Here is a 115343-nt window from a genome sequence, read left to right as displayed (position 1 = left end):
TGATTGCGCGTCCCGGCATCGTGCTGTCGCGGGCCCAGCTGGAAGAAAAGCTGTATAGCTGGAAAGATGAAGTCAACAGCAATGCCGTGGAAGTGTATATCCACGGCTTGCGTAAAAAGCTCGGCAGCGAGTTGATCCAGAACGTGCGCGGCTTGGGCTACATGGTGCCGAAGAATTGATGAAACTGCCTGAGTTGCCTGTCACGCATTCGCTGCGCGGCCGCCTGCTGTGGTTTTTGCTGGCGGCCATCGTGCTGGCGGCCATGGCGCAAGCTGTCATCGCATACCGTAGCGCCCGCAGCGATGCGGATGAAATCTTCGATTACCACATGCAGCAAATGGCGCTGTCGCTGCGCTCCGGTGCGCCGATGGCGAACCAGTATGGCCAGGGCGACGCGGCCGACAACGACGACATGGTGGTGCAAGTGTGGACGCCGGACGGTGTCCAGGTGTTCCGTTCGCTGTCGCGCGCGGAATTGCCGCAGCGCGCCGTGCTGGGTTTTTCCAATGTGCGCGTGCGGGGCGCCACATACCGCGTGTTTTCCATCCAGACCAATAACCAGACCGTGCAAATTGCGCAAGACATGAAAGTGCGCCAGCGCATGGCAGGCGCGCTCGCGCTGCGCACGGTGGCGCCGATTGCCATGATGGCGCCCTTGCTGATGCTGGTCGTGTGGTGGGTGGTCAGTGGTTCACTGGCGCCGGTGTCGCGCGTGCGCAAGCAAGTGGCGGCGCGCCAGGCTGACGATTTGTCGCCCGTGTCGGAAGCCGGCTTGCCGGATGAAGTGCAGCCGCTGGTGCAGGAATTGAATTTGCTGTTTGGCCGCGTGAAAACCGCGTTTGAAGCACAGCAGCATTTCGTTGCCGATGCGGCCCATGAATTGCGCACGCCGCTGGCGGCGTTGAAGTTGCAGGTGTTGAGCCTGGAGCGCGCCGACAGCGCGGAAGCGCGCGCCGTGGCCGTGGGCCGGCTGACGTCAGGCATTGAGCGCGCCACACGGCTGGTCGAACAATTGCTGGTGCTGGCACGGCAGGAAGCGGACAGCGAATTCAAGAAAGACGACGTCAACCTGGCCGACCTGGCGCGCCGCACCTTGGGGGATCTGGCCGGCATTGCGCAAACACGGGGCATCGACCTGGGCTTGCACCATGCGGAAGATGCCGTCGTGGCGGGGCAGGGCGATGCGCTGCTGATCTTGCTGCGCAACCTGGTCGACAACGCCATCAAATACACGCCGTCCGGCGGTACGGTCGACGTGGAAGTGCGCCAGCATGAAGGCAAAGCCGTGCTGTGTGTGGAAGACAGCGGCCCCGGCATTCCACCGGAAGAACGGGAACGCGTGTTCAGCCGCTTTTACCGCGTGCCGGGCAGTCCGGCCGGCGGCAGTGGCCTGGGACTGGCGATCATCAAAGCCATTGCGGAACGCCATGGCGCCACGCTGGTACTGGACCAGTCGCCCCGCTTGGGCGGATTGCAAGTGCGGGTGGAATTTCCTACTGTCACAAGCATTTCATAAAAGCATGGCCTGCTCACGCTAGAATGGCGGTTTTGATACCGTCAGCGGAGCAGGCATGAAAAAAATCGGCTTTTCGGGTACGTTGGACCCGATCACCAATGGCCACATGTGGGTGATCGGCGAAGCCCGGTCCATCGCGGATGACGTGGTGGTGTTCCTGTCCGAGAATTCGACCAAGCAACCCAAGTTTTCCGCCGAACAGCGCAAGGATATCGTGCTGCGCAGCTGCGCCGAGCGGGGCTGGAGCAATGTGCAAGTGATGATCGTGAAAAGCGATTACACGGCGCGCGTGGCGAAGCGGCATGGCGTCGATTACCTGATCCGCGGTATTCGCACCACGGCGGACTTCGATTACGAAAACCTGATCCAGCAAACCAATGTCGACGTGATTGGCGGCGCCAAGACGCTGTTCGTCATGCCGCCGCGGGACCTCGGTTCCGTCAGTTCCAGTTTCGTCAAAGCGCTGGAAGGACCGGTGGGCTGGAACTGGACCATGAAAAAATTCGTGCCGCCACCCGCTTATCACGCGTGGATCATGAGCTGGCTGCGCAAGGAGTGGGATGGCTTGTGGCAATATAGCCAGGCGTCCGTCGATGTGCGGGCCCGTGCCGATACGTGGTTCCTGCGTATTACGGGCAGCGATGCGTATGGCGGCACGGACCGCCACTATCACAACCTCGACCATCTGGTGCACGGCTTGGCGGAAATCCGCACGTGGAGCGCCAATGTCGGCCCCAGCCGCCATGATGCCGACCTGGTGCGTGCAGCCTTCTGGTTCCACGATTTGCACTATGTGCATGGCGATGGTCCTGCCGCCGATGGGGAATTGTCGAATGAAGAACACAGCGCCCGCCTGTGGCTGGGCAGCGGCTTAGGCGACGGCAAGCAGGCAGGCTTCTCGGATGGCGTGGCCGCGCTGATCCGCGCCACCGACCACTTCCAGGGGCCGGCCATCAGCCACCCGTTGAAGGAAACCATGCTCAGCGTGGACCTTGCGATCCTGGGGCAGGATGAAGAAGTGTACCGCCACTATGCGCAGGGTATCCGCCACGAATACAGCCACGTGCCGGACGACACCTATCCGGTGCAGCGCGGCCAGGTGTTGACGTACCTGCGCCAGAAAGCCATAGCCGGCACCTTGTTTGGCGATCCCTTCTTTGCCGAACAATACAATGCGCTGGCGATTGCCAATATGACGTGGGAATTGCAGCAACTGGGGCAGTGACTGATACGCTGCCCCGGCTTGCCAGTCTTTAGAACTTCACCCACAGGCGGCCGAAGTACGACGCACCGTTCAAGCCAAACTGCACGGAGTCATACTTGAAGCCGTTGTCCGTTTCATCCGGATTCTGGCGGGTCGGCTTCACGTTGAAGATGTTGGCGCCGCCAAACGTCAGCTTGGTATTTTTCGTGATCGAGTACGTGAAGGACAGGTCCGCCGACGTCTTCGCTTCATACTTCGCGTTCGGTACCCCAGCGGCCGTGCCGCTGAACGTGCCCAGGGTTTGCGGGCCGAAGTGAATGATCTTGAAGTCGGTTTCCAGCGCACCCGTGACGTAATCAAAGCCCAAGGTGGCCTTGCTGCGCGGGCCGCCCTGTTCGATGAACAGGCGCTCGCGCTCGGACAGCAGCACGTCTTCATAGCCTTTCAGCGATGCCGGTGCGTGGATGCCCGTCACTTCGGTCTTGCTGAAGTTCATGGCCAGGAACGTGGTCAGCTTGTTGCCGGCCACGGTGGCTTTATGCGACGCCGTCAAATCCAGGCCCTGGGTTTTCGTATCGACCGAGTTGACGAAAAATTGCGCTTCGCCCACGCCCAGCTTGGCCAGGCGCTCTGCCAGCGATGGGTAGTTGCCGGCATTGAAGCGGCCGGACAGCACGATGCGGTCCTTGATCTTGATGTCGTACAGGTCAGCCGTGACCGACACGGCTGGAACCGGCGTCCACGTCGTGCCCAAGGTGTAGCTGGTGGATTTTTCTTCTTTCAGCTTGGGAATGCCTGCCGCATTGGCGACCGGGCCGCCGTTTGGCGCCAGCACCACGTCGGTTGGCACGCCGCTGATGAAGTCCGTGAACGTCGACGAGAAATACACTTGCTGCAGCGATGGGGCGCGGAAGCCCGTGCTGGCGGACGCACGCAGCAGCAAGTCCGGCGTCACGCGCAGCGAACCGGCCAGCTTGCCGGTGGTGGTGGAACCGAAGTCGCTGTAGCGTTCATGGCGCAGCGCGCCTTGCACTTTCACGCGGTCGGTCACGTCCAGTTCCAGGTCCAGGTATTCCGCGCTGCTGTGGCGGCGGGCTGCGGTGCGGTCGCCCGGCTGGAAGCCCGGGAAGCCCTGGCTGCCGGCATTGCCGCCAAAGCCGACGCCGTCCGCATCGATGTACGAACCGGGTTCGCCGGCAAAGATCTTGTATTGTTCGCTGCGGTATTCCGCGCCGAACGCCACGTTCAAGCCTTGCAGCACGTGGTCGTAGTAGCGGCTGAAGTCGGCATTGGACGTCAACTGGCGGAACGAGAAACCGCCCGCATCAAACGACGATGGGCTGACGCCTTTGCCGCCCTTGATCAAGTCGGCGTTGGCCATCGACGCATTGAGCGTATTGCTGATGTTGTACAGCATGCGGTTGTAGCCATAAGTCTGCGAAAAGTCGGCATTCCATTCGCCGAACTTGTTCTTGTGGCCGACAATCGCATAGCGGTCATCGATGTCGCCATTGATGAACGGCACGAAGCCGTTCGGGTACATGGCTGCCGAGTTACGCGATGGAATATCGTCCGTGCCCACGCCGCCACGGGCCCATGCCGCGCTGGACGCGTCGCGCTTTTGCGCGCCGGCCGTGAAATAGAATTTGCCGCCCGGGATGGTCGGCACTTCACCGTTCACGTACAAGGTCTGGTTTTCCGCTTTGGTGTCGCCAATGATGCGGGGATTGCCGGCATCCGCGCGGTTCGAGCGGCCACGGTCCAGGTATTCGCCCGTGATGCCGACCACGCCGCCGGCCAGGGCCACGCCGCAGTAAGCGGACGCCATGTAATTCTTGCCGTCGCCTTCCGAATACTGGCTGTAGCCCGTCACGGCTTCGCAGCCCAGGCTTTTCTTCAGGCCGATGTCCATCACACCGGCAATCGCGTCGGAACCATATTGGGCGGCAGCACCGTCACGCAGCACTTGCACATCCTTGATGGCCAGCAGCGGGATGGCATTCATGTCGGTGCCCGTATTGCCGCGGTTGCGCGCGCCAAACAGGTTGACCAGCGCCGTCGTGTGGCGGCGCTTGCCATTGACCAGCACCAGCGTCTGGTCCGAACCCAGGCCGCGCAGTGCGGCGGAATCGACCAGGTCGGCGCCGTCCGCACCGGTCTGGCGGGTCGAGTTGAACGAAGGCGACACGTACGTCAGCGATTGCGCCAGGTCGAATTGCGCCCCCTGTTCGGCAGCTTTGGTCATGGGAATCACGTCGACCGGGACCACGGTGTCGGTGGCGGACGAGGTGGCGCGGCGCGAACCGACGATGCTGATTGTTTGCGGCTGCGAAGCACTTTCGCCGGCGGTCTGCGCATAAACGGCAGGGGGCAGGGTGGCCATGGCGGCGCCCCCGTACAGGCTGATTAGAACTGCTTTACGTAAAGTGCTGGTTGCAAACACGCGCGTCTCCGGAGTTAAAAAAAATGCGGCGATTGTAATCGAGGCAAGATTTTCAGGACATCCGTAGTACAACGTAGATAAGTTACTCAGCAGTCAGATGTGTAGAGGCTATAATACTGTATAAAAACACAGTATTTTTTTTAAGCCATGTCAACTGACTTACCTGATTACGCGGAACTTTTCTGCCTGTCGAATTTCTCGTTCCTGCAGGGGGCGTCCCATGCGGAAGAGTTGGCGGAGCGGGCTGTGCAACTGGGGTACAAAGCGTTGGCCGTCACCGATGAATGTTCGCTGGCCGGGGTCGTGCGCGCGCATGGCGTGGCGAAGCGGGCCGGGTTGAAATTATTGATCGGTGCGCACTTTCATTTGACGGAAGCGGACGGCAGTGCGGGCTTGTCGCTGCTGGTGCTGGCGCAAGACCGGGAAGGGTATGGCAATTTATCGGAATTGATCACGCTGGCGCGCACGCGCAGTGGCGTGGTCAAGGGGCAGTATTTGCTGCGTCCGGCCGATATCGCGGCGCCGCAGCCGGCCTATGCGCATTTGCAGGGTTTGCCTCATTGCCTGGCGATTTTGCTGCCGCATTATCCCGTGGATATGCCGGAAGAGATCGACCGGCTGCACCGGCAGGCAGCGTGGATGGCGGAGCAATTCCCGGAACGTGCATGGATGGGCTTGAATTTGCTGCAGCGGGCATTTGATGAAAGCCACCGCATCAGCATTGACGAAGTGGCGCTGCAGCATGGCTTGCCCGTGGTGGCGGTGGGCGACGTGCGCATGCATGTGCGTTCCCGCAAGCCGCTGCTCGATACGTTGACGGCCGTGCGGCTTGGCAAGCCGGTGGGCGAGTGCGGTTATGGCTTGCCGCAAAATGGCGAACAGCATTTGCGGCAGCGCCTGCGGCTGGCCAATATTTATCCGCGCGCCGCGCTGGATGAGACCTTGCGCATCGCCAGCCTGTGCACGTTTTCACTGGAAGAATTGCGCTATGAATATCCGCATGAACTGGTGCCGGATGGGCATACGCCATCGAGTTATTTGCGCGAGCAAACGTATATCGGCGCCGGTGGCCGCTATCCGAACGGCATTCCCGCCAAGGTGGTAGAACAGGTGGAGAAAGAGCTGGAACTCATCGCGGAATTGAAATACGAGTTTTATTTCCTCACGGTGTATGACATTGTCCGCTATGCGCGTTCCCAGCACATCCTTTGCCAGGGCCGGGGTTCGGCGGCGAATTCCGCTGTCTGTTATTGCCTGGGGGTGACGGAAGTCGACCCTGAACATTCGAATTTGCTGGTGGGGCGGTTTATTTCACGGGAGCGCAACGAGCCGCCGGACATCGACGTGGACTTCGAACACCAGCGGCGCGAAGAAGTCATTCAATACATTTATACGAAATATGGCAGGCACCGCGCCGCGCTGGCGGCCACCGTGATTTGCTACCGCCCGAAAAGCGCGCTGCGCGACAGTGGCAAGGCGCTGGGCGTGGATTTGGCCATTGTGGAAAAAGTGGCGCGCTCGCATCACTGGTTCGACAGCCGACAGGAATTGCTGGCGCGGCTGGGCGAATGCGGGCTGGACCCGGAATCGCAGCTGGCGCACCAGTGGTCGTCGCTGGCATACCAGTTCCTCGGCTTTCCCCGCCATTTGTCGCAGCACGTGGGTGGCTTTGTCATTGCGCAGGATAAGTTGTCGCGCCTGGTGCCGATTGAAAATGCCAGCATGCCGGACCGCAGCGTCATCCAGTGGGACAAGGATGACCTGGAAGAACTGGGGCTGATGAAAGTCGATGTGCTGGCGCTGGGCATGCTGTCCGCACTGCGGCGCGCGCTGGACATGGTGGGGGAGCGGCGCGGCACGCAGTTCCGCCTGCAGGATATTCCGCGGGAAGACACGGCCACCTACGACATGATGTGCGAAGCGGACACCATCGGCGTATTCCAGATTGAATCGCGCGCGCAAATGAGCATGCTGCCCCGTTTAAAGCCCCGCGTGTTTTACGACCTCGTGATTGAAGTGGCGCTGGTGCGGCCGGGGCCGATTCAGGGCGGCATGGTGCATCCGTATTTAAAACGGCGGCTGGACCCCAGCCTGATTGATTATCCTCCCCGCCTGGAAGCTGCACTGGAACGTACGCTGGGTGTGCCGATCTTCCAGGAACAGGTGATGCAGGTGGCGATGATCGCCGCCGGTTTTAGCGAGGGCGACGCGGACCAGTTGCGGCGTGCCATGGCGGCCTGGAAGCGCAAGGGCGGCATCGATAAATATGAAGGAAAAATCAAGGCCGGCATGATGGAAAGGCAGTATCCCGCTGAATTTGCGGACGCCATCTGCAACCAGATCCGCGGCTTTGGTGAATATGGTTTTCCCGAATCGCACGCGGCCAGTTTTGCGCTGCTGACGTATTTCAGTTCATGGATCAAGTGCCACGAACCCGCCGCGTTTCTATGCGCGCTGCTCAATAGCCAGCCCATGGGGTTTTATGGGCCATCGCAACTGGTGCAGGATGCCAGGCGTCACGGTGTGGTGGTGCGGCCCGTTGACATCACGTGCAGCAACTGGGATTCGTCGCTGGAAGAAGTGGATGGTCCGCGTGGCCAGCCTGCCGTGCGGCTGGGGCTGTCGCTGTTGCGGGGCATGCGTCCCGACAGTGCGGAGCGCATCGAGGTCGCGCGCATCGTGCGGCCATTTGCCAGTGTGGCGGATTTGGCGCGCCGTGCCGGGCTGGACCGCCATGATTTGCAGGTACTGGCAGCGGGCAATGCATTGCGCCCGTTGGCCGGCAACCGCAGGCAAGCGCTATGGGATGCGGCAGGCGCCGTGCCGGACAAGGATTTATTACGCCCCACCGTGCCGCAGGAAGAAACGCCGCAACTGGCGCCGCCATCGGAAGGCGATGAAATCCTGCACGACTACCGTTCACAAGGGTTGACTCTGGACCGGCACCCGCTGGCGCTGTTGCGGCCGCAATTGCTGGCCAAGCGGTTTTTGCCGGCGTCCACGCTGAACACGTTTGAACAGGGCTGGCCTGCGCGGGGCTGCGGTATCGTCACTGTGCGCCAGCGTCCGGGCACGGCCAAGGGCGTGTTGTTTATCACGATTGAAGACGAGACCGGCAACGTCAACGTCATTGTGTGGCCCACACTGGTGGAGCAGCAGCGCCGTGAAGTGCTCAATGCATCGCTGCTGGGCGTGTATGGCGTGTGGCAGCGCGAAGGCAAGGTGTGCCACCTGGTTGCCAAGCGGCTGGTGGATTTGTCGCATTTGCTGGGGCGGTTGAAAACAGGGAGCCGGGATTTTCATTGAAGTTGTTGTGGATATTTATTTTTTGATAATATGACGACGAACTTCTTCCCTCTCTGTAGAAAAGCTATGAAAAAACTGATTCTTTCCCTGTTGATGTGCCTGTCCGGTTCCGCCTTTGCCAACTCTGCCTGCGACGCCCCGAAAAATGATTTCGACGGCCTGTATTGCCTGAACAAGGTATATCAGGAAGCAGACAAGGAGTTGAACGAAACTTACAAGAAGCTGAGTTCCCAACTGGACGCCAATGGAAAGAAAGCCCTGAAAAGCGGGCAGCTGGCGTGGATCGAGTCGCGCAACCAACATTGTTCGAAGCGTGAAGCGAACGGCTTTTACGTGAATCTCGACTGCGCCGCCAACACCACGATCGAGCGCTCCCGCTTCCTGCAAGACCGCCTGCGTGAATGCACGAGCGCCGGCTGCATGAACAGCAAGCTGTAACGTATGTACGCTGGCGGATGATGCCTGATAAGTCCATGTCAGGGAGACCGTCATGTCGCTGGAAAAATATCAGAGATGCCTGCTGGGACTCGCGCTGGGGGCGCCTTATGAAGGCGGCGGGGCGGACTTCCCAAGGCGAAATGCGCTGGACTGACGACACGCAAATGTCAGCCGCATTGCATGCGGAGCGGGCTCCCGCCGCCTGAAACCCTACCGAAATTTTCTCGAATGAAATGTCTAATTTGAGACATTTTTCTATCCGTGTTCAGAATGAAACGGAACTGACGCGTCCCCGCAACGTTAAACAAACCCTTCTAAAAATTTACGGCCAGACATATTGTTTTCCAGCGTGACATACACCTACACTGGGCCCCTGTCTGGATGCGGAGATGATCCTCCCACCTGGGCATACACAACATAAAAGGGCGTACTACGCCGCAAAGATAATACTGGAGAGAGTTAAATGATCGGGATTTCGCGTACTTCCAAAATCGCACTCGCAGTGAAAATGGCTTGTGCAGCCGCCGCCGTGGGCGCTGCAGGCTATGCCGCCGCAGCCGACACCACCCGTGTCATCGTGGCCTTCAAGCCAGGCAAAGCTGCCGACATTCACGCTGCGGTGAAAGCAGCCAAGGGCGCCGTCAAACATGAAATCTTTGGCATGGACGCCATGGCCATTGAAGTACCGACCCAGGCACTGAATGGCCTGGCGCACAACCCGAACGTGGAATACGTCGAAGAAGACGTGAAGCGTAAGCCATTCTCCGGCACCACCGCATCGACCGGCACCCCATACATGCTGGGCCAGCTGGTGCCATGGGGTATCAAGGCAGTGCAGGCGGACCAGCTGTCCGACGCCAGCACCGGCAACCGCAAGGTCTGCATTATCGACTCGGGCTATGACCGCACGCACGAAGATTTGAGCGGCAACGTCGTGACCGGCGAATACGACAGCGGCACGGGCTGGTGGTACACCGATGAAAACCACCACGGCACCCACGTGGCAGGCACCATCGCCGGCATCAACAACAGCGGCGTCGGCGTGGTGGGCGTGAACCCGAACCGCAAGCTGAACCTGCACATCGTCAAAGTATTCGGCGCTGATGGCTGGGCTTATTCGTCCACGCTGGCAACCGCTGCCAACAAGTGCGCGGCAGCCAAGGCCAATGTGGTCAGCATGTCGCTGGGCGGCGCATCGTCCAGCAAGACTGAACAGCGCGCCTTTGACAGCCTGCAAAGCGCTGGCGCACTGTCGATCGCCGCTGCCGGTAACGATGGCAACACGGCTGTATCGTACCCAGCCGGCTATGCCAGCGTGATGAGCGTGGCGGCCGTGGATGAAAGCCTGACCTGGGCTTCGTTCTCTCAGTACAACAGCAAAGTGGAAATCGCCGGTCCTGGCGTGAACGTGCTGTCGACCGTGCCAATGGGCGCGGGCGCCGAGCCATCGCTGGTCGTGGGCGCGAGCACCTACGCACCAGGCGCGATGGATGGTTCGCCAAAAACCACCGCTACCGGCGCACTGGCTGACTTCGGCCTGGGCGATACCGTCAACACGGCCATGGCTGGCAAAGTGTGCCTGATCCAGCGCGGCACGGTGGACTTCGCTACCAAGGTCAGCAACTGCAAGGCCAGCGGCGGTGTTGGCGCAGTGGTGTACAACAATGCAGCTGGCGGCTTCGGCGGCACGCTGGGCACCACCGTGACCACCATTCCATCGGTGACGGCATCGGATACCGAAGGCGCGGCAATGAAAGCGCAACTGGGTGCATCGGCAACGGTGGCCGTGAAGCCAACCAATTACAGCTTCTATGACGGCACGTCGATGGCAACGCCGCACGTATCGGCTGTGGCTGCGCTGGTGTGGAGCTACTTCCCAACCTGCACGGGCTCGCAGATCCGCACGTCGCTGACCAAGAGCGCGAAAGACTTGAACGCGGCCGGCCGCGACGTCTACACCGGCTATGGCCTGGTGCAGGCGAAGGCTGCATATGACCGCATCAAGTCGCTGGGCTGCGGCATGTAATTTCTGACGTAGTGCTGTATTGAGCGGGGCGCTGCGTGCGCCCCGTTTTATTGCGGTCAACCGGATTGTTAATGCTACTATGATAATTATCAAATGATTCATCGTGGTGGTTCATGTTCCGCTCTGTTCCCCTCTACATCTTCTGGCTTTTACCTACCATTCCCGTTACGGCTGCCCATGCGCAGGATGATGCCGCTGTGCTGATTGCCCGCATCGAAGCGTCCCAGGCCGCCAGTCCCAATGAATTGGATACCCTGGGCTTGAAGGCGCTGATGGAGCGCCTGCATGTGCCCGGTCTTAGCATTGCCGTCGTCAAAGACTTCAAGCTGCATTGGGCCAAGGCGTACGGCATCGCGGATGCGGAAACGGGACGGCTGGTGGAAACAGGAACCCGGTTCCAGGCAGCGTCCATCAGCAAGCCCGTGACGGCGCTGGCTGCCATGCGTATGGTGCAGGAGCGGCGCTTGAATCTCGATGCGGATGTCAATACTGTCCTGACATCGTGGAAAGTGCCGCAATCCACGTGGAGCCAGCCAGTCACGCCGCGCTCGCTGTTCAGCCACACGTCCGGCGCCGACGACGGTTTTGGCTTTCCCGGCTATGAACCGCAAGCGCCGTTGCCAGCGCCAGTGCAGATTCTCAATGGGTTGCCGCCATCGAATGTGGGCAAAGTCGCGTTTGCACGGGCGCCGTATGCCGCCTACCAATATTCTGGCGGCGGTTTGACCATCATGCAGTTGGCCATGGCAGACGTGTGCAACTGTTCGTTTGCGAACTTGATGCAGTCGTCTGTCCTGGCGCCGCTGCACATGCAGGACAGTTCCTTTGATCCGCCCGAAACACGCATCCATGCCGCGCTGGCGCATGACGAGCAGGGCCGCCGCATGGGTGCGCCATGGCACATTTATCCGGAACTGGCAGCCGCTGCATTGTGGAGCACGCCAACGGATTTGGCGAAGTTCATGATTGAAATGCAAACTGCGCTACGCGGCCCCCGCGGCGCCGTGCTGGAACAGCGCTTCGCACAGGACATGACGACGCCCGTTGGTGTTGGTCCCTATGCGGTGGGATGGTCGATGGCGCGCCGTGGCGACGGTTGGTATTTTTCTCACAGTGGATCGAACTGGGGGTATCGTGCATGGATGACGGGGCATGTGCGCAAAGGATATGGCATGGTCATCATGACCAATGGCGACAACGGCATGGCGCTGATGAACCAGGTTGCTGACCGTATCGCCAATGCGTATGAATGGGATTCTGTTGAAAGGAAGTGAAATGTCTGAGCAGCAGTCTGCATGGCAGCAGCAATTTTCCATGGTGGCCGAGGCGCTGTCCGGCGAGCCGGGCGTCTCTGTCGGCCAGCGGGGCAAGAAGGGTTTCGGGTCTTCAGCATTGCAGGTCAATGGCAAGATATTTGCCATGGTGTCGTCTGCCGATGAATTTGTCGTCAAGCTGCCGCGCAAACGTGTTGACGAACTGGTGGCGGCCGGAAGCGGACAGCAATTTGATCCCGGGCATGGCCGGTTAATGAAAGAGTGGCTGGCTGTTCATCAGGCGGCAGCCAAGGATAGTCTGCAACTGGCGCGGGAAGCGCTGCACTTTGTCGGCGCCCAGCGATGACTGTGCCGCCTCCGCAAGTCCTGTTGTTCGATCTTGGCGGCGTACTGATCGACATTGATTTCCAGCGCATTCTTGCCGCATGGGCGCCATATTCCCGGTTATCGCTGGAACAATTGCAGCAACTTTTTTGCAACGATTTGCCTTACCAGCGCCACGAGCGGGGCGAGATCACAGCCAGTGAATACTTTGCGCACATCGCGCAGACACTGCAGCTGCAGGCGCCGGTTGCGCAGATTGAGGCAGGCTGGAACGCCATCTTTCAAGGCGAGATTGCCGAGGCGGTGCAACTGGTGTCGTCATTGCGCGGGACCATTCCCTGCCACGCGTTCACCAACACCAACGCCAGCCATATGGCGTGCTGGATGCGGCTGTATCCGGCCGTGGCGCAATCGTTCGGCCGCGTGTTCGCTTCGCATCAGATCGGCTTGCGCAAACCTGAGCGCGCAGCGTTCGAGCATATCTGCCGGGAACTGGACGTGCGACCGGAAGCTGTCCTGTTTTTTGATGACCTCGCAGAGAACGTTGAGGCAGCCAACGCAGCAGGCTTGCGCGGCGTGCTGGTGCGCCATACTGGCGACATCGCTGCGGCACTTGCCGACAATCATGTGGATTTTGTAAAATAGACAATTCCGCGTTCGATCATCCACCTGTCCATGTCCGTTGCGTCCCATCCCCGTTCGCTGATCACCAAAGGTTTCTGGCTTGCCGGCGCGTATAACGTGTTCGGCATGCTGACGTTTTCCAAGCTGTTCATGAATCCCTTGCTGGCGGCAGTCGATCCCGCCGTGTTTTCGTGGCTGGGGCAGGTTGCCGTCGTGCTGTGGGGGCTGGCGTATTGGGCCGTGGCGAAGACTTATCACCATGTGCCAGCGCTGCTTGCCGTGTTTGCGTTTGAAAAGCTCGTGTATGTGCTGGCGTGGCTGCGCTGGCTGTCTGACAAGGCGCAGACGCTGCCATCGATCGCGTCCGAGTCGCCGCTGACTGCCATGTTCTTTTCGGTCTATGGCGCGGGTGACCTGGTGTTTGGGCTGTTCTTTGCGTGGACGGCGTGGCATGTCGGCAAGGCGCGCTAAATCACTGGTCTTGATCTGGCTGGCTTGTACGGGCCAGGTGCGGTCTGCGGACGTACCGCAAGAAGACTTGAAAATGGCTGCCGATGCGGCGCTCACATCCCGCGCAACATTATCTGCGCGTGCAATTGCAATGGCGAAGTCCAGTCCGTTGATTGCCGAAGCTGCGCACACTCGCCCGACGGACACTCCGCTGCGCGAACCTTCGCTGGCGCAAGCGATCGGGCGCGCAGGCAAGCAAGGCATCGTCGAGCGCAGCGTCGAGGCGTACACTGAAATATTAATCCAGTGCCAGAAAAACCAGTCGCCAATCCTGACCGTACCGTTTCAACGCGCCGATAGCCAGCAAGCGCACTGCTACCGTTTTTGAACCACCTTATTCAAGGAGCCATCATGTCTGTCACTATGCTGCAATCCCTGTTTGGCCAAAAGGCATGGGCCAATAGCGAATTATTCGATGTATTGGCAACCGTGACGGCCGAAGCGGATTTGCATATGGCGATCCGGACGCTGAACCACATTTATGTCGTGGACCGGATTTTCCGCGCGCACTTGCTGGGCGAGGCGCATGGTTATGATGCCACCAATACCAAGGCCACGCCCACCTTGGAAGAGTTGCGCGCAGCAGTAAAGGAAACCGATGCATGGTTCCAAGGCTATGTTGCCACGCTGGATGACGCGGCATTGGCGCAGCCGGTGCAGTTCCGCTTCACGGATGGCGACGCGGGCACGATGTCGCGCGAAGAAATCCTGATGCACGTGATCACGCACGGCGGCTACCATCGCGGCAATGTGGGGCAGATATTGAAGAACATCAGCGTGGCGCCGCCACGGGATTTGCTGACGAAATATTTGCATGTGGCGGAACCGCAGCGGCGTGCTGTTTGAGTAAGGTTAGCAGCCATTGCCGATGGAGATTGGACCGAATAGGTATCGCTGCTCCTGTCGCTGTGCCATGTACTGTCTTCCAGAAGTATCCCTGTAGATTTTTTCTAATAAGAAAACATGAAAACACCAATCACTGAATTCGAAACCCAAAACCTGCTGGAACAAGGTTCCCGCCGCGCCAACGCTAAAGCTGTGCTGGCCAAAAGCGCAGCAAGCCGCACGTCGTTGCTTGCCTCCGCCATTGCTACAGGCGTGGCTGTCTACTTCATGGGAGACTTTGCGGCGCCATTGGCAGTGAAAGTATTAATTTCCGTGGGATTTGCCAGCGCTATCCTCAGCCAGATCGAATGCTGGCATTTGCAGCGCCGCCTTGATGCCGCCATTGAACTGCTGCGCCAGGCTGAAAGCAGGCGTGGCTGAGCCGCCACGGTGACCTGTCCGGGGGCCGCTGCGTGTTAACATCCGCGGCCATACCTATAACAGACGGAGAAGTTACCATGCTGCAATTGAACCTGCTTGCCATTATCGTTGCTGCCTCTTCCAGCTTCATGCTGGGCGGCCTGTGGTATTCACCAGCGCTGTTTGGCAACACGTGGAACCGCGAAGCAGGGCCGTGTGACAACTGTAAACAAGAGCAGGGCCATCCTGCTAAGGTGTTTGGCGTTAGCTTTATCTTTGCGTTGTTGGCTGCGTTTGTGTATGCGTGGCTGATGCCGGCTGCAGCGTCCGCCCCGATCGCGGCCGGGCAGGGACTGGCTGTCGGCGGAGGTCTGGTTGCCGCCAGTTTCGGTATCAATTACCAGTTCGCCAACCGCAGTACCAAGCTGCTGCTGATCGATGGCGGGTATCACTTGGTGCAGTTTCTTATTTATGGTTTGGTTATTGGGGCGTGGCATTAAACATGGGGCTGGGTTGTTAGCATGAGTGCAGTAGCATGCAGTCATAGCGCAGCACTTTCGCCGCCGCAGACGGCCTGATTCAAGCCGCTGGAAGTGGGTAATTTAGATAGGAGGTCGCAAGCAGTCTCCGTTACCTGGCCGGCTCAATCCAGATAAGGTGCGACGATGGTTTGCCACTGCTGGCCATCAAAGGCCATGGCGAATTCCAGGCTGGCGACGACCAGCAATCCGTCGTAGGCATCCATATGTCCGCGGATCGATACCGGTTTGCCATCATGCATAACGGGTTCGAGTTCCTTGCCATTCCAGATGGCGAAGTTGTAGTCGGAAGCCAGCCAAAGCTTGTCCTGGAACCACAGCACGTCGTTCCATAACACGCTGGATCCGCCTTCGTATATGCGCTTCCAGGTGGATTTGTTTCCGACCCACAGGCTTCCGCCCTCGCTCGAGATATACACGTTGCCATCCCCGGCGCAAGTGACCGTACCTAACTGGACGTTGCTGGGGAAACCCATTTGCGTCCACTTTGTACCGTCGTAATGCCAGACGTCGCCGTGGCCGCCTACTGCATACATGTCGTGGTCAGAGAATGCATCAAGATCCCTGAAACCCAGCTTATTCGAAGATTGGACCTTCGGAAAACCGTCTCGGAATGACTGCCATTGGCCAACAGCGACGCGCTTGTAAAGTGAGCGCCCGGCCCCAACGGAATAGGTGTAGCCGTTAATACATTTCAGCCGGTAGGGGTGTGGCCAAGCGCCAGGAGAGATATGCTCCATTGGGCCATTGCCGCCACCGATTGGCCATGTGTCACCATCCATGTTTTTTGCGGAAACCATGCCGCCTGGACGGCTAAACGGAAGCCTGGAAACACCGATTACTGGAAAAGCCATGCCCGAAAGCTCTTGGCCACCAATATTTAGCCGGCTGCCATTTACTAAACCTGAAGGCTCATCAAGGTAGATAGCAATAATTTTTGTTGGAATATCATGATTTGCCAGATGTGAGGCATCTTCGTAGCCTATACTTTTCCTGGCACCTAGATAGACGATATTTTTGTCACGGACAGCTACATCGATAATTTCCCAGCCTTGGAGGTAGTCGATCCAAGTGCTCTTGTCAATAAATATATTTATCACTTATTACCTTAGTTGTCGCGGTAATGGGTCAGGCTGGTATCTCCGGCCTAGCATTGGTGTTGGCACAGCTAAAGCTGCCGCGATTATTTGAAAAACTGTAGGTGTGTTTTACTGCGTCCTTTCGCTTGAATATAGAGTTGTAGATGTATGATTCTTTCATTTCTTCAATAATTATTCCATTTCTATATCAATATTGATAGACTAACGATAACACCCTTTGGCCAAAAGCGCAGCGAGCCGCACGTCGTTGCTAGCTTCCGCCATTGCAACGGGCGTGGCTGTCCATTTCAGGGGCGACTTTGCAGCGCCATGGCCAGTGAAAGTATTAATTTCCGCGGGATTTGTCAGCGCTATCCTCAGCTAGATCGAATACTGGCATTTGCAGCGCCGCCTTGATACCGCGATTGAACTGCTGCGCCGGCTGAAAGCACGCGTGGCTGAGCCACTACAGTGACCTGTCCGGGGGGCGCTGCATGTCAACATCCGTGGCTATACCTATAACAAACGGAGAAGTTAATAATTTAGGTTGTCTGAACAAAAAAAAGACCACATCTGTCAGAAACTTGAGGGTTTTCCCTTAGGAATAAATAGCCTAGCGCATCTGGAATTCCAAAAATATCGTTGAACTTACTTGGAAAGTCCGAGCTTCTAAGCTGAAGGGCGAATATAAATTCTTCTGTTTGAATGGTCTCGTTTTGAAGAAGGCAAGGGTTTCCTCCAATTCGAGAGCCACAGTCCTTGTCATTTGATGTGAAGCTGCCAATTTCCATTAAATGTGAAGGTATGAATGTTCCTTTGGAGATATTCCCGCCTATGCGATGTTGAATGACTTTTGTTGAGCCTTGCATCAGGTACGATAACTCATCTGGATCTCCATGATAGGTTATTTGATCAAGGAAGTAGTCGGAGTCCGAGTAATATGAGAACACTGATGTGTAATGATCTTCTGGCAACTCGAATCCGGTATGTTTCGCAATGAATGAGTTGGGGATGGACGCAACTAAAGTCAATGGCAATCCATTTGGACTGAGAGGCCAGTCGGTAACTCCTTCAATTAATGCTTCGCCACCAATCCGAGGGAGAAGTAAATTGTTCGTGGGATTGTTGATGAGTATTTCATGGCTCATAGTCGTTCCTTTATAAGCAAGTGGTGCAAGTCCTGCATTTAGATTGTTCACGTAAGAACTCTTCCGCCTGTTTGCGCAGTTTTCGAGCTCTGCTAGCGGGAATTCCGGCCTTACGTAATCCACCTTGAGTAATGTCCAGTTCACGTTTTGTATCAGGATGGAATTCATTTCTTCCCAATCCCTGTTGCAGCCTAATGCGACCTTCATGATAGTGGGCACCGCCGATGCCGCGACTATCCTTTTCTGGTCCCCGAGTATGGTGATCTAAGTCGAGCGCAATAGATGGATTGTCTGCATCTCGACACTTCTTGTTTGCAAGACCTTTTTGAACCAAATATTCATGTCGTACTAACTCATGGGCTTGTAATCCATCATTTACGTGAGCCGCACCATTCAAATTTCCGTAAGTTCCGAGCTCCATGAGCTTAGCTAAGCCAAGCGGATCAATCCATCCCGTGCTATTTGAGGCATATTGATAAGTATTTATGCCGCCGAAAAGCCCTATGGGGTCTTGTGTAATGTAACGCGCGCTATTTACATCATAATATCTGAAGCGGTTATAGTGTAAGGAGGTCTCTTGGTCTAAGTATTGACCTTGGAACCTCAAAGGTTGCTCTACGCGGTTCACATCATATCGCTGTACTTTCCCCCAAGCACGATAGTGCGCAGCCCAGAACACTTCCCCTTCTCTATCTATTAACTCCGATGGCGTTCCTAGATGGTCACACTGATAGTAGAGAATGCTGTCGAACGCCGACGTGGCTTCTATTGAGGCCAATTGATGGTTGCGCGATGCATGGTGCCGAAATTCCGCTTGGATATGCCTATCTTCTATCCTATTAACAACATGTGCATTAGCATCAGGGAAAGATGCTAATAAAGTCCACGTGTTCACAGACCACACATGTGTATCGCGGTTTGCGAATGACGCGATGCCCTCCCAGGACTCAACCCGCGCCAACGGCACGAAGCTGTCCGGCTCATACACATACGTGATCGTCTTATCCGCATGCACTTCCTGCACCATCACATCGCCATCCCACACAAACAGCGTAGTGACGCCAGTATGCGCAAGCCCCACCGGCGGAGCATCCTCGCCAGCCTCCCACCGCTGTTCATCCACCCGCTTTGCAATCCTCCGTCCAAACGCGTCATAGCTATAGCGCGCCACCATCCGTGAATTGGCAAAGGTTCGCACCGCCGTTATCAGCCGGTTATCCGTGTCGTACGAAAACTCCAGCACCCCTTCGTCATTAGCGCCAGTCAGCAAGCGTGGCCGCTTGACGATCGTATTGCCTTGCGTATCGTATTCATACGCATAGCCCATGTACTGGCGCAGCAGGTTATGCGTCACTTTTGCCAGGCGCGGAGGCGTGGTTCCCGGCGCGGGCTGTTCGTCCAGTTCGCGCAAGACTTGCCGCGTGTCGATCGGGGCGCGTTCCGCAGCCGGGTCGAGCAGGTTGCCTGCCGGGTCGAACGCGAACGTTTCAGTCAACCCGGGTTGTACCGCCGACAGCAGCTGGCCCAGCGGGTCGTACGTGTAGCGGATGCTGTGGCCAAACTTGTCGTCGATGTGGACCAGATTGCTGACGGCATCGTATTCGTAATGCCGCTCACGCAGGTGCTGGCTGCCTTTCTCCAGCGTAAAGGCGCTCAGGCGCGATTGCGGATCGTAACTGCGGCGCTCCACCAGCCGTTCCTTGGCCGTTCCCCATTCCCGCCGCGTTTCCCGGTGCAACTGGTCGCGTTCCAGGTCCACCAGCGGCGTGCCTTGCCACAGGGTGCCGTGCCAGTGGCCGCTGCCGTAGCGCAGCGTATCGATGCGGCGGCCATTGGGAAGAATGGTTTGAATGCGGTTGCCCAGTTCATCGTACGCGTGCGTCATTGTGAAGGCCGCGATGAACTCAGCAGGCTGGCCGGGCAGGCGAGGCGCAGAAGGCGAATAGGCGGCACGTTCGTCAATCAGCTGCCCTGCCGCGTCATACATGAAGCGATGTTCCGCTTGCGACGTGGCCGTTGCGATCAGCCGGCCCACCGCATCATACGCATAGCGCACGCCGCCATCGGCGCTGCTCTTGGCCAGCAGGCGGCCCAATGCATCGCGCGCGTATTCGGTGCGGATGCCGGCGCTGTCGCTGGCAATCAGGTGCCCGGCCTTGCTGTAGAAATAAGCTGTGGTCTTGCCATCAAAACCCGTTTCGCTGGCCAGCCGGCTTTCCGCGTCATAGCCGAACAGGTACGCGTCGCCATTGCCGTTGACCAGTTCCGTGACCCGCAGCGCTTTGTCATACGCATAACGCAGCGTCTGTTCTTTCGCATCGATCCGCTCCGTCAGCAGCCCATGGCCGTCGTAGCGGTAGCGCGTCTTATGGCCTTTGGCGTCGGTATGCGCCACCAGGTTGCCTTCTGCATCGTAGTCATACGATTCGGCAGTCTGGTCGGGGTAAGTGATACGCACCATGCGCCCCAGCGCATCGTAGTGATAGCGCGTCGTATTACCCGCAGCATCGGTAAATTCCGTCAGCCGGCCATGCACATCGTAGCCATACCGCGTGGTGTAGTTCGAGCAATCGGTATAAGCGGCAAGGCGGCCCGCCGCGTCATACGTCAAGCGCTTGTTGCCGCCGCGCGCATCGGTGACGGTTGCCAGCCGTCCCTGCGCGTCGTAGGCGTAGCGGGTGCTGCGGTTCAGCGCATCGGTGCGCTCCAGCAGGCGGCCGGCGTCGTCATAGCGGCTGCGTGTCGTATGGCCCAACGCATCGGTGACGGCGACCGGCAAATGGTTCGCATCGTAGTCGATGCGCGTCACGTGGTTTTGCGCATCGGTCACGCTCGTGAGGTTGCCCGCCGCGTCATAGCCATAGCGGGTTTCGGCGCCATCGGCGTCGATGTCGGCCAGCAGCATGCCGTCGCGGTCCCATTGGCGCCGGCCTAGCGGGCGCACGCTGCCATCCGGATGGATACGGTGCACCTCGGTTGCCAGCCAGCGCGCATTGAAACGGTATTCCAGGATGCCGCCATCCGGTTCTGTCACGCGCGTCGTGTCGTTGTCGATGTAGGCAATCTGCACTTCATCGCGGCCGTCTTGCGTGGTGGTACGCACAGCGCGCGCCTGGTAGCTGTTGGCGGCTGTGATGGGGCGGAGCGCCGCCAGTTGCGCTGCCTCCAGGCCGTTGCCTGCCCAGCGCTCGCGCAGCATGTCCAGGCTGACCCATTCAAGGCCGTGTTGGAAGCCGCCATATGTCGTGTACTGCACCAGTAAATGGTGGTGGTACGCGTAACTGCGCGACTGGCTGGCGAGATTGGTTTGCTCCACCAGGCCACAGCGCAGCGGCAGCGCTTCGAATGCGCCTTCCGGAGCAGTGGCCGTGACGAGGTCCGGCATGTCCGCTTCGTAGCGGTAGCGCACGTGGCACAGGCGGCTGCCATCGGGCAGCACCTGTTCGATCCTGCCGATCCGTGGCGCCATGGTTTGCGGCTCGGCGCCCATTTCCAGCGGCAGCCAACCGTCGCGCAGCGCTTCGATTGTCACGCCATCATCGGTACGGATGCGCAGCAGGACTTCGCCGGGGCGCGCGTCGTGGCGGCGTTCGATCGCGGTGCCCTTGCCATCGCGTTCCTCGCGGCGCGACAGGCAGAAGCGCTGTACGCGGAGCGGGGCGCCTGGCGCCAGCATGGCGTTGACGCCATCGTAGCCGTGCGGCAGCCAGCCATCCGGCCCCTTGGTGAATGTATCGGTGCTGCCGTCGCGCCACACCAGCGACAGTTGCCGGTCGCTGTCGCGCCGCAAGATGAACCCTTCGGCGCGGTGGTCGTGTTGCTGGCCGATGGCCAGCGCCGGCAGGCGCAGCGCCCGCCCGCTGGCTTCGTGATAGACGATACCTTGGGCGCAAACGGACAGGCTGCTGGTGTAGGGCGTGGACCAGCGCGCGCCCAGCAAGCCCCAGTCTTCGCATTCCGATCCGGAGCGGTAGACGCGGGTCCACGCCAGCGGCTCGGCGCCGTCGATCACAAAGTCGGTCTGGGCCAGGATTTCCTCGCCGGTGCCATAGTGCACCGGGTGGTTGCTCTTGACAGGTTTGCCGCCGGGGGCGCTGTCTTTCGGGCAGCAGTCGGACGGTTTATCCGCCTTTGGTTCCTTCTTTTGCTTGGTCTTGCCGCCGTCATGGCCATCCTTGTCGCCACCGTTGTGGGCGGATTTGGCTGGTGGTTTTTTCGGAGGCGGGGGTGTCGAACCCGGCGCGCCTTTTTTTGCCGGCACCAGTTTCTTCAACAAGCCATCGACAAACGGAATTTTCCTGACCTTCTTGAGCACGAGGTTTTCCGCCGCGTTAACAGCCATGTCGCCCAGTGTGCTCAGCACCGGCGGGGTTTTGCCTGTCAAGACAAAGTCTGCAGCGTGATCCAGCACCGTGGCCGCCGTGTCGGCCGCATAACCCGTACCGGCCACCGTACCGCCCACGACGCCGCCGGCCGCGGCACCGGTTTCCATCACCGCGGCCGCAGGCGCACCGATACCCGTGGCGCCCACGGCCAGGCCCGTTACGCCCAGCGCAGCGCTGCCGGTGGCGATATCGCCGCCCACGTCCATGGCTTTCTGCCCTGCCGCGTGCAGGTCGCCGGAGACATTGTCCTTATAGTGCTGCGCCGCGTCTTTCAATTCCTGGCTGGCGCTGTTGGCCAGGCTGCGCAACCGGGCTTTCGCGCCCTGCACGCCGCGTTCATAAATCCGGCCAAACGTATTGCGGTCATTCATCCAGATAAAGCGCGATTCCTGGACCGTTTGCGTGCCGTTCGCGCCTTTGGTGGAACTCTTGTCCTTGGGTTGCACCCGCTTTAAATACGTGCCGCTCTTGATGCCGCCCACCGTGCCGCGTTCATCGCCTTTGACACTGGGAATAAAACTTTTGCCATGCAAGAACGCCGGCTCGCTGTGCATCTTGACCGAGCGCGACACATCTTGCGCATCCTTGAATTCGCCAGTGATGGTGTAGGGGATCGGTATGACGGAATTGCCGACCGGGGTCTTGCAGATATCCGGTGTCACGCTGACACAATAAAAGCGCTGGGATTTGGTGACGGTTTCGTGAGCCATAGGATGTCAACTGAGGGCGGCGGCCGAGGTCAATTCGTTTAGGCGGGCCAGGGCTTCGGGCGTGCCGGCATGGTGCAGCCGTACTTCATCGAACGTGCCATCGGCCAAAAGGGCCAGCCGCCAGGTCAGTTCCACGGCGCCGTTGTCAAGGTCGATGACGACGGTATCGATGGCCAGCGGCTGGGCGGCCAGCACGCCGTCCGCGCCCGCCGCCAGGATGAATAGCGCCTGTTGCGGCAGCGCGAACGTGAACGTGCGGTTGCCGTCAGCGCCGGTGACGGCATAAGGGGCGCCGGCAGGGCACAGGTTCGTCAGCGTGAAACGTTCGCCGCCTTCCAGATGCGGACATTGCTGGTCATCCGGCGCGCCGTTCCAGTAGCGGAAATCGAAATCCTTCGGCAGCAGTGGCACCTCATCTTCGTGCCACGTGGTTTTCAATTCGACCTGGCCGATCAGGTTACGGCGCGGCAGCCAGCCGCGCCCGACAAAGCCCATGCCCGCAGCGGGAATGGTGTGCTTGCCGCAAGCGGCATCCCAAAAAGCGCGGGCAGTCAATGGCTGCACAGGGTATTCAATGCGCGGCGCCGGCAGCGTCTCCATGCCGCAAGCCAGGGCAAACCAGTCGCGGGTAAATCCGCAACCGACAGGATTGGACTGGCAACTGTCATGTGCCACCGGAGCGGGCGCTGTATCGGGATAGCTGGCCTGCTGTTCCGGCGTCAGCCTATGGCTTGCAGGGATGTTCGCGGCCCAGGCATCGCTTGCTTCGGCGCGGCACTCGCCGCCAAACGCATATTCATAGCGCAGCGGCAGCGGCGTGCAGGCGGCTGCGCTGTCCAGGCGCCATGGCGTGCCATGCACCCAGCGCAGGGGCGCCGCCAGCCGGTGCAAGTGGCGTTCACCGTGGATACGCAAGGTTTTATCGACCAGCAGGGCGCCGGGCCGGGGGGCGGCGCACGCCAGGTCTTTTTGCCATTGCTGGTAGACCTCGGGCGATAGCGGCTGCCATGGATTGAGCGGGCGGGGGCGCTCCGGCAACGCCGGCGGCAGGTCGGGGCGCTGGACGCGCAGCGCGATATCGAAGCTGGGCCTTTTCCCGCCTTGAGGCGGATAGGCGGCGCCGATAACAACAACGTCGCACAGCGGTTTATAGGGCGCCAGGTCGCTCTCATAGCGCACGCTGCGATCGAGATTGTCTTCGTAGTGCACATCCGCCACGTGCAGCAGGGCGGCTGCCGGCGTTAAGTACGCTTGCCCGGGCGTGGCGCCGGGAGACAAGGTGTAACCGGTCTTCGCAGTGATGACATGGAATGCAACGCCGTTCTGGTCCAACGTATCAAAGTGCAGGGCGTCGAATCCGGTGCGGTTGTCGAACCGCAGGCTGGGGATGGCTGGAATTTCCACGGTCAGCCTTCCGGATTGGTGTCGACGTCGTCGCCATGCAATTCAACTTTCTTCGAGCCGCGGATGATGATTTCCTTGCCCGAGATTTCAATGCGGCCGTCCTGTTTCATGACGAACGAGCTGGCGCCCACTTCAATGCGGAATTCTTCTCCGGCGGTGAAGGAAATCTTTTGGCCGGCCGTCACGTATTTCGACAGGCCGACTTCCTCAGCCTGCATCAGCGCGACCGTGGTGTTCATGGCTGCCCCAACCGACGTCTGGTAAGCGCCGCCGATGGTGACGACTTTGGCCAGGCCCACGGTCTCGATCTTCATGTGGCCGATCGTGACATTACGGGTTCCGCCAATATCGATGGTTTCATTCTTCCCCACATCCTCCGTGCGGTTATCGCCGATACTGATGCTCTCGTTATGATCGACCCGCTCCTTGCGGTTGTTATGCACGGTGATGGTTTCATCATGATCGACGGTCTCCGTGCGGTCATGCTTGATGTGGTTGATTTCGTCGTGGTCGATGGTCTTGCGCCGGTCGTTGCCGACCCACTTGTCTTCATCGTGCTCGACTTCCGTCAATTGATCCTTTTCCGCGTGCAGCCACAGCTGCTCGGCGCCTTTCTTGTCTTCGAAGCGCAACGCATTGGCGTTGGCGTACGCGCCGCCCGGCGTTGAACGGGTCAGGATGCCGCTCTGGGTTTTATTGTCGGGCAAGGTCCATGGCGGCATGGTTTGCGCATTCGGCACCATGCCGGTAATCAGCGGGCGGTCCGGATTCCCGTCCAAAAATTGCACGATGACTTCCGTGCCGATGCGCGGAATCGACGTCATGCCGAAGTTCGATCCGGCCCACGGCGTGGCCACGCGCACCCAGGCCGAACTTTTATCGTCGAACTGGCCCTCGCGGTCCCAGTGGAATTGCACCCGCACGCGGCCGAATTCATCGGTATGGATTTCTTCGCCGGATGGCCCCGCAACAGTGGCGGTCTGCAGCCCATACAGTTTCGGCTCCGTGCTGTTGTAGCCGCGGCCGGGGCGCCACGGAATGATCTTGCGTACGCACGTCAGCGTGTTGCTGTAGTGGGCCGGCTGGCTGCCATTGGCGTGGTAATTGTTGCTGGCGCTGTGGCGGGTCGAAATGATCAGGAACGTGCTGTCTTCGCTGTTGCTGCCGTCCGGGTCGATGTCGAAGTGGCCCGTCAGCCGGAACCAGCGGCCGGGCTGGACGAAGCGGTCATTGCCGCCCGCTTCGAAGCGCTTGCCGCCTGCTTCGATTTCTTCCATGCGGCGGCGCGCCAGCGCATTGCCATCGTCACCCGCGGAAAAACCATAGGCGCCCGTGTATTCATACACTTCCAGCTGCGGCACGTTGCCTTGCTGGTGGATGGTGGGCAGCGCCGCGCTTTGCGGGCGGGGCGACTTAAAGTCAAAGCTGGACAGCGCCACGCTGGCCGGGATAATGCGCCGCACGGGCGACCAGTCGCCAATGGCGTCGTCTTCCTGCGCGCCGGCTTCGCGCTGGTAGGCAATGGTGGGGACGCCGTCAATGGGATCGGCGGCAGTCGAGTCGTCCGCCAGGACCAGCGTGTGGCCATCGGCGCGGTGTTCATACCAGTAGTGCCAGCCGCGCTGTTCCCAGCGCCGGTGCACATAGTTATAGTCGGTTTCCCCCGCCTGGCAGGCATCCGTCAACACCGGGTCGGCGCCCTGGATGCGGGTTTTCCAGTCAGGCAGCGGGTAGCCGGCAAAGATTTCCGCGGTTTGCTGCTGCACGGTTTTACCGTGGAACAGGTAATAATCGCGGCGCAGGCGCAGGTACGCCAGCCATGGGCCCAGCTGCATGCGGTAAAACGCGAAGCCGCCGTCGGTGCGGATCAGGGCGAATTCAAAGACGTAGCCATTGAAGTAGCGCAGGGTGCCGTCTTCCCGCACGAGGGAAATCGTCACCATTTTCCCTTCGACGTCTTTCAACGCCAGCCGGGCATCGTCCGACAGCACTTCAACCGTGAAATTGAAATCCTGCGACAGCGCTTCGTCCGCTTCCAGCCGGTTGGGAAGCAACTGTGCGTCCGGCCCATCCTCGTTGGGAAAGGCCAGGCGCAACAGGCGGTTGGTTTGGGGGAGGCCGAACAGGGCCTGGGCGACGTCGGCAGCTTTTAAGGGCTTGGTCATAGCTAGTTGCAAGTTACCTGTGGCACAGGAGGTTGCAATGCTAGCATTAAATTAACTTTTTGATACTGTTGCCCGTATTCTATCGTGCGCCACCCCAGCCGCACAGATCAATGCATCAGCGCGCTGCGGCGTCCCGCTGGTAGTAACTGCGCACTTCGTTCATCCACGTCTGGTTGGCCATGTCCGGCCAGTGGTCCTTGTCGAAGCCAGGCGCGTTTTCAATGCGTTCCTTGCTGATGTCCATCGTGAAGCGCTTGTTGGCCGTGTCCAGCGTCAATGCTTCCCAGGGCACGGCAAACAGTTTTTCACCCAGCGTCAGCACGCCGCCGCTGGCCATCACGACATAGGCGACCATGCCGGTCTGCATGTCGAGCATGATTTCCTTTACCGTGCCCAAATGTTCATTTTGCAGGTTGTGCACGTGGTCGCCGATCAAGGTGTCGGCGCCCATCAGGGATGGGCCAGGGCCTTGGTGGCCGGTGTCGACATACATGCCGTAAGCATCGCGTTCCGAATAAGTCATAACGGTCTCCTTTGCAAAATTGCATTGTCCTGCACGCGCAACCGGGTCTCTGTGCGGCACGCCACCGACCGTCAACATTGCCAAAATACCTATGCTTGCAGGCTGATAACTGGTTTTTTCCAGACGTAGGGATGAAGAAGACTCAACTTTGCGCTATAATTTTAATTTCCCGCATCGTGCCGACCGGCACCCGATCTGCCCATGACCAAATATGTCTTCGTCACCGGCGGCGTTGTGTCTTCCCTTGGTAAAGGGATTGCCGCCGCCTCCCTCGCCGCGATCCTCGAATCGCGCGGCCTCAAAGTCACCATGCTCAAACTGGATCCGTATATCAACGTCGATCCGGGCACCATGAGCCCAATGCAGCACGGTGAAGTGTTTGTTACTGATGATGGCGCCGAGACCGATTTGGACCTCGGCCACTATGAGCGTTTCATCTCCACCCGCATGCGCAAGGTGAATAACTTCACCACCGGCCAGATCTACGAATCCGTGATCCGCAAGGAGCGCCGTGGTGAATACCTGGGCAAAACCGTCCAGGTCATCCCGCACATCACCAATGAAATCCAGGATTACATCCGCCGTGGCGCGGAAGGCTACGACGTCGCCCTGTGCGAAATCGGCGGCACCGTCGGCGATATTGAATCGCTGCCATTCCTGGAAGCCGCGCGTCAGCTGAGCTTGCGCGCAGGCCGCAAAAACTCGGCGTTCGTGCACTTGACGCTGGTGCCGTACATTGCATCGGCCGGCGAACTGAAAACCAAGCCGACCCAGCACTCCGTGCAAAAGCTGCGTGAAATCGGTATTTCGCCTAACGCGCTGCTGTGCCGTGCCGACCGCCGCATTCCGGAAGATGAAGTCGCGAAGATTTCGCTGTTCTCGAACATCGAAGAACGCGGCGTGATTTCCGTATGGGACGTCGACACCATTTATAAAGTGCCGCAAATGCTGCATGACCAGGGCCTGGACGCGATCATTTGCGAAGCGCTGGACTTGAATCCGGCGCCGGCCGACCTGTCGATGTGGAGCAAGCTGATCTACACGCTGGAAAACCCGAAATCCGAAGTGTCGATCGGTATGGTGGGCAAGTACGTGGAACTGACGGAATCGTACAAGTCGCTGACCGAAGCGCTGCGCCACGCCGGTATCCACAACGAAGCCAAGGTCAACATCGAGTACATCGACTCGGAAGAAATCGAAGCCAACGGCGCAGCCAGCCTGTCGCAATACGACGCCATCCTGGTGCCGGGCGGCTTCGGCAAGCGCGGTGTGGAAGGCAAGATCAAGGCCGCCCAGTTCGCCCGTGAAAACAAGATCCCTTACCTGGGCATTTGCCTGGGCATGCAGGTGGCGCTGATTGAATATGCGCGTAACAAGGCGGGTCTGACCAACGCCAACTCGACCGAGTTCGAACCGGAAACCGACCAGCCAGTCGTTGCGCTGATCGATGAATGGCAAGGCTTGGACGGCAAAGTGGAAAAGCGCGACGAGAAATCCGACCTGGGCGGCACCATGCGCCTGGGCGCGCAAGCATGCGCCGTGAAGCCGGATACGCTGGCTGCTGAAATCTACGGCAGCGTCGTGACCGAGCGTCACCGCCACCGCTACGAAGCCAACAACCTGTACCTGGGCCGCGTCGAAGCTGCCGGCCTGGTGGTGGCAGCGCGTACGCCGACCGAAGACCTGTGCGAAATCATGGAATTGCCGCGCAGCGTACACCCATGGTACATGGGCGTGCAGTACCACCCGGAATTCAAATCCACCCCGCGCGACGGCCACCCGCTGTTCACGTCGTACATCAAGGCAGCGCTGGCAAATAAAGCTGCCCGTGGCGGCCAGCTGCACGCGGTTTCCCAAGAGGATGCAGCATGAAACTGTGCGGATTCGACGTTGGCCTTGATAAGCCGTTTTTCCTGATCGCCGGCACGTGCGTGATCGAGTCGCGCCAGATGGCGTTCGACACGGCTGGCGCGCTGAAAGAGATGACCACTGAACTGGGCATCCCGTTCATCTATAAATCGTCGTTCGACAAGGCGAACCGTTCGTCGGGCACGTCGTACCGTGGTCCGGGCATGGAAAAAGGCTTGGAAATCCTGGGCGACGTGAAGCGCGACCTGGGCGTGCCAGTGCTGACTGACGTGCACTCGGTGGAAGAAATCGCTGCCGTGTCGTCCGTCGTCGACGTGCTGCAGACCCCGGCCTTCCTGTGCCGCCAGACGGATTTCATCACGGCGTGCGCGGAATCGGGCAAGCCGGTCAACATCAAGAAGGGCCAGTTCCTGGCGCCTGGCGACATGAAGAACGTTATCGACAAAGCCCGTGCCGCTGCACGCGCCAAGGGCTTGAACGAAGACAACTTCATGGCGTGCGAGCGCGGCGCTTCGTTTGGCTACAACAACCTGGTGTCCGACATGCGTTCGCTGGCCATCATGCGCGAAACCGGCGCGCCGGTCGTGTTCGACGCGACGCACTCGGTGCAGCTGCCGGGCGGTAACGGTACATCGTCGGGCGGCATGCGCGAGATGGTGCCTGTGCTGTCGCGTGCGGCCGTCGCGGTTGGGGTCGCGGGCCTGTTCATGGAAACGCACCCGAACCCGGCCACGGCGCTGTCGGATGGTCCGAATGCCGTACCACTGGGCCGCATGAAAGATTTGCTGTCCGTGCTGATCGAGCTGGACCGCATCACCAAGAAAGCTGGTTTCCTGGAAAACAGCTTCAATTGATGCAATGACATGATTTACCGGGGCGGGCCCGGCGTATAGACAGTACGCCGGGCCCGCTTCCACATCCAGGCTACCTCTGTTACCCTTGCTGCAATTTTTTTGCCGGGAGCAGAGCAGTTGGCCCCGAACCAGTTTTCGCTTTAACTTTGGAGATACACATGAGTGCAATCGTAGACATCATTGGCCGTGAAATCATCGACTCGCGCGGCAATCCAACCGTCGAATGCGACGTGCTGCTGGAATCGGGTGTGATGGGCCGCGCCGCTGTGCCGTCGGGCGCATCGACCGGTTCGCGCGAAGCCATCGAACTGCGCGACGGCGACGCCAAGCGCTACTTCGGCAAAGGCGTGCTGCAAGCCTGCGAAAACATCAACACGGAAATCTCGGAAGCCATCATCGGCCTGGACGCCAATGAGCAGGCTTTCCTGGACCGCACGCTGATCGACCTGGACGGCACGGAAAACAAGTCGCGCCTGGGCGCGAACGCCATGCTGGCCGTGTCGATGGCTGTCGCCAAAGCCGCTGCGGAAGAAGCCGGCCTGCCACTGTACCGCTACTTCGGCGGTTCGGGCGCGATGCAATTGCCAGTGCCGATGATGAACGTCATCAACGGCGGCGCCCACGCCGACAACAACCTGGACATCCAGGAATTCATGATCATCCCGGTCGGCGCCCCATCGTTCAAGGAAGCCATCCGCTACGGCGCGGAAGTATTCCACACGCTGAAGAAAATCCTGCACAAGAAAGGCTTGACCACGGCCGTGGGCGACGAAGGCGGCTTCGCTCCTTCCGTTGCTTCGCACGAAGAAGCCATCAAGCTGATCATCCAGGCTATCGAAGAAGCCGGCTACGAGCCAGGCACGCAAATCGCCCTGGGCCTGGACTGCGCAGCGTCCGAATTCTACAAAGACGGCAAATACCACCTGGAAGGCGAAGGCTTGGTGCTGTCCGCTGAAGAATTCACCAACCTGCTGTCGACCTGGTGCGACAAGTACCCGATCATCTCGATTGAAGACGCGATGCACGAAGGCGACTGGGAAGGCTGGGCGCACTTGACCCGCGCGCTGGGCGGCAAAGTGCAGCTGGTGGGCGACGACCTGTTCGTCACCAATACCAAGATCCTGAAAGAAGGCATCCAGAAGGGCATCGCCAACTCGATCCTGATCAAGATCAACCAGATCGGCACCTTGACTGAAACCTTCGCTGCCATCGAGATGGCCAAGCGCGCAGGCTACACCGCTGTGATCTCGCACCGCTCGGGCGAAACGGAAGATTCGACCATTGCCGATATCGCCGTTGGCTTGAACGCACTGCAGATCAAGACGGGTTCGATGTCCCGTTCGGACCGTATGGCCAAGTACAACCAGCTGCTGCGCATTGAAGAAGATCTGGGCGACATCGCTTCCTACCCAGGCCGCGACGCGTTCTACAACCTGAAGTAATGTAAGTTAAAGCGGCCGGATGCAGTCCGGCCGCTTGTATGCCCTATGCGTCTGATTACCCTTGCACTGGCAGTGTTGCTGCTGTTGATCCAATACCCGCTGTGGCTGGGGAAGGGCGGCTGGTTGCGCGTGCGTGAGCTGGAAGGCCAGCTCAACGTCGCGCAAGAAAAGAATGCCGCGCTGAAAAGCCGTAACGCCAAGCTTGAATCCGAAGTGCGCGACCTGAAAGATGGTACCGGCGCCGTGGAAGAGCGGGCCCGCTATGAGCTGTCGATGCTCAAGCAAAATGAAATCTTTGTGCAAATCCTCGGCAAGGACCAGCCCAAGCCGCAGAGCAGCGGCACGCCGGCGCCAGCCGCCGCACCGGCCACGCCTGTCCCGGCTGCCCCGTCAGCCATGAGGCCCAAGTCGTAATTCCATCAACGTCCTTCACGTTTGCACGTCCGGACCATGACCATTTCCTTGATCCGCCGCCGCCTGCTTGCCAGCAGCGGCGCGCTGCTGTTTGCGGGCGTGATGCCCGCACGCGCCCAGCCTGCACCGGAAGCCCCCCTGCTGGCGCAAGCCATCGGGCCCAACGTGGTGCTGCTAAATACTGGCGATAATGCCGTGCGCGGCATCATGCAGCGCGCGCTGGACTTCGGCCAGGTGACGGCGCAGACTGCCAATGCGCTGGCTGTCATGGAGCGCACTGGCGTGGCCATGCGGCTGGAACAGGAAGGCAGTGCCGCAAGTGCGGGCAATGGCGAGGCAGGGCGCAATATCGCCGGCGGCTACGTGGGTGGCGACATCGATTTACGCTTTAATTTTGACGCATGGCGCTATGCCTTCGCCGTAACCGAGAAACGAAACGATGGCAGCGTATCGCGCAGCCTGCAGTTTTTCGATGCGCAAGGCAATGCCGTGCATAAGCTGTACGCGCGCAATGAGGCGGCTGGAGGCTTGTTTGACCAGCTGGCGATGGATTTTCGCGCTGCCGGGCAAACCCCGTCGCTGGTGACAGTCACGGCGCCCGCGCGGATCGAAGAAAAGCCGGACAGCACCATCCCGCTCCCAGCCTTCCATCAAGCGTGGCTCGCCATGACCGATCCCGGCCAATTCAGCGCCATCCTCGCGGCATTCGGCGCAACGCGCCGACAGGCCATGCGCCTGGCGCCACCCGCCATGGCGCAGCGTCTGGCGCCGCAAGCACTGCGGGCGCTGGTGGATGGCATTGCCCAACACAAGCTGCCTATTGTGGCGTACGTGGGGAATGCCGGTGTCACGCAGATTTATGCCGGCACGTTGGCGCAGGCTTCCGGCGATGGCGCTGCTTATATGGCGCAAGCGCCAGGATTCCGCCTTGCGCTGCGTGACAGCGCCTTGCGTAGCGGCTATCTGGTACAGCGCGCCGGTGCGGTGTCCGTGGAGTTTTACGGGGAGGGCGCCGAGCCGGCGCTGACACTGGTGGGCCGGCGCGACCTGGCCAGGCCGCTGGCATGGGCTGAATTGCTTCAGTCATTGCCGAGAGCGTGATACCCATGCGGGGCGGATTTTCAAATCCGGCCCGCATGGGTTTCCAGCCAACGCAACGAGATGCGTCGCCGCTTATTTACTGTGCGCGATCCACGCGTTGACGCGGGCTTCCAGCAATGGCAGCGGCAGCGTGCCATCGCCCAGGATCACCGCATGGAACGCCGGGTAGCTGAATTTGCTGCCCAGTTCACGCTGCGCCTTGTCGCGCAACTCCAGGATTTTCAGCGAACCGATCTTGTAGCTTAATGCCTGCGCCGGCCATACCATGTAGCGCTCGATCTGGTTTTTCGCGCGGGCTTCCGAGACGCCCAGCGTGTCCACCATGTACGCAATGGCTTTTTCACGGCTCCAGCCCAGCGCATGCATGCCCGTGTCCACCACCAGGCGCACCGCGCGCAGCATTTCCGCGTTCAGGTGGCCGTAGTAATACACCGGATCGTCATACAGGCCGAAGTCCTTGCCCAGCGTTTCGGAATACAAGGCCCAGCCTTCCGTGTACGCGGCATTGTTCTGGTTTTCCGTGCTGAACATGCGGAAGTCCGGCAGCGGCATTTCCTTCAGCAGGGCGGCGTGGAAGTGGTGGCCCGGCACGCCTTCGTGCAACAGCAGGCTGGCCATGCCCGTGCGGCTGTAATCTTTCGGATCGTTGACGACGGCCCAGAACACGCCCGGGTGGGAACCGTCAGCAGCAGGCGGCGTGTAATGATCGGATGCGGTAGCGCGCGTCAGTTCCGGCTCCAGGTCCACCACCAGCTTGGATTTCGGCACCAGCGTGAAATACGCGGGCAGCTTGGTTTGCACCGTGTCATACAGCTTGCGGTACGCGTCGAGCACTTCGGCTTCCGTCTTGAACGGCTTGAATTGCTGCTGGTCGCGTACCCATTGCGGGAACGCTTGCGCCGGGCCGTCGTAGCCCAGTTTGCCCATCAAGCCCTGCATCTGGCCCGTGATGCGCGCCACTTCCTTCAGGCCAAGGTCGTGCACAGCTTGCGGCGTCAGCGGCAGGTTGGTGCTGTCGGCAATGCGGGCCTGGTACCACTTGGCGCCATTTGGCAGCGCGCTCCAGCCCGTGCTGTCACGGCTGGCGGGCAGGTATTCGGTTTCCAGGAAGCGCACCAGGCGGTCCAGCGCGGGGTTGAGTTTTTCCACGGCAGCACGGTAGTCGCGCGTCAACCGGGCTTGATCTTGCGCGCTGAACGACGCCGGCATGCGCGTCACAGGCGAGTAGTACACGCTGGCTTCAGGCTTGCCGCTCCTGAGCGCCGCCATTTGCGGCAGCATCGCTTGCGTGATGCTCTTGGGCTGCACGATGCCCTGTTTGACGCCTTCGCGCATATTGGCAATGGCCTGGTCGATCCACGGCGCCAACTGGCGCACGCGGCTCAGGTAATCCTGGTATTGCTTGACGGTGCCCAGCGGCTGCGACCCCGTGCCGCCTGCGTAATTGGCCAGGGTGCTGGGAATATTGTCGAAATGGTTCAGCGGCAGCAAGTGTTCCGGGAATGGCGCCAGCGCGAGGGCGGCGTCCAGTTCATAGGCCAGCAAGTCCAGGGTCATCTGGTCTGGCTGCGCCAACTGCGCACGGGGGATGCCGGCCAGGCGCTTTTGCATCTGGCGATAGGTGGCGAATTGTTTATCCCGCACGGCAGGGGCGATCGCCATGCCGATCTGGTCGTTGTAGCGGCTGTCGCCGTTGGCGGTGGCAAACAGCAGCGGGTCAAAGCGGGCGCGGGCCACATGGAATTCTTTAGCCAGTTGCGCCAGCTGGCGCTGGGCGGGGCCGCTCTGGGTCTGGGTTGCCGGCGCTGCCTGTGCCGGAATGGTGGTGATGGAGGCGGCCAGCAGGCTGGCGGCAAGAACCGTGGTGGCGAAACGGGTAGGCAGCATGGGTATCCTGAGCAAAGTCGGAAAGGCGCTCAGGATACCCTTTTCAGCAGGGGAACGGCAATCAGTGCCGCTGCCTGATTTAGTGTTTGACGTCGCCGGCGTGGATCAGCGCTTCCGCAGGTTCATCGCTGGCAAACAATTGCGCGCAATCGACTTTGTCGTACTCGTAGTGCTTACCGCAGAAGTCGCAATTGATGGCCACCGAACCCTGTTCTTCCAGCACGCTGTCGATTTCCGGCTTACCCAAGGTCTTCAGCATGTTGCCGACTTTTTCGCGGGTGCAGCTGCAGTGGAACGATGGGTGCACGGGATCGAAGACGCGGATGGTCTCTTCCCAGAACAGGCGCTGCATCAGCACGTCGATGGTGGTGCCGAGGATTTCCTCTTCCTTCAAGGTCGAGCCCAGCACGACAGCACGGTTCCACGTTTCCAGCGCTTCTTCAGACGACACCGGCTGCGCTTCCGCCTTGCCGCCATGGTGCGGCAGCTTTTGCAGCAGCATGCCGCGCGATACGCTGTCATCGGCTGCCAGCCACAGGCGGGTATCGAGCTGTTCGGAACGCAGCATGTAGTGTTCAATCACGGTGGCGACATCATCCGCATCCAGCGGCACGATACCCTGGTAGGGCTGCTGGCCCGGCACTTTCTCGGCCGGATCCAGCGTAATGATGAAGCGGCCCTTGCCGTGTTCATTCAACAGCTTGGTCAAGCCGGCCTCGTCATCGACGACAGCGTCATGGCGCAGCTTGGCCGTGGCGCGCAGGCGCAGCTGCGAATCACATTCCACCACCAGCAAGCGCACCGGGCCGTCGCCATGGATTTGCATGACGATGGAACCATTGAATTTCAAATTCGCCGACAGCAGGGCGGCAGCCGACACCATCTGGCCCAGCAGGCGGCGCACTGGCGCCGGGTAATCATGGCGGGCCTGGATTTCACGCCATGTGGCGGACACATCGATCAACTCGCCACGCACGGAGGCATTTTCAAAAATGAATTTTTGCAGCGTGTCCTGGCTGGTTGCGAGGTCTGGGGTCTTGCTCATTATTTTTCCTGAGGTGTTAATTTTTTCAATTGTGTTTTAAACAGCCTGCCGCGCTGGACGTAGCTGTCGGCGCTGCCTTGCAGGCGCGCCACGTCTTCAGGCGTCAGGGTGCGCACGGCTTTGGCCGGCGAACCAATGATCAGCTGGTTGTCTGGAAATTCCTTGCCTTCCGTGACCAGGGCGCCGGCGCCCACCAGGCAACCTTTGCCGATCTTCGCGCCATTCAAGACCACGGCTTGAATGCCGATCAGCGACCCATCGCCGATGGTGCAGCCGTGCAGCATGGCCTGGTGGCCGATCGTCACGTTGTTGCCCACGTCCAGCGGGTAACCCATATCGGTATGCATGACGGTACCTTCTTGCACATTGCTGTTTTCACCGATGGTGATGCGTTCGTTATCACCCCGCAAAGTCGCGCCATACCAAACCGAAGCATTTGCGCGCAGCGTGACCTTGCCAATCAAGGTGGCGTTGTCGGCAACAAAGGCGGATGCATCGATGTCAGGCGCGTGGTCGCCCAATTGGTAAATCGTCATGGAATGCCTTCAAAAGAGGGGAATGCCGCTATTTTACGCCGAGGCCGCTAAAACCCGGCAAAATGGCATCGGCAGTAGCAACCTGTGATTTTCGCACGATCGTGCTAAACTTTGAACTGGCCACCAGGAAAATTTCCTGGCCACTCCCATATGGCGCCAAGTGCGCTCCTTTCAAGGTGGAATCTTTCTATGCATAAACCGTCCCGGTCTGAATTTATCGATGTGCGCGGCGTGCGCACGCATATCCGTCACTGGGGCCGGGAAGGCGCGCCCAAACTATTCATGGTGCATGGCTGGATGGACGTCTCCGCCTCTTTCCAGTTTGTCGTCGATTGCCTGCAAGGCGACTGGCACGTGATTTCGCCCGACTGGCGCGGCTTTGGCCTGACGGAATCGCCCAAGGTCGATACGTACTGGTTCCCGGATTACCTGGGCGACCTGGACGCCATCTTGCGCCACTACCAGCCTGATGGCGCGGTCAATTTGCTGGGGCACAGCATGGGCGGCAATATTGTCGGCCTGTATGCGGGGGCGCGGCCGGCCCGCATCCGCCGACTGATCAACCTGGAAGGGTTTGGCTTGAAATCCACGACGCCGGACGAGGCGCCGGGCCGCTATGCCAAGTGGATGGATGAATTGCTGGAGCCACAGGAAATGAAAGGCTATCCCGACCTGGCCGGCGTGGCGGGCCGCCTGCAAAAGACGAATCCGCGCTTGCGCGATGACCGCGCGGCATTCCTTGCCAAACACTGGGCGGCGCAAGGGGAAGATGGCCAGTGGCGCATCCTGGGCGACGCAGCTCACAAGCGCACCAGCCCGCTGCTGTACCACGTGGAAGAAGTGATGGCATGCTGGCGCGCCATCACGGCACCCGTGCTGTGGGTGGAAGCCACCCATACCAATATGTGGCTGTGGATGGGCCCGAAGGCGGAAGCGCGCGTGGAAGTGGACCGCCGCCTGGGCCACCTGGCCAACGTGACGGCAAAAATGATTGATAACGCGGGCCACATGCTGCACCACGACCAGCCGGAACAGCTGGCCGCCATGATTGAAGAGTTTCTCGTCTGATATCTGTCGAATGATCGGACGGTGGCGGGGTACAATGGAGCCTTCCCTTGTCCGTGATGATTTGTAACTGTATGTTGAAAGTCGATCTGCATTGCCATTCCAACGTCTCTGATGGCGTATTGCCTCCTGCGAAGGTCGCGCAGATGGCGCGCCTGGGCGGCGTGGACGTGTGGGCGCTGACGGATCACGATGAAGTAAGCGGCATTGCCGCCGCGCGCCAGGCTGCGCAGGAGCAGGGCATGCGCTTCGCGTCGGGCGTGGAAATTTCCATTACGTGGGCCAATGAAACTGTCCATATTGTCGGCCTGCAAATCGATGAAAATAACCGGGCGCTGACGGAAGGTTTGCACCAGACCCGTTCCGGCCGCGACCGCCGCGGCCATGAAATTTCGAACCAGCTGGCGCTGCACGGCATTCCTGATGCGTATGAAGGCGCATTGAAATATGTCGACAATCCGGATTTGATGTCCCGTACCCACTTTGCCCGCTATATCGTGGAGCTGGGCATTTGCAATACGGTGCCGGAAGTGTTCAAGCGCTACCTGGCCGAAGGCAAGCCCGGTTATGTGGAACACCGCTGGGCGACCTTGGAGCAGGCCATGCAGTGGATTAAAGGGGCGGGCGGCATTCCTGTGATTGCCCACCCGGGCCGCTATAAATTTTCCAGCATGGCGCAAGGCGTGCTGTTCGATGAATTCAAGCAGTTGGGCGGCGTCGCCATTGAAGTGGTGACGGGGAGCCACACGCCCGACCAGTATCCGGAATACGCGGAACTGGCGAACCGTTATGGTTTCCTCGCGTCGCGCGGCACGGATTTCCATGCACCGGGTGAAGCGCGCGTGAGTTTTGCAGAATTGCCACCATTGCCATCCAATGTCAAACCCGTCTGGCACGACTGGTTCTGAACTTGTTTTTGAGTCACATCAACCGCATCTAAGCTGCGGATTAATCTCTTGGCGAGTGCACTATGAAACGTATCGTCCTGTTTATCGCAACCAACCTGGCCGTGATGGTGGTGCTGTCCATTGTCTTGTCCGTGCTGGGGATTGCGCGGCCGGGCGGCTATGGCGGGCTGAACCTGGGTAATTTGATGGCGTATTCGCTCGTGATTGGTTTCACGGGCGCGATCATTTCCCTGCTGATGAGCAAGCCGATGGCAAAGTGGAGCACGGGCGCCCGCGTCATCGATGCGCCCCGTGATTCGATGGAACATTGGCTGGTCTCGACCGTGCAGCAATTGTCGCAGCGGGCCGGCATCGGCATGCCGGAAGTGGCGATTTATGAAGGCGAACCCAATGCGTTTGCCACGGGCGCCTTCAAGGATTCCGCTCTGGTGGCGGTGTCGACGGGCTTGCTGCAATCCATGAACCGTGAAGAAGTCGAAGCCGTGCTGGGCCATGAAGTGGCGCACATTGCCAATGGCGACATGGTGACGATGACGTTGATTCAAGGCGTCGTGAATACGTTTGTCGTGTTCCTGGCCCGCGTCGTGGGCTACTTTGTCGACAGCGCGCTGAATGGCCGCCGCGACAGCGATGATTACCGCCCCGGCATCGGTTACACGATTACCACGGTCGTGTGTGAAATTGTGTTTGGCTTGCTGGCGTCCATGATCGTTGCGTGGTTCTCGCGCCAGCGCGAATTCCGCGCCGATGCTGGTTCCGCCCAACTGTTGGGCAGCAAGGTGCCGATGCAGCATGCGCTGATGCGCCTGGGCGGCATGCAGCCAGGCGCCTTGCCGCAAGACATGGCGGCGTCCGGTATTGCCAATGGCGGCGGCTGGTCGGCCCTGTTTTCCACCCACCCTCCGATGGAAGAGCGGATAGCGGCCTTGCAAAGTTTGCCGCGCTAAAATTTAACTATGAGCCAATATTTCCAGGTCCATCCAGTCAATCCCCAGCTGCGCCTGATCAAGCAGGCGGCGCAAATCATCCACGGCGGCGGCATCGTCGCGCTGCCGACGGATTCCTGCTATGCACTGGTGTGCCACCTGGACGATAAAGCGGCGGTCGAGCGCCTGCGCCGTATCCGCGGCATCGATGAAAAGCACCATTTGACGCTGCTCTGCCGCGATTTAAGTGAAATCGGCGTCTATGCGCGCGTCGATAATAAACAGTTCCGCATGTTGAAGGCGGCCACGCCGGGTCCCTTTACCTTCATACTCGAAGCGACGCGCTGCGTGCCACGCCGCCTGTCGCACCCGTCGCGCAAAACCATCGGCTTGCGCGTGCCCGCCACGCCGATCGTGGAATTGCTGCTGGCCGAATTGCAGCAGCCGCTGCTGGGCACGACGCTGATTTTGCCGGGCGACGACGATCCGCTGACGGACCCCGACGCCATCCGCGAACGCCTGGAAAAACAGGTGGACTTGATCGTGGACGGTGGCGCCTGCAGTTTCGAGCCCACCACCGTGGTGGACTTGACGGGCGACGAACCGGAACTGGTGCGCCAGGGGCAGGGCGATCCCGCTGTGCTGGGCATGTAAACTTTCCTCTCTATACCATGTTCCAGACTGCAATTTGCGGTCTGGTAGAATCCCCTCATGACTGATATCAACACCTTCGTCCAAACCGTTACGGTCGCGGCTATCCCTGTCTTGCTGGCGCTGGCCTGGAACCAAGTGGCCCGTGCGTACGCGGCGCGTTATTTTGGCGACAACACGGCGGCAGAGCAGGGTCGCCTGGATTTGAATCCCCTGCATTACATCGACCCGTTCGGCACGGTATTGCTGCCATTGCTGACGTATTGGGCGTTCCAGATTCCCTTGTTGTATCCCAAAGCTGCGCCGGTGAATTTCAGCCGGTTGCGCAACCCGAAGAAGCAAATGGGCTTTGTTGCATTGGCGGGTCCCGCTGCCAACCTGGCGATGGGTGTGGTGTGGGGCTTCCTGATTATCGTGTTCCGCGCTTCCGGCGTAACGGAGCCCTTCCTAACGGGCATGGCGCAAGCCGGCATCTGGATCAATGCGGTCGTCATTGTGCTGAGCCTGCTCCCGATTCCGGGCTTTGATGGCGGGGTGCTGCTGACGTCGCTGCTGCCGATGCGCGCCGCTATCGCGTTCGACGGCTTGTCCCGGCACCGCTTTATTATCTTAATGCTGCTGATGCTGGGCATGTCGTCCGGCGTACTGTCCCCGCTGTTGAACACACTGATCAACCTGGTCGTGTACCTGTTTGGCGTACTGCTGTTCCCCGTCAATTTATTGCTGAGCTGACATGTATCCTGACCGAGTCGTCTCCGGCATGCGTCCCACCGGGAGCATGCACCTGGGCCACTACCACGGCGCCCTGGCCAACTGGATCAAGATGCAGGCAGAACAGCCATGCCTGTTCTTTGTCGCTGACTGGCATGCGCTGACCACGCATTACGATGACCCGAGTGTCATCGAGCGCAGTACGTGGGACATGCTGGTGGACTGGCTGGCAGCCGGGATTGACCCATCGCAGGCAACCTTGTTCATCCAGTCCCGCGTGCCGGAACATGCCGAATTGCATTTGCTGCTGTCGATGGCGACGCCGCTGGGCTGGCTGGAGCGGGTGCCGACGTACAAGGATCAAATCGACAATCTCGCCAATAAAGACCTCGCAACGTATGGCTTCCTCGGCTATCCACTGTTACAAGCCGCCGACGTGCTGATTTACCGCGCCAGTGAAGTGCCGGTGGGGGAAGACCAGGTGCCGCATATTGAAATGATGCGTGAAATTGCGCGCCGTTTTAATTACTTATACGGAAAAGAAAAGGGTTTCGAGGAAAAAGCGCAAGAAGCTGTAAAAAAGCTGGGCAGCAAACGGGCCCGCCTGTATAACGATTTGCGCACCCAATTCCAGCAGGATGGCGATGCGGAAGCACTGGAACAAGCCAAGGCCATGCTCGATGATGCGCACAGCCTGTCAATGGTGGATCGTGAACGCTTGTTCGGCTACCTGGAAGGCAGCCGCAAGCTGATCCTCGTGGAGCCACAGGCGAAATTGACGGCCGCGGCGCGCCTGCCGGGGCTCGATGGCCGCAAGATGTCCAAAAGCTATGGCAACGCGATTGCCCTGCGTGAAGAAAAAGATGTCGTCACGAAGAAAATCCGTACCATGCCGACCGATCCCGCCCGCGTGCGCCGCTCCGATCCGGGCGAACCGGCACGCTGCCCCGTCTGGCAATTCCATCAAGTGTATTCCGATGGCCCGACACAGGAGTGGGTCGTAAAAGGATGCCAGTCGGCGGGAATCGGCTGTATCGAATGTAAACAGCCCGTGATTGACGCTATCATCCGGGAACAGGAGCCCATGCACGAGCGCGCCCAGCCCTATCTGGACGACCCGTCGCTGGTGCGCGCCATTGTTGCGGACGGCAATGACGTGGCCCGCAAGCTGGCTCAGGAAACCATGCGCGATGTGCGCGAAGCGATGGGCCTGGCGTATTTTTAATGGCCCGTCCGTTTGGAGATGTTGATGAGTGATGTGATTTCCCCGTGGGTGCAGCGTTTCGCCCCGTTGATTCCCAGTGGCGACGTGCTGGACCTGGCTTGCGGCACGGGCCGCCATGCGCGCCACCTGGCGGCGCTGGGCCATGCCGTGGTGGCGGTGGACCAGAATGCGGATGCGCTGGTGGAAGCTGCCGGGCCCGGCATTGTCACGTCGCAAATCGACCTGGAAGCAGACGATGCGGTCTGGGCCTTTGGCCCGGAGCGCTTTGCCGGCATTGTCGTGACGAATTACCTGCACCGTCCGCTGATTGCGGACATGGTGGGCAGTTTGGCGCCCAATGGCGTGTTGATTTATGAAACTTTCTCTGAAGGCAACGGCCAGTTCGGCAAACCGTCGAATCCGGCCTACCTGTTGGCGCCAGGCGAACTGCTGGCGTGGGCTGCGCAGCACGGATTGCGCGTGATTGCTTTTGAGGATGGCCTGGTGGAAACCCCGAAACGGGCGCTGGTCCAGCGCATCGTCGCCGTGAAGCCGGAATTCCCGCGCGTTGCGGCACTTTTGCCAGCTTTTTAAAGTAAGTATTAAGAAATTATTGTGAAATTATGACGAACAGAACCGCATGCGCTGCAAGGCGCCTGTTGCGACGCAGTGCGAGCACTGCTAGCAGCGGGCAACACAGCAGGGCGCCGGTTATGGAAGTCAGAATTCACAAGAATTTCTGCGTACTTACTTGTGAATATATGTGATATGCCAGCCGTTGCGGCAGGCTATCGTCTACAATCGTTGTTTTAATTTCTTTCTGTTTATCATTCCTATGATTAAGGGCAGCATAGTAGCAATTGTCACCCCGATGAACGCAGACGGCAGTCTCGATTATCCGGGTTTGAACAAGCTGGTCGACTGGCACATTGCCGAAGGCACGGATGCCATCGTCATTGCCGGCACCACGGGTGAATCGGCGACGGTCAGTGTCGAAGAGCACTGCGCACTGATCAAAGCGACTGTCGAATACGCTAAAGGCCGCATTCCCATCATCGCTGGCGCGGGCGGCAACTCGACTGCCGAAGCCATCAAACTAACGCAGTTCGCGAAAGAAGCGGGCGCGGATGCGACCTTGCAAGTGGTTCCTTACTACAACCGTCCTACCCAGGAAGGCATGTACCAGCACTTCAAGGCCATTGCGGAAGCCGTGGATTTGCCAGTGATTTTGTACAACGTGCCGGGCCGTACGGTTGCCGACATGTCGAACGAAACCATCCTGCGTCTGGCGGAAATCAAGAACGTTATCGGCGTGAAAGACGCGACCGGCAATATCGGCCGCGGCCTGGATCTGCTGCGCCTGGCGCCTAAATCGTTTGCCGTGTACTCGGGTGACGATGCGACGGCCGTGTCCCTGATGATGGCTGGCGGCAAGGGCAATATCTCGGTGACGGCCAACGTGGCGCCGAAGATCATGCATGAAATGTGCAAAGCCGCGATGGAAGGCAACATTGCCAAGGCGCTGGAATTGAACAATAAAGTGTTCTCGCTGCACCAGAAACTGTTCATCGAGCCTAACCCTGTGCCGGTGAAATGGGCGCTGACGGAAATGGGCATGATGCCTGCCGGTATCCGCCTGCCGCTGGTACCGCTGGCAGCCGAGTACCACGAGACCGTACGCAGCGCACTGCGTGAAGCCGGCCTGATTAACTGAGCACCTGCGCCCCGAGTGGCCTCTCATTCCAGTAAAACATGACTATTCGCAAGACAGCATCCCTCACTCCGCAGCGCGGCCTGGTCCTGGCCGCCCTTACCGTCAGCCTGACCGGCTGCGGCATGATCAGCTCAGTGGTTGGCACCGACAAGGTGGATTACAAATCGGCAAAGAAAGCCAGCACCCTGGATGTTCCGCCAGATTTGACGCAATTGCAGAAAGATAACCGCTATTCGCTGCCGGATTCGAACCGCGGCGTGGCGACCGCATCCGGCTATAACGCCGCGCGCGGCAATGGCCCGGCAGCCGTACAGGCTGCGCCGTCCAACGACATCGCCACCACCGGTTCCGACAGCGTGCGCGTGGTGCGTGCAGGCAACCAGCGCTGGCTGGTCGTCAAGCAAACGCCGGAGCAACTGTGGCCACAGTTGAAGAACTTCTGGGAAGATTCGGGCTTTACGCTGGCAGTGGATGCGCCAGCGGCAGGCATCCTGGAAACTGAATGGAATGAGAACCGCGCGAAGATCCCGCAAGACTTTATCCGCAACACGATCGGTAAAGCGTTTGACGGCCTGTATGGCAGTGGTGAGCGCGACAAATACCGCACGCGCCTCGAGCGCCTGCCGGATGGCACCACGGAAATCTACATCAGCCACCGTGGCGCACAGGAAGTCGTGGTAGGGGCGCAGAAGGAAACCACGCAGTGGACCGCGCGCCCGAATGACCCGAACCTGGAAGCACTGTTCCTGGCCAAGCTGATGACCAAGCTGGGCGCAGGCAAGGATGAGGCGCAAGCACGCACGGCAGTCGACAATGCTGCGCTGCAACCGCTGCACGCAGTGATGAAGGGTGAAGGCGAAAGCCGCCATGTGGAAGTTGATGAAGGCTTCGATCGCTCTTGGCGCCGCGTCGGCCTGGCGCTGGACCGCGCCGGCTTCACGGTGGAAGACCGTGACCGCGTCAACGGCATTTACTTCGTCCGCTATGTGGACCAGGATGCCGGCACGGCGAAAGGCTTCTTCGCGAAACTGTTTAGCTGGAATTCGGACAAGGACAAGGAAGCCCAGCGCTACCGTGTGACGGTAAAAGCCGGCGAGGGCAGCACCAGCAAAGTTGGTGTATTGACCAACGATGGCAAGCCGGAATTGACGCCGACTGGCGAGAAGATCCTGACGTTGCTGCACGAACAGCTGAAATAACGGTAGTTACAAGTCGTAACAAAAAACCGGCTCCATGTGGGCCGGTTTTTTTATCTGCGTAAAGATTAGTTTCTTTTCCCTTCGGTGCCTGGCGCCAAATCGGGATCGGAAGGTACAGGCGAAAAAAAACCGGCCCGCAGGCCGGTTTCTTTTAGCTTGCGAAGATTACTTCGAAGCAGCTGGAGCAGCAGCAGCAGCGGCCGAAGCAGCAGCGGAAGCAGCCGAAGCAGCAGCCGAAGCGGCAGCAGCAGCGTCGGTAGCAGCGGAAGCGGCAGCAGCAGCAGCGTCAGCGGCTGGAGCAGCAGGAGCTGGAGCAGCTGCTGGGGCTTCAGCGGCTGGGGTTGCTACTGGAGCTGGTGCAGGTGCTTCTTCTTTCTTGGAGCAAGCAGCCAGAGCAACGGCCAGCAGGGAGGCGATCAGCAGGGATTTTTTCATGATTTTCCTTAATTAATTCAAAAATAAACAACAATGTTGCGATGAATAATTACCGGTAATTATCGCTCATTAGGGTGTCTTCGTAAGCCTTCGTACCACAAGGTGCATGACAGACAACAAAAACTTCCTAACCCAATATTATAGCGATTTTTGGTGCGTCGCAATAGCAAAACAAGCCGATTTCACAACTATTTTGCATTAGCGCAATACGTTGTTACTTCAGCCAATTGCATCCAACCGCACGGATTAACGGCAAACTGTCGAACAGGCAGCATTCTACATCGATAACGCTCAGAGTCCAGTAGTTCCCGCATGCAAACCGGGCACCGTCTCCGCCCAGATGGCGGAAAAGCGCTCCAGGGGGACTTGCGTATCCGGTTCGGAGTCGTATACTGCTTGGCCCCGCAAGTGGTCGGAATGAAAACGCCGCACGATATGGCGCTCGTCGGCCACGCAAAACGAGTCCGTCAGCAGCTTCAGGGACGGCGCCGTCAGGCGGCATTCAATCGCATGGCTATAGTCCGTCAACAGGCGCGCAAAACGGGGGGCATGGCGCTCCAGTTCAGCATTCGTGTGCGCGACCAGTTCCAGTTTGCCATGGTGCGATAAAAAACGCCTTAACAGCGTATCCATCTGCGTACTGCCCAGTTCCCACAGTGAAAAGTTCGGATCGAACATGCGCAGCGTGATCTGCGCTTTGGAAATGCATTCGCGCAGCTGTTCTTGAAAGGCGGCGCGCGTATCGAACGAGATCACGCGCTTTTCCACACTGTCTGACGGCATTTCCATGCTGATCTCCTGTGATTAAGCAAACTCCAGCCAGCCGTCGCCATACCACGCGTACAAGGCGTCGATGACGTCATCCGATGCGTCCGCCAGCGCCGCGCCATCCAGGCGGCGCTCGTTGGCCAGCGCCACCAGCGTGGCTTTGTCTGCGCGGCCAATGGCAAAGGACTCGCCATTGATGAAAATATTATTGCCGCGATAGAGCATTTGTGTCTTCCGGGACAACACTAGCCCCTTCTTCGCTGCTGATTGGAGGAATCTTTCTAAAGTCAGCGGCTTTTCCACCGGCGTGAAGAAGACGTTGTGTTTTGGTTCAGACAAGTATTCGCCAAGGAAGATCAAAATGTCATCGGCAGTGAATTGCACTTTATTTAATTCATCGGCAATGGTTTCCAGCATGTGCTTGGGAATTTCCGCCGGCTTGGCCGATGCCTGCAAGTCTGGATCGGCATAGCGGCCCGGCAAATCAATGGAGTCTGCCATGAATTGCAGGAAGTTCTCGCCCAGTTCCTGGTACGACGGCGAACGGAAACCAATCGAATACGTCTGGCAATCGCCGATCGCGACGCCATCGTGCGCGTAGTGGGGCGGCAGGTACAGCATGTCGCCCGGCTCGAGGACGAATTCTTCTTCCGCTTCAAAGTGGCTGAGGATCTTCAGCGGCAAGCCTTCGATCAGGCTCAAGTCTTTCTGCGCGCTGATGCGCCAGCGGCGCTGGCCCTGCGCCTGCAGCAGGAACACGTCATAGGAATCAAAGTGCGGGCCGACGCCGCCGCCATCGGTGGCAAAGCTCACCATCAAGTCGTCGAGGCGGGCATCCGGCACGAAGCGGAATTCGCGCAGCAAGGCATCGGCCTTGGCGTCTTGCAGGTTCACGCCCTGCACCAGCATGGTCCATTCTTTTTGCGCGCGGGGCGGCAAGGATTCCAGCGGGCCATATTGCATGTCCCAATTGCCATCCTTGAGTGTGACGAGGCGGGATTCCACATAATTCTTGCTGGCCAGTTCCGCCAGTTTGTCGAACGACAGCAGCGGTTTGAAGCCAGGGATGGCCTGGCGGATCAGCAAGGGTTTTTTATGCCAGTATTCGCGCAGGAATTGCGCAGGCGTGATGTCGCCTAAGAGGGTCAGTTTTTTCATGCCACATTATAGCCGCCGATCCGGTCGTCTTTGACGGACAAGGTATAATCCCCGTGCTTATATCTGAAAGGAAGCCATAATGAAGATCGCCAAGAATACCGTCGTGACCGTGAACTACAAGCTGTCCGACGCACAAAATAACCTGATCGAAGACGGTCGCCAGCCTATGGTTTACCTGCACGGTGGCTATGAAAATACGCTGCCGAAAATCGAGGAAGAACTGGACGGTAAAGAAGCCGGCTATTCGTCGACCATCCAGATTGAACCGGAAGATGCGTTTGGCGATTACGATTCGTCGCTGGTGAAAGTCGAGCCGCGCAACCGCCTGCCAGAGCCGCTGGAAGTGGGCATGCAATTCGAAGGCATGCCGGAAGAGGGCGGCGATGAAGAAGCGATGATTTTCACCGTGACCGATATCGCTGACGACAAGGTCGTGTTGGACGGTAACCACCCGCTGGCCGGCATGGCCCTGCGTTTCGAATTGACCGTGGTGGACGTGCGCGCCGCCACCGATGAAGAAATCGCCCACGAACACGTGCATGGCGCCCATGGCCACCATCACGACGACGAGGATGACGGCGAAGACGGCGACCACTTCCGCTCGCACCCGATCCATTAATTAAGGCGTGTCTGAGTCCTTCAGACTGAACAGGGAAGCCGTGCCAGGCTGAACGCGCACGGTTTCCCATTCGCTCGCCACGCCCAGCCGTCCAATATTGCCGTGCCACGTGATCGTGGGCTTGGCGTCTCCCTTGCTGTCGACCAGCAGCACTTTCCCTTTATATTTTTCCGCAAACGCGCGCACTTGCTTGCGTATGGGCGCATAGCCATCCTGTTTGGCGGAAAAGCCTGACAGCAGTGAAAAGCCTTCATCCACGTGCGCCTTGATGTCGCCATCCGTAAACAGCACGAGCCCCTCACGCCGCTGCGCCATCAGGAACAAGCGGTGCAGCCACGCGCGGTTGGCCACCAGCCGGTCTTCATATTCACTGTTGCGGCCTGCTTCGGGCAGGTAGTGGTTATTGTTGTCAGGGACATTCATCGTGGCAAACAGCACGCCCCCCTGTTCCCAATACGCGTTTTCCGCGTAGCTGCGGAACTTCACGTTGGCCGACTGCCGCGAAAGTGGCATGCGGCGCACGCCCAGCGACTGGCTATCGGGAAAAAACACTTCGCGGATGCGGCTCAGCCGCTCAATCGCGTTCGAGCGTCCGGCCGAATTGCGGCAACCAGCCCAGTCGCTGCCGGCAGGCGCCAGCACCAGCGGCCGCGGGCTGCCATCGAGGATGTCGCGCCGCTGCGCATACAGCCGGTCGCTGCACGCTTCCGTTTGCGCCTTGATGCCGGTGGCGACAATGAACGCGGGCTTGTCCTGGTTGGCTTCGGTAATGGTCCGGCGCAGCACGTTTTCATCGGCTACCGCGCGGAACGGATGGCCGATGACGGCAAAGTGGAACGGGCGCGCAGGCTGGGCCTGTCCGCCCTCGCTGGACATGGCGGCGCTGCCCGGCGCGGCAAGGGCCGGCATGGCCGCTGCCACGAGCAAAGCAAGCGCGCCGCGCCGTATCATGCCAGCGCCGGCTCCGCCAGTTTCTTCAACTGGTACAAGCGTTCCAGCGCTTCACGCGGCGTCAGCGCGTCCGGATCCAGGTCGTCCAGCGCCGACAGCAAGGCGCGCAATGCCGGATCTTCGGCCGGCGCCGCGGCGGCCACTGGCGCGGCATCATCATTCGCATCGACTGCCGGTGCGGCAAACAAGTCCAGCTGCGGCTGAGCGTCGAGCGCTTGCGCTTCCAGCCGCGCCAAATGCTTGCGGGCCGCCTTGATGACGGTCTGCGGCACGCCGGCCAGCTGCGCCACCTGCAAACCATAGCTTTGCGATGCGGGGCCGTTTTGCACGGCGTGCAGGAACACGATGGAATCCTTGTGCTCAACGGCGGACAAGTGCACGTTGGCCGCCGTTGGATGGCTTTCCGGCAGTTGCGTCAATTCGAAGTAGTGCGTTGCGAACAACGTGAAGCTGCGCGATACGTCGATCAGCTGGCGCGCAATGGCCCATGCCAGCGCCAGGCCGTCAAAGGTCGACGTGCCACGGCCGATTTCATCCATCAGCACCAGCGAGTGTTCGGTCGCGCCATTCAGGATCGCAGCCGCTTCCGTCATTTCCACCATAAAGGTCGAGCGGCCGCCCGCCAGGTCGTCGGTGGCGCCGATACGGGTAAAGATGCGGTCGATCGGGCCGATCGTGGCCGACGCCGCCGGCACATAGCTGCCGACGTAGGCCAGCAGCGTAATCAATGCGACCTGGCGCATGTACGTGGATTTACCGCCCATGTTAGGGCCGGTAATCAGCAGCAAACGGCGGTCGTTGACGAAGCGGCAGTCGTTGGCAATAAACCGTTCGATCTGTCCTTCCACCACCGGATGGCGGCCTTCGACGATATTGATGCACGGTTCTTCCACCAGCTGCGGTGCGCACCAGTTGTTGCGCAGCGCGTGGTCGGTCAGCGCCGTCAGGGCATCGAGTTGCGCCAGCGCCTGGGCAATCCCTTGCAGGGTGCCGATGAAAGGCGCCAGGTCGGCCAGCACCTGGTCGTACAGGATTTTTTCGCGGGCCAGCGCGCGGTCTTGCGCGGACAGCGCCTTGTCTTCAAACGCTTTCAATTCCGGCGTGATGTAGCGTTCGCAGTTTTTCAGCGTCTGCCGGCGGCGGTAGTCGTCCGGCACCTTGTCGGCCTGGCCATTGGTGACTTCAATGTAGAAGCCATGCACCTTGTTGTATTCCACGCGCAGGTTGGCAATGCCGGTGCGGGCCCGTTCACGGGTTTCCAGGTCCACCAGGTATTGGCCCGCGTTTTCCGACAAGCCGCGCAATTCATCGAGTTCCGCATCGAAGCCGCGCGCAATCACGCCGCCGTCGCGCACCATGGTGGCTGGTTCCGCCATGATGGCGCGCACCAGCAAGTCCAGGCAGGGTTCCGGCGTGGCCAGTGCGGTTGCCAATGAATCCACCAGGGCGGCGCCATCCGTGCCATGGTCCGGCTGCACGGCGCGCTGGGCCAGCTGGCGCAGCGCAGGCAATTGCTGCAAGCCGTCGCGCAGGCTGGCCAAGTCGCGCGGACGGGCCGACAGCAGCGCGATGCGGGTGGTGATGCGTTCAATATCGGGTACTTGCGCCAGCACGTGCGACAGCGAGCCCGTCACGTCGGCCTGCGACAGCGCGGCAATGGCCTGGTGGCGCGAGCGGGCCACGCGCTGTTCGCGTTTCGCGTGGTGCAGCCAGTAGCGCAGCAGGCGCGAACCCATGGCCGTGCGGCAGTGGTCCAGCAGCGAGAACAGCGTCGGCGATTCCTGGCCGCGGATGGTTTCCGTCAGTTCCAGGTTGCGGCGGGTGGCGGCATCGAGGCCGATGAATTCCGATTCCGTTTCCACGGTGATGGAGTTCACGTGCTGCAAACCTTTGCCTTGCGTCGATTGCGCATAGCGCAGCAGCGCGCCGGCAGAACCAAAGGCGGCGCCCAGGCCATCGGCGCCAAAGCCCGTCAGCGTCGACACGCCCAGCTGTTCCATCAGCGCCTTGTGGCCGGACACGACATCGAAGTGCCAGTCCGGTACACGGTTCACGTGGCAAGGCGGCGTACTGTCTTCAAACAGTTCCGCTTCATCGCCGCGCAGCATTTCCGCCGGGGCGATGCGTTCCAGTTCCTGTTGCAAGCGCACCGCCACGGTGCGCGCATCGCCGGAAAATTCCATCAGTTTCAGCGCGCCGCTGGCCAGCGACAGCCACGCCAGGCCGGCTGTCACGACTTTGCGCTGGCTGACCATGCAAACGGCCAGCAGCGGGCGCTCGGATTTTTCCGGCAACAAGTCCGCATCCGTCAACGTGCCCGGCGTCACCACGCGCATGACCTTGCGCTCGACCGGGCCCTTGCTGGTGGCCGGGTCGCCAATCTGTTCGCAAATGGCACACGATTCGCCAATCTTGACCAGCTTGGCCAGGTAGCCTTCCAGCGAATGGAACGGCACGCCCGCCATCTTGATCGGCTGGCCGTTTTGCGTGCCGCGCGACGTCAGCGTAATGCCCAGCACGCGCGACGCTTTTTCCGCATCGTCGTGGAACAGTTCATAAAAGTCGCCCATGCGGTAAAACACCAGCATGGTCGGGTGCTCCGCTTTAATGCGAAGGTATTGCGCCATCATTGGCGTGACCTTCTCGGACGGGCTGGCTTTGATGGCGGCGGCGTTGATTTCGGCTGGAACAGTGGTCATCGTGATTCTACAATTCGGTATGCAGTGCGGCGTAAGGCCGACATTTTACCGTGTCCGGCGGCGGAACTGGCGCCCGCTCCTTGCTCTATTGGTATTTATTCGCGGCACGCTGCCACACGGGGTCATCCTTGAGCTTGCGGATGACGGGCGCCAGCTTTTCAAACACGGCGGCTTTCGAGTGGGGCACCAGGAAACGGCGTTCCGTTTGCTGGCCCGGCAAGTCGGTCAGCTGGAATTTATCCGTCAGCGCATGCGTCTTCAAATAATAACGGGCCACGGATTCCGCCACGGCAACGCAATCGACGCGGCCCAGCCGCAGCTTTTCCAGGTTGATGTCCTCGCTGAGGGCATCGTTGCGCACCAGGCCCTGGCGCGCAATCCACTCATCGATGCCGGGGTACACATAGCCCAGCACCAGCCCGATTGAGCGTCCCGCCATCGAACCTTTGACGTCCGGATCAAAACCGTAGCCTGTACGCGACACCAGCACAAAGCGGTCAATGGCAAACGGCACGGTCCACAAGTATTTTTGCTGCGCCACGTCGTCAAACCATTGCGGCATCATGCCGATGACAATGCCATCCATGCTGCCGTCTTCCAGTTTCAATTGCAGCCGCTTGCGGGGCAGGTACGTCAGTTTGAACGTCAAGCCGCCCAGGCGCTGCTGGTTCAAGTGTTCTATCAAGTCGAAATAGACACCACGGTTGTTGGCGATGACCAGTGGCGCGAAATTGGCGCTGGTGTACACAGTTACCACTTCCGCGCGCGCAAGCGCGCAACTGCCAACAAACAGCACGAGCAGGGCGGTAAGGGGTACTCTCATAAAAGAAATATAGCATGCGTGAAATATCGCGCCGGCCGGCGATGAATCGCATCGCGCGGGTGAAGCTTTGTGGCAACATAAAATGCGCTGGTGTAACAATTCGTTGCACCGGTCATCGTAACTGTCCATACCGCACGCTATAATCGGCGGATGGAAAAACTCAGAGACTACGCTCAAGTTGTTGCCGAGGCGCGCACCGGCAAGCTGGCATTCCCCACCAGTGTCAATGCAGCCTTGCAATTGCAGCAAGCGCTGGCCGACCCGGATTGCCACGTGGAAGACGCCATCCGCAAAGTGCTGGCCGAGCCAGTATTGGCGGCTCGCTCCGTTGCGCTGGCCAACTCTGCAGTCTTTACCCGCAATGGCGGCCCGCAGGTAACCAGCGCCCGTGCTGCCGTGATGCGGGTTGGTTACCGTAATTTATATTCGCTGGCGTCCGCCATGGTGGTGCGCCAGTTCGGCGCGCGCATCGGCGACCCGCAATTACGCGCCAAGGCGGAACAATTGTGGCGCCACTGCGCGTCCGTGGCGGCGCTGAGCCATGTGCTGGGCCGTGAACTGACGCAGGTGGATCCCGATACCGCCATGTTTGCCGGCATCATGCACGAAGTGGCAGGGTTTTATTTGCTGGCGCGGGCCGACGACATGCCGGGCTTGCTCGACGATCCGGATGAACGCATGGGCGCCATCCATGAAATCCTGTCGCGGGAATTATTGAAGAAGCTGCAGGTGCCGGAGCCGGTGGCGGCCGCCATTGCATCGCTGCGGGGCGGCGGCATGTCGATTCCACCGTCAGGATTGCGCGACACGCTGTTGCTGGCCAAGCGGCTGGCGCCGCAGCGCGCACCGCTGGTATGGTGCGATGACGCCGTGCTGGGACGCACGGCGGCAGTCGATGCCTACCTTAAAGGCAACACGGCCATCGATGACATCTTGCTGGAATCGAATGAAGAAGCCAAGTCGATGAGCACGGCCTTACTGGTTTGATTCCAGCGTCGCTTCGAATATCTTCACCAGCGTTTGAATGCCTTCCGCGTCCACCGCATCAAAGCGGTCCGGGCGCGGACTGTCCAAATCCAGCACGCCGACCACCACGCCATGGCGGCGCACCGGCGCCACCAGTTCCGAACGCGAATTGACGTCGCACGCAATGTGACCGGGGAACGCATGCACGTCCGGCACCACCACGGTTTCTCCGCGCTCCACCGCCGTGCCGCACACGCCGCGGCCTTTCTTGATGCGGATACAGGCAGGCTTGCCCTGGAAGGGGCCCAGCACCAGTTCATCTCCCTGCAGGAAATAAAAACCGGCCCAATTCAAATCTGGCATGCTGTTGAACAGCAGGGCGCTGAAGTTAGCGGAATTGGCGGTCATGTCGCTCTCGCCGGCGACCAGCCCCTGCAATTGTGAGCGCAGGTCGGCATACATGGTCTGCTTCGCATCAGGGGTATCGGTGCGGTAAGCGGCGTCGCTGATAGTAAAAGTCATGGCGTGACAGGTAATGGTTAATCGGAGCCGGGTATTGTACGCCGCACGATTGAAAATTGCCGGGCCCGGCTATTGGTGAAAAGTGGCATAATGGCAAATAAAATTGTGTAAAAGAAAATATTTTGCAACCATGCGCGAGCGCACGCGCAAACTTGGTACTATCGACCAGGCTGTCACTTAACAGAATGCCACCGTGAATGCATCAATCAATATCCTGGTAGTCGACGACGTCGAGCAAAATCTCACCGCAGTCGGTGCGCTATTGGCGCGCTCCGGCGTTACGCTGCTGTCCGCCTCGTCCGGCGCGCAAGCGCTGGAACTGTTGCTGGAGCATGATGTGGCGCTGGCGCTGATCGACGTGCAAATGCCTGGCATGAATGGCTTTGAATTGGCCGAATTGATGCGCGGCTCGGAACGTACCCGCGCCATCCCCCTGATATTCCTGACGGCCGCCGCGCGCGACCAGGCGTACACGTTCCGAGGTTATGAAGCGGGCGCCGTGGATTTCCTGTTCAAGCCATTTGACGGCCAGGTGTTGATCAACAAGGTCAATGTCTTTGTCGAACTGCACCAGCAAAAGCGGCAGTTGTCGGCGCAGCTGGAAGAGTTGAAGCGCGCGCTGCACCTCAATGAATTGTTCACGGCCGTGCTGGGGCACGACTTGCGCACGCCGCTGTCGGTGGTGATGAATGGCGCCATGCTGTTGCCGATGATGACGGACCATCCGAAGGTCGCCGTGACGGCGCAGCGTATCCAGAGCAGCGCCAAGCGCATGGCGCAAATGGTTGACCAGTTGCTGGACCTGGCGCGCATCCGCTCAGGTGAATTGCGCCCGGATTTGCTGGAGGCAGACTATGGCGCGCTGTGCCGCCTGATTGCCGATGAATTCACGACACCGGACCACCCATCGCGCATTGCCGTGCAAACCAGCGGCGATACGGTGGGCGTGTGCGACAGCGGCATGATGTCGCAAGTGTTGTCCAACCTGATGGGCAATGCGCTGGTCCATGGTGAAGCGGACCAGCCCGTGCACGTGACGATCGATGGCAATGACCCGCGCAGCCTCACCGTCAGCGTGGCCAACCGGGGCGAAATTGCGCCGGAATTGCTTGATAGCGTGTTCGAGCCGTACCGGCGCGGCGGCACCCGTAAATCCGGCCAGGGCCTGGGCCTGGGCCTGTACACGGCCCGCATGTTCATTGCCGCCCATGGCGGCGATATCACGGCGGCTTCCAGCAAGGAGGAGGGAACCGTGTTCACCTTCAAAGTGCCGCGCCGGCCGGCCGTGGAGGCGCGGCCATGAGCGCCTACCAGCACACCCTGGCCGCATCGCTGATGCCGGGCAGTGCACCGGAGGCCGTGCCGTTCATGGCGCCGGATCTCTACGACAATAGCCGCATTGTGACGGAAGAATTCCTGCGCATGGCGCAGGAAGCGGGCGGCATCGGCAGTTTCGAATGGTTCCCCGATACCGGCCGCATGGTGGTGTCGGCCACGTACCGCAAGCTGTGGGGACTGGCGCCGGGCGTGGAAGTGACGGCCGACATGCTGGTCAACCTGATTGATGAACGCGACCGGGAACGGCTCGGGCCGGCGCGCATGGCGGAAGACAATCCGCTTGAATATACGGAATACCGCATCCGCCGTGCCGACACGGGCGAGCTGCGCTGGCTGGCGCGCCAGGGCGAAGTGGTGGCGCGTCCCGGCGAACCGCGCCGCTATATCGGCGTGTCGTTTGACATCACGGGCCGCAAGCAGACGGAGCAGGCATTGCGGGCCAGCCAGGACCGGCTGGCCGCGATTTTCGGCCAGGCGTCGGTCGGCCTGTCGGAGCTGGATTTGGCGGGCCGCTTCCGCCGCGTCAACGGTGCGCTGTGCCACATGCTGGGCCGCACCGAACAAGAGCTGGTGGGGCTGCACATGGATGACATCATCCACCCCGACGAACTGGAAGAAAACCGTGCGCTGGTAAAACGGCTGGTGGAGACGGGCCAGTCGTTCACGCTGGAAAAACGCTACTTCAAGCCGGATGGCAACTGGGTATGGATTTCATCGAGCATGAGCCGGCTCGAAGATGAAGCGGGCCAGCCGCAAGCGCTGATTGCCGTGAAGACGGACATCACGGAGCGGCGCCGCGTGGAAGCCGCGCTGCGCGATTTGAACGACACGCTGGAACAGCGCGTGGGCCGCGAAATCGCAGAGCGCGACAAGGCGGAAGAAGCGCTGCGCCAGTCGCAAAAAATGGAAGCCGTGGGGCAGTTGACGGGGGGCGTCGCGCACGATTTCAACAACGTGCTGCAAATTATTTCCGGCAATTTGCACTTGCTGCAATTGCAGGCCGGCGGCGACGCCATGATGCGCAAGCGGCTCGACATGGCGATTGCCGCCGTTGAACGGGGCGCGCGCCTGTCGTCGCAATTGCTGGCGTTTGCGCGGCGCCAGCCGCTGCAGCCGGTGGTGTCGAACCTGGGCCGGCTGGTCAGCCGCATGGACGACTTATTGCGCCGCACGCTGGGCGAAGCAATTGACATCGTGACCGTGATTGGCAGCGGCTTATGGAATACGCTGGTTGACCCTGGCCAGATTGAAAATGTGATTTTGAACCTGGCCATCAATGCGCGCGACGCCATGCAAGGCGCGGGCAAGCTGACGATTGAAGTAGGCAACACGGTGCTGGACGAGTATTACGTCAACAACCTGCTCGATGTGCCGTCCGGCCAATACGTGATGCTGTCCGTGACCGATACCGGGGCCGGCATGACGCCGGAAGTGCTGCAGCGCGCCTTTGAACCATTTTTCACCACCAAGCGCGAAGGCGAGGGCACGGGGCTGGGCTTGTCGATGGCGTATGGCTTCGTCAAGCAAAGCCGCGGCCACATTAAAATCCTCAGCGAGCCGGGCCAGGGGACCAGCATCAAGATTTATTTGCCGCGCAGCCTGGGCGAAGAAACGCGTCCGGACGACGGGGCGCGCAGCCAGGAGCTGGGCGGCACGGAAACCATTTTGGTGGTCGAAGACGATCACGGTGTGCGCGCCGTCGTCATCGACATGCTGTCAGCGCTGGGCTACCGCGTACTCGCGGCTGAGAACGGCGCTGATGCCATGGAATTGCTGAAGCGGCAGCACGTGGATTTGCTGTTTACCGATGTCGTGATGCCGGGCACGCTGCGCAGCCCGGACCTGGCGGTGGCAGCCCGTGAACTGCAGCCGGATATAGCCGTGCTGTTTACATCCGGCTATCCGCAAAACGCCATCGTGCATGGCGGCCGCCTGGATGCCGGGCTGGAATTGCTGAGCAAACCGTACCGCCGCGAAGACCTGGCCCGCAAGCTGCGCCACGTCTTCAATAACCGCAACCAGGAGATCGCGGCGCGCCAGCGGCAGCTGGAAGCGGCGGTGGGCTTGCTGCCGCCGCAGCCGCCGATTGCCGACAAGTCGCTGCGCGTGCTGGTGGTGGAAGACAATGTGGATTCCCAGGCCATGGTGTGCGAATTGATCGGCATGCTGGGCCATACCGTCAACGGCGTGTGCAATGGCGAACAAGCGTGGCAATTGCTCCAGGCGCATGATGTTGACGTGCTGTTCACCGATATCAGCTTGCCCGGCATGTCCGGCATCGACCTGGCGCGCCGTGTGCTGGAGTCCGGCAAGGCTGTCCGCATTATCTTTTCCACCGGCTATGGCAAGGATGCGCTGGAGCAATCCGGCCTGCATGCGACCGTGCTGCGCAAGCCCTATGACTTGATGGATTTGAAGGCGGCGCTGGATCACTCTTGATTCCTACGCGCTGATCAGCAGTAGTCCTATGCCGGATGGCGCGTACCGTGGTTAAGCTGTGCGGAAAACCGTTACAGCTTGGAGGGAATATGGCGGAAGCGGCATCCGGGGCGCGCAAGGCCGGCAGTACGCGCGCAGCACTGATCAATGACTTATTGCGGCGCGTATTCGGCGTCGGTTCGCTGCGCCCGGGCCAGCGGCAAGTGATTGATTCCGTGCTGGCCGGGCGCGATACGCTGGCCATCATGCCGACAGGCGGCGGCAAGTCGCTGTGCTACCAGATCCCCGCGTCGCTGCTGCCAGGGACCACCGTGGTGGTATCGCCGCTGATTTCACTGATGCAGGACCAGCTCGAAAAACTGGAAGAGCTGGGCATCCGCGCTGCGCAAGTCAACAGCAGCCTGCCCCGCGCGGAAGAACTGGAAGCGCTCGACAGCATCCGGCAGCGCGCCAGCGACATTGTGTTTTGCACGCCGGAGCGGCTGGTCACGGAAGAGTTTCTTGCCTTGCTGCGCACCAGCGCCGTGTCGCTGGTCGTCATCGATGAAGCGCATTGCATTTCCCAGTGGGGGCATGATTTCCGTCCGGCTTACCTGGGGCTGGGCGCCGCCGTTGCCGCGCTGGGCCATCCGCCCGTACTGGCGCTGACTGCCACGGCAACGGAAGACGTCATTGCCGATATCGGCCAGCAGCTGGGGCTGCGCGACTTAAACGTCATCAATACGGGCATGTACCGGCCCAACCTGTATTACCGTGTGCTGCAATGCACGAATGCCGACGAAAAACTCGCGCGGGCGCTGGAACTGGTACAGGGCAGCGAGGGCGCGGGCATCGTATATGCGGCCACCGTCAAGGCTGCGGAACAGTTGCATGCGCTGCTGGAGCAGCAAGGCGCCAGCGTGGCGCTATACCACGGCAAACTCCCCGCCGCCCAGCGCAAGCTGCAGCAGCAATGGTTCATGGGCGGCGAACGGCGCGTGATGGTGGCCACCAATGCGTTTGGCATGGGCATCGACAAGCCGGACGTGCGCTTCGTCATCCACCTGCAAGTGCCGGCCAGCCTGGAAGCGTATTACCAGGAATCCGGCCGCGCAGGCCGCGATGGGAGCAATGCCGATTGCACTTTGCTGTACTTCCAGGACGATAAACGGCTGCAGCAATTTTTCCTTGTGCGCCATTACCCTGACGCCGTGGAGCTGGCCGCCGTGCATGCCGCTGTGTGCGCGCTGGCGCTGGATGGCGATGCGGCTGGCAGGCCGGTGCCGTTTGCCGCATTGCGCGATGCGCTGGCCCAGTTGCAGTTGCCGCAATCGCGGCTGCATGTGTGCCTGAAATTGCTGAAGGATGGCGGCATGCTGCGGCAAAACCGCAGCCTTGCATGGCTGCCCCGCCAGCAGCCCGTCGGCGCCCAATGGTATGCGCGGCTGGCCAGCGTGTACGAAGACAAGCAGGAGCGCGACCGCGCGGCGCTGGAAAGCATGGTGGCGTATGCGCAAAGCGGATATTGCCGCTGGAAGCTGCTGCTGGATTATTTTGGCGCCAATGAAGACGGCATGGAGCATTGCGGCGGCTGCGACAATTGCATTGCGCCGCCCGGGGTGGCGTTTGAAGAAGAGGCAGAGGAATTGGAACCGGCTGTGCCGCAGCCGCCGGCGGTGCAAGTGGGCAGCCAGGTGCGGGTGCCGAAATATGACGTGGGCACCGTCGTGTCGGTGGCGGGCGACCAGGTGACGATCGCCTTTCCTGGCGACGTACCCCGTACCTTCCTGGCGGAATATGTGCAGCCAGTATAGGGAACGAAGGAGCGCTGATGGCCGGACCGGACGACATGGTGGTGGTGCGCAGGGGAGGGCTGTATTGCGTGCCGGGCGATTTTTATATCGACCCGTGGCGTCCCGTTGCGCGCGCCGTCATTACGCATGCGCATTCCGACCATGCCCGCATCGGCCATGGCCATTACCTGGCGGCGGAACCTGGCGTCGGCATCCTGCGCGCGCGGCTGGGCGCCATTGCCGTCGATGGCCTCGCGTATGGCCAAACAGTGGAACACAACGGCGTGCGCATTTCCCTGCATCCTGCCGGCCACGTACTGGGTTCCGCGCAAGTGCGCATGGAATACCGGGGCGAGGTATGGGTGGCGTCCGGAGACTACAAGGTGGAGGCGGACGCCACGTGCACGCCGTTTGAACCGGTGCGCTGCCACACGTTCATCACGGAATCCACGTTTGGCTTGCCGATCTACCGCTGGGCGCCGCAGCAGGACATCTATGCGGACATCAATGCGTGGTGGGCGCGCAATGCGGCGCAAGGGCGCGCCAGCGTGTTGCTGGGCTATGCGTTTGGCAAGGCGCAGCGCATGCTGAGCGGGCTCGATCCGTCGCTGGGCCCCATCGTCTGCCATGGCGCCGTCGAAGCGCTGAACCGCGTGTACCGCGCGGCCGGCGTGGTGCTGCCGGACACGCGCATGGTGTCCGATGTCGCCCGCGATACATTGCGGCGCGCCATCGTGCTGGCGCCGCCGTCCGCCGCCGGTTCGCCGTGGACCCGGCGCTTTGGCGATTACAGCGACGCGTTTGCCAGCGGCTGGATGCTGGTGCGGGGCGCGCGCCGGCGGCGCGGCGTGGACCGGGGCTTCGTGCTGTCCGACCACGCGGACTGGCCGGGGTTGCTGGCGGCGATCGAGGCCACCGGCGCGCAGCGCATTATCGTCACGCATGGCTCGATTCCCGTCATGGTGCGGTGGCTGCGCCAGAATGGCTACGACGCGGGCGCATTCGAGACGGAATATGGCGGCGAAGAGGCGGGCGATGCCGAACCCGCGGCGCAGGAGGCGGCCGATGCGTGAATTCGCGCGCCTGTATGCGGAACTGGATGACACCACGTCCACCACGCGCAAGCTGGAAGCGCTGCAAGCATACTTTGCGGCGGCAGCGCCGGACAACGCCGCGTGGGCCGTGTATTTTCTTGCCGGCGGCAAGCCGCGCCAGGCCGTCCCTGTCAAATTGCTGCGCCAGTATGCGACGGAATATGCGGGCCTCGACAGCTGGCTGTTCGACGAGTGCTACCACGCGGTGGGCGATCTGGCGGAAACCATCGCGCTGGTGTTGCCGGCGCCGCGCGCCCGCAGCGATGCCGGGCTGGCCGAGTGGATCGAACAGCGCATCGCGCCGCTGCGCGGGGCCGCGCCGGACACCATCCGCGCCGCGCTGTTTGAATACTGGGACCAGCTGGAAACCCGTGAACGCTATCTGCTGGTGAAGCTGATCGGCGGCGGCTTCCGCGTCGGTGTATCGCGCCTGCTGGTGACGCGGGCGCTGGCCGCGCTGTCCGGCATCGACGCCAAAGTCATTGCACAGCGGCTGATGGGCTGGACCGATGGCCGCGCGCGGCCCAGCGGCGCCGCCTTCCTGGCGCTGACAGGCGCGCCGCAGCAGGATGAGCCGGCGCAGCAGGGCGGCCACCCGTATCCGTTTTTCCTTGCGCACCCGCTGGCGGGCGATCCCGCCGCGCTGGGGCCGGTCGCGCAATGGCAGGTGGAGTGGAAATATGACGGCATGCGCGCGCAGCTGGTGGCCCGCGCGGGACAGGTGTGGCTGTGGTCGCGGGGAGAGGAATTGATTACGGACCGCTATCCGGAACTGGCGGCGCTGCGGTTGCCCGACGGCACGGTGATCGATGGCGAAATCCTGATCTGGCGCGAGGAGGCGGCGGCGCCGGCGCCGTTTGCCGACCTGCAAAAGCGCATCGGACGCAAGGCGGTGTCCGCGAAATTGCTGGCGGAATTTCCCGCCGTGCTGGTGGCGTATGACGTGCTCGAATGTGGCGGCGCCGACGTGCGGCATCTGCCGCAGCGCGAGCGGCGCAGTTTGCTGGAACAGCTGGTGCGGGATACGGCGTCGCCCGCATTGCGGATCTCGCCGCTGGTTGCAGCGGATAGCTGGGATGAACTGGCAGCGCTGCGGGCGCAATCGCGCGAACGGGGCGTGGAAGGCATGATGCTGAAGGCGGCCGATGCCCGCTATGGCGTGGGCCGCACGCGCGACGTGGGCACGTGGTGGAAGTGGAAAATCGATCCGTACAGCGTCGATGCGGTGCTGGTCTACGCGCAGGCCGGGCACGGGCGGCGCGCGTCGCTGTACACGGATTATACGTTTGCCGTGTGGGGCCATGATGCGCAGGGCGGGCGGCAGCTGGTGCCGTTTGCCAAGGCGTATTCCGGTTTGACGGACGTGGAAATCGCTGCAGTGGACCAGGCCATCCGCCGCACGACGATTGAACGCTTCGGTCCGGTGCGCAGCGTGCAGCCGACCATGGTGTTTGAAATCGGCTTTGAAGGCATTGCCCGCTCGCCCCGGCACAAGTCCGGCATTGCCGTGCGCTTTCCCCGCATCCTGCGCCAGCGCACCGATAAAACGGTGGACGATGCCGATACGCTGGCCACCTTGCAGGCCATGCTGGGGCCGGCGCCATGAGCCGGCTGGCGCGGCAGTTGCGCAGCAAGGCTGCCGCCAGCGCGGTGGCGATGGCGGCGCCCGAAGTCCCGGCGCCGGCCAGGCGCCGCGTGGGCGGTGCGGATCCGCTGGCCCAGGCGGAAGACTGGTTCGCACAGCGCGGCTGGCAGATATTCCCGTTCCAGCGCGACGTCTGGCAAGCAGCCCTCGATGGCCGCTCCGGCCTGCTGCATGCGACGACGGGCGCAGGCAAAACGTACGCGGCCTGGTTTGCCGCCATGCTGCGCGGCGCGCGGCAGCCGGGCAGGCAACGCCAGGGTTTGCGTGTGCTGTGGATTACCCCGATGCGCGCGCTGGCCGCCGATACGCTGCGCAGTTTGCAGGCCGCCGCGCGTGACTTGCAGCCCGCATGGGCGGTTGCCGCCCGCACCGGCGACACGTCATCGGCGGAGCGGGCCCGCCAGTCCAAACGCTTGCCGGAAACGCTGGTGACGACGCCGGAAAGCTTGTCGCTGATGCTGAGCCGCGCCGAGGCGCAAGACCATTGCGCGCTGCTCGATATGGTGGTGGTCGATGAATGGCATGAGTTGGTGGGCAACAAGCGCGGCGTGCAAGTGCAACTGGCGCTGGCGCGTCTGCGCCGCTGGCGGCCCGGCCTGCCCGTGTGGGGATTGTCCGCCACGCTCGGCAACCTGGAGCGCGCATTGCACGTGCTGACCGGCTCTGGTTCCGGCGCCGGTGCCGTGATTGTCGAAGGCGCCACGCCCAAAGCGATCGTGGTCGATACGCTGGTGCCGGACCATCCGTCGCGCTTTCCGTGGGCGGGCCACCTGGGCCTGGCGATGCTGCCCCGCGTGGCCGAGGAAATCGAGCGCCATGCCGCCACGCTGGTTTTTACCAATACCCGTTCGCAGGCGGAGCTGTGGTACCAGAACTTGCTGGAAGCGCGGCCCGATTGGGCAGGCATGGTGGCGCTGCACCATGGTTCGCTGGACAAGGCGGTGCGCGAATGGGTCGAGCAGGGCCTGAAGGACGGCAGGCTGAAAGCCGTGGTCTGCACGTCCAGCCTGGACCTGGGCGTGGATTTTTTACCCGTCGAGCGCGTGCTGCAAGTGGGCAGCGCGAAAGGCGTGGCGCGGCTGTTGCAGCGGGCCGGGCGGTCCGGCCACGCGCCGGGGCGCGTATCGCGCGTGACGCTGGTGCCCACGCACAGCCTGGAATTGCTGGAAGCGGCAGGCGCCAGGCAAGCCGTCAAGGAGCGCCGCATCGAAGCACGCACGGCGCCGGACAAGCCGCTGGACGTGCTGGTCCAGCACCTGGTGACCATTGCCGCAGGCGGCGGATTTGTAGCGGATGCGCTGAAGGATGAAGTGCGCAGCGCGTGGTCGTACCGCCAGTTGCAGGATGATGAATGGCAGTGGGCGCTGGACTTCGTCGCGCGCGGCGGCCAGAGTCTGACGGCCTATCCGGAATATCACCGCGTCCAGCCCGATGAACACGGCGTCTGGCGCGTGCGCGATGCGGCCATTGCGCGCCGCCACCGCATGAATATCGGCACCATCGTGGCCGACGCCAGCATGCACGTGCAATTCCTGCGCGGCGCGCGCCTGGGCACGGTGGAAGAAGCGTTTATCGCGCGCCTGAAACCGGGCGACCATTTCCTGTTTGGCGGGCGCATACTGGAATTCGTCCGTGTGCATGAAATGACGGCCTATGTGCGGCGCGCGCAGCGTGCGCGCGGCGCGGTGCCGCGCTGGCAGGGCGGACGCATGCCGCTGTCGTCGGAACTGGCGCACGCGGTGCTGGCGCAATTGCAGCAGGCGGCGCACGGCCGCTACGACGGCCCGGAAATGCAGGCGGTACGGCCGTTGCTGGAAGTGCAGCAGCGCTGGTCCGCGCTGCCCGGACCGGACGTCACGGTGGTGGAAAGCATGCGCTCACGCGAAGGGCACCATGTGTTTATCTATCCGTTTGCCGGACGCGCAGTGCATACGGGACTGGCGTCGCTGCTGGCCTGGCGCCTGGCGCAAACGCGGCCCGCCACCTTTTCCATGGCCGTCAACGATTACGGGCTGGAACTGGTGGCGCCGGAGCCGTTTGACTGGCCCGGTGCGGCGATCTTCGATGACGAACACTTGCTGGAGCATGTGCTGGCCAGCCTGAACGCGGCGGAATTGTCGCAACGCCGTTTCCGCGACATTGCCCGCATTGCTGGCCTGGTGTTCCAGGGTTATCCGGGCGGGCATAAAAGTGCGCGCCAGCTGCAGGCATCGTCGTCGCTGTTCTTTGACGTGTTCCGCAAACATGATGCGGGCAATCTGCTGCTGACGCAGGCGCAGCGCGAAGTGCTGGAACAGGAACTGGAACTGGGCCGGTTGCGTGCGGCCTTGCTGGACTTGCAGCGGCGCGCGATGGCTTTCCATACGGTGGCGCGCGCCACGCCATTTGGATTTGCGCTGATGGTCGAGCGCTTCCGCGAACAGCTCAGTACGGAAAAGCTGGCGGACCGGGTGGCGCGCATGTTGCGGGAACTGGAAAAAGCCGCAGGGCCGGAGCACGGTGCATGAGCGTGCAAGGCGTGGATATCGCGGGCGAACGCGTGCTGCTGTTGCCGCACAAGGCGCTGTACTGGCCGCGCGAACGTTTGCTGGCCGTGGCCGATATCCACTTCGGCAAAGCGGCCGCGTTTCGCGCGCAGGGTGTGCCGGTACCGCACGGCACCACAATGGAAAACCTGGCGGCGCTCGACGCCATCATGGCGGAGATGGCGGTGGCGCACCTGGTGTTCCTCGGCGACTTCCTGCACGCCCAGGCGGCCCATGCGGCGACCGGCGCATTGCTGGCGTGGCGCGCCCGCCATCAGTACGTGCGCATGACCTTAGTACGCGGCAACCATGACCGCCATGCGGGCGACCCTGCCGCCTTGCTGTCGCTCGATGTGGTGGACGAGCCCTATCACGTGGCGCCGTTTGCGTTTTGCCACCATCCGGATTTCCCCGCCGGGACAGGCCATGTGGTGGCGGGGCACGTGCACCCTGTCTACCGTTTGTCGGACGGGCGCGATGCTTTACGTCTGCCATGTTTTATTGCCGGAGCACAGCGCACGATCTTGCCGGCGTTCGGTGCTTTTACCGGCGGACACGCATTGCAGCCGATGCAGGGCGACCGCGTGTTTGTTGTCGCTGGTGATGCAGTCTTTTCTGTAGGAAAAATCACAACGAGTACGTAAGAAAAAAGAAGTCACTGGTTGTCAGATTGCTCCTACATCGCCTACTGCATGAGTCCTATGTCTTCCTCAACAGCGTTGATCTACCATGAAATTGCCCTGTAAGGGCTTCACTGAGAGCACCGCTCCGTAAAGTTGTGCAACGAAACAGAGGAGAATGAGATGGCATCACAAGGCGACAACAACGCAGGCAGACGTGACGGTACCCAAACCGGTAATCAGGCCGGCAACCAGTCAGGCAGCAAGTCGGGTGGCAAGGCAGGCAACAAGCAGAGCGGCGATACCAGCAGCCGCGGCTTCGCATCGATGGACCCTGCACGACAGCGGGAAATCGCTGCTCAGGGCGGACGTGCCGCCCACCAAAAAGGCACGGCGCACGAATTTACGCCAGAAGAGGCTCGCCGCGCAGGCAGCATGAGCCATAAGAACAGCCAGAGTGCGAAGAATGCATCCAGCCAGAGCGCGACCGGCAGCCAGTCCGGCGCAGCCAGCCAGGGCGCTTCTTCCAGCCAGCAAGCCAGCCAGCAGGGCGGCAGCCAGCGACAGGGCGAACAGAACAATCAATAACCAGCGTCGGACTCGTCATTCCCGCGTGCGCGAGAATGACGAAGCGCTGTGGCGCCGCAGGGCGCCATTTGCATTAAAACACGACATTCGCCGTCAACTGCGCGGAATGCGGCATGCCGATCGCTGCGCGCGAACCGCCATTGTTCAGCGTGCCGACATAGAACTTGTCGAACACGTTGTACACATTTAACTGCAAGTTCACGTGTTTGTTGACTTTGTACATGGCGACCGCATCGGCCACCGTGTATGCGGGGATGCCCGGCGTATTTTGCGACGCCAGGTTCAGCGTTGGGTCCACGACGCGTTTTTGTTCCGACATGTGGCGCACGCCGCCGCCCAGCGTCAACGTATCATTGAGCTGGTAGCTGGTCCACAGCGTGGCCGTGAAGTCGGGCGACCAGCGCGCATGCGCACCGGCGGCGCTGTTGCCCGTCGTGCCCTGCAACACCTTGGTATCCATCGTGGCCAGGCCGGCAATGATGCTCCAGTTGCGCGTGATCTGGCCGACCGCGCCCAGCTCGATCCCTTGAACGCGGCGTTTGCCCAGTTGTGCCACCGTGTTGGTGGCGGCATCCGTGACGGTCAATTCATTCTTGTTGTCGGTACGGTACAGCGCACCCGTCAGCGCCAGCTGCTTTTCAATCACGTCCCACTTCGTGCCCAGCTCGATATTCGTGGTTTTTTGCGGGTCCATGTTGGGCGCGGCGATATTGCCCGGCGTGGCGCTCAACGTGAAATTGGCGCTGCCTGGCGGTGTTTGCGAAGTCGCATACGACAGATAAATGCTGCCATTGTCCGCCGGCTTATACAGCGCGCCGGCTTTCCAGCTGGCCAGGTTGCCGGACTTGTTCAACTGGCTGGCCAGCAGCGCACCCACTGGGGCCGTGGCCGACACGGTCGCGGCATCCGTGCTGGTACGGTAATGCTCGTAACGTACGCCGCCATTGATTTGCCACTGGCTGGTCAGCTTCAGCGTGTCGAATACGTAGCCGGCCACCGTCGTGGTTTTGCCCTTGCTGTACGCGCCCGTCAGCACGGGCGCGTAGCCGGTCAACGTGCCGTCGTTGGGATCCGGGTGGTACAAATTCGCCCACAGGCCGGTGACTGCCGGGAAGCCATTGGCGGCCGGCGCAGCCGTGTACGTGCCCAGGCCGGCGCGGGTGGGGGTGAACTGTTGTTCCGACAAGAATTCCAGTCCGGCCGACAGGTTGTGTACCAGTGCGCCGGTGTTGAATTCAGTAACCACGTTGGTGGTATTGGCGAGGATTTCATTGTCTTGCAAAATGCTTTGGCGGGTGCGCACGACTTTCCAGCCGGCGGGCGCGACCGTGGCAGCAACGGGCACCACGCCGTTGACCCCTGTCAGGATGCGGTCAATGCTGGATTTGCCATAGCGGCTGGTATTGGTCAGCGTGGTCTTTGGCGCCAGTTCGTGTTCGATTTTCACGGTCGCCATATCGGCGCTGATGTCTTCGTAATCGGTGCGGTAGCCGTAGTAGGCATGGCGGTCCACACGCGGGGCCATATTGGCGGCAGGGAAGGTGGCCTGGTTAAAACCTGGCAGGCCGACGGCCGGCACGCCGCCATCGGGCACACCGTTTTGGCGTACGTGTTGCGAGTAGACATAGAAGCGGGTTGGCGTGCCGAGGCCGAAGGCCAGCGACGGGGCAATTGCATGGCGCTGTTTTTCAATGACTTTACGGCCCATGGCGCCGCCATCTTCCGCCATTGCGTTCAGGCGGAACGCTGCGTTGTCGCCGATGGTGCGGTTCACGTCCACGGTGGCGCGGGCTTTCTCACCCGTGTTGTAGCTGACAGAACCGGACACGGAATTTTCACGCTGCGGCAGTTTGGACGACAGGTTGATGTAGCCGGCCGATGCGCCGCGTCCAATGTCGGCGCCGGCAGGACCTTTCGCCACTTCGATTTGTTCAATATTAAAGACGTCGCGCGAGACGGCGCCCAGGTCGCGGATGCCATCGACGAAAATCGCCGATTGTGCGGCAAAGCCGCGCATCTGGAACGTGTCACCGGCGCTGGTATTGCCGTTTTCACCCAGCTGCAAGGTGATGCCCGGCGTATTTTGCAGCGCTTCCATCAGCGATGATGCAGCTTGCTCCTGCAGCACTTCCTTTTTAATGACAGTGATCGTTTGCGTGGTGTCGGCCAGTGGCTGCGTGAATTTGGGCGACGAGACTTTGTCGGCCTTGAAAGGCACGTCGGCAGCCGCATTGACTTGCACTTCCTTCATGGTTTGCTGCTGCGCCGACGCGGCCAGTGGCAGGGTGACGGCGGCCAGCGCCAGGACAGAGCGGGACAGCAGGGGTTGAGTGGCAACGGTGTGCTTGCGGCTGCGAATAACGGACACGAAAAAATCTCCAGACAGAAGGTGAAGGCTGGCTGGTCCGGGGAGAGGGCGGAATTAGCTGGCAAAGCAGTGGTGTTCTGTAAATAATAATCGTTCTCACTATCATTCGCAATACATTGGAAACATACCAGCAATAAACAATAACTTACGTAAATTCCCGAACAGGCCGATTGACTCCGCAAATGATAATCATTATCATCTTCGAGTCGCCTGCTGTGTTCCACTAACAAGAAAGCATCCCTTGAGCGTTTCCAAACAAGCCAGCCGCGCGGTGTGGCTGAAAAATCTGCACCAGTGGCATTGGATCAGCTCCGCGCTGTGTTTGCTGGGTATGTTCTTGTTCAGCATTACCGGCATCACGCTGAATCACGCATCGCAAATCGAAGCCAAGCCCGCCATCACGCGCAAGCAGGCGACGGTGCCGGCGCCGCTGGCCGCGCAATTAAGAACGTACGCGGAAGCACACGATGGCGCCAAGGAAGCATTGCCGGACGCGGCGGAAAAATGGCTGCGCGATACGTGGTCGATTAATGTGGGCGGGCGCGCTGCCGAATGGTCTGTTGATGAAGTGTACGTGCCGCTGCCGAAAGCGGGCGGCGATGCGTGGGTGCGCATCGGCCTGGAAGATGGCGCTGCGGAATTTGAAAATACCGACCGGGGCTGGATTTCGTGGCTCAACGACGTGCACAAGGGCCGCAATACCGGTGCGGCCTGGAACTGGTTCATCGATATTTTCGCCGCGTGCTGCCTGGTGTTTTGCATCACCGGATTCCTGATCTTGAAATTCCATGCGGCCAACCGGCCATCGACGTGGCCGATTGTCGGCTTCGGCGTTCTGGTACCGCTTGTCATTGCATTGCTGCTTATTCACTAAGTATTCATTAAGGTCTTTTTATGAAATTACGCTACACCATCGCCATGGGCCTGCCGCTGGCCAGCGCTTCCGCCATGGCGGCCGACCTGGCTGTCAAATTCGACATCCCGCAATTGAATGTGGCGGAATATCACCGCCCATATGTGGCGGCCTGGCTGGAAAACGCCGAACAGAAAGTCGTGGCGAATCTCGCGGTGCTGTACGACGTCAAGAAGAAAGACAATGGCGGCGCCAAGTACTTGAAAGACATGCGCCAGTGGTGGCGCAAGGCGGGCCGCGATGTGACGATGCCTATGGATGGCGTGTCCGGCGCCACCCGCGCACCGGGCGAACATACGCTGACCTTCAGTGCCGCCACGCCAACGATCGATAAGCTGCCGGCCGGCCAATACCAGCTGGTGATGGAAGTGGCGCGTGAAGCGGGCGGCCGCGAACTGGTGAAAGTGCCGGTCACGTTGCCGCTGAAGGCTGGCCAGCTGGGCACGGCCAAGGGCAAGGAAGAAGTGGGCAACGTCACTGCACTGTATAAATAAGGAGCGCCGCCATCATGAGTCCTGTTAAACCGCTGTTGGCGCTGGCGCTGGCCGGCTTTGCATTGAATGCGTACGCGCATAAACCCTGGCTGCTGCCGTCAACCACGATGGTGGAAAGCAAGGATGCGTGGGTGACGGTCGATGCCGCTATTTCTGAAGATTTGTTTACCATCGACCACCAGCCTTTGCGGCTCGATGGCGTGACGGTGACGGGCCCGGATGGCGCGAAAGTCGAATTAAAAAATGCGATGACGAGCCGCATGCGCTCCACGTTTGATGTGCAGATGGCCAAGGCCGGCACGTATAAAGTCGCGCTGGTATCGCAAAGCGTGATGGGCAGCTACAAGCTCAATGGCGAAATGAAGCGTTTCCGCGGCACGGAAGAATCGCTGGCCAAGGATGTACCGGCCGGCGCCGAAGACGTGAAGATCACGCGCACGGCCAGCCGCCTGGAAACGTTTGTGTCCGCGAATTCCACTGATGATGCCGTGCTGAAGCCGACCGGCGTGGGCCTGGAACTGGTGCCGGTGACGCACCCGAACGATATGCGCGTTGGTGAAAAAGCCACGTGGCGTTTCCTGTTGGACGGCAAGCCAGCCGCCAACCAGGCGTTCAGCCTGATTCCTGGCGGCGTGCGCTACCGTGGCACCTTGGGTGAAATCCGCCACAGCACGGACGCGAAGGGCGAAATTTCATTCACGTTGCCGGAAGCCGGCATGTATCTGGTCACGTCAAGCTGGCCTGCAACGCCGGCGCCAGCGCCGGGCCAGTTGCCGCCAATGCCGCCGCGCCGCGCAACTTATGCGGCGACAGTGGAAGTGCTGCCGCAATAATCCGCACGATGCGCCGGGTTTTATTGCCGCACCATATTGCTGCCGACCCGGCGCCGGCCGGTGCGGCCGTGCACAGCTTTGCCGGCCACAGCATGGGCACGACATGGTCGGTGCGGCTGGCGGCGGCGCCCGATAAGCCCGTGCCGGAGGAATTGCAAGAGTTGCTGCAACAGCAGCTCGATATCGTCGTGGCGGAAATGAGCCACTGGGAAGCCGATTCCAACCTGGGCCGCTTCAACCGTGCGGCGGCAGGCACGTGGCATGTGTTGCCGCGCGCGTTTTTTGACGTGTTGACGTATGCGGTGGAAGTGGGGCGACTGAGTGGCGATGCATATGACCCGTCAGCCGGGAACATCGTCAATCGCTGGGGTTTTGGGCCATCCAACGGGAGCCTGCACTATGAAGATCCTGCATTTACCGCGCCGGCTCCCGATGAAGTCGAACGTTTGCGCGCACAGCGCCTCGCTTCCCGCATCCAGCTCGACCCCGACCGCAAGCGCGCTTACCAGCCCGGCCGCGTGCAACTGGATTTGTCGGCCGTAGCGAAAGGCTACAGCGTCGACCGCCTTGCGTATTTCCTGTCCCATCACGGCGTCAAACACTTCCTCGCCGAAGTGGGCGGCGAATTGCGGGGCGCCGGCATGCGGCCGGATGGCCAGCCCTGGTGGGTGGAACTCGAACCATTGCCGGACAGCGGATTGCCCGGCATGGTGCTGGCGCTGCACGGCTTGTCGGTGGCCACTTCCGGCGACTACCGCAAATTTTTCATGCACGGTGGGCAGCGTTATGCGCACACCATCGATCCCCGCACGGCCATGCCCGTGGCCAATGGCCTGGCTTCCGTCACCGTGGTGCACCCGCAATGCATGGCGGCCGATGCGTGGTCTACGGCATTGACCGTGCTGGGCCCGCAGCACGGACTGGCCATGGCGGAACGGCAAGGTTTGGCGGCGCGCTTCGTGCTGCGCGATGGCGATGGTCCCGCCTGCACGGAATTGATCAGCAGCGCCATGCAAGCCATGCTGGACGAAGACGAATAACATTGACCTCATGATAGTCACACTCGACACGACCCGGCTGGCGCTGGCAGCAGCCTGCCTGGTCAGCTATGGCCTGGTTTGTACGCCGCTTTGGCGGCACTGGCGCAACAACAAGGCGCAAGCGCAGCGCCCTGCCGGACAGGCCGCTGAACCAGGCTGGATCGTTGCTCATGCCAGCCAGACGGGCAATGCCGAACAATTGGCCGCGCAAACCGCGGACACGCTGCGGCTGGCAGGCATCCCGGTGCGGCTGTGCACACTGTCGGCACTGTCCCAAGACGAGCTGCAGCAAGCCGAACGCATACTGTTTGTCGTCAGCACCTATGGCGAGGGCGATGCGCCCGATGCGGCGGCAGCCTTTGTCGGCCGCTTCATGACGGGCGCGCTGCCATTGCCCCGGTTGCACTATGGCGTGCTGGCGTTGGGCGACAGCAGTTACAGCCACTATTGCGGCTTTGGCCGTGCGCTCGATACATGGCTGCAAGAGCAGGGCGCACAGCCGCTGGTGCCCCATATCGAAGCGGACTGCCTGGCGGACAGCGCCATCGGTGCATGGCGCCATGCACTGAGCCATTTGGCGGGCACCACCGATGCGCCCGACTGGAGCGGCCCAGCCTTTGGCGCCTGGCGCCTGGCCGAGCGCCGCTGCCTCAATGAAGGCAGCAGTGGCGCGCCGATTTACCACATTGAACTGGAGCCGCTGGACGGCGTGCTGCCGGAGTGGCAATCCGGCGACCTGGTGCAGGTGGTGGCGCCGGCAGAGCCGGACAAGCCGCGCGAATATTCGATTGCATCGATTCCGTCCGATGGCCGCGTGCATTTGCTGGTGCGCCTGCATCTGCATGGCGACGGCAAGCCGGAAGGGGGCATGGGTGTCGCGTCGGGCTGGCTGTGCCGGGAAGCGCCGCTGGGCGCCAGCCTGCCAATGCGCTTGCGCCAGCACAGCCGCTTCCGCCTTGATGGCAACGCACAGCGGCCGCTGATCTTGATTGGCAACGGCAGTGGCATTGCCGGCTTGCGCGGCCATTTACGGGCGCGCGCGCAGGCCGGGCAGGGCCGCAACTGGCTGCTGTTTGGCGAGCGCCACGCGCAGCATGATTACCACTACGGCGATGAATGGGAAGCGCTGCGCGCAGCGGGGCAATTGCAGCAGCTCGACGTGGCGTGGTCGCGCGACAGTGCAGTGCAGGGCAGCGCCATCCGCTACGTGCAAGACCTCTTGCCGCCGAAGGCGTCTGTGTTACGGCAGTGGGTGGCCCAGGGGGCGGCGATTTATGTATGCGGCAGCCTGCAAGGCATGGCGGCGGGCGTGGACCGGGCGCTGGGCGATATCCTCGGACGCAACGAACTGGATGCGCTGGTAGCGGAAAACCGGTACCGGCGCGATGTGTATTAAGTCCGGCCCGGCCCGTGGCCAAAAGAAAACCCCGCCCTCGTGAGAGAGCGGGGTTTTTTTAGCCGATTAGCTCAGCAGTCCAGCAATTACTTGAACTCGTAGCTTGCGGCAAAGCCGTAGGTGCGCAAGCCTGGGTTCTGGTAGTCCCAGCCATAACGCCACTTGACCGCCTGCTCCTTGTTGAACACGTTGTTCACGTACAGGGACAGCTTGACGTTCTTGATGCCGGTGTACGAGAAGTTGTAGTCCATGGTGACTGGCGGCTTCACGGTTTCGCAGGCTGCCATGTTTTCCGCGGCAACCTTCTGGGTCACGCAGTAGGTTGGCGAATCTTCGCTGTTGTTGCTGTAGTTGCCAGCGTAGTGCACGGTCACGCCGTTGGTCATGACGCCGGTTTTCAGCACGGCCATCACGTTGGCGTTCAGGCGGCCGCCGACGCCCATGTTCAGGAACGAGTCATAGGTGCCGTACTGGTTCGGGCCGTAGGTGTTGTCGCCCACGTTGAACGACTGGAAGTTCCAGTTGTACACGCCGTCCAGCTTCAGGGTCAGGTCGCCCAGTGCGCCCAGTTTTTGACGGGTGCTGGCTTCGAAGTCGAAACCTTTGGCACGGGTCTTGCCGCTGTTCACGTATGGGTTGTAAACCAGGCCCAGCTTGCCAACCGGGAACGTCGCGGTGGTGTTGCCGTATTTCTTGGCCAGCGCGATGAACTCGTTGTCTTGCGCGGTGCTGTCGATACGCACCAAGGTGCCTGGCTTCAGCGAATCTTCCGCTTTCAGCACGTCCACCACGGTACGGGTGCCGATTTCATCCTTGCGCTCGATGCTGAAGAAGTCCAGCGTGAACACGGTGTTTTTGATCGGTTCCCACACCATACCCACGGTCAGCGACTTCGACGTTTCAGGCTTCAGGTCCGGGTTCGACTTCACGAAGCTTGGCAGCGAAGCCAGGCATTCGTTGTTGCGGTAGGTGTTGGCCAGCTGCTTGTCAGCGGTGGTGGCGCCTGGTGCATTCTGAACAATGTTGTTCAGTGCAGTGGCGGTTGGGCAGCGCTTCAGGTCGTTGACGTTGTTCGACACGGAGCTGCGGCCCAGGCCGTTACCGGTTTCAATGATGTTCGGGGCGCGGAAGCCGCCGGCTGCGGTTGCACGCAGCAGCAGGTTGTCGGTCGCGTTGAAGCGCAGGCCCAGTTTCGGCGTCACGTGCGCATCCGATGTGTTGGTCTTGTCTGCGCGCAGGGCGGCATTCAATTCCAGTTTCTTGAACACAGGAATGGTGGCTTCGGTGAAGACCGCGCCCTGGGTCATGGAGTCATCCACTTGCAGGCCGAAGATACCCACCAGGTCGCCGCGCAGCACGTTGTCCGAGCTGGCCATGGCGTACGACATGCGGCGCAGGTCGGCGCCCACGGCGATGCTCAGCGGACCGGCTGGCAGTTGCGCTACTTCGCCGGTGATGGTGCCGTCGATGAAGGCGATCTTCGCATCGCCTTTCGTGGTGCGGACCGGGAACATCGATTCCAGCAGTTCGGTATCGTTGGTCTGGCCGAACTTGTAGGTCTTGTTGACGATCGCATTGGTGTAGCCCTTGGCGCTCACGGCGCGGGTCGCCTTGGTGGCGTTCGACGACATGTAGCCGGCTGCCGATTTCCAGTCGTAGTCGCCGATCTGGCCGGTCAGGGCCAGCATGAAGCGCGACTGCTTGGAGTCGGTGCTGTTGAAGTTGAAGCCGTTGCCGGTGTCCATCAGGCGCGCGCGGTATTCAACCGGGGTGCTGTATGGGTTGCTTGGGTGGCCCACTGGCAGCTTAGGATACGAGAATGGGCCAACCATCTTGCCTTCGATGGCGTTGTACCACACGCTGGTCGACGACGTGGTCGAACCGTTGCTTGCGCTGAACGGCGCCACGATGTAGTCGGTCTTGGCGCCGGCGGCCGTGATTTCGAAGTTCGCGTCGATCGACGAACCGATACGGAAGTGCGTGTTGCTGGTCAGCGCCCAACGGTCGTTGAAGGTGGCGTCGCCGGTGTAGGGCAGCACGTCCAGTTTGCACAGCTTGTCGGTCGGGTCAATGGCGTCGGCCGGGCAGCCTGGCGCCGCCACGATGTTGGTCGAGCTCAGGAAGTAGTTACCGGTAGGCGAGAAGGTGCTCTTCGCGTCCCAGGTCGAACGGCCCGGGGTCAGGCGGTGCCATGCCGGCACCAAGCTGCGCACTTCGCCGCGCGACCAGCCGTCGGTCTTGTAGCCTTCCAGGGCTACGTAGGTGTTGAAGCCGTTCTTGTCGATGTCGCCCCAGCCGGCCAGGATGCTGGCGTTGCGCTTGCGGTAGTCATCAAAACCGTCCATCGCGGTGTAGCTGGTCTTCAGCTTGACACCGGTGTATTCCTTGCGCAGGATCAGGTTGACCACGCCGGCGATCGCGTCGGAGCCGTAGATTGCGGAAGCGCCATCCTTCAGGATTTCAATGCGTTCGATCGATTCAGCAGCGATCGCGTCCAGGTTGGTGAAGTTTTCCTGTGCGCTTTCAGCCAGGCCGTAAGGCGCGATGCGGCGGCCATTGACCAGAACCAGCGTCGATACCTTACCCAGTGCGCGCATGTCGACACTGGACGAACCTGGCGCGAAGCTGCCGGACGAAGCCGTTGCCGAGTTGCTACCCTCGCCCACAGCGGCGACGGACTTCAGGATGTCCAGCGCCGTGGTGGCGCCCAGGCGCTCGATGTCGGCGCGGTTCATCGTGGTCACGGAACCAGCGGCTTCCGTATTGGTACGCTTAATGCTCGAACCGGTGATTTCCACGCGCTGGATGGATTCTGCAGCCTGTTGGGCCATTGCGGATTGCGCGCAGGCGATCGCCACGGCGGCGGCAATAATGCTCTTGTTGAGGATAGGTGCCTTTTTCAAAACTACTCCCTGAAGTTAAAACATTCGCACGATAATTGCCGGCTTGGGGTTGCCAGTTCGGTAATTTCGCATCCTTAAAATTGCTTTTTTTACTTACTTGACGCAAGAAAAGTGCGAGAAGGTAACATATGATCCACTTTTGTACCAATGACTTTTTTTTCGTATCATTTTTGCCGCCTGGCGTAGTCTTTTCGGCATCGTGCCTTCTTCAGGGCGAGGCACGGCCGGGTGAACGGCGTCAGATACCGGCTTCCTCCAGCCCGCGCGCCAGGCTCGACACGCTGGGGTTGTCGACAAATACACAGCGCTTGCCCGTGCGCTTGCAATAATCCTTCACGCGCCAGTAGGCGCTATGGCTGATGCAGCCGGTCTGGCAAATCACGAGATCGGCGGCCGCCATCGACGCTTCCAGGCGCGCGACATTGTCTTCCAGCCCGCCGTCGTGGTGCGCGAACTGGCCGCCCACTTGCTCGACCAGCGCGCGGTAGCTGGCCACGTTGCCGCTGCGGCCCCCCACGCACAGCACGCTGCGCTGGGACAGCCAGATCACGCCGGCTTGCCCGGCTGGTTCCGGTGGCGGCAGGCCGCCTGCATCCGGCCGGCCGGCCAGCGCGGCGCGCGCCTGTTCGTGCTGCAGTTCCTGTTTCAACTCCTGGATTTGCAGGCGCAGTGCGCGCTCGCGTTCATCGGCCAGCGCCAGGCGCTGCGCCAGGCGGTCGCGCGACGGGAGTCCGGGAATCGACGCGCGCAACTGTTCCAGCTCGTGGCGCAGCGAATCGGCCAGGCTGTCGCGGCCCACCAATTGCGCGCGCATTTGCATCAACTGGGCGCTGTGGCGGTCGCGCTCGGCCTGCCATTCTTGCTGCAGGGCGGCGTGGCGCTGCTGCAGGCGCGCCGTTTCCCGCGTCAGCTGAAGGTTTTCTTCAATGGTGGCATGGAAGCGCGCCAGGTCGGCCCGCACGCACGCGCCGGCCTGATGCTGGATCATGTGCAAGTCGCGGCACATTTGTTCTTCCAATTCCTGCGTGCAGCGCGCGTGCGTCAGCGCGGCCCAGAATGCGCCGGCCACATCGCCTTTGGCCACCGCCGCATGCCACTGGGCCGCCACCTGTTCCGTGTCCCTGGCGGCGCGGAATTGCCGCACGGCGGCGGCATAGCGCCGGTCCAGTTCCTTTTGCAGCGCTTCGGACAAGCGGTTGCGGGCGCCGCATTCCGTTACGACGCCCACGTGAATGTCGTAATCGCCCGCTATGACGGCGCCGCCGGTGACTTTGCCGACCAGCTTGCGTAGCGCCGCCAGCGGCATGCCGACACCCACCAGGGGACAGTGGCAAGCGCTGGAAAGGTCCCACAGTTTGCGGCGGCGTGACGGCTGCGCGGATGCCTGCGGGGCCGGGCCCTGCTGATGCTTGTCGCACATGGCAGCCTCCGTTACAGGGCTGCGGCCGGCGTACGGTGGCGGGCCATGAGGCGGGCCAGGAAGCTTTCCTGTACCGGCATGGCGCGTTCCACTTCGTAAGCCCACTGGTCGGACAATTGCTGGCACGTGGCGGCCAATACCGGCGCCAGGCCGGGCAGGGTGGCCAGTGCTTTCAAATGGCGCTCGATGACGGAAGCCAGCTTGACGCAGCCGCCTTCGCCCGCGTTGGCGGTGTAATGGGACATCAGGTGCAGTACGGCGGACAGCATCAGTTCCGGGCGCTGTCCCGGCTGAACGCTGTGTTGGAAAATAGGGGCAGTGTCAGTACGGTCGATGTTAGCCATCAAGCTCTCCTTGCGATGTCGGTGGACGTGAGGAGGCTGGCTACCGCGCTAAAGCGGATGGCTGGCAGTGTTGCCGGTAATGCGGCGGGAACTTATGCGGTGAGGATCAGCTTGCCCAGCTGCGTGACGCGCAGGCGGTAAATCTTGTTATTGTGTTCGATCTCGACTTCGCGCTGGTCTTGCATCAGCGTGGCGCTGGTAATGCGGCGGACTGGAACGGGTTCGTTCGCGGCAGGCGGAGTTGGGACGGCGGCGAGAGGCGTTTTGGCACTGTGCATGCAATGGCTCCTAATGAATGATAATGATTCTCATTTATATTATTCGACATTGCTATCAACTTTGCAAGCAGATTTACAAAGTTAATTAAATAAAAAGGCCCGTCACATTTGGACGGGCCGGCGATGATGGTGGAACGGGTCAGGCCGTGGCCAGTTGCGGTACCGGACTGGCGGCCGTTGTAGCGGCTTCGGCCCGCGCCCGCTGGCGGCTGCGTGAGCGCGATGGGGGCAAGCGCCGCAGGTTTTTCAGCGCTTCCGCATCCTTGATGCCGATGGTGCGCTGGTCGACGCTGATCAGGCCCACTTCATTGAAGGCTGACAACGTGCGGCTGACGGTTTCCAGCGTCAATCCCAGGTAGCTGCCGATTTCATGGCGCGTCATGCGCAAATTAAACAGCTTGCTGGAATAGCCCATGGCGGCAAAGCGGTCGGCGAGATTGACGAGGAAGCGGGCCACGCGCGCTTCCGCCGACAGCGCACCCAGCATGCCGATCATGGTTTGTTCGCGCACCAGTTCGCGGCTCATGACGCCGTACAGCAAGTTCTCCAGTTCCGTGTGGGCCCGGCCCAGCGCGGCCAGTTTGCGGAACGGCAGCAGGATCACGTCGCAGTCCGACAACGCCACGGCTTCCGACGCGTAATGGCGGGTATGGATGCCATCAACGCCCATCATGTCCCCTTTCATGGGGAAGCTCAGGACTTGCTCATTGCCGAATTCATCGATCAGCACGGTTTTGAGGAAACCGGAATTGACGACGAACAGCGCGTCAAAGGTTTGGCCGATGGTATGCACGCGCTGGCCGGCCTTGAATTGCACGTGCTGGAACAGCAATTCGTCAGTGGGAGGAATATTGGTGGTGGGTATGTGGAGCAAATCGCAAACTTCGCGCAAGTTCGACCAGAGCCGGCCCTGGCGCTGGCGGCCTGCTTCTGCGCTGGCAGGGTGTGCTGACGCGGGGCGGAAGTCGGAAATATGTGTGGACTGCATGGTGCTCTCCTGGTGGCTTTGTCCATCCCTGGGACTTTGTCGGTATATGTGCCATCCAGTCAAAACGTGTTAGTTGTGACTATTCGGCAACTTTTTGAATGGTTTCAGTATGCCAACCGAGGCCAAGCGTGAATATCAGCGGGCGCTGAATATACGGGTAGGAGACGGCGTAGTCTTGTAGGAATTTTCCTAACGAAAGACCACGCGCAGCGTAGGGGATTTACGTAGGGGCTACGCCTTGAATGGCGCCAGCAGGCGGTGCGCGACCGCATATTGCACCATTTCAGACAACGAGTTCATGCCCATTTTCTGCATGATGCGGGTCTTGTGCGTGCTGACGGTTTTCACGGATAAATGCAGGCCGTTGGCAATGTCTGTGATGGATTTGCCACCCACCAGCAATGAAAACACTTCGAATTCGCGGTCCGACAACTGCTTATGCAACAAGTTCTCGTTCGGCATCATGATGTTCAGCGCCAATTGCTCCGCCACTTCCGCGCTGATATAAGGCCGGCCCGTGGCCACGCGGCGGATCGCGCCCACCAGTTGCGTGCCCGCGCTTTCCTTGGTCAGGTAACCTTGCGCACCGGCGCGGATGGCGCGCACGGCGTATTGTTCTTCCTCATGCATGGTGAGGATCAGGATGTTGAGCTTGGGCGCTTCCGTCTTGATTTGCCGGATCAGCTCGACGCCACTGCGGCCCGGCATGGATAAATCCAGCAGCAGCAAATCAAAGCCGCCCTGGCGTACATGGTTGAGAACTTCGAAGCCGTCAGTGGCTTCGCCGGTAATGTCGATGTCCGGCGCGCCGTCGAGGATGCGCTTGAGACCTTCGCGCATGATGGTGTGGTCGTCTGCAATGACTATTCGGATCATGTTGGCCTTGTTGGTGGCGGCAGGCAGCCTGCTGCCGCCGGGTTTTGAAGCGCCGGATCAATCCGGCAATGGTTCTTTCAGCAAGCGGTGCACCAGCACCGGGATTTTCGAGTGCGACAGCACTTTGTTGGTGACGCTGCCCAGCAGGAGCTGGCCCCAGCCGCTGCGGCCGTGCGATCCGATAAAAATCAGATCGCAGCCATGTTCATTGGCCACATCGACGATTTTTTGCGCCGCGCTTTCCGCAAAGGCTGTGATGCCGTGGCACTGCAAGCCTTTTTTCTCGCAAGAATCGAGTATCGGTTGCACATGCTCGCGTCCGGCGCGCAGCATGGCGGCGCGGTATTCCTCTTCGCTGGGGTAGCTGGGCGGAATGATTTCAACGTATATCGGGTATTGATATTCCGGCGCGACAAACAGCGCCAAGACTTCCGCACCCATTTGCTGGGCGAATTTCACGCCCGCGCAAGCCGTCATGGAAGAAACTGCGGAACCGTCGGTGGTGATGAGGATTTTCCGGTACATATCAAGCTCCTTTCCCTCTGAAGGCAATGCATGCATCTTCATTGTAGCCCCGGATTGAACCACAAGAGGATGATAACGTCTTGATAATTGTCAACAAACTGATGGGTATAACGCAATTTAAATAGTGGCAGGGTGGACTTTTTTGCACAGAAGCATCGAATTACCACCCATTGCACCCCTTGCAAGGGCGAGCGATGATAGTATCTGCAAATACAACAGTAAACTTGGTTTTACCCACGCCGCAGGGGGATGGCAGGCGGCTTTCCTGTCCCGGCGATTGAACAAGGGGCTTGCGCCCTGCTAAACTCGCACCAGCGGTTTTGATATTGCCGGGCATCATTAAATGCCCGTGCCGAGGTAAAACAGCAGCAACGCAGCATATGCAGCAACCAATACAGACATGGAGAAGCAGGAATGACCAACGCCGCTGATGATTTCGAATCACTATTTGATGAAGTGTCTGCGCAACGCGCCGCAGCTCCAGCACCAGCGGCGCCGGCTCCGGCGCCGGCAGCCTCAGCGGAAGATGACCTGGAAAGCCTGTTTGACGAAGTCGCAGCGGCCCGTCCGCCTGACGCGGCGGCTTCCGCTGCCGCCGCACCTGCGGCTGAAGCCGCTCCAGAGGCAGCGGAAGCCGGCAGTGACGGCGGCGACGGCGATTCCGGCAACCCGATGTTCGAACGCCTGGGCGGTATCGTGCGCCTGCTGCACGATTCGCTGCGTGAACTGGGCTATGACAAGGCGCTGACGGAAGCATCGGCGCAGATCGGCGATGCCCAGGACCGTCTTGAATACGTGGCGACCTTGACGGAACAGGCCGCCAATAAAGTGCTGAACACGCTGGATGACGGCATGCCGGCCCAGGACGTGTTGTCGAAAAAGTCCAAGGAAATGGAAGACCGCTGGGCTGCGCTGTTTGCCGGCAAGCTGTCGATCGATGAATTCAAGGTGCTGGCGGGCGATTCGCGCGCGTTCGCGGCCGCCGTGTCGGAAGCGACCGAGGCGGAAAAAGCCCGTTTGCTGGAAATCATGATGGCGCAAGACTTCCAGGACATTACGGGCCAGCTGATCAAGAAAGTCGTGGTGATTACCAAGACCGTGGAATCGGAACTGGCGCAACTGTTGCGCGATAACGCTCCGGCCGACAAGCGCGAGAAGATGGCGCAAAAAGAAGTACAGCTGATGAGCGGCCCATCTGTGCCACAGGTGGCGCTGAGCCAGGACAGTGTCGATGACCTTCTTGCCGATCTGGGATTCTAATGGACGATATGCTCAAGGAGTTCGTCGTCGAGGCGATGGACCTGGCAGTAAATGTAGAAGAACACCTGTTGCGCCTCGAACGCGACCCCAACAATAAAGAAACGCTGAATGCCGTGTTCCGGTCGTTCCACACGATCAAGGGCGGCGCCGGCTTCATGAACCTGGGCGCGCTGGTGACGGCGTGCCACCTGACGGAAAACCTGTTCGACGCTTTGCGTACCGGCGCAGCACCCGTGACGCCGCTGTCGATCGAGGCGGCCCTGCAGGCGTCGGGTTTCGTGGCCGACCAGCTGTCGGAACTGAATAACGGCGCCCCGCCGGAAAGCCTGGGCGCGATGCCGGCCGACCTGGAAGCCATCCTCAAGGACGCCATCGAAGGCAAGAGCAGCGCCCCTGCCAAGGCGGCGCCTGCGGCGCCAGCGGCGCCGGCGCCGACCGCTGCGCCAGCTGCAGCCACTGCCGCGCCGGCGGCCACCGCGGCGCCAGCTGCCGGTGACGATGGGCTGGACTGGGAAGGCATGTATATCTCCGTCGTGCCGGAAGGGACTTACACGCGCAGCGCGCCGGCGCCGGCAGCAGTAGCCGCCGCGGCGCCTGTTGCTGTAGCGCCTGCTGCAGTGCATGCGGAAGGCGTGGCCGAAGCGCAGGCGGCTGCCGCTGCTGCGCCGGCGCCGCGCGGCCGTGCGGAAAAGAGTGACGACAAGCCGTCGTCTGCACCAGCCAAGGAAGAATCGATCCGTATCGATGCGGTCAAGCTGGACGCGCTGCTGGAAGTGGCGGGTGAATCCGTGCAGGCCGCCAACCAGGCTGCCGTGCTGCTGGAACGCCTGCAGCAATTCAAATTCGAAGGCCAGGCCGCGACCTTGATGTCGGCGCTGACGGAAACCCTGGAGCGGGCGTCGCGCTACTCCACGGAATTGCAGCGCGCCACGCTGGCAACCCGCATGCAGCCGGTCGGCCGCCTGTTCCAGAAATTCCCGCGCCTGGTGCGCGAACTGGCCAAAGACCTGGGCAAGGAAGTCGAACTGACCATCGAAGGTGCGGAAACTGAAGTGGACCGCGTGGTGGTGGACAGCCTGTACGACCCGCTGGTGCACATGCTGCGCAACGCGCTGGACCACGGTGTCGAAGGCCCGGACGCCCGTATCGCTGCGGGCAAGTCGCCGCGCGCATTTATTTCGCTGAAAGCCTGGCAGGAAGCCAACAGCGTCATGATTGTTTTGCAAGATGATGGCCGCGGCATGGACCCGGTGGCGCTGCGCCGCAAGGCTGCCGAGAAGGGCCTGATCTCGCCAAATGCGAACATGACCGACGACGAATCGTATCAACTGGTATTCTTACCGGGTTTCTCGACCAAGGAAGTGGCCTCCAGCGTGTCTGGCCGCGGTGTCGGTATGGACGTGGTGAAGACTGCCGTGGAAAAAAACCGCGGCGCGATCCACATCGAATCCGCACTGGGCAAGGGCACCAAGTTCGCCATCCGCTTGCCGATCGAACTGTCCATTGTTCCAACCATGCTGGTGTCGACCTCCGGCGCGCAACTGGCGCTGCCGATGGCCGTGGTCCAGCGCGTGGTGGAATTGCCGGAAGAGTTCATGGAAGTGGGCGGCGCGCCGGTGCTGAAAGACCAGGGCCGTCCGCTGCCGGTACGCACGCTGGCTGGTGCGCTGGGCTATGCTCCAGTGTCCGAGCGCGTGGGTATCGTCGTCAACGCACCGCAGCCATACATTCTGGCCGTGGAAGCGGTGGACGGCACGGCCGACCTGGTAATTAAGCCGATGACCGCGATTGCGGTCGAAGGCATTACCGGTACGGCGCGTTCGGCAGAGGGCGATCTGGTGCTAGTGGTGGGCCTATCGTTCCTGATGGAAGGGTGCAGGAGTAGTGTACGCATGGCGGCTTGATAACCAGAGGGCCGCAGCATAAAACACCAAAGCCTGCGAGATCCGCAGGCTTTTTTTTCGGCGTCATACGGTGGTGCTAACCCCAGGCCGCATCGGCTCACGAGGCGGAATTTCGGGCTTGGTTTTGCATTGCACAAACTATGGCATAATCAAAGTGAATATCTAACCAGGCAGTAGCAGCAATCATTATGAAGACGCTTTACGACAAACTCTGGGAATCCCACGTGGTGCGCACCGAGGAAGATGGTACCGCCATCCTCTACATCGACCGCCATCTGGTGCACGAAGTCACCAGCCCGCAAGCATTTGACGGCCTGCGCGCCGCCAACCGCCAGCCATGGCGCGTTTCGGCCAACCTCGCCGTGGCCGACCACAACGTGCCGACCACCGACCGGTCGCATGGCATTGAAGACCCGGTGTCGCGCCTGCAGGTTGAAACCCTGGACAAGAACACCAAGTCCTACGGTCTCACGTATTTCAACATGAACGACAAGCGCCAGGGCATCGTGCACGTGATCGGCCCTGAGCAGGGCGCGACCCTGCCGGGCATGACGGTCGTGTGCGGCGACTCGCACACGTCGACCCACGGCGCGTTCGGCGCGCTGGCGCATGGCATCGGCACGTCCGAAGTGGAACACGTGCTGGCCACGCAGACCTTGCTGCAGAAAAAATCGAAATCCATGCTGGTGCAGGTGGATGGCGTGCTGGGCGCCGGCGTCACGGCGAAAGACATCGTGCTGGCCATTATCGGCAAGATCGGCACGGCGGGCGGCACCGGCTACGCGATGGAATTCGGCGGTTCCGCCATCCGTTCGCTGTCGATGGAAGGCCGCATGACGGTGTGTAACATGGCGATCGAAGCAGGCGCGCGCGCCGGCATGGTTGGCGTCGATGACACCACCATCAATTACGTCAAAGGCCGCCCATTCTCGCCGGTCGGCCCGCACTGGGACCGCGCGGTTGAATACTGGCGCACGCTGCACACGGACGCTGGCGCGAAATTCGACCTGGTCGTGACCCTGGATGCCGCTGACATCAAGCCGCAGGTCACGTGGGGCACGTCGCCGGAACAAGTGGTGGCGGTCGATGCCCGCGTACCGGATCCGGACACGGAAAAAGACCCGGTCAAGCGCGACGCCATGGAAAAGGCGCTGGTCTACATGAACCTGAAGCCGAACACGCCGATCGAAGATATCCGCATCGACAAAGTGTTCATTGGTTCGTGCACCAATTCCCGCATCGAAGACTTGCGCGCGGCAGCCGCTGTCGTGCGGGGCAAGCAGCGCGCATCGAACGTCAAGCTGGCGCTGGTGGTGCCGGGTTCTGGCCTCGTCAAAGAGCAGGCAGAGCGCGAAGGGCTGGATGCGATCTTCAAGGCCGCCGGCTTTGAATGGCGCGAACCTGGCTGCTCGATGTGCCTGGCCATGAATGCCGACCGCCTGGAACCGGGAGAGCGCTGCGCCTCGACGTCGAACCGCAACTTCGAAGGCCGCCAGGGCCAGGGCGGCCGCACCCACCTGGTGTCGCCGGCCATGGCCGCGGCAGCCGGTATCGCCGGCCACTTTGTCGACGTGCGCACGATGCGCTGATGCGCCGCATTTGAATTTACTTACCTAGCAAGAGAATTAACATGAAAACCACCTTCGCCCTGATCATTACCGCCCTGACCATCGTAACCCTGTCCGGCTGCAACACTATTTCCGGCATTGGCAAAGACGTGCAAAAGGTTGGGCAGGTCGTCACGAACGCGGGTGGGAAATAACAGCAGCCGGTAAGGGCGCAGGCGGCAGGGCCGCCGCGCATTGCCGGCGCATCGCAGAATACATCATGGAAAAATTTACGATACATGAAGGCCTCGTGGCTCCTCTGGACCGCGCCAATGTCGATACCGACGCCATCATTCCCAAGCAATTCCTGAAATCCATCCACCGCACCGGCTTCGGTCCGAACCTGTTCGACGAGTGGCGCTACCTCGACCACGGCGAACCCGGCATGGACAACAGCAAGCGTCCGCTGAACCCGGACTTCGTGCTGAACCAGCCGCGCTACCAGGGCGCTTCGATCCTGATGGCCCGCAAGAATTTCGGCTGCGGTTCATCGCGCGAGCACGCGCCATGGGCGCTGGACCAATATGGTTTCCGCGTGATCCTGGCCCCCAGCTTCGCGGACATTTTCTTCAATAATTCCTTCAAGATCGGCCTGTTGCCGATCGTGCTGACCGAGCAGCAGATCGACCATCTGTTCAACGAAGTCAAGGCTTTCCCGGGTTATCGCCTGGTGGTGGACCTTGAAAACCAGCGCATTTCCACGAGCAATGGCTCTCTCTCTTACCCCTTCGAGATCGATGCCTTCCGCAAATACTGCCTGATGAACGGTCTTGACGACATTGGCCTGACCTTGCGCCACGCGGACGAGATCCGCGCGTTCGAGGAGCGTCATCTGGCAAACCAGCCCTGGCTGGCCAACGTCATCTAAAACACCATGAAAATTGCAATCCTCCCGGGCGACGGCATCGGCCCGGAAATCGTAGACCAAGCCGTCAAAGTGCTGAACGCACTGGACGAAAAATTTGAACTGGAAACCGCGCCGGTCGGCGGCGCCGGCTATGCCGCGCACGGCCACCCGCTGCCGGAAGGCACGTTGAACCTGGCCAAAGCCGCTGACGCGATCCTGTTTGGCGCCGTGGGCGACTACCAGTACGACAACCTGGAACGCGCGCTGCGTCCGGAACAGGCGATCCTGGGCTTGCGCAAGAACCTGGGCCTGTTCGGCAACCTGCGTCCGGCGATCCTGTACCCGGAACTGGCCGGCGCGTCGACCTTGAAGCCGGAAGTCGTGTCGGGCCTGGATATCCTGATCGTGCGCGAACTGACGGGCGACATTTACTTCGGCCAGCCGCGCGGCGTGCGCGAGTGCCCGGACGGCCCGTTCAAAGGCCAGCGCGAAGGTTTCGACACGATGCGCTATGCGGAAGGCGAAATCCGCCGCATCGCCCACGTGGCATTCCAGGCGGCGCAAAAGCGCGCTAAGCGCCTGACGTCCGTCGATAAAGCCAACGTGCTGGAAACGTTCCAGTTCTGGAAAGACATCATGATCGACGTGTCCAAGGAATATCCGGACGTCGCGCTGGACCACATGTATGTCGACAACGCCGCCATGCAGCTGGTGCGCGCGCCGAAGAAATTCGACGTGATCGTGACCGGCAATATGTTTGGCGACATCTTGTCCGACGCGGCCGCCATGCTGACCGGTTCGATCGGCATGCTGCCATCGGCTTCGCTGGACGCCAACAATAAAGGCTTGTACGAGCCATCGCACGGTTCGGCGCCGGACATCGCCGGCAAAGGCATCGCCAATCCGCTGGCGACGATCCTGTCCGCGGCCATGATGCTGCGCTTCTCTTTGAGCCGCGCGGAGCAGGCTGACCGTATTGAAAACGCAGTAAAACAAGTGCTGGCGCAAGGCTTGCGCACCGCCGACATCTACGAGGAAGGCACCACGAAAGTGGGCACCGCGCAAATGGGCGATGCAGTGGTGAAAGCGCTGGCATCCTAAGTGCCATGGGACAGCCCGCAAGGCTGTCCGGTAGAAGCTTCCGCCAACGTTGCGGAAGCCTTTAAAACTCATTCAAGGGAAAGAAAATGAAACTCGTAGGTCTGGTAGGTTGGCGTGGCATGGTCGGTTCGGTCCTGATGCAGCGCATGCAGGAAGAGGGCGACTTCGCTCACATCGAACCGGTGTTCTTCTCCACGTCGAACACGGGCGGCGCGGCGCCATCGATGGCGAAGAATGAAACCACGCTGAAAGACGCGAACAACATTGATGAACTGAAGCGCTGCGACATCATCATTTCGTGCCAGGGCGGCGACTACACCACCGCTGTCTTCCCGAAACTGCGCGCAGCCGGCTGGAATGGCTACTGGATCGACGCGGCCTCCACGCTGCGTATGGAAAAAGACGCCGTCATCGTGCTGGACCCAATCAACCTGAACGTCATCAAGGACGCGATGGCCAAGGGCGTGAAGAACTTCGTCGGCGGTAACTGCACCGTGTCGTGCATGCTGATGGGCCTGGGCGGCCTGTTCAAGCAAGACCTGGTGGAATGGATGACGTCGATGACGTACCAGGCTGCTTCCGGCGGCGGCGCGCAGCACATGCGCGAACTGCTGACCCAGTTCGGCACCATTAATGCATCCGTCAAATCGCTGCTGGACAACCCGGCATCGGCCATCCTGGAAATCGACCGCCAGGTGCTGGCGACCCAGCACGGCCTGTCGGCTGACGAAACCAAGCAGTTCGGCGTACCGCTGGGCGGCAACCTGATTCCTTGGATCGACAAGGACCTGGGCAACGGCCAGTCGAAAGAAGAGTGGAAGGGCGGCGCGGAAACCAACAAGATCCTGGGCCGCGGCCTGGACTTTGGCACGGCCGCGATTCCAGTCGATGGCCTGTGCGTGCGGATCGGCGCGATGCGCTGCCACTCGCAGGCGCTGACCATCAAGCTGAAGAAAGATGTGCCGCTCGATGAAATCAACGACATCATCGCCAACGACAACCAGTGGGTGAAGTTCGTGCCGAACACGCGTGAAGCGTCGATGCGCGACCTGACCCCGGCTGCTGTGACCGGCAGCCTGACCATCCCGGTCGGCCGCGTACGCAAGCTGGCTATGGGTAATGATTACCTGTCCGCGTTCACGGTGGGCGACCAGTTGCTGTGGGGTGCTGCAGAGCCGCTGCGCCGCATGCTGCGCATCGTGCTGGATAAATAAGCACTGATTAAATTAGCGCCATCCAAAGGCCGGTTTCCCAGTGAAACCGGCCTTTTTTCTTTCGATTGAATTTGAAATTCGGCGCTAAGGTGACAGAACGGCCCGCAAAGCTTGCATGCGCCATGCCATGGTGTTATGTTGGCCCTATCCGGGAATGCAACTTTTTCCAATTCAATAACTACACACCACACTATGCACGTTCGCCACCGCTCCAAGCCCCTGTCGTTTGCGTTGAAAACACTTACCAGCGCCGTAGCTTGCGCAGTATTGCTGTCTCCCGTCGCCAACGCAGCCGGGCTGGGCAAGCTGACCGTGCTGTCGTCGCTGGGCCAGCCGCTGCGCGCGGAAATTGAATTGACGGCGGTGGGCGCGGAAGAATCGTCCGACCTGACTGCCAAGCTGGCGCCGGCCGAAGCGTTCCGCCTGGCTAATATTGATTTCAATCCCGCTTTGCTGTCGCTGCGCTTTGAAGTGGATAACCGCAATGGGCGGCAATTCATCCGCGTGTCGTCGTCGCAGCCGATCAATGAACCGTTTGTCGACATGCTGCTGGAATTGAGCTGGACCGGCGGCCGTCTGGTGCGCGAATACACGTTCTTGCTGGATCCGGCGGAAATGCGCAATGCGCAATCGCCGCAAGTGGCGGCGCCAGTGGATTTGCCGGCCCGCACGTCGGCGCCGCCTGCGCAAGCGCCGCGCGCCGCTGCGCCACGTCCGGCGCGTGAACCGGCTCCCGCGCCTGCGCGCGAGCCTGCCGCGCCGCGCGAAGGCGGCAATGAATACCATGTGAAACCGGGCGATACGCTGGGCAAGATTGCGCGCCAGCTGAAACCCGTCGATGTGTCGCTGGACATGATGCTGGTGGCGCTGTATCGCGCCAACCCGGAAGCGTTTGCCGGCAATAACATGAACCGCCTGAAGTCCGGGCAGATCCTCAGCGTGCCGGATTCGGACGCCATCAAGGGCGGCGCGTCGGAAAGCGAAGCGCATGGCGTGGTGATTGCCCATGCGGCGGATTTCAATGCCTACCGCAACAAGCTGGCGGGCCAGGTCGCGTCCAGCACGCCGGTGCAAGGCGCGGAAAGCGGCCAGTCGGCTGCCGGCAAGATTACCGCCAAGGTCGAAGAGCGCGCGACGCCCGCCAATGAGGCGAAAGACCAGCTGAAGCTGTCGAAAGCCACGGGCGGCGAAGGCGGCAAGGGCAAGACTGCGAAAGCATCGGAAGAAGACAAGATCGCGCGTGAAAAGCAGGTGGCCGAAGCCAATGCGCGCGTGAAAGAACTGGAAAAGAACGTCACGGACCTGGAAAAGCTGATGGCCGTGAAGAACAAGGCCATGGCGGACAAGCAGAAAGCCGCGTCGGCTTCCGCGCCTGCGGCGTCGGCGCCAGTGGTGGCGTCCGTGCCGGTGGAAGCGCCGCCGCCAGCGCCGAAGAAGCCGGCCAAGCCGGTCATTACCGAGCCATCGCTGATGGATACGGTGATGGACAATATCCAGCTGATCGGCGCGGGCCTGGTTGCTGTGCTGGGCGGCGCTGGTTTGATTGCAATGCGCCGCCGCCGCGCTGCCGCGCAAGACACGCCGAAAGCCGACGCGCCGAAAGTTGCCGAGGTCAGCGTGCTGGGCGATCCGGGCGCGCAAGCGCAGCCGCTGATTGCGGAAACGGGCGGCCAGAGTGTCGACACCAACAACAGTGTATTCAATTCCAACTTTGCGCCATCGGCCAGCCAGCTCGATACCAATGAAGTGGATCCGGTGGCGGAAGCGGACGTGTACATTGCGTATGGCCGCGATGCGCAAGCGGAAGAAATCCTGAAGGAAGCGCTGCGCACGCATCCTGAACGCCATCCGGTGCGCCTGAAGCTGATGGAAATTTTCTCGAACCGCAAGGATGCGCGTTCGTTTGAAGCGCAGGCATCGGAACTGTATTCGATGACCAAAGGGCAGGGCGACGAATGGGCGCAAGCTGCCGCCATGGGGCTGGCGCTGGATCCGGGTAATCCGCTGTATGCGGGTTCGGGGGGCGCTGCTGGTTCGGCCGTGGCGGCGGAAACGGCGCCGGCTGCGGCTGCGGAGGCGCCGTTGTCGGCGGATGATTTCGCCAGCATGTTTGCCGAACCGGAGCCGGTGGCCAGCGTTGCGCCGGCTGCGGAAGCGCATGATTTCTCCGGCCTGGACCTGGACTTGAGTTCCGACGCCACGGCCACAGGTGCTGCGGCGACGGAAGCGCCGGTCAGCGCCATGGACTTTTCGCTGGATGACTTGACGGCGCTGCCATCGCTGGATGACACGCCGGCCGTGACGCAAGCGCCGATTCCTGCCGCCGAAGCAGAACATTTCCTGGACTTCGATCTGGGCGGCTTGAATATGGACACGACGCAGGCGCCGTCCGCCGCGCCAGCCGAGCCGGCCGCTGCTGAACCGTTTGACCTGGCGTTTGACATGGAAGCGCCGCCGGCCGCTGCAACGGAAGCGCCGGCTGCGGAACCTGCGCCACTGACGGCCGATGATTTCGCGATGGACTTTGGCCTGGATTTGCCGACGACGGCGCCGGCCGTGGATTTGCCTGCGCCAGTGCCTGAGGTGGCTGCCGACCCGCTGGCCGAACTGGATATGATGGACTTCAACTTGCCAGGTTCGGCTGCAGAGGAAACGGCTGCGCCGCAAGCGGATGTGGCGGTGGCGGAGCCGGCCTTGGCTGCCGACGACTTTTCGATTCCGGACTTCCCGGAGCTGGATGTCGCTGCCACCCAGGCGCCATCGGCGCCACCGACTGCCGCGGACTTTGATTTGTCGGGCATCGACCTTGATCTGATCGGCAGCAACGCCAAGCTGGCGACGCCGGCTGAGGGTGGTGAAGAAATGTCCGCGCTGCAAATGGAAATGGATACCAAGCTGGACCTGGCGATCGCGTATCAGGAAATCGGCGACAAGGAAGGCGCCCGCGAATTGCTGGACGAGGTGATCCGTGGCGGCACCGGCGACCAGGTCAACCGCGCCACGGCGATGCGCGCCGCGCTAGGCTGATTTCCCCAAGCTCCCCCAGCAAAGCCGGCCCCGCGCCGGCTTTTTAATTCCCCACCGTGGGGTCAGACGTGCATTGATGCGTTTCCCGGCTGGGGTCAGGCGTGCATTCGTGCATATTCCTCATAGGAGAAAGCGGTCGCAGTGGGCGTATCCGCTGCTGCAGAGCTCGCCAGCAATTCAAACGGGCTCATCCATGAGAATCGCGCTGCCATGCGGGCTGCGGGGATTTCGGGACGCACGAATGCACGTCTGACCCCGCTGGGGGGATGCATCAACGCACGTCTGACCCTACGGGTACGAATGGAGCTCGCCAGCAATTCAAACGGGCTCATCCATGAGAATCGCGCTGCCATGCGGGCTGCGGGGATTTCGGGACGCACGAATGCACGTCTGACCCCACCGGGGGGATGCATCAACGCACGTCTGACCCTACGGGTATAATGCGGCGATCCCCACCTGACATGAGCAGCAATTGAAACGCATCGCACTCGGCGTCCAGTATGACGGCCAAGCCTGGCAAGGCTATCAAACTCAACCCGGCGGCAATACCGTGCAAGACCAGCTGGAGGCGGCCATTGAGCGCTTTGCCACTGTGCACCTGGGCACCACGTGCGCGGGGCGCACGGATGCGGGCGTGCATGCAATGGGGCAGGTCGTCCACTTTGATACGGACATTCGCCGCGAAATGCATGCGTGGGTGCGGGGCATTAATGCATTCCTGCCGCCATCCATCGGCGTGCGCTGGGCCAAGGAAATCCATGACGTCGAACCGGGCGAGCGCCATATCGAGGGCGATTTCCATGCGCGCTTTTCCGCCCGCTCGCGCACTTATCACTATTTGCTGCATAACCACCAGGTCCGCTCGCCGCTGCTGGCGGGCCGCGCCGGCTTTTGCCATCGCCCGCTCGATGTCGAGCGCATGCGCGCCGCCGTGCCTGCGCTCATTGGCGAGCACGACTTCACGACGTTCCGCGCCGCTTATTGCCAGGCCAAGACCCCCGTGAAATTCATGCATGAAATTAATATTGAACGGCACGGCGACTTAATAGTATTCACTTTGCGAGCCAGCGCCTTCCTGCACCACATGGTGCGCAACCTGGTGGGCTCGCTGGTCTACATCGGCCAGGGCCGTGAACAGCCCGAATGGCTGGGCCAATTGCTGGCCGCTAAAGACCGCACGCTGGCCGCGCCCACATTCATGCCGGACGGCCTGTACTTGGCAGATATCGAATATGACGACAAGTGGGGCGTGCCGCGTGAAAGCGGCCGCCCGTTGCCGTGGTTTTAACAACGAGGAGAGCTATGCACCGCACCCGTATCAAGATTTGCGGCTTGACCCGCGCTGAAGACGTGGCGGCCGTGGCCGCCGCTGGCGCCGATGCGGCCGGCTTCGTGTTTTATCCAAAAAGCCCCCGCTACGTGACGCCGGAAAAAGCCGGCGAATTGATCGCGGGTTTGCCACCGTTCATTTCCGCCACCGGCCTGTTCGTCAATGCCTCGCCGGAAGAGGTGGCCGCCACCGTCAAAGCGTCCCGCGTCACCCTGCTGCAATTCCACGGCGATGAAACCGCCGGGCAGTGCGCAGCCGCTGCCGAAGCCGCGAATACGCGCTATTTGCGCGTATTCAGGGTCAAACCTGACACACGTCAAGATGAACTGCTAGAATATGAGCGGATTTGCCGTGCCTCCAGCCCGCTGTTTGCGGGTTTGCTACTCGATACGTGGGTAGACGCGTACGGCGGCGCAGGAAAGGTTTTCGATTGGTCTCTCGTCCCAAAAGATCTCGCGCATCGGGCCGTTTTGAGTGGTGGCTTGAGCGTACACAACGCGACTGGCGCGATTGCCCAGTTACGCCCGTACGCAGTTGACATCTCCAGCGGTGTCGAAGCGTCCAAGGGCATCAAAGATCCCGAGCGGATAGCCGCCTTTGTGCAGGCTGTCCGCGCAGCTGACGCAAACTAGTGGCACCTGTGCTTGCAGGTGTCACCCTTGTCAAGAGAGACACCTATCATGAGCAACAATGCAGCCCCGCTGTTCCACGCCACCGACTACGAACTGCCTGACCCGACCGGCCACTTTGGCCCCTATGGCGGTTCGTTCGCCGCAGAAACCCTGACGTACGCACTGTCCGAGCTGAAAGAAGCGTACGCAAAATACAGCCAGGATCCCGCCTTCCTGGAAGAATTCCGCTACGAACTGAAGCATTTCGTCGGCCGTCCTTCGCCGATTTACCACGCAAAACGGTGGTCTGAACTGGCTGGCGGCGCGCAGATTTACTTCAAGCGCGAAGACTTGAACCACACCGGCGCCCACAAGATCAATAACGTGATCGGCCAGGCGTTGCTGGCCAAACGCATGGGCAAGCCGCGCATCATTGCCGAGACCGGCGCGGGCCAGCACGGCGTGGCCACCGCCACCATTTGCGCCCGTTTCGGCCTCGAGTGCGTCGTGTACATGGGCAGCGAAGACGTCAAGCGCCAGGCGCAAAACGTGTACCGCATGAAGCTGCTGGGCGCGACCGTGGTACCCGTTGAATCCGGCTCCAAGACCCTCAAGGATGCGCTCAATGAAGCCATGCGCGACTGGGTCACCAACATTGAAAACACGTTCTACATCATCGGCACCGTGGCGGGCCCGCATCCGTACCCAATGCTGGTGCGCGACTTCCAGTCTGTGATTGGTGAAGAGTGCCTGGTGCAAATGCCGGAACTGGCAGGCCGCCAGCCGGATTACGTGGTCGCGTGTATTGGTGGCGGTTCCAACGCCATGGGCATTTTTTACCCGTACATTGACCAGAAACAGGTGCAGCTGATCGGCGTGGAAGCCGCCGGTGAAGGCTTGGATACCGATAAACATGCGGCGTCGCTGACCAAAGGCTATCCAGGCGTGCTGCACGGTAACCGCACGTATTTGCTGCAAGATGAAAATGGCCAGATCATCGAGACGCACTCGGTCTCGGCCGGCCTGGATTACCCGGGCGTAGGCCCGGAACACGCGTACCTCAAAGACAGCGGCCGGGCGCAATACGTGTCGATCACGGACGAGGAAGCGCTGAAGGCGTTCCACGACAGTTGCCACATCGAAGGCATCATCCCGGCGCTGGAATCGTCGCACGCGCTGGCGTATGCGGCCAAGCTGGCGGCAACCCTGCCGAAAGATAAAATCGTATTGGCCAACCTGTCGGGCCGTGGCGACAAGGACATGCATACGGTGGCGGAGCGGATGGGCATGAAATTCGGCTGATGGCCTGTTATTGCCAGGTCAACCTCTCACTGTAAATTTGTGGAGCCTGACACCTCCGGTATCAGGCTCCAATACATAACGAAAGCTATCATGTCCCGTATCGCCCCAACTTTTGCCGCTCTGAAAGAGCAAAACAAAACCGCGCTGGTCACCTTCATTACCGGTGGCGACCCTGCGCCTGAACTGACGGTCCCGCTGATGCATGCCCTGGTCGCCGGCGGCGCCGACGTGCTGGAGCTGGGCGTCCCGTTTTCCGACCCGATGGCCGAAGGCCCCGTGATCCAGCGCGCCTGCGAACGCGCGCTGGCGCTGGGCGTCACCATGCGCGACGTCTTTGGCTACGTGCGCGAATTCCGCAAAACCAACCAGTCCACCCCGGTGGTGCTGATGGGTTACGCGAACCCGATCGAGCGCATGGGCTGGGATGCCTTTGTCGCCGCATCGAAAGAAGCAGGCGCCGATGGCGCCATCGTCGTGGATTATCCGCCGGAAGAGTGCGAAGAGTTCGCCGCAAAAATGCGCGCGGCGGAACTGGACGTGATTTTCCTGCTGGCGCCCACGTCGACTGAGGAGCGCGTACAGCAAGTCGCCAAAGTCGGCGGCGGCTTCAGCTATTACGTGTCGCTGAAAGGCGTGACCGGCGCCGGCAATATCGATACGGCTGACGTAGCGGCCCGCCTGGCTGCCATCCGCAAGCACGTGCCGCTGCCGATCGGCGTGGGTTTCGGCATCCGTGACGGCGCCACCGCCCGCGCCGTGGCGGAAGTGGCGGACGCGGTCGTGATCGGCAGCCGCATCATTCAAGAAATTGAAAATACGCCGAAAGACGGCGTGGTTGCCGCTGTACAAGCGTTCACGCAAAGCATCCGCACCGCGCTGGACGCCTGATTTTAAGCGCGGGCAAGATGTAAAATCTAACGTCCGTGCTTAAAATTGAAAGTTTTGAATGTTCGACATGGCAAGCTAAAACGGCTACACTTCCGCCACTTAAGTTGATGCAAGTTGTGAAGTAGGGGTGTTTCGACAACATTGACACCCTTGCATAACAGCCCCGGCCGGGCGGTGTTGTCCGCAGGCGGGGCCATGTCCGTTCAGGACCATAGGAGAAATATATGAGCTGGTTGGAAAAACTGCTGCCGCCGCGCATTCAACGCAATGAAGCCGCCGCACGCAAAACCATGCCGGAAGGCCTGTGGGTCAAATGCCCGTCTTGCGAGGCGGTGCTGTACCGTACCGACCTGGAATCGAACCTGCACGTGTGCCCGAAGTGCGACCACCACATGCGTATCCGCGCCCGCGAGCGCCTGGACGCGCTGCTGGATGCGGAAGGCCGCTATGAAATCGGCCAGGAAGCGCTGCCGGTCGATACGCTGAAATTCAAAGACAGCAAAAAATACCCAGACCGCCTGAAGCAAGCCATGGAAGCCACCGGTGAAACCGATGCACTGATCGCCATGGGTGGCGCCATCATGAGCCTGCCAGTGGTGGTGGCGTGCTTCGAATTCGAATTCATGGGCGGTTCCATGGGTTCCGTCGTGGGCGAGCGCTTTGCCCGTGCCGCGCAAGTGGCGCTGGAACAGAAAGTACCGTTCATCTGCATTACCGCCACCGGTGGCGCCCGCATGCAGGAAGGCTTGCTGTCGCTGATGCAAATGGCGAAAACCACGGCCATGCTGACCAAATTGGCCGAGAAAAAGCTGCCATTCATCAGCGTGCTGACCGACCCGACCATGGGTGGCGTCTCCGCTTCGTTCGCCTTCATGGGCGACGTCGTGATGGCTGAGCCGAAAGCGCTGATCGGCTTTGCCGGCCCGCGCGTGATTGAAAACACCGTGCGTGAAAAATTGCCGGAAGGCTTCCAGCGCGCGGAATTCCTCGTGCAAAAAGGCGCGGTCGACATGATCGTTGACCGCCGCCAGATGCGCGAAGAAATCGCCCGCCTGCTGGCGCTGCTGCAAAACCAGGCGGCGGAAGTCATCGCCTGATTCAACGCTTGCGCGTTACCACGCGGCGGAGCTTAGGCCCGCCGCGTTTGTTTTACGCGGGGCGGAACCCGGCGTTCCCATCGTGATCCGCCATGCATGCGCCACGATGGTTCACGCCGGATTACGCTGGGACCAGGCGTCCCCGCTGATCCACCCTGCATCGGATGCAACACCTCTGGAATTCCACGATGTCGACACTCCCCACCACGTTGCCGGCCTGGCTGGCGCTGATCGAATCCCGCCACGCCGTCACTGAAATCAACATGGGCCTGGACCGCGTACGCGCTGTCAAGGAACGCATGCAGCTGCAATTCCCATGCCCCGTCATCATGGTGGCTGGCACCAACGGTAAAGGTTCCACCTGCGCCATGCTGGAATCGATCCTGCTGACGGCGGGCTACAAAGTGGGCCTGTACATCAAGCCGCACTTCCTGGATTTCAATGAACGCGCACGCTTGAATGGCGACCTGGCAACGGATGAACAACTGGTGGCCAGTTTCAACGTGGTGGAAGCCGCCCGCGGCGACACCATGCTGACGTACTTTGAATTCACGACCTTGGCGATCATGCACTTGATGGCCAATTCCGGCCTGGACGTGGCCATCCTGGAAGTCGGCCTGGGCGGCCGCCTGGACGCTGTCAATGTCGTCGATGCGGATGTCTCGATTGTCACCAGCGTCGATATCGACCACGTGGATTACCTGGGCGGCACGCGCGAACAGATCGGCTTTGAGAAGGCCGGCATTTTCCGCACCGGCAAACCGGCGATTTGCAGCGATCCCGTGCCGCCGCAAGCGCTGATCGATTACGCAACGGAAATCGGCGCCGACTTGTGGCTGATGGGCCGCGACTTCAATTATGCGGGCGACAAGCAGCAGTGGAATTACGGCGGCCGGTCGATGCGCCGCAATGCGCTGGCATACCCGAGCCTGCGCGGCGCCAACCAGCTGCTCAATGCGTCTGCCGCGCTGGCTGCGCTGGAAGCGCTGAAAAATGTATTGCCGACCGGCGCGCAAGACGTGCGCACCGGCCTCGTGACGGTGGAATTGCCGGGCCGCTTCCAGGTGTTGCCGGGCCGCCCGACCGTGATCCTGGATGTGGCGCACAACCCCCATGCCGCAGCTGGCCTGAACCAGAATCTCGGCAACATGGGCTACCACGCATACACCTATGCCGTGTTTGGCTCGATGCACGACAAGGATATCGATGGCGTGATTGCCGCCATGTCCGAGCATATCGATCACTGGTGCCTGACGGATTTGCCGTCGCCACGCGCGGCAACGGCATCGGAACTGGCTGCGAAAGTGCAGGCAATCCAGCCGGAACGCGACGAACGCACCATCAACATATTCGAAGATCCTGCCCAAGCGTTCACAAATGCAATGAGCCGGGCCACCGAGAATGATAGAATTGTGGTCTTTGGATCGTTTTACACCGTCGCCGGCGTCATGGCGGCACGAAAAAACGCTCTGCACTGAAGAATTGACTGTCTGATATCGAATTGACGCATGGGCTTGTTCTCGAAACTCTCCAAAAACAAGCAGGAAGCCGCTGGCCAGGACAGCGGCTACTATAGCAAGGCCGATGACCAGGCCGTGCTGGAGCGGGCCAGGTCCAAACGCGCAAGCAGCGCGGACGGCCCTGCGGCCCGCCGTTCCCGTTCCGGCGAAGATCCGGATTTGCCTGAAAAGAAACGTGCCCGCCGCCGCCTCGTTGGCGCCGTGGCCCTCGCGCTGGCCGTTGCGATCGGCTTGCCAATGCTGCTCGATTCTGAACCGAAACCACTGGCATCCGATATCGCCATCCAGATTCCTTCCAAAGACAAGCCTGCCGAACCAGCGCCCCGTTCCAGCCGGGAACAGGGTGTATCGGATGTGGCCGCGCTCGACAAGAATGAAGAAATCGTCGATGCGCCTGTGCCGGCCAAGCCTGCTGCTGCCGCGCCCGTTGCTGCCAAGCCCGCCGCCCCAACGCCGGCGCCTGCCGCCGCACTGGCCGCTGCGCCGGTAGACAAACCAGTGCACGTGGAACCGGCTGCGCCCGTCAAAGATCCCGCCAAGGAAGCTGCAAAAGAAGCGGCAAAAGAAGCTGCCGCCAAAGCCGCTGCCGACAGGCTGGCGCTGGAAGCCAAGCTGGCCAAAGAGCATAAAGCCCAAGAGTTGAAAGACGCGAAAGAGCGCGCCGACGCGAAGGCGAAGGCCGAGCACGAACAAAAGCTGGCGGACGCGAAAGCGAAGGCGGAAGCGGATGCGAAAGCGAAGCAGGAAGCCAAAGCCAAGCAGGAGCAAGAACAAAAGTTGGCGAAAGCGAAAGCGGATGCGGAAGCCAAAGCCAAGGCGGACGAAGCCAAGCACACGAAGCCGGATGACAGCGCCCGCGCCATGGCGATCCTGGAAGACAAGCCATCCGACGCCCGCTACATGGTGCAAGTGGCTGCCGTGGCGTCGCAGGAAAAAGTCGATGAATTGCAAGGCAAGCTGAGGGATGCAGGCATCAAGTCATTCACGCAAAAAGTCAATACGGCTGGCGGCGGATCGCTGACCCGTATCCGCGTGGGCCCGTTCTCCAGCAAGGAAGAAGCGGAAAAAGTCCGCGCCAAGCTCAGCAAGATTGGCTTGAGCAGCAGCCTGGCCACGTCGTAAGCCGGCGGCACGGATAGCACGGTACAGCAGCGATGTCGGGTGAGTTGACCATCTTCGATTATCTGGTGATGTTTGTATTGCTGTCCTCCGTCATCATCAGCACCTTGCGCGGGCTGGTGCGTGAAATGGTGTCGCTGGCCGGCTGGATCATTGCCTTTGTCGTGGCCAATGCGTATAGCGCGCCGCTGGCGCAGCTGCTGCCGGCCGTCATACCTGGCGACGTGGTGCGGCTGATCCTTGCGTTTATTGCATTGTTTATCGGCGTGCGGTTACTGACGGGATTGTTTGGGATGGCAATCGATGCACTGATCAAGGCGGGCGGCCTGACGATGGCCGACCGTGGCCTGGGCAGCCTGTTTGGCCTCGGGCGCGGCCTTGTGATCGTGCTGGCTGCCGTCATATTGTGCGGGATGACGTCGATTCCGCAGCAGGATTTCTGGAAGAAGGCACTGTTGAGTCCGTACGCGGAGACCGGAGTGCGCACCGTGAAACCCTTCCTGCCTGATGCGCTCGCGCAGCATGTGCAATTTTAGACCATGGGTGCCGGGTCTGAAGGCCGGGCATCCACATATCAGAGGGTGCCGGGTCTGACAGGCCGGGCATCCACGGATCAGAACAGAATTCGTTAAATCTGCAGTACCAAGTCCAGGAGCACTACCATGTGTGGCATCGTCGGCGTCGTTTCCCACCAACCCGTCAATCAATTGCTGTATGACGCGCTGCTGCTGTTGCAGCACCGCGGCCAGGATGCAGCGGGCATCGCAACCAACCACAGCAGCATGTTTTCCATGCACAAGGCCAACGGCCTCGTGCGTGACGTATTCCGTACCCGTAACATGCGTTCGCTGGCGGGCAATTCCGGTATCGGCCACTGCCGTTATCCAACCGCCGGTTCGTCCAGCGAAGAGGAAGCGCAGCCGTTCTACGTCAACGCGCCGTTCGGCATCACGCTGGCGCACAACGGCAACCTCACCAACTGGGAACAGTTGAAAGAGGAAATGTTCAAGAATGACCGCCGCCACATCAACACGGATTCCGATTCGGAAGTGTTGCTGAATGTGCTGGCGCACGAAATCCAGACCGCGACCACTGGCTTGTCGCTGGACCCGGAAGCCATTTTCAAGGCCGTGAAAGTGTTGATGCGCCGTGTGCGCGGCGGTTATGCCGCCGTGGCGCAAATTGCCGGCGTCGGTTTGCTGGCGTTCCGCGACCCGAACGGTATCCGTCCACTGTGCCTGGGCGTCAATGAAACGGAGCAGGGCGCGGAATACATGATCGCGTCGGAATCCGTGGCGCTGGAAGGCATGGGCTTCCGCTTCGTGCGCGACGTGGCGCCGGGCGAAGCGCTGTTCATTGATGCCGACAAAAAACTGCACGCGCAGCAATGCTTCGAAGGCGCCAAGCTGCAGCCATGCGTCTTTGAATTCGTCTACCTGGCCCGTCCGGATTCCGTCATCGACGGTGCATCCGTGTACGCCACCCGCCTGAAAATGGGTGAATACCTGGCCGACAAGATCAAGCGTGAAATTCCTGACGGGGAAATTGACGTCGTGATGCCGATCCCTGATTCGTCGCGTCCTGCGGCAATCCAGCTGGCGCTGCGCCTGGGCGTGGAATACCGCGAAGGTTTCATCAAGAACCGCTACATCGGCCGTACCTTCATCATGCCGGGCCAGGCTGCGCGTAAAAAATCCGTGCGCCAGAAGCTGAACGCGATTGGCGATGAATTCAAGGGCAAGAACGTGCTGCTGGTGGATGACTCCATCGTGCGCGGCACCACGTCCCGTGAAATCGTACAGATGGCGCGCGACTCCGGCGCCAAGAAAGTCATCTTCGCATCCGCCGCGCCGCCAGTGATTTACCCGAACGTGTACGGCATCGATATGCCGACCCGCGACGAGCTGATCGCCCATGGCCGCACGGTGGAAGAAGTGTGCAAGGAAATCACGGCCGATTACCTGGTGTACCAGGACATCGACGCACTGAAGAAATCCATTGCAGACGTGAACCCGAACCTGACGAATTTCGAAGCGTCGTGCTTCGATGGCGTTTATATCACCGGCGACGTGTCGCCGGATTACCTGGACAAGCTGGAACATGCCCGCCACAACCCTAAAAAGGCTGTGGTGGAAGATGCGGCCCGCACCCAGTTGAACCTGAATGCGGCAACCACGGAAGCGTGATGCCATAAGCCCGGATGCGCTCCGGGCTTTTTTATCTCTACTATCATGACAGAAAAGAAATCTTACGGCTTTACCACCACCATTCTGCATAACGACCGCCGCAAAAACATCGAGCACGGCTCGCTGCACAAGCCGGTGCACACGTCGGTGGCGTTTGGCTACAAGGATGCGCGCCAGCTGGCGTCCGTGTTCCAGGGTAAAGAGCCAGGCTTCCGCTATGGCCGCCAGGGCAACCCGACGGTGTCCGCGCTGGAAGACAAGATCAACAACATGGAACAGGGTGTCGCTACCCTGTGCTTCGCCACCGGTATGGCGGCCATCGGCGCCGTGTTCCAGGGCTTGTTGCGGGCCGGCGATCACGTGGTGTCCACCTCTTTCCTGTTCGGTAATACCAACTCGCTGTGGCAAACGGTGGCGGGGCAGGGCGTGGCCGTGGACTTCGTGGATGCGACCGACGTGAACAACGTAGAGGCTGCGCTGCAGCCCCATACGCGCATTGTGTTCGTGGAAACCATTGCCAACCCGCGTACGCAAGTGGCGGACTTAAAGCGCATTGGCGAGCTGTGCAAAGCACGGGGCATCCTGTACATCGTCGATAACACGATGACGACGCCGTACCTGTTCGTGCCGAAAGCCGTGGGCGCTGGCCTGGTGGTCAATTCGCTGACCAAGTCCATCGGTGGCCACGGCGCGGCGCTGGGCGGCGCGTTGACCGATACCGGCGAATACGACTGGGGCCGGTTCCCGAACATTTACGAAAACTATAAAAAAGCGGCGCCCGCCCAGTGGGGCATCACGCAAATCCGCGCCAAAGGCTTGCGCGACTTCGGCGCGTCGCTGGGCCCGGAAGCGGCGCACCACATTGCACTAGGCGCCGAGACGCTGGCCCTGCGCATGGAGCGCACGTGCGCCAATGCGAAAGCGCTGGCGGAAATGCTGGAAGCCGATGACCGTGTGGCAGCCGTGTATTACCCTGGCTTGGAATCGCACCCGCAGCACGCGATTGCTTCGAGCCTGTTCCGCGCTGCCGGTTCGCTGCTGAGCTTTGAGCTGAAAGACGGCATTGATTGCTTCGACTTCCTCAACCGGCTGAAGCTGGCAGTGCCGGCGTCGAACCTGGGCGATACGCGCACGTTGATCATCCCGGTCGCGCACACGATCTTCTATGAAATGGGCGCGGAACGCCGCGCCTCGATGGGCATCGCGGAATCGCTGATCCGCGTGTCGGTCGGCATTGAAGATACGGAGGATTTGCTGGGCGACTTCAGGGAAGCGCTGGCGGCGTGTTGATGCCTTGACTGGCAAGCGTGTGCATGCGGCGCACGCTTGCATCTGCTAGCACAATTCGCTAGCATCTAAGGGTGAACACCAAACACCGCAAAACGCTGCGCGCGATTTTTGCGCGCCCTACGTCCTCGTCAATTGTCTTTTCCGACATCGAGGCATTGATAGTTGCGCTTGGTGGCGAGGTGCATGAGCGCGAAGGTTCCCGCGTCAAAATCATCCTTCACAGTGAGCAGTGGCGTTGCCATCGCCCTCATCCTGGCAAGGAAGCCAAGCGTTATCAGGTAGAAGAAGCCAGAGAGTTACTTGAACGTGCCGGAGTGCAACCATGAATACGATGAACTACAAAGGCTATGTCGCTCGCATTGAGTTTGACGAGCGCGATAATATATTTGTCGGACGTGTTCTGGGCTTGCGCGCCATGATCAGTTTCCACGGCGAGACGGTCAGCGAATTGCGATCCGCGTTCGAAGGTGCTATCGAGGATTTTTTACTTGATTGCAAGGACCAAGGCATCAAGCCAGAAAAGCCGGCATCAGGCAAGCTGATGCTGCGGGTGCCGCCCGAAATCCATGGGGCTGCATTGGTGGCCGCGCAAGCAGCGGGTAAGAGCTTGAATCAATGGGCAACTGAAGTGCTGCAAAGCGCGGTTCACGCTTGATTTACCAGGGCATTGCGCCTTCCATCTGATACGGATGCCGCCACCCGGGCAGCGCAGCAATCCGGTCCAGCCAAGCATGCACCTTAGGCGGATAGCTGACATTGGCCTGCTCCGGCCAATACATATAGCCGCAGATGGAAAAGTCCGCCATGCTCACCTGGTCGTCCAGCAGGAACCGGCGGCCATCCGATAACTCCTCTTCCAGCCGCGTGATATCCGAATCGAAGCGATTGCGGAACCACGGCAAGACCGAGCCGGCATAAGCGGCCGGATCAAACTTTTGCCCAAAGCGCAAATGCGCCATTGAAAAGCCAATGCGGTTGGCTTCCCAGAACAGCCATTCGCGTACGCGGTCCAGCCGCTGCTGCGATTCGCCGCCGTATGCTTTTAAATACTCGGCCAGATGCAGCAAGATGGCATTCGATTGCACGTACGCCTGGCCGTCATGTACCAGTAAAGGCACTTCGCCATATTTGGCCAGCGTGCGGAAGGGTTCCGGCCGGTCCTTGCGGTCCAGCTTCAAATCGATCTCGGTGTAGCTGTGCGGTACCCCGGCCACTTCCATGGCCAGCTTGACCTTATAGCTGTGGCCGGATTCGCAATTGCCGTAAAGCTGGAAGGTAGCCATGCTGAGTGCCAGGTTTAATGCCAGGTGCGCAGCAAACCGACTGCCAAGCCTTCCAGCGCGAATTCATCGGCTTCCGGGTTCACGGTGATGACTTTGAAGTCCGGATTTTCCGGCAACAATTCAATCGTGGAACCTGTCTTGCGGTAGCGCTTCACGGTGACTTCGCTGCCGATGCGGGCCACCACCACCTGGCCATTCTTCGCGCTGTCGACTTTTTTCACGGCCAGCAAATCGCCATCCATGATGCCGATGTCACGCATGGATTCGCCGCGTACTTTCAGCAGGAAATCCGGCTTGGCGGAAAACAGGGCAGGGTCCACGTTGTAGCTGGTTTCCAGGTTTTCCTGCGCGAGGATGGGCGAGCCGGCAGCCACGCGGCCGATCAGCGGCAGCGAAATCAAATGGGTGACGGCGGTGGCGGCGGCCGAGACGGCCGCCTTCGCCGATTCCGCATGCGCGCCCAGCAAACGAATGCCGCGTGACGTGCCTGCCGCGATTTCAATGGCGCCCTTGCGCGCCAGTGCCTGCAAGTGTTCTTCCGCCGCATTGGCGGACTTGAACCCCAGTTCAGCCGCGATTTCCGCGCGGGTAGGAGGGAAGCCGGTATTGTCGATGGCATCCTTGATCAGATTGAGAATTTGTTCCTGGCGTGCGGTGAGCTTGATCATGGTGCGGGAGCTTATTAAGCCTGTGGATATAGACAGTCTGTATTTTTGTACAGTGTGACTGCTATTGCAAGGGTTTTTCGCTGTGCGGAACAAATTATTTTCATAGGGCGGTAGCCGGCTTGCTGTTCCGTACTATTGCTACAAAACGAAAAACGCGCTATAGTCGCGGGCTTACCTCTTCCCACACCCGTCTTGACGCCGGGGTGGGCATTAACACAGTCCTTAAGGGAGTTTACATGCGTCACTACGAAATCGTATTTATCGTCCACCCGGACCAAAGCGAGCAAGTTCCTGCGATGATCGAACGTTACAAAGCCAGCGTGACCTCGCGCGGCGGTAACGTGCACCGTGTGGAAGATTGGGGCCGCCGTCAAATGGCTTACTCGATCCAGAAACTGGCTAAAGCACACTACATCTGCATGAACATCGAATGCGACAACGAGACCCTGGTCGAGCTGGAAACCGCGTTCAAATTCAATGATGCTGTTCTGCGTCACCTGACCGTGAAGATGAAGAAAGCGGAAACCGCTCCTTCGCCGATGATGAAGTCGGTACAACGTGAAGATGCGGCCAAGAGCCATCGCGCAGAAGCCCAAGCTGCCGCTGCTGCCTAAGTATTGATCGGGAACCACACTGGATAACCAGCTCGTTGTCACGGCGCTGATCACCGAAAGGGATCTGGTCCGTTACACCCCCGCAGGACTGCCGATTGTGAATGCCACGTTGCAGCACAGTTCGCAGCAAACGGAAGCCGGCATACAGCGCCTGGCCGAGTTTGAAATCCCCGCTGTCGCAGCGGGCGAGATTTCAAGCCGGTTCAGCCAGGCGCCGCTGGGAGGGTTGTACCAGTTCACAGGGTTTCTGAACAAGAAAAGCCGCAATAGCAAAAGCCTGGTGTTTCACATCATTGATTTTCGTTTATTAGATACAGGAGCCTAAAATGGCATTCGGTAAAAAGTTCGACAAAAACAAACTGAAGCTGAAAGAAAAGCGCAAACAGCAAAACCCGCTGTTCAAGCGTAAGAAGTTCTGCCGCTTCACCGCCGCCGGCGTTGAGCAAGTGGACTACAAAGACGTAGACACTCTGAAAGATTTCGTTCAGGAAAACGGCAAGATCATGCCTGCACGCCTGACCGGCACCAAAGCACACTACCAGCGTCAAGTTGACACCGCGATCAAGCGTGCCCGTTACCTGGCCCTGCTGCCGTACACCGACCTGCACAACGCTTAATTGCGGCAGTCGCTAGAAACTGGAGAACACTATGCAAATCATTCTGTTGGAAAAAGTTGTTAACGTCGGCAACCTGGGCGACGTGGTGAAAGTCAAAGACGGCTACGCACGTAACTTCCTGATCCCACAAAAGCTGGCTCGCCGTGCGACCACCGCTGCTGTGGCTGAATTCGAAGCCAAGCGCGCTGAACTGGAAAAAGCTGCTGCCGCCAAGCTGGCTGCTGCGCAAGCCCAAGGCGAAAAACTGAACGGCATGACCGTGACCGTATCGCAGAAAGCCGGCGTTGACGGCCGTCTGTTCGGTTCCGTGACCAACTTCGACATCGCTGAAGCCCTGACCAAAGCAGGTTTCGCTGTTGAAAAAGCAGCTGTTCGCATGCCGAACGGCCCGCTGAAAGTCACCGGCGAGCACGCTGTTTCCGTCGCGCTGCACACCGACGTTGTGGTCGACGTGACCGTGGCTGTCGTTGGCGAAGCTGCCTAATATTTCCACAAGGGAATATTAAAGTAAGACTCGTTGTATAAATAGAAAAGCCGGGCTAGTCCCGGCTTTTTTATTGCAATCAACTAAGACAAGTTGTGGCTTTTTAACGTGAAAATCACAACTATTAGCAGGTATAATTCGCGTCCATGAACACCCCGGCAACCGATCCACAAGTAGATTCGCTGCGCATTCCGCCGCACTCGATCGAGGCAGAGCAATCTGTCATCGGTGGCTTGTTGCGCGATAACGCGGCATTCGACCGTATCGCGGACTTGCTGAGCCCGGACGATTTTTACCGCTACGACCACCGCATCATTTATGAGCAGGTGGTGCGCCTGATCAATGCGTCCAAACCGGCTGACGTCATCACGGTATTTGAAGCGATGACCATGCTGGGCAAGCAAGATGACATCGGCGGCCTCGCGTACTTGAACGCGATGGCGCAAAACACGCCGTCCGCCGCGAATATCCGCCGCTATGCGGAAATCGTGCGCGACCGCGGCATCTTGCGCAAGCTGATCACGGTGGCGGATGAAATTTCCGGCAATGCATTCAATCCGCAGGGCAAGGAAGTCAAGCAAATGCTGGACGAGGCGGAATCCAAGATTTTCGCCATTGCAGAACAGGGCGCCCGTGGCGCCGCCGGCTGGCTGCCCGTGCAGCCGCTGCTGACGCAGGTGGTCGAGCGCATCGATGAACTGTACAGCCGCGACACCACCAGTGAAATTACCGGCGTGCCGACCGGCTTTGCCGACCTCGACAAGATGACGTCCGGCTTGCAGCCAGGCGACCTGGTCATCGTGGCAGGACGTCCATCGATGGGCAAAACCGCATTCTCCGTCAACATCGGTGAAAACGTGGCAGTCGATGCCGGTTTGCCGGTGGCGATCTTCTCGATGGAGATGGGCGGCGCCCAGCTGGCCATGCGTATGCTGGGTTCCGTTGGCGAACTGGACCAGCACCGCCTGCGTACCGGCAAGCTGATTGATGAAGACTGGCCGCGTTTGACGTTGGCCATTCAAAAGCTCAACGATGCGCAAGTGTTCATCGATGAAACGCCGGCGCTGAACCCGATTGAAATGCGGGCCCGCTCGCGCCGCTTGTCGCGCCAGTGCGGCAAGCTGGGCTTGATCATCGTCGACTACCTGCAGCTGATGCAGGGTTCCCAGCCGGGCGACAACCGCGCGGCCGAGATTTCTGAAATTTCGCGGTCGCTGAAGGGCTTGGCGAAAGAATTGCATTGCCCCGTGATTGCGCTGTCGCAGTTGAACCGCTCGCTGGAACAACGTCCGAATAAACGTCCCGTGATGTCGGACTTGCGTGAATCGGGCGCTATTGAGCAGGATGCGGACGTCATCATCTTCCTGTACCGCGACGAAGTTTATAACCCGGATTCGCCTGAAAAAGGCACTGCCGAGATCATTATCGGCAAACAGCGTAACGGCCCGATCGGGGCGGTACGTTTAACGTGGCGTGGCATGTACACGAAGTTCGGCAACTACCACGGTACCTTGGCCACGTACCAGGGTGATTGATTCAGGCAACTGGTCACCCGCAACACTTCCCAGCAATACCTCACCGGCCGCTCACTGCGGCGGCTGTCTGTAGTACTGATGTTTCAAATTTGGAGAACAAAATGTTTGGACGCTTGATGCCCACCGAGGGCAAGTTTTTTGACCTGTTCAACCAGCACGCTGAACTGTGCGTCAAAGGCGCCAAAGAAATGGTCGGCCTGATGACCAACTTTGACGACCTGGAAAATCGCGTACACGCGATTGAGGGCATCGAAAAACAAGCTGACAAGATCACCTACGCCGTCGTCGACCTGCTGCACAAAACGTTCATCACGCCGATCGACCGTGACGACATCCACAAGCTGATCACCAAGATGGACGACATCCTGGACTTGATGGAAGACGCGGGCCAGACCGTCTCGCTGTACGACTTGCATTCGGTGACGCCGGAAGCCAAGCGCCTGGCGGAACTGACCTTGGCGTGCACGGAAAAAGTGCAAGCCGCCGTGGCCCTGCTGCATAACATGGATAACTCGCGCCAGATCGTCGGCATCTGCGAAGAAATCGACCGCCTGGAATCGGACGCCGACCATGTGATGCGCGCCGCCATGTCCAAACTGTTCCGCGATGAACCGGACGTGCGCAACCTGATCAAGATGAAAGCCATTTACGAAATCCTGGAAACGGTGACGGACCGCTGCGAAGACGTGGCCAACATCATCGAAGGCATCATCGTCGAAAACGCGTAAAGCGCAACTCAAAAAAAGAACATTCCATGCAAACTCTGGAAATAAGCATCTACGCGCTGGGCATCCTGATTTTCCTCGCGCTGGTGTTTGACTTCATGAATGGCTTCCACGACGCGGCCAATGCGATCGCGACCGTGGTATCGACGGGCGTGCTGAAACCGCAAACCGCTGTGGCCATGGCAGCATTCTTTAACTTTGTCGCGATCTTCGTGGTGGGCCTGAAAGTGGCTACCACGATCGGCAAAGGCACCATCGATCCCCACGTGGTCGACCATTACGTGATCTTTGGCGCCCTGGTGGGCGCCATCGTATGGAACTTGATCACATGGTACTACGGCATTCCATCGTCGTCGTCGCACGCGCTGATCGGCGGCTTGGTGGGCGCGGCCGTGGCCAAGTCGGGCACCGGCTCGCTGGTAGCCGGCGGCTTGATCAAAACCGTGACGTTCATCGTCGTGGCGCCACTGCTGGGCTTCGTGCTGGGCTCGCTGATCATGCTGATCGTGTCGTGGGTGTGCGTGCGTTCCACGCCGCGCAAGGTCGATACGTGGTTCCGCCGCCTGCAATTGTTCTCCGCAGCCAGCTACAGCCTGGGCCACGGCGGCAACGATGCGCAGAAAACCATGGGTATCATCTGGATGCTGCTGATTGCCTCCGGCCACGTGGCGGCGGATGCCTCGGCGCCGCCTACCTGGGTCATCATTGCCTGCTACGGCGCGATTTCGTTTGGCACCTTGTTTGGCGGCTGGCGTATCGTGAAAACCATGGGCCAGAAAATCACCAAGCTGAAGCCGGTTGGCGGTTTTTGCGCTGAAACCGGTGGCGCGATTACGCTGCTGATGGCTTCGTTCTGGGGCGTGCCTGTGTCCACCACGCACACCATCACGGGCGCCATCGTTGGCGTAGGTTCCGCGCAAAAGATGTCGGCCGTGCGCTGGGGCGTTGCGGGCAACATCGTGTGGGCGTGGATCTTCACGATTCCCGCATCGGCTTTCGTGGCTGCGATTGCCTGGTGGGTTGGCAAGCACATCATGTAATGAAATATGTGCTTTAAAGAAAGGGAGCTGCGGCTCCCTTTTTTCTTGCCTGCTACAATGGCCGGATGTCTTCCATCTCATCCATTCTGAACCGGATCAAGCCGGATAATTTCACGCTGGCCCTGCTGGCCACGGTTGCCATCGCCACAGTGCTGCCTTGCACTGGGCAGGTTGCCGTAACGTTCAGCAAGATCACTGCTGTTGCCATTGGCGCGTTGTTTTTCCTGCATGGCGCCAAATTGCCCCGCGAAGCCATCGTGGCGGGCATGACGCACTGGCGCCTGCACTTGACGGTGCTGTGCTTTACGTTCGTGCTGTTCCCCGTGCTGGGCTTGCTGATGAAACCGTTGGCGCTGGCCGTGCTGACGCCGGAACTGTACCTGGGCATGCTGTTCCTGTGCATGCTGCCCTCCACCGTGCAATCGTCGATTGCTTTTACCGCCATGGGGCGGGGCAACGTGCCGGCCGCGATTTGCAGCGCATCGGCCTCGAATTTTGTCGGCATCTTTATTACGCCGCTGCTGGTGTCCGCGTTCGTCATGCAGGGCGCGGCGGGCCGCTCCGCCAGCGACGCCGTGCTGGCCATTGTGATCCAGCTGCTGTTGCCATTTATTGCCGGGCAAGCGCTGCGGGGATGGATCGGTACGTGGGTGGACCGCCATAAGCCGGTCTTGAAATATGTGGACCAGGGCTCGATCTTGCTGGTGGTGTATACCGCGTTTTCCGAAGCGGTCAGTGAAGGCATCTGGAGCAAGCTGGGCGTGCCGGCGCTGCTGGCGCTGGTCGCCGTGTGCTGCGTGCTGCTGGCCGTGGTGCTGTGGCTGACGGGCTATGTCAGCCGCCGCCTGGGTTTTTCGCGTGAAGATGAAATCACCATCGTGTTTTGCGGGTCCAAGAAAAGCCTGGCCTCCGGCGTGCCGATGGCCAAGGTTTTGTTTGCCACATCATCATTGGGGATGGTGATCTTGCCGCTGATGCTGTTCCATCAAATCCAGTTGATGGTGTGCGCCGTGCTGGCGCAGCGTTTCGGCAGCCGTCCAGAAGGAGAATAAATGGGTAATCTGGTTATCGCGCAGGAAGATCCATCGTCGCCTGACGCCGTGCGGCTGATGGCGGAATTGTCCGCCGTATTGCAAGACATTACGGGCGACAATGGCTTGTCGTCGTTTGGTCCGGATGACGTGCGGGTACCCCGTTCGTGTTTCCTGGTGGCGCGCGACGACAAGGGCAGGGCAGTCGGTTGCGGCGCGTTGCGCCCGCTCGATGGCGCTGCCGCGGAAATCAAGCGCATGTATGCCGCGCAAGGCGGCAGCGGTGTGGGCGCCGCACTGCTGGCGGCGCTGGAGCAGGAAGCCGATGCGCTGGGTTACCATGTGATCCGCCTGTCGACGCGTATCGTCAATACCCGCGCGGTATCGTTTTACGAACGGCATGGCTACCGCCTGATTCCCAACTTCGGCCGCTATAAAGGGCGCGAGGAATCAGCCTGCTTTGAAAAACAATTAGTCCGCCACGAATGAGCCGTCTCGTTAAATTCGCCGTTCCAGCGCTGGTGCTGGCGGCTGCCTCCTGGCTGTATGCCACCCCTTATCTGGCCGTCAATGGCATGCGCAGCGCCGCCGAAGCGCGCGATGCCGAGCGCTTGAATGGCTACATTGATTTCCCCGCCGTGAAGGAAAACCTGAAAAGTTCGCTGAACGCGAAAATCGGCGGCGACGTGCGCGCCAGCGACAATCCATTGAAAGCCATGGGCGCCGCGCTGGGCGCGATGATCATCAACCCGATGGTGGACCTGTTCATTACGCCGGAAGCCATTGCGGACATGATGAAGGGGCAGAAGCCGTCGCTGACGGGCAAAAGCAGCGGCACCGGCCAGCCGGGCGCCAAGGCGGAAACCCACATGGGCTACGAAGGCGTTAACCGCTTCGTGGTATCGGTCCGCAAGCAGGGCGATGATGGCGAGCCTGTCGCCATGGTGATGCAGCGCGACGGTTTGGCAACGTGGAAACTGGTGGCGCTGCGCTTGCCTCTTTAATGCAGGCACTGCTGCATGTTCCTGACTTTAAAATCAACGTTGCGGCGTGGTTTGATGTGGCGTTGAATCCCGTCCCGCGGAATCCGTTGAATCTGAATGATCCGATTTGACGAGAGCCCGTGAAACAATGTGGGCAATTATTTGATGCAGACCGCCCGCACCATCTTGATGTCGGTAATTCCCAGCAAGACTTTCTCGATGCCGTCCATCTTCAAGGTCAGCATGCCGTCTTCCAGTGCGGCCGCCAGCAGCTGGGCCACGCGGGCGTGTTCCTGCAACAGTTTTTTCACCTTGTCGGTCCCGAGCATCAATTCGTGCAGGCCGACCCGGCCCTTGTAGCCGCGGTTGCATTCATCGCAGCCGACCGCGCGGTACAAGGTGAATTTGCCATCCTTGTCCGCATAGCGTTCGCGCCAGCCTTTCAACACGGCGGCACGCCCGGCCTTCGCATCCTTCTTGAAGCTTTCCGTGTTTTGCAATTCTTCGCAAAACTCCGTCAACAGCAATTCCAGTTCGACTTCGGAAGGCTGGTACGCCTGCTTGCAGTTGCCGCACAGGCGCTTGGCCAAACGCTGCGCCAGGATGCCCAGCAGTGCATCGGCAAAGTTGAACGGGTCCATGCCCATGTCCAGCAGGCGCACGATGGATTCCGGCGCGCTGTTGGTGTGCAAGGTGGCGAATACCAGGTGGCCCGTCAGCGACGCCTCAATCCCCATGCCGACAGTTTCCTTGTCGCGCATTTCACCGACCATGATGATGTCCGGGTCGGCCCGCAGGAAGGCCCGCATCACGGTGGCGAAGTCCAGCCCCGCCTTGCGGTTGACCTGCACCTGGCGCAAGCCTTTTTGCGTGATTTCCACCGGGTCTTCCGCTGTCCAGATTTTCGTGTCCGGCGTATTCAGGTAATTGAGCACGGAGTGCAAGGTGGTGGTCTTGCCGGAGCCCGTCGGGCCGCATACGAAGAACAAGCCATACGGTTTTTCAATGGCGGAGCGCAGGCGGTCCAGGTTGAAGGGCAGCACACCCAGCTTGTCGAGCGGGATCGGTTCGCCGGCCGCCAGGATACGCATGACGATGTCTTCGACGCCGCCCGTGGAGGGAATGGTCGCGACGCGCAATTCAATATCCAGCGGACCATATTTCTTGAATTTGATCTTGCCGTCCTGCGGCTTGCGGCGCTCGGAAATATCAAGGTCGCACATGATCTTGATGCGGGCTGCCAGCGCGCTCCGGTAGGCATGGGGAATTTCAATGTACGGCACCAGCGAGCCATCCTTGCGGAAGCGGATGCCGACTTTTCCTTTGCCCGGCAACGGTTCGATGTGGATGTCCGACACGCCCTGGCGGTAAGCATCGACAATGATCTTGTTGACCAGCTTGACCAGTTCATTTTCGACGGCTTCCGACACCTGCTCCTGCTCGCCGCCGTCTTCATCGGAATCGTCCAGGCCGGACAGCAATTCGCCCACCGAGCCCGACTCGCTGGCGGCGCCATAAAACTGGTCCACCGTCTGTTCGAATTCCAGGTTGGTGGTAACGCGGTAAACGATTTTCGAGCGGGGGAAAATCTGGTTGACGATGCGCGTGTTGGCCACCTGTTCCGGGTCTGTCGCCAGCACCAGCAAGCCATCCTTGTTTTCTTCCAGCGGCAGCCACCAGCACTCTTCCACGTATTGCCGCTTCAGGTTGCGCAGCAATTCGACGGGCTTGATGCGGTCCGGCTTGTAGGGCTCATATGGCACGCCGAAATGGCGCGACAGCGCCTGGCCCAGCACGGGCAGCTTGACGTGCATTTCCTTCAGCAGCACGTCTTCCACTGTCACGTCATTCTTGCGTGCCGTGCGCGTGGCCATTTCCAGGTCGGCCGGGGAAATCACGGCATCGGACACCAGGCCGTCATATTTGGTGCGCACATATTGCGGCGGCCGCATGCGCTGGCTCAGCGCCACCGACAGCGTGTCGCACAATTCTTTTACGCCATCGAGCGCGATTTGCGAAAACGGTCCGCCTTCGCGGTTATTGATGAACTGCACGACACCCAGCAATTCCTTCGACTGCACGGAAATCAGCGGCGCCACCAGCATTTCCCGCGTGCGGTAGCCGGTGCGCTGGTCCACGCCCTGCTGGAAGCGCAAGTCCGGCGACAGCCGTTTTAATTCATTTTCATCGTAGACGTCGGTGATGTTGACGGTCTTGTGCGTCAACGCCACGTAGCCGGCAATCGAGTGCGGTGTCACCGCAAGTTTCAAGTCGCGGAAGGTGGTCAGTCCCGTCTTGACCTTGGAAACAATGTAATCCTTTTCATGGTCCATTGCGTACAGCGTGAAGCGGTCGCAATTGAACAAGTCGCAGAATTCCATGCCCAGGTCGAGCATGATTTCATCGAGGTTGTTGGTGGCGTGGATCTTGGTGGTGACTGCATGAAGCTTTTTGAAGAACGCCAACCGCAGGTCAACCTCGCTGGGTTTTTGACTGAAATGGCCGGCGTCGTTCATGAGTTCCTTACAGTTCTACTTCGAGACCTTCGTAGGCTAGGAAGACTTGCAAGCCTTCCGGAATAACGGACGCGTGGCGCGCCATCACTTCCGCAAACACGGCTTCCAGCTCGTCGTCGCTGCGGGTGGGCTCGTGGTGCGTGCAATACAGCCGTTTGGCGCCGGCCTTGATCGCCATCGCCAGCGCTGAATCAAACGTACCGTGTCCCCAGCCCTGCTTGGCCGGATATTCTTCACGCGTGTAGGAACAGTCTACTATCAATGCCGTGACGCCGCGCACCATGTCTTCAATCGCGCGCGCCCGCTCTTCAATATGCTGCTGGAACGACGCATGGTCGGGATGGTCTTCCGGATAGATGTTGTAATGCGGCTCGTGGTCGCCCGTGAAGAACACGGATTTGCCATTGCATTCAATGCGGTAGCCCAGGTCGATGACCGGGTGGTTCATCACGACATTGGACACGCTGGCATCGCCCACCATGATGGTTTCGCCCAGGCCCAGCGTACGGTATTCAATGGTGGCGTCCATCTGCGTTTCGCTGACGGGGAAATAACTGTTTTGCAACTGCACGCCCATCACGTGCTCGATGCCATTGCCGGTATCCGGGTCGGTGGCGCCATGCAGGCGCACGCGGCTGCCTTTGATGAACAGCGGGGTAAAGAAGGGCAGGCCGTGGATATGGTCCCAATGACTGTGGGTAATGAAAATATTGGCGTGGACCGGCACTTTCTTTTGGGCGATCAATGACTGCGCCAGCGCGAAAATTCCAGTGCCGCCATCGATCACGATCAGGGTGTCATCATCACTGCGCACTTCGATGCAGGTGGTGTTGCCACCATAGCGCGCCGTGCGTGGTCCTGGCGATGGTATCGAGCCGCGGACCCCCCAAAATTTGAATTTCATTCTTTATGCCCCTAACCTTTTTTTCATCCATAGTTGCCCGGTTACATCTTCATGGTTGAACAGGCAAGTGACGGTTAGTTCGATGATAGCCTTTTTTTCACGAAATCTGGGCCAAAAGTTGCGAAATTGAAGTACAAACTGCCACTTGGGGACGGCAATAGGCTTTTAACCGCAAATCCAATGTACAGCGGGCTGCCCGGGAGCTAAACTGTCAATAATTACGTCTGGGCATCAAATTAAACCATGCAAGAGCTGAACCATACCCAAATTGCGCAGAGGCTGGACCAGCTGACCGAATTGAGCGTGGCGCTGGGCGCCAGTATCAACACGGACGAGCTGCTCGAGCGCATCCTGATGGTGGCCAAAAGCATGACCCATGCGGATGGCGGCACGCTGTACCGTCCCAGTGCGGATGGCCGCAGCCTGTGTTTCCACATTTCCGTCAATGACACGCTGGGCATCCGGCAGGGCGGCGTGCATGGCGACAAGATCGATATCCCCGCCGTGCCTTTGTACGATGAACACGGCGACAAGAACCTGTCGTCCGTCGCCGCGTATTCCGCCAACTTCCGGCTGTCCGTCAATATCGAAGACGTGTACCAGGCCGACGTCTTTAACTTTTCCGGCATGCGCATGTTCGACCAGCAGCGCGGCTACCATTCGCAATCGTTCCTGACGGTGCCGATGGCGGACCACGAAGGCGAACTGGTTGGCGTGCTGCAGCTGATTAATGCGAAAGACCCGGTGACGGGCGCCATCCACGCGTTTACGCCGACGGACCAGCGTTTTATCGAAGCGCTGGCGGCGCAGGCTGCCGTGGCCATCACGAATCAGCGCCTGATCCTGCAACTGGAAGAATTGCTGGAATCACTGGTCAACCTGATCAACATCGGCATCGATGAAAAGTCGCC

General features: G+C 60.4%; 103 protein-coding genes (2 of these 103 cut by a window edge). 74 read left to right on the top strand and 29 right to left on the bottom strand.

Features of this window, described 5'->3' with window-relative positions; genetic code table 11:
* The 3 genes in view from GM668_RS12500 to coaD are tightly spaced (at most 55 nt apart) and all read left to right on the top strand, a layout consistent with a single transcriptional unit that may run on beyond the window.
* On the top strand, positions 1-179 hold the end of the coding sequence (locus GM668_RS12500) for a response regulator (protein ID WP_155439280.1). It extends 481 nt beyond the left edge of the window; 179 of the gene's 660 nt are visible here — the last part of the coding sequence; its start codon lies off the left edge, out of view; its stop codon occupies positions 177-179.
* Complete coding sequence (locus GM668_RS12495) at positions 179-1516, top strand: ATP-binding protein (RefSeq protein ID WP_155439279.1); 1338 nt, start codon at positions 179-181, stop codon at positions 1514-1516. Before GM668_RS12500 ends, GM668_RS12495 begins: the two co-directional genes overlap by 1 nt.
* A gap of 55 nt (positions 1517-1571) precedes the next feature.
* Positions 1572-2741, top strand: a complete 1170-nt coding sequence (gene coaD, locus GM668_RS12490) for a pantetheine-phosphate adenylyltransferase (protein ID WP_155439278.1) — start codon at positions 1572-1574, stop codon at positions 2739-2741.
* 28 nt (positions 2742-2769) lie between these two features.
* Here the strand turns inward: coaD and GM668_RS12485 are convergent, their stop codons facing one another.
* On the bottom strand, positions 2770-5103 hold the full coding sequence (locus GM668_RS12485; RefSeq protein ID WP_155439277.1) for a TonB-dependent receptor plug domain-containing protein: 2334 nt from the start codon (positions 5101-5103) through the stop codon (positions 2770-2772).
* A 207-nt stretch (positions 5104-5310) separates the two neighbouring features.
* Between GM668_RS12485 and GM668_RS12480 the strand changes: the two genes are divergently transcribed.
* The 11 genes from GM668_RS12480 (at position 5311) to GM668_RS12430 (ending at position 15410) form a co-directional block, all read left to right on the top strand.
* Complete coding sequence (locus tag GM668_RS12480; protein ID WP_155439276.1) at positions 5311-8469, top strand: error-prone DNA polymerase; 3159 nt, start codon at positions 5311-5313, stop codon at positions 8467-8469.
* 66 nt (positions 8470-8535) lie between these two features.
* Complete coding sequence (locus tag GM668_RS12475) at positions 8536-8907, top strand: lysozyme inhibitor LprI family protein (RefSeq protein ID WP_155439275.1); 372 nt, start codon at positions 8536-8538, stop codon at positions 8905-8907.
* A gap of 463 nt (positions 8908-9370) precedes the next feature.
* Positions 9371-10933 (top strand): S8 family serine peptidase, encoded by a 1563-nt coding sequence (locus tag GM668_RS12470; protein ID WP_155439274.1) that lies wholly within the window; start codon positions 9371-9373, stop codon positions 10931-10933.
* A 113-nt stretch (positions 10934-11046) separates the two neighbouring features.
* Complete coding sequence (locus GM668_RS12465; protein WP_155439273.1) at positions 11047-12207, top strand: serine hydrolase domain-containing protein; 1161 nt, start codon at positions 11047-11049, stop codon at positions 12205-12207.
* 1 nt (position 12208) lies between these two features.
* Positions 12209-12553, top strand: a complete 345-nt coding sequence (locus GM668_RS12460) for a TfoX/Sxy family protein (protein ID WP_170305613.1) — start codon at positions 12209-12211, stop codon at positions 12551-12553.
* On the top strand, positions 12550-13176 hold the full coding sequence (locus GM668_RS12455) for an HAD-IA family hydrolase (RefSeq protein WP_155439271.1): 627 nt from the start codon (positions 12550-12552) through the stop codon (positions 13174-13176). The genes GM668_RS12460 and GM668_RS12455 overlap by 4 nt, the downstream gene beginning before the upstream one ends.
* A 30-nt stretch (positions 13177-13206) precedes the next feature.
* Complete coding sequence (locus GM668_RS12450; RefSeq protein WP_155439270.1) at positions 13207-13626, top strand: hypothetical protein; 420 nt, start codon at positions 13207-13209, stop codon at positions 13624-13626.
* 73 nt (positions 13627-13699) lie between these two features.
* Positions 13700-13993 carry a hypothetical protein gene (locus GM668_RS12445; RefSeq protein WP_155439269.1) on the top strand — a complete coding sequence of 98 codons (294 nt, stop codon included), beginning with the start codon at positions 13700-13702 and terminating at the stop codon, positions 13991-13993.
* A gap of 23 nt (positions 13994-14016) precedes the next feature.
* Complete coding sequence (locus tag GM668_RS12440) at positions 14017-14511, top strand: DinB family protein (RefSeq protein WP_155439268.1); 495 nt, start codon at positions 14017-14019, stop codon at positions 14509-14511.
* Between the two features lie 117 nt (positions 14512-14628).
* Complete coding sequence (locus tag GM668_RS12435; protein ID WP_155439267.1) at positions 14629-14931, top strand: hypothetical protein; 303 nt, start codon at positions 14629-14631, stop codon at positions 14929-14931.
* A gap of 77 nt (positions 14932-15008) precedes the next feature.
* The gene (locus GM668_RS12430; RefSeq protein ID WP_155439266.1) at positions 15009-15410 is read left to right on the top strand and encodes a DUF1761 domain-containing protein; all 402 of its coding nucleotides are present in this window, start codon (positions 15009-15011) and stop codon (positions 15408-15410) included.
* A gap of 143 nt (positions 15411-15553) precedes the next feature.
* Here GM668_RS12430 and GM668_RS12425 read toward each other — a convergent pair whose 3' ends face one another.
* The 6 genes from GM668_RS12425 to GM668_RS12400 form a co-directional block, all read right to left on the bottom strand.
* Entirely contained in the window at positions 15554-16549 is a 996-nt protein-coding gene (locus GM668_RS12425) for a beta propeller repeat protein (RefSeq protein WP_155439265.1), read from the bottom strand.
* A 521-nt stretch (positions 16550-17070) separates the two neighbouring features.
* Positions 17071-17727: a hypothetical protein gene (locus tag GM668_RS12420; RefSeq protein ID WP_155439264.1), complete on the bottom strand. Its 657-nt coding sequence runs from the start codon at positions 17725-17727 to the stop codon at positions 17071-17073.
* Complete coding sequence (locus GM668_RS12415) at positions 17687-22771, bottom strand: RHS repeat-associated core domain-containing protein (protein WP_155439263.1); 5085 nt, start codon at positions 22769-22771, stop codon at positions 17687-17689. Before GM668_RS12415 ends, GM668_RS12420 begins: the two co-directional genes overlap by 41 nt.
* Positions 22772-22777: 6 nt before the next feature.
* Positions 22778-24175 carry a DUF2169 family type VI secretion system accessory protein gene (locus GM668_RS12410; protein ID WP_170305612.1) on the bottom strand — a complete coding sequence of 466 codons (1398 nt, stop codon included), beginning with the start codon at positions 24173-24175 and terminating at the stop codon, positions 22778-22780.
* A gap of 2 nt (positions 24176-24177) precedes the next feature.
* The gene (locus tag GM668_RS12405; protein WP_155439261.1) at positions 24178-26340 is read right to left on the bottom strand and encodes a type VI secretion system Vgr family protein; all 2163 of its coding nucleotides are present in this window, start codon (positions 26338-26340) and stop codon (positions 24178-24180) included.
* Positions 26341-26455: 115 nt separating this feature from the next.
* On the bottom strand, positions 26456-26863 hold the full coding sequence (locus GM668_RS12400; protein WP_155439260.1) for a PRC-barrel domain-containing protein: 408 nt from the start codon (positions 26861-26863) through the stop codon (positions 26456-26458).
* Positions 26864-27064: 201 nt separating this feature from the next.
* On the opposite strand from GM668_RS12400, the gene pyrG reads away from it, so the two are divergent.
* The 5 genes from pyrG (at position 27065) to GM668_RS12375 (ending at position 32543) form a co-directional block, all read left to right on the top strand.
* Complete coding sequence (pyrG, locus tag GM668_RS12395) at positions 27065-28735, top strand: CTP synthase (protein ID WP_155439259.1); 1671 nt, start codon at positions 27065-27067, stop codon at positions 28733-28735.
* Positions 28732-29586, top strand: a complete 855-nt coding sequence (gene kdsA, locus GM668_RS12390) for a 3-deoxy-8-phosphooctulonate synthase (protein WP_155439258.1) — start codon at positions 28732-28734, stop codon at positions 29584-29586. The genes pyrG and kdsA overlap by 4 nt, the downstream gene beginning before the upstream one ends.
* 158 nt (positions 29587-29744) lie before the next feature.
* Entirely contained in the window at positions 29745-31028 is a 1284-nt protein-coding gene (gene eno, locus GM668_RS12385) for a phosphopyruvate hydratase (protein WP_155439257.1), read from the top strand.
* A gap of 45 nt (positions 31029-31073) precedes the next feature.
* Entirely contained in the window at positions 31074-31442 is a 369-nt protein-coding gene (gene ftsB / locus GM668_RS12380) for a cell division protein FtsB (RefSeq protein ID WP_155439256.1), read from the top strand.
* Between the two features lie 36 nt (positions 31443-31478).
* Positions 31479-32543, top strand: coding sequence for a ChuX/HutX family heme-like substrate-binding protein (locus tag GM668_RS12375; protein ID WP_155439255.1), 1065 nt, complete (start codon positions 31479-31481; stop codon positions 32541-32543).
* A gap of 72 nt (positions 32544-32615) precedes the next feature.
* Here GM668_RS12375 and GM668_RS12370 read toward each other — a convergent pair whose 3' ends face one another.
* The 3 genes from GM668_RS12370 to GM668_RS12360 form a co-directional block, all read right to left on the bottom strand.
* Entirely contained in the window at positions 32616-34430 is a 1815-nt protein-coding gene (locus tag GM668_RS12370; RefSeq protein ID WP_155439254.1) for a DUF885 domain-containing protein, read from the bottom strand.
* A 79-nt stretch (positions 34431-34509) separates the two neighbouring features.
* Complete coding sequence (gene hslO / locus GM668_RS12365; protein WP_155439253.1) at positions 34510-35475, bottom strand: Hsp33 family molecular chaperone HslO; 966 nt, start codon at positions 35473-35475, stop codon at positions 34510-34512.
* Positions 35475-36011, bottom strand: a complete 537-nt coding sequence (locus GM668_RS12360; protein WP_155439252.1) for a gamma carbonic anhydrase family protein — start codon at positions 36009-36011, stop codon at positions 35475-35477. The genes hslO and GM668_RS12360 overlap by 1 nt, the downstream gene beginning before the upstream one ends.
* A 189-nt stretch (positions 36012-36200) precedes the next feature.
* On the opposite strand from GM668_RS12360, the gene GM668_RS12355 reads away from it, so the two are divergent.
* From GM668_RS12355 to bamC, 9 genes are all read left to right on the top strand, one after another.
* Positions 36201-37079 (top strand): alpha/beta fold hydrolase, encoded by an 879-nt coding sequence (locus GM668_RS12355; protein WP_155439251.1) that lies wholly within the window; start codon positions 36201-36203, stop codon positions 37077-37079.
* Positions 37080-37150: 71 nt separating this feature from the next.
* Positions 37151-37984: a 3',5'-nucleoside bisphosphate phosphatase gene (locus tag GM668_RS12350; RefSeq protein WP_155439250.1), complete on the top strand. Its 834-nt coding sequence runs from the start codon at positions 37151-37153 to the stop codon at positions 37982-37984.
* Between the two features lie 62 nt (positions 37985-38046).
* Positions 38047-38931, top strand: coding sequence for a protease HtpX (htpX, locus tag GM668_RS12345; protein ID WP_155439249.1), 885 nt, complete (start codon positions 38047-38049; stop codon positions 38929-38931).
* A gap of 9 nt (positions 38932-38940) precedes the next feature.
* A complete protein-coding gene (locus GM668_RS12340) occupies positions 38941-39564 on the top strand; it encodes an L-threonylcarbamoyladenylate synthase (protein ID WP_155439248.1) in 624 nt (207 codons plus the stop codon).
* Between the two features lie 57 nt (positions 39565-39621).
* Positions 39622-40293 carry a site-2 protease family protein gene (locus tag GM668_RS12335; protein WP_155439247.1) on the top strand — a complete coding sequence of 224 codons (672 nt, stop codon included), beginning with the start codon at positions 39622-39624 and terminating at the stop codon, positions 40291-40293.
* A gap of 1 nt (position 40294) precedes the next feature.
* Positions 40295-41497, top strand: coding sequence for a tryptophan--tRNA ligase (locus GM668_RS12330; protein WP_155439246.1), 1203 nt, complete (start codon positions 40295-40297; stop codon positions 41495-41497).
* A gap of 24 nt (positions 41498-41521) precedes the next feature.
* Complete coding sequence (locus tag GM668_RS12325) at positions 41522-42070, top strand: class I SAM-dependent methyltransferase (RefSeq protein ID WP_155439245.1); 549 nt, start codon at positions 41522-41524, stop codon at positions 42068-42070.
* Between the two features lie 241 nt (positions 42071-42311).
* The gene (gene dapA, locus GM668_RS12320) at positions 42312-43190 is read left to right on the top strand and encodes a 4-hydroxy-tetrahydrodipicolinate synthase (RefSeq protein ID WP_155439244.1); all 879 of its coding nucleotides are present in this window, start codon (positions 42312-42314) and stop codon (positions 43188-43190) included.
* Between the two features lie 38 nt (positions 43191-43228).
* Positions 43229-44389, top strand: coding sequence for an NlpB/DapX family lipoprotein (bamC, locus tag GM668_RS12315; RefSeq protein WP_155439243.1), 1161 nt, complete (start codon positions 43229-43231; stop codon positions 44387-44389).
* Between the two features lie 165 nt (positions 44390-44554).
* On the opposite strand, the gene GM668_RS12310 is transcribed toward bamC, so the two are convergent.
* The 3 genes from GM668_RS12310 to GM668_RS12300 all read right to left on the bottom strand — a co-directional run bounded on the left by GM668_RS12310 (position 44555) and on the right by GM668_RS12300 (position 46750).
* A complete protein-coding gene (locus GM668_RS12310; RefSeq protein ID WP_155439242.1) occupies positions 44555-44824 on the bottom strand; it encodes a hypothetical protein in 270 nt (89 codons plus the stop codon).
* A 291-nt stretch (positions 44825-45115) separates the two neighbouring features.
* Complete coding sequence (locus GM668_RS12305; protein WP_229499232.1) at positions 45116-45613, bottom strand: DUF7931 domain-containing protein; 498 nt, start codon at positions 45611-45613, stop codon at positions 45116-45118.
* Between the two features lie 15 nt (positions 45614-45628).
* Positions 45629-46750 (bottom strand): ribosomal protein uL16 3-hydroxylase, encoded by a 1122-nt coding sequence (locus GM668_RS12300; protein WP_155439241.1) that lies wholly within the window; start codon positions 46748-46750, stop codon positions 45629-45631.
* Positions 46751-46829: 79 nt separating this feature from the next.
* Between GM668_RS12300 and GM668_RS12295 the strand changes: the two genes are divergently transcribed.
* Positions 46830-47369 carry an FKBP-type peptidyl-prolyl cis-trans isomerase gene (locus tag GM668_RS12295; RefSeq protein WP_155439240.1) on the top strand — a complete coding sequence of 180 codons (540 nt, stop codon included), beginning with the start codon at positions 46830-46832 and terminating at the stop codon, positions 47367-47369.
* On the opposite strand, the gene GM668_RS12290 is transcribed toward GM668_RS12295, so the two are convergent.
* The 3 genes from GM668_RS12290 to GM668_RS12280 all read right to left on the bottom strand — a co-directional run bounded on the left by GM668_RS12290 (position 47370) and on the right by GM668_RS12280 (position 51842).
* A complete protein-coding gene (locus tag GM668_RS12290; protein ID WP_229499230.1) occupies positions 47370-48278 on the bottom strand; it encodes a hypothetical protein in 909 nt (302 codons plus the stop codon).
* Between the two features lie 38 nt (positions 48279-48316).
* Positions 48317-51019 carry a DNA mismatch repair protein MutS gene (gene mutS, locus GM668_RS12285; protein WP_155439238.1) on the bottom strand — a complete coding sequence of 901 codons (2703 nt, stop codon included), beginning with the start codon at positions 51017-51019 and terminating at the stop codon, positions 48317-48319.
* 85 nt (positions 51020-51104) lie between these two features.
* Positions 51105-51842: a substrate-binding periplasmic protein gene (locus GM668_RS12280; RefSeq protein WP_155439237.1), complete on the bottom strand. Its 738-nt coding sequence runs from the start codon at positions 51840-51842 to the stop codon at positions 51105-51107.
* 150 nt (positions 51843-51992) lie between these two features.
* Between GM668_RS12280 and GM668_RS12275 the strand changes: the two genes are divergently transcribed.
* Entirely contained in the window at positions 51993-52829 is an 837-nt protein-coding gene (locus GM668_RS12275; protein WP_155439236.1) for an HDOD domain-containing protein, read from the top strand.
* On the opposite strand, the gene msrC is transcribed toward GM668_RS12275, so the two are convergent.
* Complete coding sequence (msrC, locus tag GM668_RS12270; protein WP_155439235.1) at positions 52818-53330, bottom strand: free L-methionine (R)-S-oxide reductase MsrC; 513 nt, start codon at positions 53328-53330, stop codon at positions 52818-52820. The two genes, GM668_RS12275 and msrC, sit on opposite strands and share 12 nt — an antisense overlap.
* A gap of 193 nt (positions 53331-53523) precedes the next feature.
* Here msrC and GM668_RS12265 point away from each other — a divergent pair, with 193 nt between their 5' ends.
* The 8 genes from GM668_RS12265 (at position 53524) to GM668_RS12230 (ending at position 65351) form a co-directional block, all read left to right on the top strand.
* Positions 53524-54633, top strand: a complete 1110-nt coding sequence (locus GM668_RS12265; protein WP_170305611.1) for a hybrid sensor histidine kinase/response regulator — start codon at positions 53524-53526, stop codon at positions 54631-54633.
* On the top strand, positions 54630-57107 hold the full coding sequence (locus GM668_RS12260) for a hybrid sensor histidine kinase/response regulator (protein WP_155439234.1): 2478 nt from the start codon (positions 54630-54632) through the stop codon (positions 57105-57107). The genes GM668_RS12265 and GM668_RS12260 overlap by 4 nt, the downstream gene beginning before the upstream one ends.
* Positions 57108-57196: 89 nt before the next feature.
* Positions 57197-58900 (top strand): RecQ family ATP-dependent DNA helicase, encoded by a 1704-nt coding sequence (locus GM668_RS12255; protein ID WP_155439233.1) that lies wholly within the window; start codon positions 57197-57199, stop codon positions 58898-58900.
* Positions 58901-58917: 17 nt separating this feature from the next.
* The gene (locus GM668_RS12250; RefSeq protein WP_229499228.1) at positions 58918-59952 is read left to right on the top strand and encodes a ligase-associated DNA damage response exonuclease; all 1035 of its coding nucleotides are present in this window, start codon (positions 58918-58920) and stop codon (positions 59950-59952) included.
* A complete protein-coding gene (locus GM668_RS12245; RefSeq protein WP_155439232.1) occupies positions 59945-61579 on the top strand; it encodes an ATP-dependent DNA ligase in 1635 nt (544 codons plus the stop codon). Before GM668_RS12250 ends, GM668_RS12245 begins: the two co-directional genes overlap by 8 nt.
* Positions 61580-61629: 50 nt before the next feature.
* Positions 61630-64125 (top strand): ligase-associated DNA damage response DEXH box helicase, encoded by a 2496-nt coding sequence (locus GM668_RS12240; protein WP_155439309.1) that lies wholly within the window; start codon positions 61630-61632, stop codon positions 64123-64125.
* Complete coding sequence (gene pdeM, locus GM668_RS12235) at positions 64122-64787, top strand: ligase-associated DNA damage response endonuclease PdeM (RefSeq protein WP_155439231.1); 666 nt, start codon at positions 64122-64124, stop codon at positions 64785-64787. Before GM668_RS12240 ends, pdeM begins: the two co-directional genes overlap by 4 nt.
* 159 nt (positions 64788-64946) lie before the next feature.
* The gene (locus GM668_RS12230; protein ID WP_155439230.1) at positions 64947-65351 is read left to right on the top strand and encodes a KGG domain-containing protein; all 405 of its coding nucleotides are present in this window, start codon (positions 64947-64949) and stop codon (positions 65349-65351) included.
* A gap of 73 nt (positions 65352-65424) precedes the next feature.
* Here GM668_RS12230 and GM668_RS12225 read toward each other — a convergent pair whose 3' ends face one another.
* Positions 65425-67719, bottom strand: a complete 2295-nt coding sequence (locus GM668_RS12225; protein ID WP_170305610.1) for a catecholate siderophore receptor Fiu — start codon at positions 67717-67719, stop codon at positions 65425-65427.
* Positions 67720-67960: 241 nt separating this feature from the next.
* Here GM668_RS12225 and GM668_RS12220 point away from each other — a divergent pair, with 241 nt between their 5' ends.
* The 5 genes from GM668_RS12220 to GM668_RS12200 are packed head-to-tail and all read left to right on the top strand — an operon-like array spanning position 67961 to position 72395.
* On the top strand, positions 67961-68593 hold the full coding sequence (locus tag GM668_RS12220) for a PepSY-associated TM helix domain-containing protein (RefSeq protein WP_155439229.1): 633 nt from the start codon (positions 67961-67963) through the stop codon (positions 68591-68593).
* Positions 68594-68613: 20 nt separating this feature from the next.
* Complete coding sequence (locus GM668_RS12215) at positions 68614-69126, top strand: DUF2271 domain-containing protein (RefSeq protein WP_155439228.1); 513 nt, start codon at positions 68614-68616, stop codon at positions 69124-69126.
* A gap of 14 nt (positions 69127-69140) precedes the next feature.
* The gene (locus GM668_RS12210; RefSeq protein WP_155439227.1) at positions 69141-69959 is read left to right on the top strand and encodes a DUF4198 domain-containing protein; all 819 of its coding nucleotides are present in this window, start codon (positions 69141-69143) and stop codon (positions 69957-69959) included.
* A gap of 8 nt (positions 69960-69967) precedes the next feature.
* Positions 69968-70999, top strand: coding sequence for an FAD:protein FMN transferase (locus tag GM668_RS12205; RefSeq protein WP_155439226.1), 1032 nt, complete (start codon positions 69968-69970; stop codon positions 70997-70999).
* Positions 71000-71009: 10 nt separating this feature from the next.
* Complete coding sequence (locus tag GM668_RS12200) at positions 71010-72395, top strand: sulfite reductase subunit alpha (protein WP_155439225.1); 1386 nt, start codon at positions 71010-71012, stop codon at positions 72393-72395.
* An 86-nt stretch (positions 72396-72481) separates the two neighbouring features.
* Here GM668_RS12200 and GM668_RS12195 read toward each other — a convergent pair whose 3' ends face one another.
* The 7 genes from GM668_RS12195 to GM668_RS12165 form a co-directional block, all read right to left on the bottom strand.
* A complete protein-coding gene (locus GM668_RS12195; RefSeq protein WP_229499226.1) occupies positions 72482-75298 on the bottom strand; it encodes a TonB-dependent receptor plug domain-containing protein in 2817 nt (938 codons plus the stop codon).
* Between the two features lie 238 nt (positions 75299-75536).
* A complete protein-coding gene (locus GM668_RS12190; RefSeq protein WP_155439224.1) occupies positions 75537-76718 on the bottom strand; it encodes a DUF2325 domain-containing protein in 1182 nt (393 codons plus the stop codon).
* Between the two features lie 11 nt (positions 76719-76729).
* On the bottom strand, positions 76730-77062 hold the full coding sequence (locus GM668_RS12185) for a hypothetical protein (protein ID WP_155439223.1): 333 nt from the start codon (positions 77060-77062) through the stop codon (positions 76730-76732).
* Positions 77063-77154: 92 nt separating this feature from the next.
* A complete protein-coding gene (hemP, locus tag GM668_RS12180; RefSeq protein WP_155439222.1) occupies positions 77155-77340 on the bottom strand; it encodes a hemin uptake protein HemP in 186 nt (61 codons plus the stop codon).
* A 139-nt stretch (positions 77341-77479) separates the two neighbouring features.
* Positions 77480-78328: a Crp/Fnr family transcriptional regulator gene (locus tag GM668_RS12175; protein ID WP_155439221.1), complete on the bottom strand. Its 849-nt coding sequence runs from the start codon at positions 78326-78328 to the stop codon at positions 77480-77482.
* A gap of 231 nt (positions 78329-78559) precedes the next feature.
* A complete protein-coding gene (locus GM668_RS12170) occupies positions 78560-79204 on the bottom strand; it encodes a response regulator (RefSeq protein ID WP_155439220.1) in 645 nt (214 codons plus the stop codon).
* Between the two features lie 57 nt (positions 79205-79261).
* Positions 79262-79729, bottom strand: coding sequence for a universal stress protein (locus tag GM668_RS12165; protein ID WP_155439219.1), 468 nt, complete (start codon positions 79727-79729; stop codon positions 79262-79264).
* A 414-nt stretch (positions 79730-80143) separates the two neighbouring features.
* Between GM668_RS12165 and GM668_RS12160 the strand changes: the two genes are divergently transcribed.
* The 20 genes from GM668_RS12160 to GM668_RS12065 all read left to right on the top strand — a co-directional run bounded on the left by GM668_RS12160 (position 80144) and on the right by GM668_RS12065 (position 102687).
* On the top strand, positions 80144-80989 hold the full coding sequence (locus GM668_RS12160) for a protein phosphatase CheZ (RefSeq protein WP_155439218.1): 846 nt from the start codon (positions 80144-80146) through the stop codon (positions 80987-80989).
* Entirely contained in the window at positions 80989-82893 is a 1905-nt protein-coding gene (locus GM668_RS12155; protein ID WP_155439217.1) for a chemotaxis protein CheA, read from the top strand. The genes GM668_RS12160 and GM668_RS12155 overlap by 1 nt, the downstream gene beginning before the upstream one ends.
* Before the next feature lie 185 nt (positions 82894-83078).
* Positions 83079-84482: a 3-isopropylmalate dehydratase large subunit gene (leuC, locus tag GM668_RS12150; protein WP_170305616.1), complete on the top strand. Its 1404-nt coding sequence runs from the start codon at positions 83079-83081 to the stop codon at positions 84480-84482.
* Between the two features lie 41 nt (positions 84483-84523).
* Positions 84524-84655, top strand: a complete 132-nt coding sequence (locus GM668_RS12145; protein WP_155439215.1) for an entericidin A/B family lipoprotein — start codon at positions 84524-84526, stop codon at positions 84653-84655.
* Between the two features lie 65 nt (positions 84656-84720).
* Positions 84721-85368 carry a 3-isopropylmalate dehydratase small subunit gene (gene leuD / locus GM668_RS12140; RefSeq protein WP_155439214.1) on the top strand — a complete coding sequence of 216 codons (648 nt, stop codon included), beginning with the start codon at positions 84721-84723 and terminating at the stop codon, positions 85366-85368.
* Positions 85369-85374: 6 nt separating this feature from the next.
* Positions 85375-86448 carry a 3-isopropylmalate dehydrogenase gene (gene leuB, locus GM668_RS12135; protein WP_155439213.1) on the top strand — a complete coding sequence of 358 codons (1074 nt, stop codon included), beginning with the start codon at positions 85375-85377 and terminating at the stop codon, positions 86446-86448.
* A gap of 86 nt (positions 86449-86534) precedes the next feature.
* Positions 86535-87662, top strand: a complete 1128-nt coding sequence (gene asd, locus GM668_RS12130; protein ID WP_155439212.1) for an aspartate-semialdehyde dehydrogenase — start codon at positions 86535-86537, stop codon at positions 87660-87662.
* 267 nt (positions 87663-87929) lie between these two features.
* Positions 87930-90689 carry a motility hub landmark protein FimV gene (locus GM668_RS12125; RefSeq protein ID WP_229499224.1) on the top strand — a complete coding sequence of 920 codons (2760 nt, stop codon included), beginning with the start codon at positions 87930-87932 and terminating at the stop codon, positions 90687-90689.
* Positions 90690-91161: 472 nt separating this feature from the next.
* The gene (gene truA, locus GM668_RS12120; RefSeq protein WP_155439210.1) at positions 91162-91977 is read left to right on the top strand and encodes a tRNA pseudouridine(38-40) synthase TruA; all 816 of its coding nucleotides are present in this window, start codon (positions 91162-91164) and stop codon (positions 91975-91977) included.
* Between the two features lie 14 nt (positions 91978-91991).
* Complete coding sequence (locus tag GM668_RS12115; protein WP_155439209.1) at positions 91992-92651, top strand: phosphoribosylanthranilate isomerase; 660 nt, start codon at positions 91992-91994, stop codon at positions 92649-92651.
* A 48-nt stretch (positions 92652-92699) separates the two neighbouring features.
* Positions 92700-93932, top strand: a complete 1233-nt coding sequence (gene trpB, locus GM668_RS12110) for a tryptophan synthase subunit beta (RefSeq protein ID WP_155439208.1) — start codon at positions 92700-92702, stop codon at positions 93930-93932.
* Positions 93933-94022: 90 nt separating this feature from the next.
* Positions 94023-94820 carry a tryptophan synthase subunit alpha gene (gene trpA, locus GM668_RS12105; RefSeq protein WP_155439207.1) on the top strand — a complete coding sequence of 266 codons (798 nt, stop codon included), beginning with the start codon at positions 94023-94025 and terminating at the stop codon, positions 94818-94820.
* 224 nt (positions 94821-95044) lie between these two features.
* Complete coding sequence (gene accD, locus GM668_RS12100) at positions 95045-95917, top strand: acetyl-CoA carboxylase, carboxyltransferase subunit beta (protein WP_155439206.1); 873 nt, start codon at positions 95045-95047, stop codon at positions 95915-95917.
* A gap of 188 nt (positions 95918-96105) precedes the next feature.
* Positions 96106-97395, top strand: coding sequence for a bifunctional tetrahydrofolate synthase/dihydrofolate synthase (folC, locus tag GM668_RS12095; protein WP_155439205.1), 1290 nt, complete (start codon positions 96106-96108; stop codon positions 97393-97395).
* Positions 97396-97425: 30 nt separating this feature from the next.
* A complete protein-coding gene (locus GM668_RS12090; protein ID WP_155439204.1) occupies positions 97426-98559 on the top strand; it encodes an SPOR domain-containing protein in 1134 nt (377 codons plus the stop codon).
* A gap of 44 nt (positions 98560-98603) precedes the next feature.
* A complete protein-coding gene (locus GM668_RS12085; RefSeq protein WP_155439306.1) occupies positions 98604-99092 on the top strand; it encodes a CvpA family protein in 489 nt (162 codons plus the stop codon).
* A gap of 126 nt (positions 99093-99218) precedes the next feature.
* Positions 99219-100742 (top strand): amidophosphoribosyltransferase, encoded by a 1524-nt coding sequence (gene purF / locus GM668_RS12080; protein WP_155439203.1) that lies wholly within the window; start codon positions 99219-99221, stop codon positions 100740-100742.
* A 45-nt stretch (positions 100743-100787) separates the two neighbouring features.
* On the top strand, positions 100788-102032 hold the full coding sequence (locus GM668_RS12075; protein WP_155439202.1) for a cystathionine gamma-synthase family protein: 1245 nt from the start codon (positions 100788-100790) through the stop codon (positions 102030-102032).
* Positions 102033-102103: 71 nt separating this feature from the next.
* The gene (locus GM668_RS12070) at positions 102104-102358 is read left to right on the top strand and encodes a type II toxin-antitoxin system HicA family toxin (protein WP_170305609.1); all 255 of its coding nucleotides are present in this window, start codon (positions 102104-102106) and stop codon (positions 102356-102358) included.
* Positions 102355-102687, top strand: coding sequence for a type II toxin-antitoxin system HicB family antitoxin (locus GM668_RS12065; RefSeq protein WP_155439201.1), 333 nt, complete (start codon positions 102355-102357; stop codon positions 102685-102687). Before GM668_RS12070 ends, GM668_RS12065 begins: the two co-directional genes overlap by 4 nt.
* A 1-nt stretch (position 102688) precedes the next feature.
* On the opposite strand, the gene GM668_RS12060 is transcribed toward GM668_RS12065, so the two are convergent.
* Both GM668_RS12060 and lexA read right to left on the bottom strand, forming a co-directional pair.
* Positions 102689-103315 (bottom strand): glutathione S-transferase family protein, encoded by a 627-nt coding sequence (locus GM668_RS12060; protein WP_155439200.1) that lies wholly within the window; start codon positions 103313-103315, stop codon positions 102689-102691.
* A 14-nt stretch (positions 103316-103329) separates the two neighbouring features.
* Positions 103330-103983, bottom strand: coding sequence for a transcriptional repressor LexA (gene lexA / locus GM668_RS12055; protein WP_155439199.1), 654 nt, complete (start codon positions 103981-103983; stop codon positions 103330-103332).
* Between the two features lie 236 nt (positions 103984-104219).
* Here lexA and rpsF point away from each other — a divergent pair, with 236 nt between their 5' ends.
* The 10 genes from rpsF (at position 104220) to GM668_RS12005 (ending at position 111033) form a co-directional block, all read left to right on the top strand.
* On the top strand, positions 104220-104597 hold the full coding sequence (gene rpsF / locus GM668_RS12050) for a 30S ribosomal protein S6 (RefSeq protein ID WP_056394461.1): 378 nt from the start codon (positions 104220-104222) through the stop codon (positions 104595-104597).
* A gap of 19 nt (positions 104598-104616) precedes the next feature.
* On the top strand, positions 104617-104922 hold the full coding sequence (gene priB / locus GM668_RS12045; protein WP_155439198.1) for a primosomal replication protein N: 306 nt from the start codon (positions 104617-104619) through the stop codon (positions 104920-104922).
* 1 nt (position 104923) lies between these two features.
* Positions 104924-105214, top strand: coding sequence for a 30S ribosomal protein S18 (gene rpsR / locus GM668_RS12040; RefSeq protein ID WP_090176193.1), 291 nt, complete (start codon positions 104924-104926; stop codon positions 105212-105214).
* Between the two features lie 31 nt (positions 105215-105245).
* A complete protein-coding gene (gene rplI / locus GM668_RS12035) occupies positions 105246-105698 on the top strand; it encodes a 50S ribosomal protein L9 (RefSeq protein WP_155439197.1) in 453 nt (150 codons plus the stop codon).
* Between the two features lie 146 nt (positions 105699-105844).
* Positions 105845-107233, top strand: a complete 1389-nt coding sequence (locus tag GM668_RS12030) for a replicative DNA helicase (protein WP_155439196.1) — start codon at positions 105845-105847, stop codon at positions 107231-107233.
* Between the two features lie 101 nt (positions 107234-107334).
* Positions 107335-107961, top strand: coding sequence for a DUF47 domain-containing protein (locus GM668_RS12025; protein ID WP_155439195.1), 627 nt, complete (start codon positions 107335-107337; stop codon positions 107959-107961).
* Positions 107962-107987: 26 nt separating this feature from the next.
* The gene (locus tag GM668_RS12020) at positions 107988-108998 is read left to right on the top strand and encodes an inorganic phosphate transporter (protein ID WP_155439194.1); all 1011 of its coding nucleotides are present in this window, start codon (positions 107988-107990) and stop codon (positions 108996-108998) included.
* Positions 108999-109063: 65 nt separating this feature from the next.
* On the top strand, positions 109064-110050 hold the full coding sequence (locus GM668_RS12015) for a bile acid:sodium symporter family protein (RefSeq protein WP_155439193.1): 987 nt from the start codon (positions 109064-109066) through the stop codon (positions 110048-110050).
* Positions 110051-110518, top strand: coding sequence for a GNAT family N-acetyltransferase (locus tag GM668_RS12010; RefSeq protein ID WP_155439192.1), 468 nt, complete (start codon positions 110051-110053; stop codon positions 110516-110518).
* Entirely contained in the window at positions 110515-111033 is a 519-nt protein-coding gene (locus tag GM668_RS12005; RefSeq protein ID WP_155439191.1) for a DUF2939 domain-containing protein, read from the top strand. The genes GM668_RS12010 and GM668_RS12005 overlap by 4 nt, the downstream gene beginning before the upstream one ends.
* A 137-nt stretch (positions 111034-111170) precedes the next feature.
* On the opposite strand, the gene GM668_RS12000 is transcribed toward GM668_RS12005, so the two are convergent.
* Both GM668_RS12000 and GM668_RS11995 read right to left on the bottom strand, forming a co-directional pair.
* Positions 111171-113528 carry a GspE/PulE family protein gene (locus GM668_RS12000; protein WP_155439190.1) on the bottom strand — a complete coding sequence of 786 codons (2358 nt, stop codon included), beginning with the start codon at positions 113526-113528 and terminating at the stop codon, positions 111171-111173.
* A gap of 7 nt (positions 113529-113535) precedes the next feature.
* Positions 113536-114432, bottom strand: coding sequence for an MBL fold metallo-hydrolase (locus GM668_RS11995; RefSeq protein ID WP_155439189.1), 897 nt, complete (start codon positions 114430-114432; stop codon positions 113536-113538).
* A gap of 243 nt (positions 114433-114675) precedes the next feature.
* Here GM668_RS11995 and GM668_RS11990 point away from each other — a divergent pair, with 243 nt between their 5' ends.
* On the top strand, positions 114676-115343 hold the 5' portion of the coding sequence (locus GM668_RS11990; RefSeq protein WP_155439188.1) for an HD family phosphohydrolase. The gene runs 991 nt beyond the window's last position; 668 of the gene's 1659 nt are visible here — the first part of the coding sequence; it begins with the start codon at positions 114676-114678; its stop codon lies off the right edge, out of view.

It is taken from the genome of Pseudoduganella ginsengisoli (genome assembly GCF_009720865.1).
GTDB lineage: Bacteria > Pseudomonadota > Gammaproteobacteria > Burkholderiales > Burkholderiaceae_D > Rugamonas > Rugamonas ginsengisoli.
Note: the sequence above shows the minus strand (reverse complement) of the source record. Positions and strands in the feature narration are given on the sequence as shown.

Coding starts and splice junctions, on each gene's coding strand:
- GM668_RS12495 (WP_155439279.1), top strand. CDS start 179: ATGAAACTGCCTGAGTTGCCTGTCACGCATTCGCTGCGCGGCCGCCTG.
- coaD (WP_155439278.1), top strand. CDS start 1,572: ATGAAAAAAATCGGCTTTTCGGGTACGTTGGACCCGATCACCAATGGC.
- GM668_RS12485 (WP_155439277.1), bottom strand. CDS start 5,103: ATGGCCACCCTGCCCCCTGCCGTTTATGCGCAGACCGCCGGCGAAAGT.
- GM668_RS12480 (WP_155439276.1), top strand. CDS start 5,311: ATGTCAACTGACTTACCTGATTACGCGGAACTTTTCTGCCTGTCGAAT.
- GM668_RS12475 (WP_155439275.1), top strand. CDS start 8,536: ATGAAAAAACTGATTCTTTCCCTGTTGATGTGCCTGTCCGGTTCCGCC.
- GM668_RS12470 (WP_155439274.1), top strand. CDS start 9,371: ATGATCGGGATTTCGCGTACTTCCAAAATCGCACTCGCAGTGAAAATG.
- GM668_RS12465 (WP_155439273.1), top strand. CDS start 11,047: ATGTTCCGCTCTGTTCCCCTCTACATCTTCTGGCTTTTACCTACCATT.
- GM668_RS12460 (WP_170305613.1), top strand. CDS start 12,209: ATGTCTGAGCAGCAGTCTGCATGGCAGCAGCAATTTTCCATGGTGGCC.
- GM668_RS12455 (WP_155439271.1), top strand. CDS start 12,550: ATGACTGTGCCGCCTCCGCAAGTCCTGTTGTTCGATCTTGGCGGCGTA.
- GM668_RS12450 (WP_155439270.1), top strand. CDS start 13,207: ATGTCCGTTGCGTCCCATCCCCGTTCGCTGATCACCAAAGGTTTCTGG.
- GM668_RS12445 (WP_155439269.1), top strand. CDS start 13,700: ATGGCTGCCGATGCGGCGCTCACATCCCGCGCAACATTATCTGCGCGT.
- GM668_RS12440 (WP_155439268.1), top strand. CDS start 14,017: ATGTCTGTCACTATGCTGCAATCCCTGTTTGGCCAAAAGGCATGGGCC.
- GM668_RS12435 (WP_155439267.1), top strand. CDS start 14,629: ATGAAAACACCAATCACTGAATTCGAAACCCAAAACCTGCTGGAACAA.
- GM668_RS12430 (WP_155439266.1), top strand. CDS start 15,009: ATGCTGCAATTGAACCTGCTTGCCATTATCGTTGCTGCCTCTTCCAGC.
- GM668_RS12415 (WP_155439263.1), bottom strand. CDS start 22,771: ATGGCTCACGAAACCGTCACCAAATCCCAGCGCTTTTATTGTGTCAGC.
- GM668_RS12405 (WP_155439261.1), bottom strand. CDS start 26,340: ATGACCAAGCCCTTAAAAGCTGCCGACGTCGCCCAGGCCCTGTTCGGC.
- GM668_RS12400 (WP_155439260.1), bottom strand. CDS start 26,863: ATGACTTATTCGGAACGCGATGCTTACGGCATGTATGTCGACACCGGC.
- pyrG (WP_155439259.1), top strand. CDS start 27,065: ATGACCAAATATGTCTTCGTCACCGGCGGCGTTGTGTCTTCCCTTGGT.
- kdsA (WP_155439258.1), top strand. CDS start 28,732: ATGAAACTGTGCGGATTCGACGTTGGCCTTGATAAGCCGTTTTTCCTG.
- eno (WP_155439257.1), top strand. CDS start 29,745: ATGAGTGCAATCGTAGACATCATTGGCCGTGAAATCATCGACTCGCGC.
- ftsB (WP_155439256.1), top strand. CDS start 31,074: ATGCGTCTGATTACCCTTGCACTGGCAGTGTTGCTGCTGTTGATCCAA.
- GM668_RS12375 (WP_155439255.1), top strand. CDS start 31,479: ATGACCATTTCCTTGATCCGCCGCCGCCTGCTTGCCAGCAGCGGCGCG.
- GM668_RS12370 (WP_155439254.1), bottom strand. CDS start 34,430: ATGCTGCCTACCCGTTTCGCCACCACGGTTCTTGCCGCCAGCCTGCTG.
- hslO (WP_155439253.1), bottom strand. CDS start 35,475: ATGAGCAAGACCCCAGACCTCGCAACCAGCCAGGACACGCTGCAAAAA.
- GM668_RS12360 (WP_155439252.1), bottom strand. CDS start 36,011: ATGACGATTTACCAATTGGGCGACCACGCGCCTGACATCGATGCATCC.
- GM668_RS12355 (WP_155439251.1), top strand. CDS start 36,201: ATGCATAAACCGTCCCGGTCTGAATTTATCGATGTGCGCGGCGTGCGC.
- GM668_RS12350 (WP_155439250.1), top strand. CDS start 37,151: ATGTTGAAAGTCGATCTGCATTGCCATTCCAACGTCTCTGATGGCGTA.
- htpX (WP_155439249.1), top strand. CDS start 38,047: ATGAAACGTATCGTCCTGTTTATCGCAACCAACCTGGCCGTGATGGTG.
- GM668_RS12340 (WP_155439248.1), top strand. CDS start 38,941: ATGAGCCAATATTTCCAGGTCCATCCAGTCAATCCCCAGCTGCGCCTG.
- GM668_RS12335 (WP_155439247.1), top strand. CDS start 39,622: ATGACTGATATCAACACCTTCGTCCAAACCGTTACGGTCGCGGCTATC.
- GM668_RS12330 (WP_155439246.1), top strand. CDS start 40,295: ATGTATCCTGACCGAGTCGTCTCCGGCATGCGTCCCACCGGGAGCATG.
- GM668_RS12325 (WP_155439245.1), top strand. CDS start 41,522: ATGAGTGATGTGATTTCCCCGTGGGTGCAGCGTTTCGCCCCGTTGATT.
- dapA (WP_155439244.1), top strand. CDS start 42,312: ATGATTAAGGGCAGCATAGTAGCAATTGTCACCCCGATGAACGCAGAC.
- bamC (WP_155439243.1), top strand. CDS start 43,229: ATGACTATTCGCAAGACAGCATCCCTCACTCCGCAGCGCGGCCTGGTC.
- GM668_RS12310 (WP_155439242.1), bottom strand. CDS start 44,824: ATGAAAAAATCCCTGCTGATCGCCTCCCTGCTGGCCGTTGCTCTGGCT.
- GM668_RS12305 (WP_229499232.1), bottom strand. CDS start 45,613: ATGGAAATGCCGTCAGACAGTGTGGAAAAGCGCGTGATCTCGTTCGAT.
- GM668_RS12300 (WP_155439241.1), bottom strand. CDS start 46,750: ATGAAAAAACTGACCCTCTTAGGCGACATCACGCCTGCGCAATTCCTG.
- GM668_RS12295 (WP_155439240.1), top strand. CDS start 46,830: ATGAAGATCGCCAAGAATACCGTCGTGACCGTGAACTACAAGCTGTCC.
- GM668_RS12290 (WP_229499230.1), bottom strand. CDS start 48,278: ATGCCGGCCCTTGCCGCGCCGGGCAGCGCCGCCATGTCCAGCGAGGGC.
- mutS (WP_155439238.1), bottom strand. CDS start 51,019: ATGACCACTGTTCCAGCCGAAATCAACGCCGCCGCCATCAAAGCCAGC.
- GM668_RS12280 (WP_155439237.1), bottom strand. CDS start 51,842: ATGAGAGTACCCCTTACCGCCCTGCTCGTGCTGTTTGTTGGCAGTTGC.
- GM668_RS12275 (WP_155439236.1), top strand. CDS start 51,993: ATGGAAAAACTCAGAGACTACGCTCAAGTTGTTGCCGAGGCGCGCACC.
- msrC (WP_155439235.1), bottom strand. CDS start 53,330: ATGACTTTTACTATCAGCGACGCCGCTTACCGCACCGATACCCCTGAT.
- GM668_RS12260 (WP_155439234.1), top strand. CDS start 54,630: ATGAGCGCCTACCAGCACACCCTGGCCGCATCGCTGATGCCGGGCAGT.
- GM668_RS12255 (WP_155439233.1), top strand. CDS start 57,197: ATGGCGGAAGCGGCATCCGGGGCGCGCAAGGCCGGCAGTACGCGCGCA.
- GM668_RS12250 (WP_229499228.1), top strand. CDS start 58,918: ATGGCCGGACCGGACGACATGGTGGTGGTGCGCAGGGGAGGGCTGTAT.
- GM668_RS12245 (WP_155439232.1), top strand. CDS start 59,945: ATGCGTGAATTCGCGCGCCTGTATGCGGAACTGGATGACACCACGTCC.
- GM668_RS12240 (WP_155439309.1), top strand. CDS start 61,630: ATGGCGGCGCCCGAAGTCCCGGCGCCGGCCAGGCGCCGCGTGGGCGGT.
- pdeM (WP_155439231.1), top strand. CDS start 64,122: ATGAGCGTGCAAGGCGTGGATATCGCGGGCGAACGCGTGCTGCTGTTG.
- GM668_RS12230 (WP_155439230.1), top strand. CDS start 64,947: ATGGCATCACAAGGCGACAACAACGCAGGCAGACGTGACGGTACCCAA.
- GM668_RS12215 (WP_155439228.1), top strand. CDS start 68,614: ATGAAATTACGCTACACCATCGCCATGGGCCTGCCGCTGGCCAGCGCT.
- GM668_RS12210 (WP_155439227.1), top strand. CDS start 69,141: ATGAGTCCTGTTAAACCGCTGTTGGCGCTGGCGCTGGCCGGCTTTGCA.
- GM668_RS12205 (WP_155439226.1), top strand. CDS start 69,968: ATGCGCCGGGTTTTATTGCCGCACCATATTGCTGCCGACCCGGCGCCG.
- GM668_RS12200 (WP_155439225.1), top strand. CDS start 71,010: ATGATAGTCACACTCGACACGACCCGGCTGGCGCTGGCAGCAGCCTGC.
- GM668_RS12190 (WP_155439224.1), bottom strand. CDS start 76,718: ATGTGCGACAAGCATCAGCAGGGCCCGGCCCCGCAGGCATCCGCGCAG.
- GM668_RS12185 (WP_155439223.1), bottom strand. CDS start 77,062: ATGGCTAACATCGACCGTACTGACACTGCCCCTATTTTCCAACACAGC.
- hemP (WP_155439222.1), bottom strand. CDS start 77,340: ATGCACAGTGCCAAAACGCCTCTCGCCGCCGTCCCAACTCCGCCTGCC.
- GM668_RS12175 (WP_155439221.1), bottom strand. CDS start 78,328: ATGCAGTCCACACATATTTCCGACTTCCGCCCCGCGTCAGCACACCCT.
- GM668_RS12170 (WP_155439220.1), bottom strand. CDS start 79,204: ATGATCCGAATAGTCATTGCAGACGACCACACCATCATGCGCGAAGGT.
- GM668_RS12165 (WP_155439219.1), bottom strand. CDS start 79,729: ATGTACCGGAAAATCCTCATCACCACCGACGGTTCCGCAGTTTCTTCC.
- GM668_RS12160 (WP_155439218.1), top strand. CDS start 80,144: ATGACCAACGCCGCTGATGATTTCGAATCACTATTTGATGAAGTGTCT.
- GM668_RS12155 (WP_155439217.1), top strand. CDS start 80,989: ATGGACGATATGCTCAAGGAGTTCGTCGTCGAGGCGATGGACCTGGCA.
- GM668_RS12145 (WP_155439215.1), top strand. CDS start 84,524: ATGAAAACCACCTTCGCCCTGATCATTACCGCCCTGACCATCGTAACC.
- leuD (WP_155439214.1), top strand. CDS start 84,721: ATGGAAAAATTTACGATACATGAAGGCCTCGTGGCTCCTCTGGACCGC.
- leuB (WP_155439213.1), top strand. CDS start 85,375: ATGAAAATTGCAATCCTCCCGGGCGACGGCATCGGCCCGGAAATCGTA.
- asd (WP_155439212.1), top strand. CDS start 86,535: ATGAAACTCGTAGGTCTGGTAGGTTGGCGTGGCATGGTCGGTTCGGTC.
- GM668_RS12115 (WP_155439209.1), top strand. CDS start 91,992: ATGCACCGCACCCGTATCAAGATTTGCGGCTTGACCCGCGCTGAAGAC.
- trpB (WP_155439208.1), top strand. CDS start 92,700: ATGAGCAACAATGCAGCCCCGCTGTTCCACGCCACCGACTACGAACTG.
- trpA (WP_155439207.1), top strand. CDS start 94,023: ATGTCCCGTATCGCCCCAACTTTTGCCGCTCTGAAAGAGCAAAACAAA.
- accD (WP_155439206.1), top strand. CDS start 95,045: ATGAGCTGGTTGGAAAAACTGCTGCCGCCGCGCATTCAACGCAATGAA.
- folC (WP_155439205.1), top strand. CDS start 96,106: ATGTCGACACTCCCCACCACGTTGCCGGCCTGGCTGGCGCTGATCGAA.
- GM668_RS12090 (WP_155439204.1), top strand. CDS start 97,426: ATGGGCTTGTTCTCGAAACTCTCCAAAAACAAGCAGGAAGCCGCTGGC.
- purF (WP_155439203.1), top strand. CDS start 99,219: ATGTGTGGCATCGTCGGCGTCGTTTCCCACCAACCCGTCAATCAATTG.
- GM668_RS12075 (WP_155439202.1), top strand. CDS start 100,788: ATGACAGAAAAGAAATCTTACGGCTTTACCACCACCATTCTGCATAAC.
- GM668_RS12065 (WP_155439201.1), top strand. CDS start 102,355: ATGAATACGATGAACTACAAAGGCTATGTCGCTCGCATTGAGTTTGAC.
- GM668_RS12060 (WP_155439200.1), bottom strand. CDS start 103,315: ATGGCTACCTTCCAGCTTTACGGCAATTGCGAATCCGGCCACAGCTAT.
- lexA (WP_155439199.1), bottom strand. CDS start 103,983: ATGATCAAGCTCACCGCACGCCAGGAACAAATTCTCAATCTGATCAAG.
- rpsF (WP_056394461.1), top strand. CDS start 104,220: ATGCGTCACTACGAAATCGTATTTATCGTCCACCCGGACCAAAGCGAG.
- rpsR (WP_090176193.1), top strand. CDS start 104,924: ATGGCATTCGGTAAAAAGTTCGACAAAAACAAACTGAAGCTGAAAGAA.
- rplI (WP_155439197.1), top strand. CDS start 105,246: ATGCAAATCATTCTGTTGGAAAAAGTTGTTAACGTCGGCAACCTGGGC.
- GM668_RS12030 (WP_155439196.1), top strand. CDS start 105,845: ATGAACACCCCGGCAACCGATCCACAAGTAGATTCGCTGCGCATTCCG.
- GM668_RS12025 (WP_155439195.1), top strand. CDS start 107,335: ATGTTTGGACGCTTGATGCCCACCGAGGGCAAGTTTTTTGACCTGTTC.
- GM668_RS12020 (WP_155439194.1), top strand. CDS start 107,988: ATGCAAACTCTGGAAATAAGCATCTACGCGCTGGGCATCCTGATTTTC.
- GM668_RS12015 (WP_155439193.1), top strand. CDS start 109,064: ATGTCTTCCATCTCATCCATTCTGAACCGGATCAAGCCGGATAATTTC.
- GM668_RS12010 (WP_155439192.1), top strand. CDS start 110,051: ATGGGTAATCTGGTTATCGCGCAGGAAGATCCATCGTCGCCTGACGCC.
- GM668_RS12005 (WP_155439191.1), top strand. CDS start 110,515: ATGAGCCGTCTCGTTAAATTCGCCGTTCCAGCGCTGGTGCTGGCGGCT.
- GM668_RS12000 (WP_155439190.1), bottom strand. CDS start 113,528: ATGAACGACGCCGGCCATTTCAGTCAAAAACCCAGCGAGGTTGACCTG.
- GM668_RS11995 (WP_155439189.1), bottom strand. CDS start 114,432: ATGAAATTCAAATTTTGGGGGGTCCGCGGCTCGATACCATCGCCAGGA.